The organism is Tessaracoccus flavus, from assembly GCF_001997295.1.
Classification (GTDB): Bacteria; Actinomycetota; Actinomycetes; order Propionibacteriales; family Propionibacteriaceae; genus Arachnia; species Arachnia flava.
This window is the reverse complement of the sequence record NZ_CP019605.1, coordinates 2,685,116-2,800,458: the sequence shown is the minus strand read 5'-3', so window position 1 is coordinate 2,800,458 and position 115,343 is coordinate 2,685,116. Positions and strand designations below refer to the sequence as shown.

General features: G+C 68.4%; 87 protein-coding genes and 3 pseudogenes (2 of these 90 running past the window's edge). 28 read left to right on the top strand and 62 right to left on the bottom strand.

Annotated elements, in window-relative coordinates; all coding sequences use genetic code 11:
* Window positions 1-1,863, top strand: the 3' portion of a protein-coding gene (locus RPIT_RS12845; protein WP_077343810.1) for a heavy metal translocating P-type ATPase. It extends 327 nt beyond the left edge of the window; 1,863 of the gene's 2,190 nt are visible here — the last part of the coding sequence; its start codon lies off the left edge, out of view; the stop codon is at window positions 1,861-1,863.
* A gap of 183 nt (window positions 1,864-2,046) precedes the next feature.
* The gene (gene fumC, locus RPIT_RS12840) at window positions 2,047-3,435 is read left to right on the top strand and encodes a class II fumarate hydratase (protein WP_077343809.1); all 1,389 of its coding nucleotides are present in this window, start codon (window positions 2,047-2,049) and stop codon (window positions 3,433-3,435) included.
* 350 nt (window positions 3,436-3,785) lie between these two features.
* Here fumC and RPIT_RS12835 read toward each other — a convergent pair whose 3' ends face one another.
* The 5 genes and pseudogenes from RPIT_RS12835 to RPIT_RS12815 form a co-directional block, all read right to left on the bottom strand.
* A complete protein-coding gene (locus RPIT_RS12835) occupies window positions 3,786-5,075 on the bottom strand; it encodes a glycosyltransferase (RefSeq protein ID WP_077343808.1) in 1,290 nt (429 codons plus the stop codon).
* A 74-nt stretch (window positions 5,076-5,149) separates the two neighbouring features.
* Window positions 5,150-6,726: pseudogene (gene cydC / locus RPIT_RS12830) on the bottom strand (thiol reductant ABC exporter subunit CydC).
* A 38-nt stretch (window positions 6,727-6,764) separates the two neighbouring features.
* Entirely contained in the window at window positions 6,765-8,303 is a 1,539-nt protein-coding gene (cydD, locus tag RPIT_RS12825; RefSeq protein ID WP_237267878.1) for a thiol reductant ABC exporter subunit CydD, read from the bottom strand.
* A 311-nt stretch (window positions 8,304-8,614) separates the two neighbouring features.
* Entirely contained in the window at window positions 8,615-9,688 is a 1,074-nt protein-coding gene (cydB, locus tag RPIT_RS12820; RefSeq protein WP_077343806.1) for a cytochrome d ubiquinol oxidase subunit II, read from the bottom strand.
* A gap of 16 nt (window positions 9,689-9,704) precedes the next feature.
* Window positions 9,705-11,186 carry a cytochrome ubiquinol oxidase subunit I gene (locus tag RPIT_RS12815; protein ID WP_077343805.1) on the bottom strand — a complete coding sequence of 494 codons (1,482 nt, stop codon included), beginning with the start codon at window positions 11,184-11,186 and terminating at the stop codon, window positions 9,705-9,707.
* A 79-nt stretch (window positions 11,187-11,265) separates the two neighbouring features.
* Here RPIT_RS12815 and RPIT_RS12810 point away from each other — a divergent pair, with 79 nt between their 5' ends.
* Window positions 11,266-11,619, top strand: coding sequence for a BlaI/MecI/CopY family transcriptional regulator (locus RPIT_RS12810; RefSeq protein ID WP_162274560.1), 354 nt, complete (start codon window positions 11,266-11,268; stop codon window positions 11,617-11,619).
* A gap of 340 nt (window positions 11,620-11,959) precedes the next feature.
* On the opposite strand, the pseudogene RPIT_RS12805 reads toward RPIT_RS12810, so the two are convergent.
* The 6 genes and pseudogenes from RPIT_RS12805 to RPIT_RS12780 all read right to left on the bottom strand — a co-directional run.
* Window positions 11,960-12,801: pseudogene (locus RPIT_RS12805) on the bottom strand (PPK2 family polyphosphate kinase); the annotation flags it as partial.
* A gap of 182 nt (window positions 12,802-12,983) precedes the next feature.
* Complete coding sequence (locus tag RPIT_RS12800) at window positions 12,984-13,835, bottom strand: VOC family protein (protein ID WP_077343803.1); 852 nt, start codon at window positions 13,833-13,835, stop codon at window positions 12,984-12,986.
* Between the two features lie 31 nt (window positions 13,836-13,866).
* Window positions 13,867-15,075 carry an ROK family transcriptional regulator gene (locus tag RPIT_RS12795; RefSeq protein ID WP_077343802.1) on the bottom strand — a complete coding sequence of 403 codons (1,209 nt, stop codon included), beginning with the start codon at window positions 15,073-15,075 and terminating at the stop codon, window positions 13,867-13,869.
* Window positions 15,076-15,263: 188 nt separating this feature from the next.
* Entirely contained in the window at window positions 15,264-17,252 is a 1,989-nt protein-coding gene (locus RPIT_RS12790) for an ABC transporter ATP-binding protein (RefSeq protein WP_077343801.1), read from the bottom strand.
* Window positions 17,249-18,994 (bottom strand): ABC transporter ATP-binding protein, encoded by a 1,746-nt coding sequence (locus RPIT_RS12785; protein ID WP_077343800.1) that lies wholly within the window; start codon window positions 18,992-18,994, stop codon window positions 17,249-17,251. Before RPIT_RS12785 ends, RPIT_RS12790 begins: the two co-directional genes overlap by 4 nt.
* Window positions 18,995-19,567, bottom strand: coding sequence for a TetR/AcrR family transcriptional regulator (locus tag RPIT_RS12780; RefSeq protein ID WP_077343799.1), 573 nt, complete (start codon window positions 19,565-19,567; stop codon window positions 18,995-18,997). It abuts the gene before it with no gap.
* Between the two features lie 246 nt (window positions 19,568-19,813).
* Between RPIT_RS12780 and RPIT_RS12775 the strand changes: the two genes are divergently transcribed.
* Window positions 19,814-21,229, top strand: coding sequence for a plasmid pRiA4b ORF-3 family protein (locus tag RPIT_RS12775; RefSeq protein WP_162274559.1), 1,416 nt, complete (start codon window positions 19,814-19,816; stop codon window positions 21,227-21,229).
* Here RPIT_RS12775 and RPIT_RS16190 read toward each other — a convergent pair.
* Window positions 21,139-21,513 (bottom strand): Rid family hydrolase, encoded by a 375-nt coding sequence (locus RPIT_RS16190; RefSeq protein ID WP_418361385.1) that lies wholly within the window; start codon window positions 21,511-21,513, stop codon window positions 21,139-21,141. The two genes, RPIT_RS12775 and RPIT_RS16190, sit on opposite strands and share 91 nt — an antisense overlap.
* Here RPIT_RS16190 and RPIT_RS12765 point away from each other — a divergent pair.
* On the top strand, window positions 21,491-22,285 hold the full coding sequence (locus tag RPIT_RS12765) for a hypothetical protein (RefSeq protein ID WP_157633354.1): 795 nt from the start codon (window positions 21,491-21,493) through the stop codon (window positions 22,283-22,285). The genes RPIT_RS16190 and RPIT_RS12765 overlap by 23 nt on opposite strands.
* Before the next feature lie 136 nt (window positions 22,286-22,421).
* Window positions 22,422-23,471, top strand: coding sequence for a DUF4185 domain-containing protein (locus RPIT_RS12760; protein ID WP_162274557.1), 1,050 nt, complete (start codon window positions 22,422-22,424; stop codon window positions 23,469-23,471).
* Window positions 23,472-23,635: 164 nt separating this feature from the next.
* Here the strand turns inward: RPIT_RS12760 and RPIT_RS12755 are convergent, their stop codons facing one another.
* Both RPIT_RS12755 and RPIT_RS12750 read right to left on the bottom strand, forming a co-directional pair.
* Window positions 23,636-24,814 carry a mannitol dehydrogenase family protein gene (locus RPIT_RS12755; RefSeq protein WP_077343794.1) on the bottom strand — a complete coding sequence of 393 codons (1,179 nt, stop codon included), beginning with the start codon at window positions 24,812-24,814 and terminating at the stop codon, window positions 23,636-23,638.
* The gene (locus tag RPIT_RS12750) at window positions 24,811-25,812 is read right to left on the bottom strand and encodes a carbohydrate kinase family protein (protein WP_077343793.1); all 1,002 of its coding nucleotides are present in this window, start codon (window positions 25,810-25,812) and stop codon (window positions 24,811-24,813) included. The genes RPIT_RS12755 and RPIT_RS12750 overlap by 4 nt, the downstream gene beginning before the upstream one ends.
* A gap of 97 nt (window positions 25,813-25,909) precedes the next feature.
* Here RPIT_RS12750 and RPIT_RS12745 point away from each other — a divergent pair, with 97 nt between their 5' ends.
* The 8 genes from RPIT_RS12745 (at window position 25,910) to RPIT_RS12710 (ending at window position 41,740) form a co-directional block, all read left to right on the top strand.
* A complete protein-coding gene (locus tag RPIT_RS12745; RefSeq protein WP_077343792.1) occupies window positions 25,910-26,956 on the top strand; it encodes a LacI family DNA-binding transcriptional regulator in 1,047 nt (348 codons plus the stop codon).
* A gap of 506 nt (window positions 26,957-27,462) precedes the next feature.
* A complete protein-coding gene (locus tag RPIT_RS12740) occupies window positions 27,463-28,668 on the top strand; it encodes an AGE family epimerase/isomerase (protein WP_218121579.1) in 1,206 nt (401 codons plus the stop codon).
* 109 nt (window positions 28,669-28,777) lie between these two features.
* Complete coding sequence (locus RPIT_RS12735) at window positions 28,778-29,869, top strand: substrate-binding domain-containing protein (protein ID WP_077343791.1); 1,092 nt, start codon at window positions 28,778-28,780, stop codon at window positions 29,867-29,869.
* Window positions 29,866-31,401, top strand: coding sequence for a sugar ABC transporter ATP-binding protein (locus RPIT_RS12730; RefSeq protein ID WP_077343790.1), 1,536 nt, complete (start codon window positions 29,866-29,868; stop codon window positions 31,399-31,401). The genes RPIT_RS12735 and RPIT_RS12730 overlap by 4 nt, the downstream gene beginning before the upstream one ends.
* Window positions 31,398-32,381 (top strand): ABC transporter permease, encoded by a 984-nt coding sequence (locus RPIT_RS12725; protein ID WP_077343789.1) that lies wholly within the window; start codon window positions 31,398-31,400, stop codon window positions 32,379-32,381. The genes RPIT_RS12730 and RPIT_RS12725 overlap by 4 nt, the downstream gene beginning before the upstream one ends.
* 38 nt (window positions 32,382-32,419) lie before the next feature.
* The gene (locus RPIT_RS12720; protein WP_077343788.1) at window positions 32,420-34,228 is read left to right on the top strand and encodes a cupin domain-containing protein; all 1,809 of its coding nucleotides are present in this window, start codon (window positions 32,420-32,422) and stop codon (window positions 34,226-34,228) included.
* Window position 34,229: 1 nt separating this feature from the next.
* Window positions 34,230-35,132 carry an aldose epimerase family protein gene (locus RPIT_RS12715; protein WP_077343787.1) on the top strand — a complete coding sequence of 301 codons (903 nt, stop codon included), beginning with the start codon at window positions 34,230-34,232 and terminating at the stop codon, window positions 35,130-35,132.
* Between the two features lie 107 nt (window positions 35,133-35,239).
* The gene (locus RPIT_RS12710; protein ID WP_077343786.1) at window positions 35,240-41,740 is read left to right on the top strand and encodes a PKD domain-containing protein; all 6,501 of its coding nucleotides are present in this window, start codon (window positions 35,240-35,242) and stop codon (window positions 41,738-41,740) included.
* Between the two features lie 210 nt (window positions 41,741-41,950).
* Here RPIT_RS12710 and RPIT_RS12705 read toward each other — a convergent pair whose 3' ends face one another.
* The 6 genes from RPIT_RS12705 to nadA all read right to left on the bottom strand — a co-directional run bounded on the left by RPIT_RS12705 (window position 41,951) and on the right by nadA (window position 47,593).
* Complete coding sequence (locus tag RPIT_RS12705) at window positions 41,951-42,403, bottom strand: cupin domain-containing protein (RefSeq protein ID WP_077343785.1); 453 nt, start codon at window positions 42,401-42,403, stop codon at window positions 41,951-41,953.
* Between the two features lie 32 nt (window positions 42,404-42,435).
* On the bottom strand, window positions 42,436-42,714 hold the full coding sequence (locus RPIT_RS12700; protein WP_077343784.1) for a DUF4031 domain-containing protein: 279 nt from the start codon (window positions 42,712-42,714) through the stop codon (window positions 42,436-42,438).
* A gap of 14 nt (window positions 42,715-42,728) precedes the next feature.
* Complete coding sequence (tal, locus tag RPIT_RS12695) at window positions 42,729-43,805, bottom strand: transaldolase (RefSeq protein WP_077343783.1); 1,077 nt, start codon at window positions 43,803-43,805, stop codon at window positions 42,729-42,731.
* 295 nt (window positions 43,806-44,100) lie between these two features.
* On the bottom strand, window positions 44,101-44,964 hold the full coding sequence (gene nadC, locus RPIT_RS12690) for a carboxylating nicotinate-nucleotide diphosphorylase (RefSeq protein WP_077343782.1): 864 nt from the start codon (window positions 44,962-44,964) through the stop codon (window positions 44,101-44,103).
* The gene (gene nadB / locus RPIT_RS12685; RefSeq protein WP_077343781.1) at window positions 44,961-46,583 is read right to left on the bottom strand and encodes an L-aspartate oxidase; all 1,623 of its coding nucleotides are present in this window, start codon (window positions 46,581-46,583) and stop codon (window positions 44,961-44,963) included. Before nadB ends, nadC begins: the two co-directional genes overlap by 4 nt.
* Window positions 46,583-47,593 (bottom strand): quinolinate synthase NadA, encoded by a 1,011-nt coding sequence (gene nadA / locus RPIT_RS12680; protein ID WP_077343780.1) that lies wholly within the window; start codon window positions 47,591-47,593, stop codon window positions 46,583-46,585. The genes nadB and nadA overlap by 1 nt, the downstream gene beginning before the upstream one ends.
* A gap of 63 nt (window positions 47,594-47,656) precedes the next feature.
* Here nadA and RPIT_RS12675 point away from each other — a divergent pair, with 63 nt between their 5' ends.
* Entirely contained in the window at window positions 47,657-48,418 is a 762-nt protein-coding gene (locus tag RPIT_RS12675) for an NUDIX hydrolase (protein WP_077343779.1), read from the top strand.
* A 240-nt stretch (window positions 48,419-48,658) separates the two neighbouring features.
* On the opposite strand, the gene RPIT_RS12670 is transcribed toward RPIT_RS12675, so the two are convergent.
* From RPIT_RS12670 to RPIT_RS12620, 12 genes and pseudogenes are all read right to left on the bottom strand, one after another.
* Window positions 48,659-49,219 (bottom strand): cupin domain-containing protein, encoded by a 561-nt coding sequence (locus RPIT_RS12670; protein ID WP_335755106.1) that lies wholly within the window; start codon window positions 49,217-49,219, stop codon window positions 48,659-48,661.
* A gap of 9 nt (window positions 49,220-49,228) precedes the next feature.
* Window positions 49,229-49,372 (bottom strand): annotated as a pseudogene (locus RPIT_RS16185) (helix-turn-helix domain-containing protein); the annotation flags it as partial.
* A 101-nt stretch (window positions 49,373-49,473) separates the two neighbouring features.
* Window positions 49,474-49,773, bottom strand: a complete 300-nt coding sequence (locus tag RPIT_RS12665) for a Dabb family protein (RefSeq protein WP_077343777.1) — start codon at window positions 49,771-49,773, stop codon at window positions 49,474-49,476.
* An 88-nt stretch (window positions 49,774-49,861) separates the two neighbouring features.
* On the bottom strand, window positions 49,862-51,238 hold the full coding sequence (locus RPIT_RS12660; RefSeq protein WP_077343776.1) for an NADP-dependent succinic semialdehyde dehydrogenase: 1,377 nt from the start codon (window positions 51,236-51,238) through the stop codon (window positions 49,862-49,864).
* A gap of 210 nt (window positions 51,239-51,448) precedes the next feature.
* Entirely contained in the window at window positions 51,449-52,456 is a 1,008-nt protein-coding gene (locus RPIT_RS12655; RefSeq protein ID WP_218121580.1) for a LacI family DNA-binding transcriptional regulator, read from the bottom strand.
* 7 nt (window positions 52,457-52,463) lie between these two features.
* Window positions 52,464-53,876, bottom strand: a complete 1,413-nt coding sequence (locus RPIT_RS12650) for a GH1 family beta-glucosidase (RefSeq protein WP_077343774.1) — start codon at window positions 53,874-53,876, stop codon at window positions 52,464-52,466.
* A complete protein-coding gene (locus RPIT_RS12645; protein WP_077343773.1) occupies window positions 53,873-54,781 on the bottom strand; it encodes a carbohydrate ABC transporter permease in 909 nt (302 codons plus the stop codon). Before RPIT_RS12645 ends, RPIT_RS12650 begins: the two co-directional genes overlap by 4 nt.
* Complete coding sequence (locus tag RPIT_RS12640; protein WP_077343772.1) at window positions 54,781-55,713, bottom strand: carbohydrate ABC transporter permease; 933 nt, start codon at window positions 55,711-55,713, stop codon at window positions 54,781-54,783. The genes RPIT_RS12645 and RPIT_RS12640 overlap by 1 nt, the downstream gene beginning before the upstream one ends.
* 94 nt (window positions 55,714-55,807) lie before the next feature.
* Window positions 55,808-57,112, bottom strand: coding sequence for an ABC transporter substrate-binding protein (locus RPIT_RS12635; protein WP_226996267.1), 1,305 nt, complete (start codon window positions 57,110-57,112; stop codon window positions 55,808-55,810).
* Window positions 57,113-57,314: 202 nt separating this feature from the next.
* Entirely contained in the window at window positions 57,315-58,826 is a 1,512-nt protein-coding gene (lysS, locus tag RPIT_RS12630) for a lysine--tRNA ligase (protein WP_418361361.1), read from the bottom strand.
* 63 nt (window positions 58,827-58,889) lie between these two features.
* Window positions 58,890-59,540 (bottom strand): HAD-IA family hydrolase, encoded by a 651-nt coding sequence (locus RPIT_RS12625; RefSeq protein WP_226996266.1) that lies wholly within the window; start codon window positions 59,538-59,540, stop codon window positions 58,890-58,892.
* The gene (locus RPIT_RS12620) at window positions 59,537-59,821 is read right to left on the bottom strand and encodes a cell division protein CrgA (protein ID WP_077344328.1); all 285 of its coding nucleotides are present in this window, start codon (window positions 59,819-59,821) and stop codon (window positions 59,537-59,539) included. The genes RPIT_RS12625 and RPIT_RS12620 overlap by 4 nt, the downstream gene beginning before the upstream one ends.
* A 236-nt stretch (window positions 59,822-60,057) precedes the next feature.
* Here RPIT_RS12620 and RPIT_RS12615 point away from each other — a divergent pair, with 236 nt between their 5' ends.
* Both RPIT_RS12615 and RPIT_RS12610 read left to right on the top strand, forming a co-directional pair.
* Window positions 60,058-60,828: a DUF881 domain-containing protein gene (locus tag RPIT_RS12615; protein WP_226996265.1), complete on the top strand. Its 771-nt coding sequence runs from the start codon at window positions 60,058-60,060 to the stop codon at window positions 60,826-60,828.
* Between the two features lie 22 nt (window positions 60,829-60,850).
* Window positions 60,851-61,492, top strand: coding sequence for an aminodeoxychorismate/anthranilate synthase component II (locus RPIT_RS12610; protein WP_077343768.1), 642 nt, complete (start codon window positions 60,851-60,853; stop codon window positions 61,490-61,492).
* A 156-nt stretch (window positions 61,493-61,648) separates the two neighbouring features.
* On the opposite strand, the gene pknB is transcribed toward RPIT_RS12610, so the two are convergent.
* From pknB to rfbB, 13 genes are all read right to left on the bottom strand, one after another.
* A complete protein-coding gene (gene pknB, locus RPIT_RS12605) occupies window positions 61,649-63,556 on the bottom strand; it encodes a Stk1 family PASTA domain-containing Ser/Thr kinase (RefSeq protein ID WP_077343767.1) in 1,908 nt (635 codons plus the stop codon).
* 67 nt (window positions 63,557-63,623) lie between these two features.
* Window positions 63,624-65,051, bottom strand: coding sequence for a peptidoglycan D,D-transpeptidase FtsI family protein (locus RPIT_RS12600; RefSeq protein WP_077343766.1), 1,428 nt, complete (start codon window positions 65,049-65,051; stop codon window positions 63,624-63,626).
* A complete protein-coding gene (locus RPIT_RS12595; protein ID WP_077343765.1) occupies window positions 65,048-66,442 on the bottom strand; it encodes an FtsW/RodA/SpoVE family cell cycle protein in 1,395 nt (464 codons plus the stop codon). Before RPIT_RS12595 ends, RPIT_RS12600 begins: the two co-directional genes overlap by 4 nt.
* Window positions 66,442-67,926 (bottom strand): PP2C family protein-serine/threonine phosphatase, encoded by a 1,485-nt coding sequence (locus RPIT_RS12590; RefSeq protein ID WP_077343764.1) that lies wholly within the window; start codon window positions 67,924-67,926, stop codon window positions 66,442-66,444. The genes RPIT_RS12595 and RPIT_RS12590 overlap by 1 nt, the downstream gene beginning before the upstream one ends.
* The gene (locus tag RPIT_RS12585; protein WP_077343763.1) at window positions 67,926-68,387 is read right to left on the bottom strand and encodes an FHA domain-containing protein FhaB/FipA; all 462 of its coding nucleotides are present in this window, start codon (window positions 68,385-68,387) and stop codon (window positions 67,926-67,928) included. The genes RPIT_RS12590 and RPIT_RS12585 overlap by 1 nt, the downstream gene beginning before the upstream one ends.
* Window position 68,388: 1 nt before the next feature.
* On the bottom strand, window positions 68,389-69,087 hold the full coding sequence (locus tag RPIT_RS12580) for an FhaA domain-containing protein (protein ID WP_077343762.1): 699 nt from the start codon (window positions 69,085-69,087) through the stop codon (window positions 68,389-68,391).
* Window positions 69,088-69,381: 294 nt separating this feature from the next.
* Window positions 69,382-72,216 (bottom strand): cation-translocating P-type ATPase, encoded by a 2,835-nt coding sequence (locus RPIT_RS12575; protein ID WP_077343761.1) that lies wholly within the window; start codon window positions 72,214-72,216, stop codon window positions 69,382-69,384.
* 236 nt (window positions 72,217-72,452) lie between these two features.
* Window positions 72,453-73,487, bottom strand: coding sequence for a methylmalonyl Co-A mutase-associated GTPase MeaB (meaB, locus tag RPIT_RS12570; RefSeq protein WP_077343760.1), 1,035 nt, complete (start codon window positions 73,485-73,487; stop codon window positions 72,453-72,455).
* A 315-nt stretch (window positions 73,488-73,802) separates the two neighbouring features.
* Entirely contained in the window at window positions 73,803-76,979 is a 3,177-nt protein-coding gene (locus RPIT_RS12565) for a TolB-like translocation protein (protein WP_157633353.1), read from the bottom strand.
* Between the two features lie 343 nt (window positions 76,980-77,322).
* Entirely contained in the window at window positions 77,323-77,580 is a 258-nt protein-coding gene (locus tag RPIT_RS12555; RefSeq protein ID WP_077343758.1) for a PqqD family peptide modification chaperone, read from the bottom strand.
* Window positions 77,577-78,305, bottom strand: coding sequence for a hypothetical protein (locus RPIT_RS12550; RefSeq protein ID WP_077343757.1), 729 nt, complete (start codon window positions 78,303-78,305; stop codon window positions 77,577-77,579). Before RPIT_RS12550 ends, RPIT_RS12555 begins: the two co-directional genes overlap by 4 nt.
* 153 nt (window positions 78,306-78,458) lie before the next feature.
* Window positions 78,459-79,838 (bottom strand): sugar nucleotide-binding protein, encoded by a 1,380-nt coding sequence (locus RPIT_RS12545; RefSeq protein ID WP_077343756.1) that lies wholly within the window; start codon window positions 79,836-79,838, stop codon window positions 78,459-78,461.
* A gap of 527 nt (window positions 79,839-80,365) precedes the next feature.
* Window positions 80,366-81,364: a dTDP-glucose 4,6-dehydratase gene (rfbB, locus tag RPIT_RS12540; RefSeq protein WP_077343755.1), complete on the bottom strand. Its 999-nt coding sequence runs from the start codon at window positions 81,362-81,364 to the stop codon at window positions 80,366-80,368.
* Window positions 81,365-81,513: 149 nt separating this feature from the next.
* On the opposite strand from rfbB, the gene rfbA reads away from it, so the two are divergent.
* Window positions 81,514-82,383 carry a glucose-1-phosphate thymidylyltransferase RfbA gene (gene rfbA / locus RPIT_RS12535; RefSeq protein WP_077343754.1) on the top strand — a complete coding sequence of 290 codons (870 nt, stop codon included), beginning with the start codon at window positions 81,514-81,516 and terminating at the stop codon, window positions 82,381-82,383.
* 38 nt (window positions 82,384-82,421) lie between these two features.
* On the opposite strand, the gene RPIT_RS12530 is transcribed toward rfbA, so the two are convergent.
* Complete coding sequence (locus tag RPIT_RS12530) at window positions 82,422-82,877, bottom strand: nucleoside deaminase (protein WP_077343753.1); 456 nt, start codon at window positions 82,875-82,877, stop codon at window positions 82,422-82,424.
* A gap of 144 nt (window positions 82,878-83,021) precedes the next feature.
* On the opposite strand from RPIT_RS12530, the gene RPIT_RS12525 reads away from it, so the two are divergent.
* Window positions 83,022-84,524 (top strand): phage tail sheath family protein, encoded by a 1,503-nt coding sequence (locus RPIT_RS12525; RefSeq protein WP_077343752.1) that lies wholly within the window; start codon window positions 83,022-83,024, stop codon window positions 84,522-84,524.
* Window positions 84,525-85,265: 741 nt separating this feature from the next.
* Window positions 85,266-86,216 carry a ribokinase gene (locus tag RPIT_RS12520; protein ID WP_077343751.1) on the top strand — a complete coding sequence of 317 codons (951 nt, stop codon included), beginning with the start codon at window positions 85,266-85,268 and terminating at the stop codon, window positions 86,214-86,216.
* A gap of 134 nt (window positions 86,217-86,350) precedes the next feature.
* Here the strand turns inward: RPIT_RS12520 and RPIT_RS12515 are convergent, their stop codons facing one another.
* From RPIT_RS12515 to RPIT_RS12505, 3 genes are all read right to left on the bottom strand, one after another.
* Complete coding sequence (locus RPIT_RS12515; protein ID WP_077343750.1) at window positions 86,351-87,520, bottom strand: MFS transporter; 1,170 nt, start codon at window positions 87,518-87,520, stop codon at window positions 86,351-86,353.
* Window positions 87,521-87,710: 190 nt separating this feature from the next.
* Window positions 87,711-88,427, bottom strand: a complete 717-nt coding sequence (locus RPIT_RS12510; RefSeq protein WP_077343749.1) for a response regulator — start codon at window positions 88,425-88,427, stop codon at window positions 87,711-87,713.
* Window positions 88,414-89,586 carry a sensor histidine kinase gene (locus tag RPIT_RS12505; RefSeq protein ID WP_077343748.1) on the bottom strand — a complete coding sequence of 391 codons (1,173 nt, stop codon included), beginning with the start codon at window positions 89,584-89,586 and terminating at the stop codon, window positions 88,414-88,416. The genes RPIT_RS12510 and RPIT_RS12505 overlap by 14 nt, the downstream gene beginning before the upstream one ends.
* A 176-nt stretch (window positions 89,587-89,762) precedes the next feature.
* Between RPIT_RS12505 and RPIT_RS12500 the strand changes: the two genes are divergently transcribed.
* Both RPIT_RS12500 and RPIT_RS12495 read left to right on the top strand, forming a co-directional pair.
* On the top strand, window positions 89,763-90,689 hold the full coding sequence (locus RPIT_RS12500) for an ABC transporter ATP-binding protein (protein ID WP_077343747.1): 927 nt from the start codon (window positions 89,763-89,765) through the stop codon (window positions 90,687-90,689).
* A complete protein-coding gene (locus RPIT_RS12495; RefSeq protein ID WP_077343746.1) occupies window positions 90,686-91,504 on the top strand; it encodes an ABC transporter permease subunit in 819 nt (272 codons plus the stop codon). Before RPIT_RS12500 ends, RPIT_RS12495 begins: the two co-directional genes overlap by 4 nt.
* Window positions 91,505-91,593: 89 nt before the next feature.
* On the opposite strand, the gene scpA is transcribed toward RPIT_RS12495, so the two are convergent.
* Entirely contained in the window at window positions 91,594-93,777 is a 2,184-nt protein-coding gene (gene scpA / locus RPIT_RS12490) for a methylmalonyl-CoA mutase (RefSeq protein ID WP_077343745.1), read from the bottom strand.
* Window position 93,778: 1 nt separating this feature from the next.
* The gene (gene mutA / locus RPIT_RS12485) at window positions 93,779-95,650 is read right to left on the bottom strand and encodes a methylmalonyl-CoA mutase small subunit (RefSeq protein WP_077343744.1); all 1,872 of its coding nucleotides are present in this window, start codon (window positions 95,648-95,650) and stop codon (window positions 93,779-93,781) included.
* A gap of 309 nt (window positions 95,651-95,959) precedes the next feature.
* Here mutA and RPIT_RS12480 point away from each other — a divergent pair, with 309 nt between their 5' ends.
* A complete protein-coding gene (locus RPIT_RS12480) occupies window positions 95,960-96,832 on the top strand; it encodes a PDDEXK family nuclease (protein ID WP_077343743.1) in 873 nt (290 codons plus the stop codon).
* Between the two features lie 98 nt (window positions 96,833-96,930).
* Here the strand turns inward: RPIT_RS12480 and RPIT_RS12475 are convergent, their stop codons facing one another.
* Genes RPIT_RS12475 through RPIT_RS12465 form a run of 3 tightly spaced genes read right to left on the bottom strand, consistent with a single transcriptional unit; the run spans window position 96,931 to window position 100,138 of the window.
* Window positions 96,931-98,553 (bottom strand): ABC transporter permease, encoded by a 1,623-nt coding sequence (locus tag RPIT_RS12475; RefSeq protein ID WP_077343742.1) that lies wholly within the window; start codon window positions 98,551-98,553, stop codon window positions 96,931-96,933.
* Window positions 98,550-99,440 (bottom strand): ABC transporter ATP-binding protein, encoded by an 891-nt coding sequence (locus RPIT_RS12470; RefSeq protein ID WP_077343741.1) that lies wholly within the window; start codon window positions 99,438-99,440, stop codon window positions 98,550-98,552. Before RPIT_RS12470 ends, RPIT_RS12475 begins: the two co-directional genes overlap by 4 nt.
* 35 nt (window positions 99,441-99,475) lie before the next feature.
* Entirely contained in the window at window positions 99,476-100,138 is a 663-nt protein-coding gene (locus RPIT_RS12465) for a TetR/AcrR family transcriptional regulator (protein ID WP_077343740.1), read from the bottom strand.
* 85 nt (window positions 100,139-100,223) lie between these two features.
* On the opposite strand from RPIT_RS12465, the gene RPIT_RS15450 reads away from it, so the two are divergent.
* Genes RPIT_RS15450 through RPIT_RS12450 form a run of 3 tightly spaced genes read left to right on the top strand, consistent with a single transcriptional unit; the run spans window position 100,224 to window position 106,232 of the window.
* Entirely contained in the window at window positions 100,224-104,072 is a 3,849-nt protein-coding gene (locus RPIT_RS15450) for a PD40 domain-containing protein (protein WP_176789316.1), read from the top strand.
* A complete protein-coding gene (locus tag RPIT_RS12455; RefSeq protein ID WP_176789317.1) occupies window positions 104,062-105,192 on the top strand; it encodes a glycerate kinase in 1,131 nt (376 codons plus the stop codon). Before RPIT_RS15450 ends, RPIT_RS12455 begins: the two co-directional genes overlap by 11 nt.
* 41 nt (window positions 105,193-105,233) lie before the next feature.
* Window positions 105,234-106,232, top strand: coding sequence for a DNA topoisomerase IB (locus RPIT_RS12450; RefSeq protein WP_077343739.1), 999 nt, complete (start codon window positions 105,234-105,236; stop codon window positions 106,230-106,232).
* 24 nt (window positions 106,233-106,256) lie between these two features.
* Here RPIT_RS12450 and RPIT_RS12445 read toward each other — a convergent pair whose 3' ends face one another.
* The 3 genes from RPIT_RS12445 to RPIT_RS12435 form a co-directional block, all read right to left on the bottom strand.
* Complete coding sequence (locus RPIT_RS12445; RefSeq protein WP_077343738.1) at window positions 106,257-107,714, bottom strand: alpha-amylase; 1,458 nt, start codon at window positions 107,712-107,714, stop codon at window positions 106,257-106,259.
* 333 nt (window positions 107,715-108,047) lie between these two features.
* A complete protein-coding gene (locus RPIT_RS12440) occupies window positions 108,048-108,482 on the bottom strand; it encodes a hypothetical protein (protein ID WP_077343737.1) in 435 nt (144 codons plus the stop codon).
* 60 nt (window positions 108,483-108,542) lie between these two features.
* Window positions 108,543-109,289 carry a GntR family transcriptional regulator gene (locus RPIT_RS12435; RefSeq protein ID WP_077343736.1) on the bottom strand — a complete coding sequence of 249 codons (747 nt, stop codon included), beginning with the start codon at window positions 109,287-109,289 and terminating at the stop codon, window positions 108,543-108,545.
* Between the two features lie 204 nt (window positions 109,290-109,493).
* On the opposite strand from RPIT_RS12435, the gene iolC reads away from it, so the two are divergent.
* Entirely contained in the window at window positions 109,494-110,474 is a 981-nt protein-coding gene (gene iolC / locus RPIT_RS12430; RefSeq protein WP_077343735.1) for a 5-dehydro-2-deoxygluconokinase, read from the top strand.
* Between the two features lie 15 nt (window positions 110,475-110,489).
* Here iolC and RPIT_RS12425 read toward each other — a convergent pair whose 3' ends face one another.
* The 4 genes from RPIT_RS12425 to RPIT_RS12410 form a co-directional block, all read right to left on the bottom strand.
* Window positions 110,490-110,867: a phage holin family protein gene (locus RPIT_RS12425; RefSeq protein ID WP_077343734.1), complete on the bottom strand. Its 378-nt coding sequence runs from the start codon at window positions 110,865-110,867 to the stop codon at window positions 110,490-110,492.
* 158 nt (window positions 110,868-111,025) lie between these two features.
* Window positions 111,026-111,886 (bottom strand): TIM barrel protein, encoded by an 861-nt coding sequence (locus RPIT_RS12420; RefSeq protein WP_077343733.1) that lies wholly within the window; start codon window positions 111,884-111,886, stop codon window positions 111,026-111,028.
* A 103-nt stretch (window positions 111,887-111,989) separates the two neighbouring features.
* Window positions 111,990-112,589, bottom strand: coding sequence for a histidine phosphatase family protein (locus RPIT_RS12415; RefSeq protein WP_077343732.1), 600 nt, complete (start codon window positions 112,587-112,589; stop codon window positions 111,990-111,992).
* A 73-nt stretch (window positions 112,590-112,662) separates the two neighbouring features.
* The gene (locus tag RPIT_RS12410) at window positions 112,663-114,591 is read right to left on the bottom strand and encodes a glycosyltransferase (protein WP_077343731.1); all 1,929 of its coding nucleotides are present in this window, start codon (window positions 114,589-114,591) and stop codon (window positions 112,663-112,665) included.
* 73 nt (window positions 114,592-114,664) lie between these two features.
* On the opposite strand from RPIT_RS12410, the gene RPIT_RS12405 reads away from it, so the two are divergent.
* Window positions 114,665-115,216: a gluconokinase gene (locus tag RPIT_RS12405; protein WP_077343730.1), complete on the top strand. Its 552-nt coding sequence runs from the start codon at window positions 114,665-114,667 to the stop codon at window positions 115,214-115,216.
* A gap of 75 nt (window positions 115,217-115,291) precedes the next feature.
* On the opposite strand, the gene RPIT_RS12400 is transcribed toward RPIT_RS12405, so the two are convergent.
* On the bottom strand, window positions 115,292-115,343 hold the 3' end of the coding sequence (locus RPIT_RS12400) for a NifB/NifX family molybdenum-iron cluster-binding protein (protein WP_077343729.1). Its footprint extends 287 nt past the window's final position; only the last 52 of its 339 coding nucleotides appear in the window; its start codon lies off the right edge, out of view; the stop codon is at window positions 115,292-115,294.

The following is a 115,343-nucleotide window of genomic DNA, read 5'->3' as shown; positions in this document are numbered from 1 at the left end:
TGGCAGTGGGCCGCGCTCGTGCTGTCGACGGTCGTGGTGCTCTGGCTGGGGCGAAGCTTCCACCGCGCCACGTGGACCAACCTGCGCCATGGCGCCACGACCATGGACACGCTCGTCACGCTCGGCACGCTGACCGCCTACGGCTGGTCGGTGTACGCGATGGTGTTCGGCCACGCCGGCATGATCGGCATGAAGCACGAGTTCGAGTTCAACCTCGGATCCCAGGACGCGCTCGGCTTCATCTACTTCGAGGCAGCCGTCACGATCATCTCCTTCCTGCTGCTCGGCCGCTACATCGAAGCGCGAGCCAAGACGGAGTCCGGTGCCGCCCTGCGGGCTCTGCTCGAGGTGGGGGCGAAGCAGGCGACGCTTCTGGTCGACGGCGACGAGCGCCGGGTGGACGCCAAGCAGCTGCGCGCCGGCGACCTCATCGTCGTCAGGCCCGGCGAGAAGGTGGCCGCCGACGGCGAGGTGGTCGAGGGGCGCTCCGCCGTCGACGCCTCCGTCATGACCGGCGAATCGCTCCCGGTGGAGGTCGAACCCGGCTCCGACGTCGTCGGCGGCTCGGTGAACACGACCGGCCGGCTCGTCGTGCGGGCCACCGCCGTCGGGGAGGCGTCGCAGCTTGCGCGGATCGCGCACATGGTCGAGGAGGCGCAGACCGGCAAGGCTGAGGTCCAGCGACTGGCGGACAAGGTCTCCGGCGTGTTCGTGCCGGTCGTGCTGGTCATCGCGGCTGTGACGCTGGTGGTGCACCTGGTCGTCGGCAACGGCACGACGGCGGCGCTTTCTGCAGCCATTTCCGTCCTCATCATCGCCTGCCCCTGCGCGCTCGGCCTGGCCACGCCGTCGGCGCTCATGGTGGGAACGGGGCGCGGCGCGCAGCTCGGCACTGTCATCCGCGGGCCTCAGGTGCTGGAGCGGGCGCGGCGCGTCCAGACCGTCGTGTTCGACAAGACCGGCACTCTCACCACGGGCCAGATGGCCGTGGCCGCTGTCCAGCCGGCCGACGGCGTCTCCGAGGCCGAACTGCTGGCCGTCGCGGCGGCGGTGGAGGCGGCGTCGGAGCATCCGATCGCCCAGGCCGTCGTGGCCGAGGTCGAGCGTCCGGCCCCGGTCGTCGACTTCCAGAACGTCCCCGGCCGCGGCGTGAAGGGTGTGGTCCACGGACGCACCATCTACGCCGGGTCACCCGCCTTCATGGCCGAGCTCGGGCATTCCGCGCCGCAGTGGGCGGGCGACCTCGTGGGCAGCGTCGTCGAGGTGGCGACGGAGGAGCGACTGCTGGGCCGCATCATCGTCGCGGACACCGTCAAGGACACCGCAGCGGCCGCCATCGCGCAGTTCAAGAGCCTTGGGATCACCCCGGTGCTCCTGAGCGGCGACAACGAGAAGACGGCGCGCGCCGTGGCCGCAGAGGTGGGCATCGACGACGTGCGCGCCGGGGTGACGCCCCAGGGCAAGGTTGAGGTCATCAAGGAGTTGCAGGCTGCTGGTCGGCAGGTGGCGATGGTGGGCGACGGCGTCAACGACGCGGCCGCGATCGCGCAGGCCGACCTCGGCATCGCCATGGGCACCGGCACCGACGCGGCCATCGCGGCCGGCGACATCACGCTCATGCGACACGACCTCGCCGCCGCCGTCGATGCGGTGCGGCTGTCGCGCGCAACGCTCAGCACCATCAAGCAGAACCTCGTGTGGGCGTTCGCCTACAACACGGCGGCCATCCCGCTGGCGGCGCTGGGGATGCTGACCCCGATGATCGCGGGCGCGGCGATGGCTTTCTCCAGTGTCTTCGTGGTGCTGAACAGTCTCCGGCTGAGGGGTTTCAGGTCCATCAACCACGGCAAGTCCGCGGGCTGATTTCACGTGGTTTCGATGGGTGAAAATTCCCGCTGAAACACGGCGTCAGCTTTGACCGGCGGTTACGTGCGCGTATGCTGGTGTCGCTCAGCGATGAGCCCCAAGATCGCCCGGCCCGCTGCCGCCCCCCCAAGGGCAGCGGGCCGGGCCCTTTTTGTCCCGGAAAGCGGTAGCGTCAGCCTCATGGACATGCGCATCGAAACTGACTCCTTCGGCGAGATCGAGGTCGCCGCCGACCGCTACTGGGGCGCTCAGACAGAGCGCTCGCTGCACAACTTCGACATCGGCCGCGACACCTTCGTGTGGGGGCGCGCGATGGTGCGGGCACTCGGCATCCTGAAGAAGGCCGCGGCCCAGGCGAACGGGGAGTTGGGGGAGCTGCCCGCCGACGTCGCCGACCTCATCGTGCAGGCCGCCGACGAGGTGATCGCGGGCAACCTCGACGACCACTTCCCGCTGGTGGTCTTCCAAACCGGCTCCGGCACGCAGTCGAACATGAACTCCAACGAGGTGATCTCCAACCGCGCCATCGAACTGGCCGGCGGCGAGATGGGCTCGAAGAAGCCCGTGCACCCCAACGACCACGTCAATCGTGGGCAGTCGTCGAACGACACCTTCCCCACGGCCATGCACATCGCGATCGTCAACGAGCTCAACGAGCGCCTCTACCCGGCCATCGCCAGGCTGCGCGAGGTCCTGGCCGCGAAGGCGGAGGAGTACGACGACGTCGTCATGGTGGGCCGCACCCACCTGCAGGATGCGACGCCGGTCCGCCTGGGCCAGGTGTTTGGCGGCTGGGTGGCGCAGCTGGACTTCGCGCTCGACGGGATCCGCTTCGCCGACGAGCGGGCGCGCGACCTCGCGATCGGCGGCACCGCCGTCGGCACCGGGCTCAACGCGCATCCTGACTTCGGCAAGCTCGCCGCCGAGAAGATCTCGGCCGAGACGGGGCTCGAGTTCCGCCAGGCCGACAACCTGTTCGCGGCGCTGAGCGCGCACGACTCACTGGTTGAGGTCAGCGGCTCCCTGCGGGTGTTGGCCGACGCCCTGATGAAGCTCGCGAACGACGTGCGCTGGTACGCCAGCGGTCCCCGCAACGGCATCGGCGAGTTGACGATCCCGGAGAACGAGCCGGGCAGCTCGATCATGCCGGGCAAGGTCAACCCGACGCAGTCGGAGGCGCTGACGATGGTCGTCGCACGGGTTCTGGGCAACGATGCCGCCGTCGGCTTCGCCGGCAGCCAGGGCAACTTCCAGCTCAACGTCTTCAAGCCCGTCATGGCACACGCCGTGCTGGAGTCCATCCGGTTGCTGGCCGACGGCGCCCGCTCGTTCACCGAGCACTGCGCGGTGGGGATCGAGCCGAACACGCAGCGGATCGAGGCCAATCTCCAATCGAACCTCATGCTGGTGACCGCACTCAACCGCCACATCGGCTACGACCTCGCGGCGAAGATCGCCAAGCAGGCGCACAAGGAGGGGACGTCGCTCAAGGAGTCGGCGCTCGCCAACGGCGTCAGCAGTGAGGACTTCGACCGCTGGGTGGTGCCGTCGGAGATGACCGGGCGCTGAGCCGTCGGCCCTCGGCGACGTCAACGCCAACGGTTCGACCGAAACGCCAACAGGTCTGGGGTAACGCCAACGGTTTCGCCGGTTCGCCAACGGTCTGACCGGAACGCCAACGGTGAGGAGCGTTCGCCGACCAGAATCAGCGACGCCCGCGAAATATCGCCAGCGTCCAGGGATCTCGTCGGCGTAGTCGTGGCGCCGTTGGCGTTTGGCGCTTTCTCGTTGGCGTTTCTCCCAGTCGGTTGGCGTTCCGGTCAGACCGTTGGCGTCAGGGTCCGACCGTTGGCGTTCGTCGTCGGCGGTTGGCGCCTGGAAGGGCGACAACGAGGCCTGGGCCACAGAGTGCGACGGCGTCAGAGCCCGACGGCGCGCTCGCCGGCAGGCCCGGCGGCAACCTCCGCGTAGAGCCGGAGAATCTCGTCGGCCTGGGAGCGGATGGTCCACTGCGACGCGAGTTCGATCGAGCGTGCCGAGGCGCGGGTGCGCCACTCGTCGTCTTCAAGTCGGGCGATCACCCGCATGATCCCCGCGGCGAGGGAGGCGGCGGTCGGCCGCGTGATCTCCCCGTTGACGCCCGGCTCGATGACGAGGCGCAGTTCGTGGTCGACGCTCACGATCGGCAGCCCGGCCAGGGCCGCCTCGTGCAGCACGAGCGCCTGGGTGTCGGTCTCGCTGGGGAAGGCGAACAGGTCTGCCATGCCGTAGTAGGCGCCCAGCTCGTCGCGCTTCTTCTCTCCGGTGAGGATGAATTTGCCCTGCGCGGCTCCCTCGGCCAGGACCTTGCGGATCCGGGGGTACCGCTGCCAGTCGCCGACGATCATCAGGCGGGCGTCAGGACGCTGGGCGTGCACCAGATGGAACGCCTCGGCCAGGAGGGGAATGCCCTTCTCCGGTGCGATGCGGCCGGCGTACAGCACCAGCGGCCCGGGCTCCCGGGTGAACGGCGGCGGGCCGGGGGGTAGCGGGTCCACTCCGTTCGGGACGACGAGGATGCTGGCCTCCGGGACGATCTCGCGGCACCGCGTAGCGGTCTTGGGCGACGGTGTGGTGACGAGGTCGGCGGAGCGCAGCATCTTCTCGCAGACGCCGAGCAGGGAGGCTGTTGATCGTCCGCGATCCTCGTAGCGGATCTCGGCCAACTTGAGGTCATTACGGTCCACCACCTCGCCCCGGGACCAGACGGCGAAGGCGCGGAGCACGCCCGTCAGCAGGGGCAGGACTGTGGAGTAGTGGTCGGCGTACGCGTCGAAGTCGGTGTGCCAGGTGAGGATGGTGGGGATGCCGAGGCGCCGTGCGGCCCAGATGCCGAGCAGCCCGACGGTGCCGAAGCCGTGCACGTGGATGACGTCGGGCTTGAGGGCGCCAAGCTTGTCGATCGTGCGGTCGAAGTGCCGACCGTTCGCCACCCGCGTTGGCATCTTCGGCACGCGGACCGACGGTAGCCGAAGCTCTGTCCGACCGGCTCTCCCGTGGTGCGGATTGGGGCCCTTGGCGGCGGGCGCGACGACGATGACTTCGTGCCCCGCGTCGAGCAGGTTGCCTTCGAGCTGCTGTACGGCGAACATCAGGCCGTTGCTGCCCGGCCCGTAGTTGTCGACGAATTGCGCCACTCTGAGCGGGCGGCGGTCAGCGGCGTGGGTCACGCGGCCACTCTACCGGTCACCGCCCCGGAACGGTCGGGCTCCGCACGCCCCCGTCGCCCCGGCTGCGTGAATCCTCACGCCGATACCGCACCGGCGCCCACACCCGAAAGGCGGACGACACGGGTGCACTGGGCGACGACGTCGGGGTCGTGGGTGATCACCAGCAGAGGCTGCCCGGCGAAGGCGCGCCAGACGTCGTCCATGAGTTGGTCGGCGGTCTCGCGGTCGAGGTGCTCCGTGGGTTCGTCGAGGATGATGAGGTCTCTGCTTCCGACGAGAAGCCGCGCCAGGGCAAGGCGACGGCGTTCTCCGCCGGAGAGCGACCCGCCGGATTCGCCGACCGCCCGGTCGAGGTCGATCGGCAACCCGGCCCGCGCCAAGGCGTCGGTGATCTCGTCGTCGGTCGCGTCTCTGCTGCCGACCCGGACGTTCTCCCGCACCGTCGTGGCGAAGATGTGGGCGTCCTGTTCGAGGTAGCCGACGCTGCCGCCGCGGTCCACCGTGCCCGCGAGCGGAGGAATGAGGCCCATGGCGGTGGCCGCCAGAGTGGTCTTCCCGACGCCGGAGGGGCCGACGAGCGCCACCCTCTCGCCCGGTTCGACGGCGAGCGTCAGGTCGGCGATCACCGGCTCATGGCCCGGCCATCCCAACGTCACCCCGCGCAAGCGCAGGCCGGGTGCGCCGTCGCCAGGCACAGCGTCGCCGGATCCGACGGGTTCGGCGTCCAACACTTCGGCGAGACGCCCCAGTGCCGAGCGGGCGCGCGTGTAGGTCTGGGCGGCCTGGGCGAACGTTCCCAGCACCTCGTGGAGAGCCAGCGGGGTGAGCACGAGCACGGCGAGGAACCGGGGGTCCAGGCGGCCGTCGGCGACGGCGTCCGTCCCGAAGTAGAGCGACGCCAGCACCGCGACCCCGGCCGCCAGCAACTGCCCTCCCGTGGCGAGCCCGCGCACCCAGGCGCCGCGGGACTCGATCCGCCGGAGCTCGTCGTCGACCGCTAGCAGCCGGTCGAGCTGGGCGCCATCGGCACCGTAGGCGACGAGGTCGGTGGCTGTGCGCGACAGTTCGCGTACGCCGTCGGACAGTCGGCCGCGGGCGGGGGTGGCGGCGAGGTCCGCGTCGAGCGTGAGCCGCTGAGTCCACCACGGCAGGACGACGCCCGCCAGCACCGCGGTGACGAACAGGGCCAGCGCCGCGCGCCAGTCGAGGACGGCCAGGCCGATCGACGCCGCCGCCACCACGACGCTCGCGGAGACGAACGGGATGACCACCCGCACGACGAGGTCCTGGATGGCTACGACGTCGGAGACGACGCGGGTGAGCAGGTCGCCGCGTCGGCTCCCGATCAGCGTGGTGCGGCTCAGCTTGTCGTAGACCCGCACGCGCAGCGCCGTCTGCATGCGCAGCGCCACGTCGTGACCGACCAGCCGCTCGAGATAGCGGAAGACGCCCCGCGAGATCGCGAAGGCCCGGACGCCCACGGCGGCTGGTTGCAGGTAGAGCACGGGCGGGGCCAACGCTGCGAACGACAGCAGCCAGGCAGAGACCCCATGAGCGCCACCGATGAGCCCGACGCGAGGACCGCCAGCACGACGGCGAAGAGGAAGCGACGGCGGCCCTTCGGCACCGCGTCGAGCAGGTCGCGCGCCATGATCAGCGCAGGCCAGCGCCGGATTGCCCGCTCCCCGGTCATGCCGTCACCACCTCGACGACGTGGTCGGCCGCGGCGAGCACGGCGGGCCGGTGACTGACCACGAGTGCGCCGGCGCCCGTAGCGCGGACCGCTGCGATCACGCGGGCCTCGGTGTCGGCGTCGAGGCCGGCTGTGGGCTCGTCGAGGATGAGGAACCGCGCCCCGCCCACCCTGATGCGCACGAGCGCACGGGCGAGGGCGACGCGCCGTCGCTCGCCGGCGGACAGTCCCTCGCCGTCGTCGCCGACGTGCTTGTCGGGGCCGAAGTCGGCGCCGGCGTCAGCGAGCGCCCGGGAGATGTCGGCGGCAGCGGCTTCGGGATGCCCGAGCGCGACGTTGTCGGCGACGGTCCCGTTGAGCATCCCGGGCTCCTGGGCCACCCAGGCGACCTGCCGGCGCCAGTCGGTGAGATCCAGGCCAGCGAGATCCTCGCCGCCCACAGTCACGCGGCCGGATTCAGGCACGAGGAAGCCCATGGCGATCGCCAGGGCGGTCGACTTCCCGCCCCCGGAATGCCCGCTGAGCGCGACCACCGCGCCCGGCTCGACGGCGAGGCTCAGCCCGTCGACGGCGGGGGCGTCAGCGCCGGGGTACGTGTAGCGCACGTCCTCGAGCCGGAGGGCCCCTGCGGGCACGGGACCGGTGCCCCCGGGGGAGGGGGCTGCGTCGATCACCTCGAACGCGGCGTCGGCGGCGGCGACGCCGTCGGCGGAATCGTGGAAGTGAACGCCGACCTGCCGGACGGGCAGGAAAGCCTCCGGCGCCAGGATGAGGACGAAGAGGGCGGTGGTGAAGTCGACGTCGCCGTAAACGAGGCGGAAGCCGACCGTTACCGCCACGACCGCCACCGACAACGACGCCAGCAGTTCGAGGGCGAACGCGGACAGGAAGGAGATGTACAGGGTCTTCATCGTCGCTTCGCGGTACTGCCCTTCGTTGAGCTCGACCCCGTGGCGCTGGGCCCTGGCCCGAGCGAACGCCTGGAGGGTGGGCAGGCCCGCGATGAGGTCGCCGAAGTGCCGGGCCAGCCGGTCGGCCACCCCGAAGCTCTGCCGGGTGGCCTTTTCGGTCGTCCAGCCGATGAGGGCCATGAAGAGGGGGATGAGCGGGAGTGTGAACGCGATGATGAGGGCCGATTGCCAGTCGGTGAGCAGGATGGTGCCGCCCACGAGGAGGGGCACGGTCGCCGCCAGGCCGAGCTGGGGGAGGTACTTCGAGAAGTAGCCGTCGAGGGCGTCGAGGCCGGCGGTGACGGTGCGCACGAGCGACGCCGACGACGCGGCGCCGATCGGGGTCGCGAGCCGGGCGGCCAGCACGTCTCGCCGCAGCGTCGACTTCACCGCCGCCGCGCTGCGGTGGGCCAGGAGCGAGCCGAGCCAGGTCAGCGCCGCCCGCCCCGCGAACACCAGCGCCAGCATGAGGGCCGCCGTCTGCCAGCCGGGAGGGAATGATCGGGTCGCGAACGCCTCAGTGACCCAGTCGGCGATCAGCCGCGCCTGGGCGATGATGAGCGCCGCGGTGGCCAGCCCGACCACGACGGTGGCCAGGAGAAACCAGCGGGTGGCTCGTGCCCGCTGCAGCAGTCGGGGATGGATGGGGGCGGCCATTCATTCAGTGTTCCACAGCTGTTCCCTGCGCTTGTCGGTCGTGGCCCCTGAGCTTGTCGTCCGTGGTCCCTGAGCTTGTCGTCCGTGGTCCCTGAGCTTGTCGAAGGGTTACGGCCCCGGCTGTGGTCGCCGCCCTGTGGTTGGGGGCGGCGGTGGGCCACGACGCCGTTACCCTTCGACGGACGGGCTGCTCACTGGCCCTGCACAGGGACCGATTCGACGGACGCCCTGCTCAGGGATCAGGCGATCGGGGAGACCTCTTCGGGGATGTTCTTCAGGCTGATGCGCTTGCTGAACACCCAGTACGTCCACGACTGGTAGGCCAGCACGATCGGCACGAAGATGACCGCGGCCCACGTCATGATCGTCAGCGTCGTCGGGGACGAAGCGGCGGTGATGATGTTCAACCGCTCGGTCGCTGCGACGGTCTCGTCCTGGGCGAAGCCGAGGTTGCCGTAGATCTTGAGGAAGATCCCAACGAACAGCGTGACGACGGAGGCGCCGGTGAGGACGAAGCCCCAGCCGTCGCGGCCGCGCTTGATCATGACCGTGGCGGCGGCGATGGAGACGATCGACACCACGCCGACAGCCCACGCCAGCACGGCGAAATCACCAAACTCCGAGGTGGCCGGGTAGAAGAGGTTCTGCGAGATGACGAACACCGCGACCAGCGCGGTGGCCGCCCACCCGAACCTGGCCCCGAACGCCTCGGCGCGGTCATGGATGAGCCCCTTGGTCTTCAGCGCGATGAAGGCCGACCCGTGCACGAGGAACAGCACCACCAGCATGACGCCGCCCAGCAGGGCGAACGGTCCGAACAGGCCCCAGAACGAGCCGTCGAACAGCAGGCCGTCGTTCGGGAGGCCGACGACGAAGTTCGCGAACCCGATCCCGAAGACGAGCGCCGGGAGGAACGAGCCGACGATTGCGAACCAGTCGAGCATGGCGCGGTACCGGCTGCCGGGGTGCTTCGAGCGGTACTCGAAGGCCACGCCGCGCAGGATGAGCCCGATCAGCACCAGCAGCAGCGGCAGGTAGAGCCCCGAGAACAGCGTCGAGTACCAGCCGGGGAAAGCGGCGAACATGGCGCCGCCGGCGGTGATCAGCCACACCTCGTTGCCGTCCCAGACCGGCCCGATCGTGTTGACGACGACGCGTCGCTCACGGTCGTTCTTACCCAGGACGGGGATCAGCATGCCGACGCCGAAGTCGAACCCTTCGAGGAAGAAGAAGCCGGTCCACAGGACGGCGATGAGCAGGAACCAGACCAGCGGGAGGGTCGGCACCGAAACGGTTTCCAGAAGATGAATCATGTTTCTTGTCCCCTGATCAGTACGCGAACGTCATCGGAGCGTCGGGATCAGTCTGCAGTTCGACCGGCGCGACGTCGGGCAGACCGGCCTTCGCGTACTTGAGGAACAACCACACCTCGATGACGGCGAGAGCGCCGTACAGCAGCGTGTAGACGATCATCGAGAACAGCACGGTGCCCGCGGAGACAGTCGGCGAGACACCCGCGGCCGTCGGCATGACACCGGCCACCACCCAGGGCTGACGGCCCATCTCGGTGAAGATCCAGCCGAAGGAGTTGGCGAACAGCGGCAGCAGCGGCATCGCGAACATGCCGACGGTCCACAGCAGTCCGGGCTTCGGCAGGCGGTCCTTCCGCACGACCCACAGCGTGAACGCGGCCAGCGCGATGCCCGCAAACCCGAGGCCGATCATGAGCCGGAAGGTCCAGTAGGAGATTGCCACGTTGGGCATGGGGTCGACGTCGTAGTTGGCGGCCAGCGTCTCGGCGAACTCCTCCTGGAGCTGGGTCTGCGACCCGTCGAAGCGCTTGAAGCCCTCAGCGTTGTACTCGTCGCGGAGGTTGTTGATGCCCTTGACCTCGTCGTGGCCGGACATGAGCGACAGCAGCCCGGGGATTCTGAGCTCGAGGATGGGTTCGGTGCCCTCGCGGTTGCCGATGGTGAAGATCGAGAAGCTGGCGTTCTGTTCGGTGTAGAACAGGCCCTCCGCGGCGGCCATCTTCATGGGCTGCACTTCGGTCATGATCTTCGACTGCTGGTCCCCGGAGATGACCGTGACAACGGACGCCGCCAGCAGCACCCAGGCGCCGAACTTCGTGGCGAAGCGGTAGGCCTGCTCGTCGCCCGGCTTGGCCTCGCCGTCGCGGTTGATCTTCGCCAGGTGCCAGCCGCCGATGGCCGCGACCAGGCCGCCGGCCACCATGTAGGCGCCGGACAGCACGTGCGGCACGGTGACGAGCAGCACGGGGTTGGTGAGGACCTCGAGGAAGCCCTCGATGCCCGCGATCTCCGCGCGGCCGTTGTTGAACGTCGTGCCGACGGGGTTCTGCATCCAGGAGTTGGCAGCAAGGATGAACACGGCCGACAGCATCGTGCCGAACGCGGCCATGTAGATCGTGAGCAGGTGGATCTTCTTCGGGAGCTTGTCCCACCCGAAGATCCACAGTCCGATGAAGGTGGACTCGAGGAAGAACGCAAGCAACGCTTCGAGGGCGAGCGGGGCCCCGAACACGTCCCCGACGAAGCGGGAGTATTCGGACCAGTTCATGCCGAACTGGAACTCCTGCACGATGCCGGTGACGACGCCGAGCGCGAAGTTGATGAGGAAGAGTTTTCCGAAGAATTTCGTCAGGCGGAGGTAGGCGTCCTTACCCGTCCGCACCCACATTGTCTGCATGATCGCGACCAGCATCGACATTGCGATAGTGATCGGCACGAAGAGGAAGTGGTAAACGGTGGTGATCCCAAACTGCCACCGCGCCAGCGTCACTTGGTCCATGTAGCAACGCTACTACCCGGTGTCGGAATTCCGTAATCAAGTGGACCGAGGCGACGCTGCGGCCTCTATGCTGGGGCGCATGCCGTCACGAGGAGAGCTGGAACAGCGGGTCATGGAACTGCTGTGGGCTTCCGCGTCCCCGAAGACGGTGGCAGAGGTGCACCAGATGCTCTCCGAGGAGCGCGAACTCGCGTACACGACGGTGATGACGGTCCTCGACCGGCTCGCGAAGAAGAACCTCGTCAAGCGTGAGCTTGTGGCCAGGGCGTGGCAGTACGTGCCGCGGCATTCGCAGGCCGAGGTGGTGACCCGCGAGATGTCGATGATTCTCGACGGCCTCGCGCCGGAGGTGCGAGTCGAGGCTCTGCGGCGGCTGTCGTCGAGGCTGCAGAACGAAGAACGGGCCGCGATGTGCGGCCCGTCCGACGGCTGAACTACTTCTTCTTCTTCTTTTTCTTCTTGTCCTTTTTCTTGGACTTCTTTTTCTTACTCTTCTTCTTCGGCTGCTCGTCCTCGCCGGCGACGTCGGGCACAAGCTCCGGGGCCACCTCAGTCAGGAGGCCTCGCTTGTGCTCGAGGGTTGCTGCCAGGTCGGCGGCCAACTCCTGGCGCTTCGCCTCGATCTCCGCCAGGGCGGCGTCGATGACGCTTTGATCCTGTTCCTCGTGGCGGAGCAGCGCCGCGGCGCGTCGCACCGCGAGGCTGGTGTCGTTGGCCTCGGTGACGATGGCCTCCGTGTCGGCCAACGATTCGGCGAGCGCCTCGGGCGACATGGCCCTGGCGAGCCGACGCCGCTGGGTCTCCGGCTGCCAGCGCGGCTTCGGCCAGTGCAGGTCGAAGTCGACCAGTGTGCGGGTGAGGATCTCCGTGACAGCCAGCCGCGAGTACCACTTGCGGTCCGAGGGCAGGACGTACCAGGGGGCATGATCGGTCGACGTGAGCCGGAACACGTCGGCGTAGGCGGCCTGGAAGGCGTCCCACTTCGAGCGGGTGTCAAGATCACCGGTGGAGTACTTCCACCGCTTGTCAGGGCGGTCGATTCGTTCCATGAGCCGTAGGGACTGTTCGTCCTTGGAGACCATCATGGCGAACTTCAGGATCGTGTAGCCCTCGTCGACGAGGTTCTTCTCCCATTCGTTGATCTCGTCGTAGCGCTTCTCCCAGACGTCGCGCTCGACCAACTCGTCCACCCGCACCACGAGCACGTCCTCGTAGTGGGAACGGTCGAACAGGCCGATCTTGCCGACGGACGGAAGGGCCTTCTCGATGCGCCACAGGTAGTGGTGCTCGCGCTCCTCCTCGGTGGGGACGCCGAAGCTGTGCATCTCGACGCCCTGGGGATCGACGAGCCCCATCACGTGGCGGGCGATCCCACCCTTCCCGGCGGTGTCGAGGCCCTGCACGACGATAAGGATCCGCTTGTCCCCGCCCGCCCGGCCGTGGGCGTAGAGGCGCTCCTGCAGTTCGTTGAGCAGGTCGGCGCGGCCGGCCATGGCCTCCTTCGCCGCGGCCTTGTCTCCGCTCCAACCCGGGGTGCCCCGCCGGTCGAAGGAGGCGAGGTCGAAGTCGGGGCCGACGCGCAGCGCGTCGCGTGGGTCTTGGGTCCAGAAGTCAGTCATGGGGCTCCAATCGACGGTTGACCCCCCATTTTGTCAGCCACCGCCGGTGGCCGTTGGTGTTTCCGCGGGTCCGGGGTGGGGAGGGGTGAGTTGAGCAAGTGAGATGGGTCAACGCCGCGACACGCCGGTGTGACGCCGTTACGATTCGTTCACCCGTCTCATTTGCTCAACTTTCTCCCTAGCCCACGCTCAGCCGGAGCTCGTTTCGCCAGGGGTCGAGAACGGTGAGGGTCCGGCCATCGAAGGTGGGGGTGTGGCCGGCGAAGCGAAGGCGCTCGTCGGCCTTGGCGATTTCCTCGGCAGTCGGGACGACGATGTCGACGACGCCCATGCCGAGCGTGTTCTGGCGCGGCCCGGCGCCCTGAGAGTTCCAGACGTTCATCGCCATGTGGTGGTGGTAGCCGCCGGCGGCGACGAACAGCGCGGAGCCGGCGAGCTCGAAGGTCTGCTCGAAGCCCAACGCGTCGACGTAGAAGCTCTTCGCCGTCGGGACGTCGCCCACCTGAAGGTGGACGTGGCCGAGGGTTCCGCTGGCGGTGGACAGGTCGACGGGGTCGGCCTCACCGAGATGCGTGGCGACGAACTCGTTCGGGTCGATGTACAGAGTGGCCATCTGCACCTGGCCGCCCCGCCAGATCCACTCCTCGCGCGGGCGGTCGTGGTAGAGCTCCACGCCGTTGCCTTCGGGATCGGTGAAGTAGAACGCCTGCGAGACCAGGTGGTCGCCCGTCCCGGCGTAGGTCTCGGGGTACCTCTGGTACATGCTGACCAGCGACGACGCCAGCGCAGGCAACTGGTCAAACACGACGGCGGTGTGGAACAGCCCCGCCTCGTTGCGCCGTGCCGGACGCAGGTCCGGCGCCTCAGTCAGCCGCACCACCGGGGTGCTCCCGAGGCCCAGCGTCACCGCGCCCGCGTCGTCGGCCAGCGGGGTGAGCCCGACGCCCTCGGTGTAGAAGGTGAGCTGTTTCCCGAGGTCGCGGACGCGCAGCTCGAGGCGGCCCATGTGCGTGCTGGATGCGAGAGTCATGCTCCCAGCATAAGGTTTAAGTTTCAACTAATCAAGCGTCGCACCAGCGAGAGGGCTCGGCGAGCACGCGGTCGAGTCCGCTGTAGGCCGCCCCGAGGGCCGGGGCGGCGTGGTCCGGCGTGGCGGCCGACAGCTGCACGTCGACGAAGGCGCGGGCCAGGTGACGCGTCTCCAGTTCGCGCTCGATGAGCGGGCGGTAGTGGTCGATGAAGAGCGCGAGGTCGCCGCCCAGCACGATGGTCGTCTCGTCGAGCAGGTTGAGAGCGTTGGACAGGGCAATCCCGAGCGCCCGCCCGGCCTCGTCGAGCGAGATGAGCGCGTCGTGGTCCCCGGCAGCGACAAGGGCCTGGAAGTCGCTGATGTCGTCGACGCCGGCGCGCTCGATGAGGGCGCCGGTCCCGGCGTAGCGCTCGAGGCAGCCGCGCGCACCACAACGGCAGAGCGGGCCGTCGGGGGAGATGCAGACGTGGCCGATCTCGCCCGCCCAGCCGCGGGTGCCGAGCGCCACACGGCCGCTGCGCAGTAGTGCCGAGCCGATGCCGGTCTCGCCGGAGAGGTAGAGGAAGTCGTTGAAGGCCGACGGCCGGCCGGGCGCGTCGTGGCCGACGTAGAAGGCGGCGCAGTCGGCCTCGTTGGCCACGCCGAAGTCGACCTCGCCCACCTCCGTCAGGCCCGCCTCGCGGAGTAGTTCCCCCGCCGCGATGTTGTGCCAGGAGAGGTTGGGGGCCCGGAGCAGCACGTTGGTCGTCGAGTCCACGAGTCCGGGCAGCGCGACCCGAATGGCCGCCAGCCGAGTTCCTTCGGGGCGGGCGTCGAGCACCTGGCGCCCCATGCGGGCGAGCCGCGCGGACAGTTCCGCCGGATCGGCACCGATGAAGTCGCCCATCTCGTCAGCGGCATCGATGACGTCGCCGGTCAGATCAACGAGGCGCGCGGCCATGTGGGTGACGTTGATCTCAAGCCCGAGCGCGACCAGCGTCCCGGCGGCGGGGCGCAGCGGGACGGCGGGACGTCCGCGACGGTTGGTGAGCGTCGGCGCCGACTCGCTGACAATCCCGCCCGAGACGAGGTCGTCGACCAGGCGCGACGCCGTCGATCGGGTCATGCCGGTGGCGTTGGCGACGTCAACCCGCGCGACGGGCGTGGCCGAGCGGTAAATGAAGCGTGCCGCGAGCGACAGGTTGTTCGCGCGCAGGCTGCCCTGCCGGGCGACCCCGACTTCCACCTCTGTATTGGCCATGGTTGGAACTCTAGTCCCCGTGGATTGCGCGGTGTACTTCGAGCGTGGGGCGGGAGGGGTGAGTTGAGCAAGTGCGATGGGTCAACGCCGCGACACGCCGGGGTAACAGCGTTACGTTTCCGCGACCCATCTCATTTGCTCAAGTCCACCCCCAGCCCAACGCAACTCCACCCCCATCCCAACGCCACTCAGCCCTCGATCGCCGCCGCGAACTGCGACTGGTAGAGGTCGTAGTACGCGCCCTCGGCCGCGATGAGCTCCTCGTGGGTGCCCTGCTCGACGATGGCGCCGTCCTCCATGACGAGGATGAGGTCGGCGTCTCGGATGGTGGAGAGCCGGTGCGCGATGACGAACGACGTGCGCCCGGTCCGGAGCGCCGCCATCGCGTGCTGCACCAGCAGTTCGGTGCGGGTGTCCACCGACGACGTGGCCTCGTCGAGGATGAGCAGGCTCGGGTCGGCGAGGAAGGCCCGCGCGATCGTGATGAGCTGCTTCTCGCCGGCCGAGACGTTGGAGCCCTCCTCGTCGATGATCGTGTCGTAGCCGTCGGGCAGCGAGTGGACGAAGCGGTCGACGAACGTGGCGGTGGCCGCCTCGAGGATCTCGTCCTCGCTCGCCGTCGGGCGGCCGTAGGCGATGTTGTCGCGGATCGTGCCGCCGAACAGCCACGTGTCCTGCAGCACCATCCCGATGTTGCCGCGCAGTTCCCCGCGCGCGACCGACGAGATGTCGACGCCGTCGATGAGGATCCGCCCGGAGTCGAGGTCGTAGAACCGCATGATGAGGTTCACCAGCGTCGTCTTGCCCGCGCCGGTGGGGCCGACGATGGCGACCGCCTGGCCGGGGGCCGCCGTCAGGCTGAGGCCATGGATGAGGGGCTTGTCAGGCGAGTACGAGAAGCTGACGTCGTCGAAGATGACCTCGCCGCGGGAGACGGTCAGTTCGCCGTCGGGCTCGTCGGTCATCTCGTCGGCGTCGAGCAGCTCGAACACGCGCTCGGCAGACGCGACGCCCGACTGCAGCAGGTTCGCCATCGACGCCACCTGCGTCAGCGGCTGGGTGAACTGCCGGGAGTACTGGATGAACGCCTGCACGTCGCCGATGTTCATCTGACCCGAGGCCACGCGCAGCCCGCCGAGGACGGCGATGACGACGTAGTTGAGGTTCCCGACGAAGAACATCACCGGCATGATGATGCCGCTGATGAACTGCGCCCCGAAGCCCGCCTGGTAGAGCTCCTGGTTGCGGCGCCGGAACTCCTCCTGGACCTCGCGCTGACGCCCGAACACCTTGACCAGCGAGTGACCAGTGAAGGCCTCCTCGATGTGGGCGTTGAGTTCTCCGGTCGACTTCCAGTTCTGCGCGAACAGCTTCTGCGACCGCTTGCCGATCACGCCGACGACGACCATCGCGATGGGGACCGACACCAGCGCGACGATGGCGAGCATCGGCGAGATGTAGAACATCATGATGAGCACGCCGATCACCATGAGCAGCGAGTTGAGCAGCTGCGAAAGCGTCTGCTGCAGCGTCTGCGACACGTTGTCGATGTCGTTGGTGACGCGGCTCAGCACCTCCCCGCGGGGCTGCTTGTCGTAGTAGCGCAGCGGCAGCCGGTCAAGCTTCGCGGAGACCTCCTGGCGCATCTGGTAGATCGATCGCTGGACGGCGCCGTTGAGCACCCAGCCCTGCACGTAGCTGAAGATGAAGCTCACGACGTAGAGCACGAGCACCAGCAGCAACACCGATCCGATGGCGTCGAAGTCGATGCCCTGGCCGGGCGTGAAGTCGAGACGGCGCAGCAGGTCGGCGAAGTCGCCGTTGCCCTCCGCCTCGGCACCCGCGATGGCCTGTTCCCGCGTGAGGCCGGGCGGCAGCTGGCGGGCCAGGAACCCGGCGAGCAGGAGGTCGGTCGCGCGGCCGAGGATCTTGGGGCCGACGACGGCGAGCGCCACCGACAGCACACCAAGGGTGATCGCGAAGCCGATCGACGCCCGCTGGGGGCGGAGGTGCCCGAGCAGCCGGCGCACCGACACCTTGAAGTTGGCCGCCTTCTCGCCCGTGCCGCCCATGCCGTGGCCGGGGCCGCGCCCCATGCGGGCGGGTCCGTGCTCGGGGCGGGGGTTGGCCTTGATCGGTGCGGTCGCGTCCGTGGTTGGCGTGGTCTTCTCGCTCATGCCGCCGTCTCCTCTGCGCTCAGCTGGGATTCGACGATCTCCTGGTAGGTCGGGTTGGTGCGCAGCAGCTCGTCGTGCGTGCCGCGCCCGATGATCTCGCCGTCGTCGATGACGAGGATGAGGTCGGCGCCGGTGATGGTCGACACGCGCTGGGCCACGACGAGCACCGCCGCGTCGGCCGTCACCTGCTTCAGCGCTGCCCGCAGGCGGGCGTCGGTGGTGACGTCGAGGGCCGAGAAGGAGTCGTCGAAGACGTAGATGCTCGGCTTCTTCACCAGCGCCCGCGCGATCGCGAGGCGCTGTCGTTGCCCGCCCGAGACGTTCGTGCCGCCCTGCGAGACCGACGCCTCGAGCTGGCCGTCCTTGTCGCGGACGAAGTCGTCGGCCTGGGCGATGCGCAGTGCCTCCCACAGCTCGTCGTCGGTGGCGTCCGGCTTGCCGTAGCGAAGGTTGCTGGCGATGGTGCCGGAGAAGAGGTAGGGCTTCTGGGGCACGAGGCCGACCCGGGCCCACAGGTCGTCAGGGTTGTAGTGGCGCACGTCGACGCCGTCGACGAAGACCTGGCCGCTCGTGGTGTCGAACAGGCGGGGCACGAGGCTCACGAGCGTCGACTTCCCGGCGCCCGTCGAGCCGATGATGGCCGTCGTCGTGCCGGGGGTCAGCTCGAACGACACGTCCCGCAGCACCGGAGCCTCGGCCCCGGGGTAGGAGAAGGTCACGCGATCGAAGACCACGGACCCCCCGGCGGGAGGGGTGACGGCGGGCTCGCGCGGCGGGGCGACGGAGCTCTCGGTGTCGAGCACCTCCATGATCCGGTCGGCGCACACGGCCGCGCGGGGCGCCATGACCAGCAGCATCGTCGTCATCATCACGGAGATGAGGATCTGCATGAGGTAGGCGATGAAGGCGGTGAGCTGGCCCACCTGGATGTCGCCGGATTCGATGCGGAAGCCGCCGAACCACATCACCGCGACGGTGGAGATGTTCATGATGAAACCGACGAACGGGAACAGGAACGCCATGAGGCGGCCGACCGTCGTGGTGGTGTCGACCAGTTCGGCATTGGCCTTCTCGAAGCGCTTCGCCTCGTGCGGTTCGCGGACGAACGCGCGCACCACGCGGATGCCGGTGATCTGCTCGCGCAGGACGCGGTTGAGCGTGTCGATGCGCTTCTGCATGACCTCGAACAGTGGGCCCATGTTGAGGATCAGCACGGTGATGCCAGCGCCGAGGATGACGACGGCGGCCAGGATGATCCAGCTCAGCCCGGCGTCCTCGCGCAGCGCCATGACGACGCCGCCCACCATCGTGATGGGGGCTGACACCAGCATGATGCAGGTCATCAGCACGAGCATCTGCACCTGCTGCACGTCGTTGGTGTTGCGGGTGATGAGGCTGGGTGCGCCGAACTTGTTCATCTCGCGCGCGGAGAACGACAGTGTGCGCTCGAAGATGGCGCCGCGGACGTCGCGCCCGAACTGCATGGCGGCGTTCGCGCCGGCCCACACGGCACCGATCTGGGCGGCGCCCTGGACGGCCGAGAGGATCAGCATGATCCCGCCGGTGCCCCAGATGAAGCCGGTGTCGCCGACGACGACGCCCTCGTCGATGATGCGGGCGTTGAGGGTGGGGAGGTACAGGCTCATGATCGTGGCGATTGTCTGCAGCACGATGACGATGGAGAGCAGGCCCCAGTAGGGGCGGATGTAGCGGTTGATGAGCCGCGCCAGTCGTTTGAGCATCTACTGCTCCTTCCTGGCACCGTGCAGGGCAAGGCGCGTGAGGTCGGCGGTGGAGAGGGGAGAGGGGGGCAGCGTGAGGGCGTGGCCGTGGGCGAGCGTCCTGAGATAGCTGACAAGCGTCTCGGGCGAGGTGCAGAGCTCGTCGGCGTGGACGGCGAAGCGGCTCGTGAGCCAAGCGTCGAGCTCGGCGCGGCGCGAGGCCAGCTCGTCGCGCATGCACTCGGAGGTGTGGTGCTCGCGGGCGTGGGCGGCCATCAGCAGCGTGCGGATGCGGGCGAACCTGGTGGTGAAGAGCTCGAGGGTGGTGGTGACCTTCTCGTCCAGGGTGTCGCCGAGCTCCAGGGAATCCAGCTCGCGCGTCAGTCGTTCGGCCGACATGGCCTCCCGCGTGGTGGCGTCGATGAGGTCGGGTAGAGAGTTGAACGCCCGGAAGATTGTCCCCTCCGCGACGCCGGCGGCCTCGGCCACCTGCCTGGTGGTGAGCGAGGGTCCGTGTTGGAGAAGGAGCGGGAGCGTCGCGTCGATGAGAGACGCCCGACGCTCGTCGGGGGGCATGGGGGCAGCGCGGGTCACCTGGAAAGTGTAGTGAGTGAGAACTCACTCATCAAGCGCGAGTCGCGGTTCACTGCTTCGCGCACATCGCCAATGGCTATCCTGGCCCGGTCGAAAGGCGGATGTGTGGACAAGTAGATCAACGTGGTGGGGGCCGCTTGTGGGAGAAGTAGCCGTTCGGGGATGACCCCGCCAGCAGGCAACGGGAAGACGCGCACGTTCCTGATGTGGGTTGAGGGCGCTCGGACAGGATCGTGGGTGAGGGAGATGGCTCAAGACGGCGACAGGCAGCGACAGATCGACGAACTGGCGGATCAGATCATTGCCGAATCGGGCGGAATCGACGGGCTCCTGGTGCGCCTTGGCGCGCACCCGGGGATGGCGTTGCCCACACAGAGACAGCCCACTCTGCTTCCGCCTCGCGCAGAGCGTGTGGCCTACGTGCTGCGGATCGAACTCGAGTACATCGAGCCACCCATCTGGCGGCAGGTGGTGGTGCCCAGCGACCTCACCCTTGATGCTCTCCATGACGTGCTCCAAGCCGCGATGGGCTGGACCGATAGCCACCTCCACGCCTTCCGGATGGGCCCGGGCGAGTTGGAGCACAACATCGCGCCCTTCGTCACGCAGTTCGATATTGAGGAAGGCGATGACGGCACGCCGGAGGTTGACGTGCGTCTGGACGAGGTGCTCGGCTCGCTCGGAGACCGCCTGTCTTACGAGTACGACTTCGGCGACGGCTGGGAGCACAGGATCATCCTCGAATCCATTCAGGCTGAGCCCTTCACCGAGGTGCGGTGCCTGGCCGGCGAACGGGCCTGCCCGCCTGAGGACGTGGGAGGGGTGCCTGGGTATGAGCGGCTGCTTGACGTTCTCGCCGGGCGTGCTCACGACGTCGACCCAGCCTGGGCGCAGACGCTGCGCGACTGGGCGCCGCCGGGTTTCGACCCCGAGTGCTTCGATGTGAATGAGGCAAATGAGGCGCTCGACGGCATCGAGTGGCCGACCATGGAGGGCTGGCGTTCGGAGGTGCTGGGCCTGATCGTCAGGTTGTCGGTTGAGCAGCCCACGCTGGTGCGGAAACTGGCGGTCGCCGTCGACAGGCGGGAACCCATCAGCGACGAGCAGGTTGAGGAGGTCGTCGCCGACCTGCGCCTGCTCCTTGAACGGGTGGGCAGCGATGGGATCAAGCTCACCCAGGCCGGGTACCTGCCGCCGAAGGTGGTCAAGGAGCTGTTCGCCGGCCTTCGCCCCGAGGTCCTACAGCGGTACCCGTTCCAGCCGACCACCGAGATCAACACGCCCCCAGTGCTGAACCTCCGTGAAGCGGCCATGGGAGTGGGGCTGGTGAGGAAGTACAAGGGGGTGCTGGTACTGACACCCAAGGGCCGCACGGCGATCGAGGCACCCGAGAAGCTTTGGCGGGCAGTTGTGGATGGTATTCCGGTTGGCAAGCGCCAATACGAGGTGGACGCAGGCCTGATCGAGTTGTTGGGTGTAGCCGGAGGGCTGGACGTCTGGCGCGACCGCGAGACTCTCGGCGACATGTTCGCTGCCGCCGGGTGGAGGTCGGATGCTCCGATGGAGTGGGCCTACCGTGATGCCGCTAGTGGCACGAGGAGGCTGTTGAGCATCCTCGGTGGAGGGGCGACCGTGGCAGCAGCGATCATCCGTGGGTCGTGACGCCCTGTGTGCAGTCCACGCGCTGTCTCGATCAGCGTCCCTGGGACCGCGAGTGCTGGGATGCCGATCAGCGTCTGCGGCGGCTGCTGACCCGGGACGACCTCTTGGAGGGCCGGCAGGATGTCGCTGAAGTATCCCTCGGGACGCAACTTGTAGATCGTTCGACGAACCACGTGCGCCCAGCCGAGTCCCACCGATTCCAAGGCCGTGAGGCAGCTGCCCAGCGCCGCGACCGTCTGCTCGTACAGGCTGTCGCCACCGATGATGTTGAATTCCCGGTCCACCGCCAACTGTCCGGCGACGAAGCAGAAACCGTCGGTCACGGCGACGTGGCTGAAGCCGGGCGGGTCGAACAGCTCGGACGGATTGGTGAATTCGGGTGTGCTGAGGGCGGAGCTCTACGAGGGTGACACGCTCGTGGCCCGGGACGAGGCCGACGTGATCGTCACGTCGGCTGCGTTCGCCGGTGCGCAAGGGCCGACGGTCGCCGTGGCCGAGCCGGCGATGCGGGCCTGGGCGGAGAAGCTGGGCTTCGACACCATTGATGTCGCTTCGCTGGACCTGACCACGCCCGCCCCCGGTGTCGTGTGGGTCACCGCGCACTTCGGCGCGGACGCCCAGCGCTACGCCCGCAACGGCGGACGCGTCCTCGTCCTTGCTGAAGACGCTGACGCGCTGGGCGGAGCGTTCGATCTGCTGACGTTCGCCCGGCTCAAGCCACGCTCCGAAGACGGGGACTGGGTGCCCCGCACCGACTGGCTCCACCGGAGCGGACCCTTCGCGGCGATCCCGGGAGACACCGTCCTCGGCATTGCCTTCGAGGACATCCTGGGCGATCTGGTGATCAAAAGCGGCATCCCGAACGCGATCCGTCCCGCCGTCGTCGCGTCCGGGTTGTTCAACGGATGGCTGCAGGGTGCCGCGTCTACCACCGTGTCCACTGCCTACAGCCAGGGGGTCGTGACGGTCAGCACCTACCGCCTCCGGGCGACCGTCGACTCGGTCCCTGTTTCGGCCCCTCTCGGGCGGGCGTTGGTGATGGCGGCTGCTGGGTGATGTGACGCGCTGAGTTTGCCGAAGCGATTGGTTTCACCCTGAAAAAACGTACTCCCATGCCTATATGAGGCACGGCGCATCGTTTCTTCAGGACGAACGTGATCGCCCAGCGCATTCGTGCTTGCTAGGTTGGAACATGGCTCTTTCAGACAGCCCGCTGGTCGCCTCCGTGCGCGACCTCGGCGTGCAGTTCCTCAACAACGACGTCAACATCTCGGGGCAGGACGCAGTCACGTCCGTCGAACTGCCCGGGGACGAGACCTTCTGGATCTTCGGCGACACCCTCGAGGGGCCCTTCGAGACCGTCCGCTACCTGCAGCTCACGGAGGTTCTGTCCAACACGGGTGCCATCGTGCCGAAGCAGGACATCTCCGACGGCATCAAGGAGTTCGCCTACCTCACAGAGCCTGACGGCAGCAGAGCCCGACAGCTCATCAGGTTCGAACCGCCCGAGCACAAGTCCACCCAGCGCCTCTGGGCTATCCACGGCACATACCAGGGCGGACACCTCTACCTCTACTACCACCGCATCACGATGGACCAGAAGCTCGACGTCTTCGAGACCTTCCAGCTCGACGGCATGGGCATCGCGAAGGCCGACGACGACTTCTACTTCGAACGCCTCGTCGCGCCCGACGGGACTCACGAGTTCTGGAAGGGGAACGAACCAGGCTTCGGGGTCTTCATTCAGGAAGTGGACGGGTGGCTCTACCTGTGGGGCTCGGTGCAGCCGGAGGAGAAGTCGAGCGGCGAGATGTATCTGGCTCGCGTCCGCCCCGGGGAGCTCGAGAACCTCGACGCCTACGAGTACCTGGTCGCGGCCCCGACCCACGAGCAACCCGACGTCGCCCCCGAGTGGTCGTCGACGTGGCAGCCCACCGCAAGCCTCTTCGACAACGTGCCCAACGAGATGTCCGCGGCGTGGAACGACTACCTCGGCTGCTACGTCTCCCTGACCACCTACCGGCGCGAGAACATCCTCGTGATGCGCACCACCCCCGAGATGTGGGGGCCCTGGAGCGAGCCCCAGGTGGTCTACCGGCCGGAGAAGACCAACTCCAAGTCGCTGTTCAACGCCGGTAAGGAGCACCCGGAGTTCGCGAAGGACGGGGGCCGGGTCACGTACATGACCTTCATCGACTCCGAGGTCTACGTGCCGCACCTCATCGAGATCACCTACGCCTGACTCCTGTGCAGTGACGAGCGCTCTTAGCCTCCTGACCACGGGGCGGTGAACACGGTCGGGGTCGTGACCCTTCGACAAGCTCAGGGATCAGGCGGACAAGCTCAGGGATCAGGCGGACGAGTTCAGGGATCAGGCGGACGAGTTCAGGGATCAGGCGGACGAGCTCAGGGATCAAGCAGTAAGGCGAGGCGCTCCAGATCGGGGGAAGTTCTCAGTGCTGACAGGGCCTCGTCGAAGACCGCCAACTGGTCCTCGCCGCCGTGATGGGCGACGACGCTGCGGATCCGATCCAGTTCCGAGTCGCGCTGATCGGCGGGGACTGAACCCAGCAGCTTGTCGGCACCAACAGCCACGGCAACCGTGATGGGGCGGGCGAGCCCGTGCCTGGCTGCCAGCGCGAGCGCGCCAAGGAACCGGTCGCCCTCCGCGAGCTTGCGCTGGGGGTCGCGCCCGACCCGCTCGACGGTGTCGTGCAACGCGCGGTTGTGGAAGCGACGCAGGAGGTCGTCGGCGTTGGCCTGCACTGAGGCGAGGGGCTCGCCGTACTCAAGGGAGAGCGCCGCAGCAGCGGTCGCCATCACCGTCTGGACGATGCGATGAATCTGCGGGCGGCGGATGGCCTCAGCGATCTCATCCTCACCGAGCAGTTCGCCCAGGTAAGCCGTCAGGCAGTGGCCGAGGTTGTGGAGGTAGAGCTTCCGGTCCGAGTAGAACGCGAACGGCACGTCCGTGCGCCCGACGAGCTCGGGGACGTCGGGGAGGGGTGCGCGCGAGGCGGCCACGTCGAGGGGGAGTTCCCGGTACGGCTCGACGGCCACCCAGCCGGGCTCGTGTTCGCGGCGCTGCTCGTTCGGCACGGGGATCATCCTCCCGATCGAGGTTTCGAGCGTCCCGACCTGCGCGAGCACCGCGTCGGCGTCGTCGCCGAGCGCGTCGGCGAGCAGCGAGCGCATCTCGCCCCCGACGCCGTGGAGATTCTCGGCGAGCAGGATGTCGACAGGCCCGCGACGCTCACTGATCCGGAGCCGTAGGCCCTCCGCCATCGTCGGCGCGATGTGTCGGAGGTTGGCAGCCCCAACGGAGGTGGCGAGGAAGTCAGCCGACGCGACGGCCGAGGCGACGGCAGCTGTGTCGCGTCCATCGATCGCGTCGACGCCGGTGATCGTGGTCTCCTCCACGCCCTCGTCCGAGAGTGTCACGTGGCGGTACGACCCCGTGTTCAGCGCTTGCACCAATCTGCTCTCCAGGTCTACGAACGTCACGCGCCATCCAGCCTCGGCGAAGATCTGGCCGATGAACCCGCGGCCCACGCTGCCCGCGCCGAAGACGACGATCCGGTTCACCGCCGCTCACCCGTCATCGAGCCCAGATCCTCGCCGCGCAAATGACGCCCGACGACGTCGCGCGCGAACGCACCGGCCGCGTCAGGGGAGAGCCCGAGCCTCATCGCGCGCAGCAGACCGGCCGTGAGGGCGTCGCCAGCGCCCACCGTCGTAGACGGCGAATCGATGCTCTCGGCGGCGAACCACAGGCTTTGGTCGGCCCACTGAGCGGCAACCGGGGAGAGCACGCTTCCCGCGCGTTCCAACCGCTCGCGGCTGGCGGTGGCGAGCACGAACCCCGACGACCCCGCGGAGAGCTGCACGACCGCCGCCCCCCAGCCGAGCATCGTGTACGCAAGCTCAGTCAGCCTCTCACGTGTCGGCTCGCCCTCGAGCCGCAGGGCGCTGGTCATGTCGTCCCAGCTCGGCGACCAGACGTCGGTGTGGGGAATGGTCTGCCTGAACCAACCGGCCCAGTCGACCTCCGCCGCCACGGAGCCGTCGGCCACGTGTGCCTGGTCGAGCGAAGTGGTGATGCCCTTGGCCTTGGCCTGCTCGAATGCCTCGGCAAGGGCGAGTGGATCCCGGCACAACACCGGCAGCAGGGAGGGATAGCCGACGTGGAAGAGGTCCACGTCGGGCCCGAGATCCACCCTTCGTGGGTCGAAGTCCGCGTTGGCTCCCTCGTACTGCCAGAACGTGCGGTCGTGGCCTCCGTGCTCGATGACGATGCTGTACGACGTGCCGAGCGACGACGTGGCGAGGTGAGCCCGCTCGGAGACGGTCTGCTCCACCATTCGCCGGCAAACCCGACCGAGTTCGTCGTCGCCGATCGTCGCGTGGACGTCCACCCGCTCCCCGAGGCGAGCCAGCGTGCCGCCCGTGTTGGCCACCGATCCGCCCAGTTGCTGTTTGAGCGCCCCGACGGCGTAGAGCACGCCCGGCTCCATCCCTGGCTCATGGCCGGCGAGATGCGGTGTGAGATCCATGCAGAGGTGACCAGCGGCAATGACAGTCATGGGAGAACCTTCTCCACTCGGTGAAATAACGTTATCCTACAGCGAAGAGCCGTGGCCGCAGCGAGGCGGCACGGACTGACTGGATAGGCTCACCGGCATGAACGCAGAACTGGCTCGGGGGGCCGGTGACCGACCACCGACCATGCGCGATGTCGCGACGGCGGCGGGGGTCGGGCTGAAGACCGTGTCCCGCTACGTCAACGGCGAGACGAACATCGCCGATCCCCTCCGGGTGCGGATCGCCGAGGCCATCGAACTGCTGGGCTACCGTCGCAACCTTGCCGCCGCCAGCATCCGCCCCGGCTGGACGAGCAAGGTGATCGGCCTCATCACCAGCGACCTGGCCAACCCCTACTACTCGACGCTGGCGCACGCCGCCGAGTCCGTCGCTTGGCAGGCCGGGTACCTGCTGACCACGTTCAGCTCCGAAGAGGATGGGGAGCGCCACGACCTGGCCGTCGATCGGCTCATCGATCAGCGCGTGGACGCCCTGCTCATCGTGCCGCCGCGGAACCCCGGCAGGGCGTGGTCGCAGCTGCGGCCACCCCTTCCTCCGGTGGTCTTCCTCGATCGACCCGCCGTGCTGGACGGCGCGCCCGCGGTGCTGGCGGACAATGCTGGTGGAGCGCGGGAAGCCGCGATCGAGCTCGCCCGCAACGGGGCTCGGCGCATCGCCTTCGTCGGGGATTCACAGCAGATCTACACCATGGCCGAAAGGCTCCGTGGATACCTCGACGGGCTGGCCCAGGTAGGGCTCACGCCCGGCCCGATCTCCCACGCGGCACACTCCCAGGAGGAGGCCCGGGGCGTTGTCAGCGGCCTCCTGGCGGAGGGCGCGGCGGACGCGATCTTCGCAGCCAACAACCGCGCCGCGATGGGCGCACTGCACGCCTTCGCCGACTCGGGTGGTCGGTTGCCGATGATCGCGTTCGACGACTTCGAAGCGGCCGAGGTTGTGCGGCCAAGAATCTCGGTGGTCAGCCAGGACGTCGCCCGGATGGGCGCCCTGGCCACCGAGATCGCCATCCGCATCCTGCAGGGCACCCCTCCTGTGTCGGACAGGACGGTGCTCGGCACGAGGCTGATCCTGCGCGGGTCCGAGAAGCCGGACTCCCCAACCATCCTCGACCGTCTGCCCGAGTAGGGAGCGAGGAACGAGGTCGTGCTTAGCCGTCTCCCCGAGTAGGGAGCGAGGAACGATACGCGGCCTCTCGGACCTCGCGGCCGCTACCCAGCTTTCTGGCCGTGCCGGCACCGACCGAGGGAAGCGGTGTGCCGTGGGAGGTGCCAGAACGCCAACGCAGAGACCGCAACCCCAACGGAAAACCGCAACGCCAACGTGGATCGGAACTCGCCGACGATAACCATCGACGCCCCTGATATCTCGGGGGCGTCGATGGGTTCCGGGGGCGAGTGGGCGTGACCGTTGGCGTTGCGGTGAAACCGTTGGCGTCCCCGTGGAACCGTTGGCGTCAGGGACGTCGTCGGGCACTGCCACCAGATTCCGAGCCCTTACCCTCGCGCCGACTCAGGGCCGACTTCCAGGTGAGGGAGACGATCGGGGGGGGCTTCAGCCAATTCCAGACGCTGTTGCAGCACATGGCGTACCGTTGCTGGACAACGTTATCTCATCGGAGAGCGAGGACGTCCATGTCGCACCTCGACGAGCTGCGCCGCCACCGCGACGAGCTGCTCGATTTCTATCAACCGCACGTGTGCCTCGAATCGGGTGGCTACGCATATCTCGACGACGTCGGCCGCCCGCTTCCCGACCAAGGCGCCCAGCTGTGGCTCAACGCGCGGATGCTGCACTGCTTCTCCATCGCGACGGCGCTGGGGCGGCCGGGTGCCGCTGACGTCGTCGAGCACGGGCTCGCGCATCTGCACGGGGGAGCGGGGCAGGACCTCATCCACGGCGGGTGGTACGCCACGGCGGGGGGCAGTAACCCCTCCGACGCGAAGGAGCTCTACGGCCAGGCGCACGTCGTGCTGGCCGCGTCGTCGGCCGCGATGGCGGGGTTCACCGAGGGCCGGGCGCTCCTCGACGAGGCACTGGACCTGATCGACCGCCGGTACTGGCGGGAAGGCGACGGAAGGGCCGTAGAGGCCTACGATCGGACGTTCTCCCGGCTCGACCCCTACCGTGGGCAGAACGCCAACATGCACCTGACTGAGGCATTGATCAATGCCTATGAGGCGACGGGGGAGGCCGTCCTGCTGCAGCGAGCGGTGCGGATCGCGGGCCACATCGCCGGACGCGCAGCCTCGCCCGACGAGGGAGCCTGGCGGCTCCCCGAGCATTTCGACGAGGACTGGAACGTCGTGTGGGAGTTCAACAAGGACGAGCCGCGGCACCCCTTCCGGCCCTACGGCTCCCAGCCGGGGCACTGGCTGGAATGGGCCAAGCTGCTGCTCCAGCTGCGGGGACTGGGCGTGCATGAGCCGTGGCTGCTCCCGGCTGCCGAACACCTCTTCGCGGGTGCGTTCAAGGATGCCTGGCGTGGAACCGGCGGGTTCGTGTACACCGTCGATTGGGACGGTGCTCCGGTGGTGGAGGAGCGGTTCTTCTGGGAGCCCGCAGAGGGGATGGGTGCGGCCCGGCTCCTGGAACTGCACACCGACGACGACCGCTACGCGGAGGCCTATGGGAAGCTCTGGGGGTACGTCGTCGACCACTTCGTCGATCACGAAAGCGGGTCCTGGTTCCCGGAACTCGACGCCGAGCAGAAACCCGTGACCCATACGTGGGCGGGCAAGCCGGATCTGTATCACGCCTTCCAGGCCACGCTCTACGCAGAGGTGCCCGCCCACCAGGGGTTGGCGAGGTGGGCGTCCACCCAAGCAAGCCGCAGGTGACAGTTCGGTCACAATTTGGTGACTTCCCAAGACATCGTTGTCTCACCGGCGTAGTGTTCCGCTCATGGCTGCCGCAGAGGAGCGGCACCCGAGGTCATAGGAGATCCGTATGTTGACCAAATTCCTTCGACTATTTATCGCGGCCCTTGCGTCGATGCTCGTGCTGACCGCCTGTGGTGAGGGCGACACCGCCTCCCCCGGCGACACCCCCGCGAGCGAAACCACGATGGCCGAAGCACCCACCGAGACCACTGAACCGGCAGACCCAGCCGACCCGACCACCACCCCCGCCGACGATGAGAGCACTCCCGCAGCTGGAGGCGAGCCGCTGACGATCGGCCTCGTCATGCTCCAAGGCGACGACTACTTCCGTAACGTTCAGCTCGGCATGGAGGAGGCCGTCAGTGCCGACGGTGGCACCGTCATTCCGTTCAACTCGAACAACGACCCCGGCAACGAGGCCCAGGGCGTGCAGAACCTCATCACCCGTGCAGTTGACGGCATCACGATGCAGCCGGTCGCCGCGGACGCGTCTGTCGCCACCGCTCGCCTCGTCAAGGACGCAGGTATCCCGCTCATCTGCACCGGCAACTGCACCGGCGCTTTCCTCACGCCCGAGCTGGTCGACGGCGCCGCTCAGTCTGACAACACGGGGCTGGGAACCGCCACCGGTGAGGCCGCAGCGGAGTACATCGAGGCCAACCTCGGAGGCACCGCCACGGTTGGCATCCTCAACTGCGACTCCGCCGCCGAGACCTGCAAGCTCCGCAAGGCGGGCTTCATCAAGGCCCTGGAAGATGCGGGCATCGACTTCACGATCGCCGCTGATCAGGAGGGCTACCTCGCCGACCGCGCCACCCCCGTGGCGACCAACATGCTCTCCTCCAATCCCGCCATCAACGTGGTTTGGGGCTCCAATGAGGGTGGCACCGTCGCGCTGGTGACCGCGGTCAAGCAGGCGGGCGCCGACGTTGCAGTCTTCGGCACTGACATCTCGGAGCAGATCGCGGGCTTCGTCAAGGAGGGCTCCCTCGAGGCGACCACCGGCCAGGATCCGGCGGGCACCTCCGCCAAGGCGTACGAAATGGTCAAGAAGGCCATCAACGGCGAGACCAACGAGCCCTTCGAGGCACTCATCCCCGGCATCACCTACCGGACGGATGACCAGACCACCGTTGACGAGTACCTGGCCAATCGGTGATCGATCCCGACGAGGTCGTCCTCGAGTGCGAGGGCCTCAGTAAGAGCTACGGCAGGGTTCGCGCCCTCGACGCAGTGTCGCTGACCCTGCACAAGGGGGAGGTGCGCGCGCTGCTCGGCAAGAACGGCGCGGGCAAGTCGACCCTCGTCAAGCTCCTGTCGGGAGTGGAGCAGCCAGACAAGGGGGCCGGCGAGATTCGTCTCGCCGGCCAGCCCGTCGCCTGGTCCAGCGCGCTCGCGGCCCAGCACGGGGGGATCACGGTCGTCCACCAGGAGTTCAGCCTGGTGCCCGAGCTCAGCATCGCCGAGAACATCACGCTGGGTCATTGGCCCAGCCGCGGCGGCCTCATCGACAAGGCGGAGATCCGCAGACGTGCGTCCGAGGCCATGGCCATGCTGGGCGTAGACCTGCCGCTGTCGCGCCCGGTGAGCCGACTGTCGACGGCCCAGCAGCAGCTCGTCGAGATCAGCAAGGCGCTCAGTGTGCAGCCCAAGGTGCTGATCCTGGACGAGCCGACGAGCGCTCTGAACTCCAACGAGGTCGAGGTTCTCCTGGCACTCCTGCGGCGCCTGGCCAGCCAGGGCGTCTCCATCATCTACGTGTCGCACCGGATGCGCGAGATCCCACAGGTCGCGGACACCCTCACCGTGCTCCGCGACGGCCGCGAAGTGGCGACGCGAAAGGTGTCCGACATCAGCGCAGCCGAGGTGGCCAGGATGATCGCCGGCACCGACGAGCGGGCACGGGAGACCGTGGCCAAGGAGCGGCTGGATGAGCAGACAGTGTCCGACGAGGTAGTCCTCGCGGTCGAAGGCCTGAGTATCCCCGGCATCCTCGAGAATGTGAACTTCGAACTGCGCCGAGGTGAGGTGCTCGGCTTCGCTGGACTGTTGGGCTCCGGCCGCACCGAACTGCTCGAGGCGATCTTCGGTCAGCGGTCCGACGCTACGGGAACCGTCGCAGTCCTGGGCCGCCAGATGACGTCGAGACGCCCCGGGAAGATGCTCGACGCCGGCGTCGGCATGACCACCGAGGACCGCAAGAAGACGGGCATCGTGCCGATCCTCAGCGTCTCGGAAAACATGATGCTGTCGGCGAGATCCCGAGTCGTCGGCGGACCGCTGTTGGACATCGCAGGGGAGCGCGCCGCCTCGCGCAGCCTGGTCCAGAAGCTCCGCATCCAGACCTCTGGCCTGAAGCAGCCGATCGGCACACTGTCGGGCGGCAACCAGCAGAAGGCCGTCATCGGCCGCTGCCTGGCCGGAAACATGAAGGTGCTGCTCCTCGACGAGCCCACACGCGGTGTGGACGTCGACGCCAAGCGCCAGATCTACGACCTCATCCGCGAACTGGCGGATGCAGGCGTCTCCTCGGTCTTCGTCTCGTCTGAGCTGGAAGAGCTCAGCCAGGTGTGCGACCGGGTTCTCGTGCTGCGCGACGGCGGGGTCCGGGAGGAACTCCCCGGCGCAGAGGCGACCAGTGAACGACTACTCGCCCTGGCGATGATTGGTAAGGAAGGGCATCTCGCATGAACGTCGGAGCGAACGCCGTCGACAAGCCCGTGAGCGGTGTGCGGAGCGCGTTGTCCTGGGAGGGGACGGGGCTGCTGGCGGTCCTCATCATCGTGTTCGTCCTGCTCTCGATCTGGGCCCCGAACTTCCTGACGATGGCGAACCTGCTCAACGTGCTGCAGCAGGCCGCATTCTTCGGCATCGTCGCCTTCGCGATGACCCTGGTCATCGTCTCGGGAGAGATCGACGTGTCGGTTGGCTCGTCTGCGGCCCTGACGTCGTCGCTGGTGGGCTACATGGTGGTCTCCATGGGAGTGCCGATGCCGCTCGCTGCGCTCATCGCGCTCGTGGTGGCGATCGCCCTGGGTGCCTTCGTCGGGTGGATCCGGCACGTGTTCAACGTGCCCACCTTCATCGGCACGCTGGCGCTCTTCCTGGCGCTACGCGGCGCCGCACACCTGGTGACGAACACCTTCCCGATCCCGATCGACTCTAGTGAGTTCTTCTACTGGGGGACCGGCCGGATTCTCGGGGTCCCGGTGGCGGCGCTCTACCTGGTGATCGCCTTCGTCGTCGTGGCGTTCATCGCGAACTTCACCGTCTTCGGCCGGTCGGTCTACGCCGTCGGTGGCAACGCGAGGACGGCCCAGATCTCGGGCATCAACGTGCTGAAGATCCGGGTCATCGTCATGGCGATCAGCGGCTTCACCGCTGGCATCACCGGCCTGCTGCAGACCGCCCAGCTCTCGTCCGGCAACAGCAACATCGCCCAGGGGCTCGAGTTCGACGCCATTGCGGCGGCCGTGATCGGCGGCACTGCCATGTCGGGCGGTAAAGGCTCGGTCGTCGGCACGCTCATCGGTGTGCTGTTCGTCGCCATCCTCCTCAACGGCATGGTGCTGCTCGGCCTCAACCCCTACTTCCAGCAGGTCGTGCGCGGGGCGCTGGTGCTCTTCGCCGTCCTCATCAACGTCGTGCGCACCCGTCGCAGCACGGCCTGACAACTCCAGATCCACCCACGTCCCGAAAGGACCCAGACATGCCCCTGTACGAGTTCTATGACAACGCGGTCAACGACATCCCTCTGGCGAGCGAGCACCTCGATCGCGCCGCCTTCGGCACCGAGGCGGTGATCGACAAGCTTGCCGGGGCCCTGAGCGAGGGCTCTCGGATGGGCATCGACGGATGGTACGGCGTCGACTGGAAGGCGCTCACCGCAGCACTCTCCGCCGCGGCCGAGGCAAAGGGAATCAGCCTCACGCTGGTGCCCTCGGCGCAGCTCTACATCTCGCAGGACGAGATCGCCGATTACCAGAAGACGTACGAGACCGACGACCCGTCGTTCGGCTGGGTCAACTCCGACGGCGTGCTCGAAGACCTCCTCGACCCTTCGGCCGTGGAGGAGCTGAAGAAGCAATTGGGCGACGGCGCGGGGACGATCGTCGTCTACGGCCCCGGCGCCTGCGTCAAGGATCTGGAGGGCAGCTACGACACCCGCGTGTACGCCGACTTCACGATGCAGCCGATGCTGTGGCAGATGTGGGGCGGCGAACTCGTCCCGTTCGGCACGGAGGAGGCCTCCACGGACTACTTCTGGAAGAAGTACTACTACAACGACTTCTACCTGCTGTACCGCCAGAAGAAGGTCGCGTTCGAGGCGATGGACATCTACGTCAGCGCGGTCCACTCCGACGCGCTGGTCGCTCTGGAGCGCGACGGCTACAACCTCGTCATCGACGAGCTCGTCAAGCGCCCCATCAAGCAGGTCAAGATTCTGCAGCCCGGGCCGTGGGGCGCCTACCGCTACAAGGACCTCTGGGAGGTCCCCGGCCTCGAGGCCAACGCGTGGAACGAGCTGGCGGGCATCGAGCTGAGCATCCTGGTCAACCTGGGTCCCGACGTGCCGCTAAACATGCCGACCCAGAACATCATGCAGAGGCCCGAGCAGCTCGTCGGCAAGCACGTCCACGAGAACTACCCCGACCTTTTCCCGCTGCAGGTGTGGCTCGACGACGGCTACTTCCCGAAGCCGGTCCCGTTCGAGCGCTCCAGCATGCCGATCCACGACCATCCGAGCACTGACTACGTTCGCGAGCATTTCAACGAGCCCATGGGTCGCTACGAGACCTACTACATCATCGAGTCGTACAAGGGTTCCAGCACCTGGATGGGGTACAAGGAGGACGCGGACCTTGAGGAGTGGGAGCGACTTTGCCGCGAGTCGGAGAACCGCAAGGAGATCCCGAACTGGCAGGACTTCGTCTGCCGCTGGGACACCAACGTCGGGGACCTCTTCCTGATTCCGCCCGGCACCACCCACGGACACGGCGGCAACCAGATGATCCTGGAGCTCGACACCGGCCCGTCGGTCGCCGGCACCGAGTACTCGTTCTTCACCTACGACTTCGCCCGACCCACGTGGGACGACGAGACGAAGACGATGACCGGCAAACCCATGAAGATGCACACCGCCCACTCGTTCGACAACCACAGGTGGATCCGGGAAAACCGGGTGCGGTCGCACCACCGTGCGCGCCCGATCACCGTCGACGGCGACGGTAAGTTCCGCAAGGATCAGTACACGAGCCTCCCGGAGATGCCGTTCCACATCGAGCGGATCTTCCTCGAGCACGAGGCCGTCAACGACACCGAGGGCAAGTTCGTCCACATCGCCACGTTGGCTGAGGGCAAGCGTGTCACCGTGCGCTCGAAGTCGAACCCGGAGTGGTCCACCAGTATTGACCGATTCCAGTCCTGCATCATCCCCGCGGGGATGGGGGAGCACGAATACCTCAACGAGGACGGCTCACACGCGCTGGTCGTCATCATCCGGCTCAAGGAGGGCTGAATTGATCAAGCTCTCGGGGCGGGGCGTCACCGCTGAGGTCGCGCCGCAGGGTGCAATGGTGACGGCAGCTTTCGAGGCGGGCGGGGGCTTCGTATCCCCCCTTTACGAAGCCCCCTGGCTGGGTCAGTGGCAGGGCGACCCGCTGCTGGCCCACCTCCGGGGAGACTTCGTCTGCGTGCCGTTCGGCATGCCCGGGCACGGCTACGCGGCCAACCATGCGTGGGAGCTGCTCGACGTCTCGGACGAGCGGGCGGTGCTGTCGATCGCCTATCCCGAGGACCACCCCGTGGAGCGGGTGACCCGTGAGGTGGTCTGCGCCGACGGCGCGCTCGAGTTCGCCGACAGCATCGAGATGCGGGAGCCCGCGTCTCTGCCGCTCGGTCTGCATCCGATGTTTCGACTACCCGACGGCGTGGGTGAGGCGCGTCTGGTGCTGCCCGACGCCGCGGCCATCCTGACCCCACCCCAGCCCCCCGAGCCGACGGCGCGGCTGCTCCCAGGCCAGCGGTTCATCGACCCGACCCGGGCGCCCAGCGTCGACGGCACCGCCGACCTCACGCGCCTGCCGTGGGAGGGTCGCTCGGAGGACCTCGCTCAGCTGGTCGACGTCGTCGAGGGCAGGGTTGGGCTGGTCGTCGACGGCGTCACCACGGTGCTGGAATGGGACCAGACCGTCCTCAAACACTGTCTCTTGTGGGTCAGCAACCGTGGTCGCGACTACCCGCCGTGGAACGGCCGGAACCTGTGCCTCGGTGTGGAGCCGGTGACGTCCGCCTTCGATCTCGGCGCTGAGGCCAGCGCTGGGCGTAATCCCGTCGCTGACGAGGGCGTCCAGACGGCCGTCAGCCTGGAGCCGGGCGAGACCCACGTGGTGCACCATCGGGTGAGCGTCACTGCAAGTTGAGCGGTTGTCGCTGCGGCGGTGGGATTTTCATCGCCGACCATTGACTCACCCCCTGGACTGATGGATTCTTACCCCAGGACATCGAGGTCTGAGGGGGACGGGCAATCATGTCTATTCGAATCTTTCCCTGGGTACGCATCTGGGCCGCTCTTGTTGCGATCCTGCTGGCGATCGGCCTGGCGGTGGTGGGAACCGCCCCGGCGCGGGGGGCGGTGACAAGCGCCAACCCGGCGGACGGATTCGGTGAGTTGTACGCAGACTTCACGACGGCCGACGCGCTGTTCGCCTGGGTCACGACCGATACCCGCGGGGGCCGCGTCTGTGTGATCGCGGCCACGGGGAACGGAGACTGCGAGAACCCGGCCTGGGGCACACCGAACACGATCGTGGGCATCGGCACCCTGTTCACACTCTTGGAGGGACCGAGCCTTCCGATGGGCACATACCGTCTCCACACCGAGTCGGCCACCGAAGAGGGGTGGCTGCCCGGCTACACCTCCGACGTGTTCACCGTGGGGCCCTGCCAGAGCGATTGCGACACCACGATCGGGCGTCAGCAGGCTGAGGCCTTCAAGGCAGCCTCGGGGGATGCCACCGCCGGCGCCTCGCTGCTCTGCACCGCGCTCACGCTGAAGGAGACCGGGAGCACCATCCAAACCCATGGCGATGGGATACGTCTGGGGCTTGAGGCGGCCGGCTCGAGAAGTCTCAGCGGCGGATTCCTCGGCTACGCCACCGGTCTGGGTCTGGGGTTCGCCGGGATTGAGCTGCCGTCGTACAACGATGCTGCGCTGCAGATCGCCCAGATGATGTCGTGCATGGTCCGGCAGATGCACCTGGACATCGCGAACGATCCACCGGATCCGATTCTCAACACCGTCGTACCACCGGCATTCCTCGAGCCTGATCCCCTCGGCTCGCCGGTGCTCGACGACCTCGTCGCCGCGCTCGACCGTCAGACCGCGTACGGCATCGCCACGCGCATCGCCTTCGAGAGGTATCAGGGCGCCGTGCTGGCTGAGGACCTCTCTGGCCAACGACTGCAAGCCGGCGCGATCGCCGAGTACGGCAGATCTCTGATCCGGGAACTGCGTGCCACCGCGGACGCGCTACGAGCCGCCGCCGCGTCGTCCGACAGCGCGATGGCCGGCGTAGTGCTCGAGGACGGCTCGACTCTCGAGGCGCTCGTGCCTCTGGCGGAGCGCGTCACCACCTCAGGATTCACCGAAGGTGAGACCCAACAACTCCGCGAGTTGGGGCTGACCGACCAACAGATCGCCAACGCGGCCACGTGGTTCGGCCTCGACCTCGACGTCGTCTCTCCCGGAGTGCCGCTGTCGCAGTATCTCGTGGAGGCGGCCGAAACCTTCGAGGCCGCGATCGAGCCGACCGACGAGTTCGTGCGCAACGCGGCCGCGGTCTCCACCACAGACCTCGCCCCGCCCAGCGCTGGGATCACGGCGTCGTTCCAGAGCCCCGCCACCTGGCGGCTCACCGCTACCGGAACCAGCTCGGACGGCGACCCGGTGGAGCACACCTGGCGCTTCTCCGACGGCCATGTCGCAACCGGCCAAGAGGTCGAACGCGCCTTCGAGGAGTCGGGTGCGTACTCCGTGACGGTGACCACCACGGAGACCACACCCTGGGGAGGGTCAGCCACCGCCACCAATGAGACGCTGACTGTGCAACTGAACGACCCTCCCCGTGCGGTGGACGACCGCATCAACGTGGCACTGGGAGACTCGGTGTCGTTCAACCCGTTGGCCAATGACATCGATTACGACGGAGATCCATTGACCCTCGACGGCACGGATGCGGCAGCGGGAGGAACGCTCACCTGCACTCCTGCTGGCCCGTGCACGTACGCGGCCGACAGAGGCGTCGTTGGCGAGGAGTCCATCGAGTACCGCGTGTCCGATGGCACGGACACGAGTAGCGGCGCAATTCTGGTCACGATCGTCGCGGCCGACTCCGCCCCCGTCGCCTCTGACGTGGCCGTCAGCGTTCCGCGTGGAGCCACCACGACTGTCGCATTGCCGGCGACCGACCCGGTACCGGGCCCGCAGACCCCGTTGGTCATGGAAGTTGTTGGGGAGGTCCCGCCCGGTTTCACCGTCACCCCCTTCTATCCGGCGTCGGCACGGGTGGCCGTCTCGTGGAGTGCTCCCCTGGGTGCGCAGACGATTTCCTACCGCGTGAGTGACGGCGCGCAGTGGTCGCCCGTGGCCACCCTCACCGTCACTGTGCTCGGAGAGAACCGGACACCGACAGCGCCGGACATGACCGTGACCACCCCGGCGGGCACTCCCGTGGCGATCACGCTCGACGGCTCCGATCCGGATGGCAACACCCTGTCCTGGACACATTCGAGTCCGACCGCGGGCAGCATCACCGGCACCGCCCCCAACCTCATCCTCGACCCGGGAGAATCGGCGCCCGGAAGCGTCATCACCTTCACCTACCAGGTCAGTGATGGTCTCCAATATTCCGGCACTGCCACCGTCACCGTCGACGTCGGACCATGGCCGGGCGGCCCGATCGTGAACCTGGGGGACGACCTGCATCTGGGCGAGGGCCCGATCAGCTTCTATGCCACGGCCCGGGCCCCGGAGGGGGCTGGCCCGCTCACGTACCTTTGGGACTTTGGGGATGGCCGGACGTCGAGCGCCTCCTCGCCCTATGTCACCTTCGACGATGGTGTGTACGAGGTGACGTTGACCGTCACGGATGCGCTGGGGCGTGCAGCCTCGGACACGGTGACCATGACGATTCGCAATCTGCCGCCCGTGGCACGGATCGGCGTCACGTCCGGCCCCTACGTGACCGGACGGCAGCTCACCCTCAACTCGGCCAGCAGCAGGGACCCGGGAGACGACGTGCTGACGTACCGCTGGGATCTGGGCGACGGCGTCCTGGTGGACACGGAGGACGCCTACCTGCCCCACGTGTTTGACACTGGAGGGCTACACCGGATCCAACTCATCGCTATCGACGACGACGGAGCCCAGTCCAACACCTGGTTGGACCTCGACGTGGCGGCGTTCGACGTGAGCGCCGGGGGCGACAGGGAGGTTCCGGAGGGCTCCTGGATCACGTTCGAAGGCTCGGCTCCTTTCCAGCCCTTCGGCAGCAGCGCCCATTGGGAGTGGGACCTGGGCGACGGCACGCTGGTCACCGGCTCCACGCCGATCCGGCACCGCTACGCCGGAGACGAGCCGAGAACCGTCACATTCAGGGCCACGCTGGACGGGGTGTCGCGGGAGGACGTCGCCACAGTCACCTTCACCAATCTTCCGCCACGGCTCGGCCCGGCCATTCCAGTGGTGGTGGAAGCCGGCCAGCCGTCGGTGCTGCATGCGGGAGCCTTCGACCCAGGCGGCGATCCACTGACCATCGCCTGGGACCTGGGCGACGGCACCTCCGCGACCGGCCAGCACGTCACGCACGCCTGGTCGGCCCCCGGTGGCAAGACCGTCCGGATCACCGCGACCGATGACGAGGGAGCCGACGTCGCCGCTGAGGTGCAGGTTCTCGTACTGGAGGACGGGGCGCTGGGCAGGGTCACGCCCGACTCTCGGGGCCGGGCGTTTCATCTGGCGTTCGACCCCAACATGTCCAAGGAGGGATCCGAGCAGTACCTCGTCATCACGGGCGAGGCGAACAGCACCGGCGTGGTCTCCGTTCCCGGCATCGGGTTCCGCGCGGAATTCGTGGTCGGGGCCGGGAGTATCGCCACGGTCCGCCTGCCGGACGATGTCCTTCCCGACCCGGACGGGCGAACGGACACTGTCAGGACCGCCGTCGATCCGCTCGCGGTGATCGTGCAGGCGCGTGAAGAGGTCACGGTCTACGGGGTCAACAAGGAAACCTCATCCACGGATGCGTTCCTCGCGGTGCCCGATGATGTGGCGGGCACCGACCTCCGGGTCCCCGGCGGCGCGACGCAGTTCTCAGTCGTCTCCCTGCAGTCGGGCACGGAGATCACCGTGACCAATCCGCAGCGCGTCGAGAGCGTGATCGGGCCTCTAGAGGCGGGAGAGGTGTTCCGGAAGGCGGGCTATCCCTCCAACATCCAGGGGTCCCTCATCCAGGCCGAGGTCCCCGTTCAGGTGCTCGCGGGCGCCCCCTGCGCGATGGTTCCCGACCAGGTGACGTTCTGTGACCACCTCGTAGAAGCCATGTGGCCCACCTCGGCCTGGGGGACCAGTTTCCTGACCTGGCCTCTGGAAGGGCGCACGGGGGGAGACCCCGTCGATGTGCTCGCCGGAGACGACGAGACTGAGGTGAGGGTCGACGGGGAGCTCGTCGCGACGCTCGGTGCGGGCTTCGCCCACAGGATGCTCCGAACCTCTGGAACCCTCATCGAGACCTCCAAACCGGCCATGGTGAACCAGTTGGCCCGGGGCACCACGGCTGACCGCCAGATGGGCGATCCGCTCATGATGCTGATCCCGCCGCAGGAGCAGTGGCTGGACCGATACACCGTGGCGTCCCTGCGGGGCTTCGACAAGCATTATCTGAACCTCGTCATCAAGGACGGCGCACAGAGCACGGTCCGGCTCGACGGGGCGATCGTGGAGCAGGGGCTGTGGGAGGCCGTCGGGTCGTCCGGTTATGTGGCCGCCGCCGTCGAGGTCAGCTCCGGGCAGCACCGCATCGTCGCCGACCGGCCGGTCGCGGTTTACGCCTACGGGTGGGCCCCGTACGAGTCCTACGGCTACCCCGGTGGCCTCGCCCTGGCCCCAGTGGCGGATGTGGATCGACTTTCGCTCTCCCCAGCAGCTGCCGAACGGCAGGTGGGAACCACTGACTGCGTGGTCGCCACCGTGCTCAACAGTGCAGGCGAACCCCTCTCCGGCGTGCGCGTGGATCTCGCGGTCTCAGGCGTGCATACGACGGAGGCGTACGGCTGGACCGACGACGACGGTACGGCGTCGCTCTGTTACGAAGGCCACCTGTCGGGGACCGACGAACTGGTGGCGTCGGTGGGCGCTGTGACAGCGTCGGCCGCGCGCACGTGGACCGATCAGCAGATACCCGGCCAACCGCCCGTGGCCAGCGATATAGCTGCGAGCACTGATCATGAGACGCCGGTGGAACTGGTCCTCACCGCCACCGACGAAGACGGCGACACCTTGTCGTTCGCCATCCTCACCCATCCCTTGAACGGAACGCTGGGAGAGGTCACTGGCAACCGCGTGACGTACACCCCGAACCCAGGATTCAGCGGCGAGGACTCGTTCACGTTCGCGGCGAGCGACGGTACCTTCACGTCAGTGTCCGCCGTCGCCTCTGTCACGGTGCGTCCACCCGCCGGACCGGTACCAACGGCTGTGTCGGTCGCGCCCGATACCCAGACCGCCGAAGTGGGGGATGAATCCTGCGTGGTGGCCACCGTGCTCGACGCCGAGGGCTACTCCATGACGGGGGTGTCGGTCACCGCCACAGTCACCGGGGCCAACGCTGGAGCGTTGATGGCCGAGGCAGCAACGAATGGTGAGGGGAATGCACGGGTTTGCTACACCGGCAGCAGCGCGGGCACTGACACCATCGCCGTGAGGGCGGGAGACGTCGCCGGCGAAGCCACCGTCGAATGGCGCGACCTCCTGCCCAGCGCTCAACTCAGCGTCACGGTCACGCCGACCAGCGTCGCCGAGCCGGGCGGACCGGTGACCTGGACGGTGCGCGTCACCAACGGTTCCGAGGAGACAGCGACGATGACGGCGCTCTCCGACCCGGCTGGCTCGCTCCAGGGGAGGGGCACCTGTGAGGTGCCCCAACAGGTCGAAGGCTTCGCGTCCTACACCTGCACGTTCAGCGAGGAGATCTCCGGCACTGGAGGACAGTCGTACTCCCGGAGCTTCGCTGTGAAGCTGGCTGACGACGACGGCAACCACTCAACCGATGAGTTCACCGCGAAGGTGGAGATCCTGGCCGTCGAGCAGCCGGAGCCGCCCGTGGCGACCATCACCCAGGCCCCCGATGCAGTAACCAGCAGCCGGACGGCCACGTTCGCCTTCACTGCGGACCAGCCCGGGGCAACCTTTGAGTGCGCGCTAGACGACGGCCCACTCACGGCCTGCGTCACGCCCGTCAGCTATCACAACCTCGGAGACGGGGACCACCGCTTCGTCGTTCGGGCAATCGGACAGGCCGGTGCGGGGCGCGTGGCGGAGCACACGTGGACGATCGAAGCGCGGACCCCGCCGCCGAGGGATCTGTACGAGACGCCCGGCTATCACGACTCCGGGGGACGGCAATGGTTCACGCGCTGCGAGCCGTACTCGCAGACGACGCGGTGTTGGACCTACATCTGGGCCACGACGATCGAACGGGTCGGGAACCACTACGTCACGAGCAACGGCTGGGTGTTCAACAACCTGACCTACGTGGCTTCGCCCAAGCGTCTATGGGTCGGCAACCCGCTCGCGATCACTGGCTCCTGGACTGACACGGATGGGCGTCGTTGGAGGACGGAATGCAACACTCCGACGTCTGGGGGTAACGGCTGCCGCTCCTACGTGACGACGAAGGTGCTGGAAGCCACGCCCACAGGGCCGAGGTTTGTGCTGAGGGAGAGGTTCAACAACATCGTCCGCTTCAGTTGAGGTACTGCGAGGGACGAGCGACCGTGGGTTCCGTCTCCCCGAGTAGGGAGCGAGGTACGAGCGACCGTATCGAGGGGCGTCCCGTGGGGTTCCGCTGACTGGGGTTCTGCGGTCTTGTTGCGGGGCCCTTCGATACACGGCCGTTCGTTCCTCACGGCCGCTACTCAGGGAGACGTACTGGCCGCTACTCAGGGAGACGAGGAAACGGCGTCACTCCGGCTGGTGCGTCCACTCCGGCGGCTCGTCCGCGCCCGACTCTTCGTCGGCCTCGGATTCCGCCCGGGTCGGGTGGACCTTGCCGGGGGCGTGGTGCGACGGGGCGTAGATGACGTACAGACGCATCGGCTCGTCGCCGGTGTTGGTGATGTCGTGCCACATGCCGGCGGGCACCTGCACGGACCAGCCGTCGGAGACATCCTGCGACCAGTTGAGGTCGTCCTTCTCGGGGCCCATCACGGCCTTACCCTTGCCCGCGTCCAGGCGGACGAACTGGTCGGTGTCCGGGTGCACCTCGAGGCCGATCGACTCCCCAACCGGAATCGACATCAGCGTCACCTGAAGATACTTCCCGGTCCAGGCAACCTGGCGGTAGAAGCGGTTCTCGACGGTGGCGGTCTCCAGATCGAACGCGTTCGGGTTGGGTCCGTTGTCACGGATGTCCATGGGTTCCTCCTTGATCTCTACCTCCACCTTACTCAGGGCGATTGCTGCGGGGGTGGGATTCGGCGGCGCACCCTGAGCCCGCTCGCGATGAGCCGTCGCACCAGTTCCTTCTCGCCCACGGGCTGCGCGCCGGCCGCCACCAGATCGTCGTACCGAACGATCGGCACGTCGTAGTGGTCACGGTCGAACGCGCGCTCGGGGACGGCGTTGGACCGGGCGAAGGCGTGCAGCTCCTCCAGCGACTCGTCCGAGACGAGATGCCCGAAAACCGTGCCGTGGGCCGGCCACCGCGGCGGGTCGATGAGGATCATTCCGGGCGCCGACGTCAGCCGTCCAGCGCGGTCCTGACGGTGGCCTGCAGTTCCGTCCAGCTGTCGGCGAACTTCTGCACGCCCTCCTCCTCCAGCACCCGGAACACGTCGTCGAAGTCCACCCCGGCCTCGGCGATCTCGGCGAGAGTGCGCACCCCCTCCTGGGCCGTGCGCTCCATGGACTTGCCCACCTCGCCGTGGTCGGCGAAGGCCTCGAGCGTCTTCTCCGGCATCGTGTTGACGACGCCGTCGGCGATCAGTTCCGAGACGTAGAGGGTGTCGGGCAGCGCCGGGTCCTTTGTGGACGTCGAGGCCCAGAGCGGACGCTGGTAGTTGGCGCCCTTCGCCTTCAGCGCCTTGAACCGGTCGGACGAGAACACCTCCTGGAAGTCGGCCAGCGCCACCTGCGCGTTGGCGATGGCGGCCTTCCCCTTGAGGTCGGCCCGGCCGAGATCGTCGAGTCGCTTGTCCACCTCGGCGTCGATGCGGGAGATGAAGATCGAGGCCACGGAGTGGATCGTGGAGAGGTCGAGCCCGGCCGCGTCGGCCTGCTCGAGCCCGTCGAGGTAGGCCTCCATCACCTCGTGGTAGCGCTCGACGGCAAAGATCAGCGTGACGTTGACCGAGATGCCCCGCGCGATGGTCTGCGTGATGGCGGGGAGTCCTGCCTTGGTGGCGGGGATCTTGATGAGCACGTTTTCCCGGTCGACGAGGTCGTGGAGCTGGGCCGCCTGCGCCACCGTCTGCTCGGTGTCGTGCGCCAACGACGGCTCAACCTCGATCGAGACGCGGCCGTCGTAGCCGTCCGTGGCCGCGTAGATGTCGGCGAACAGGTCGCAGGCGTCGCGGACGTCGGTCGTAGTGGCCTGGGTGATGGCGTCGGCGACGTCGCTCATCCCCGCCAGCTGCTCGGCGTAGGCGTCGCCGTCGGAGAGGGCGGCGGCGAAGATCGACGGGTTCGTGGTGACGCCGACCACCGACTTCTCGGCGATCAGTTCGGCGAGGTTGCCGGAGGTGAGCCTGTCGCGGGAGAGGTCGTCGAGCCAGATGGAGACGCCAGCCTGGCTGAGTTGCTTGAGTCGGTCATTCATCGGTGCTCCTTCGAGTTGCGTCGTGATCGACCCTACCGATGCTCGCACGGATGGGAAGGGCTTGACTAGGGCCCACCCCCGCACGAAGGTCCTCAGCTCAGGGTCGACCAGTTCGACCCATGGCGACACCCTGCGGCCGCAGACCACCGCGTTCCTCCCCGTCACCAACGTCTCCCTGAGTAGCGGCCGTGAGGGACGAACGGTCGCGTATCGAAGGGCTCGGCCACCAACCGCCATCCCGGGTGAGCGAGGAGGTGCGGGGAGCCCTTCGATACGGGCGCTCGTTCCTCGCGCCCTACTCAGGGAAACGCTCAGGTGACCCGGTGATGAGGTCGAGGCCGAGGTCGAGCACCGGGGCGGAGTGGGTGAGGGCGCCGACGGCGATGAAGTCGACGCCCGTCGCCGCCACCTGCGCGGCGTCGGCCAGCGTCAGACCACCGCTCGCCTCGGTCCGGACGCCAGCGTCGCGGCAGATCGCGACGCTCTCGCGGAGCTCGTCGAGCGTCATGTTGTCCAGCAGGATGAGGTCGGCCCCAGCAGCGACCGCCTCGCGCACCTGGCCGACCGTGTCGCACTCCACCTCGATCGGGATCGCCGGCGACGCCGCGCGCACCGCCCGGAACGCGGCCCCGACCGACCCGGCCGCCGCCACGTGGTTGTCCTTGATGAGAGCCGCATCGCCAAGTGCCATCCTGTGGTTGACGCCGCCGCCCGCGACGACGGCTGCCTTCTGGAGGGCGCGCATCCCGGGCACCGTCTTGCGGGTGTCGCGCACCCGCGCGGTTGTCCCGGCGAGGGCATCGGCCCACTGGCGGGTGGCCGTCGCGACGCCCGAGAGCTGACCGAGAAAGTTCAACAACGTCCGCTCCGCGGTGAGGATCCCTCGGACGGGTCCGGACACCGTAAGGACGACGTCGCCGGGGGCGACGCGGTCGCCGTCGTTGCGCACGACCGCGGCCTCCAGCTCCACACCGAGCCGCCGACCGGCCTGCCTCGCCACCGCGACGGCGACGTTGACGCCCGCGACCACACCGGCCTGCCTGGCCACGACGTCGGCGGTCCCGACGGCGTCCGGCGGCACGGTGGACAGCGTCGTGACGTCGGGGCCCAGCGCGAGGTCTTCGTCGAGGGCGGTGTCGATGAGGCGCTCCACGCTCATGCGGCGGTCCTTTCGGTGTGGGTGAGCGGTGCGTTGGACAGCCGTAGTCGGCCGTCGGCGAGGGTGATCACGATTCGCCTCTCCCAGGCTGGGGCTGGCGTTGGGTGGTCGACGCGTCGATGGCAGCCGCGCGATTCCGTGCGCAGGGCTGCCGCCGCCGTGATGGCCTGGGCGGCAAGGGTCAGGTTGGTGGCGGTCAGGTCGCGGTGCCCCGCGCGCCCCGTGGGGTCCGTCCCGCTCCCGAGCACCTCCGCCAACGACGCCAACGCGTCGGCAAGGCCGCCGCCGCTGCGCGCAACGAACACGTGCTCTTGCATGGCGGTCTGGAGCGCGGGGAGGTGGGACGGGTCGGCCGTCGAGACTACGGCGCGAGCCGACGGGGCGCCGGGCCGGGGGAGCGCTCCGGACAGCAGGTCGCCCACCCGGTGGCCCGCGACGAGCGCCTCGGTCAGCGAGTTGGACGCCAACCGGTTGGCTCCGTGCACGCCGGTGCCGGCGACCTCTCCGACGGCGAACAGCCCTGGGACTGACGTTCGCCCCCACAGGTCGGCCGCGATCCCGCCGCAGGAGTAGTGCGCCGCTGGCAGCACCGGCACCGGCGAGGTGGCCGGGTCGTACCCGCGCTCCCGGCACAGTCGGGTGATGCCGGGGAAAGAGCGCTGGAGCCGGGTAGCGCCGAGGGCGGTCAGGTCGAGGAAGACGTGGTCGTCGCCCGAGTCCGCGAGGTGGGCCATGATCGCGGCGGACACAACGTCGCGCGGTGCGAGGTCTCCGAGCGGGTGGACGCGGTCCATGACGCGTCGTCCTGACCGGTCCACCAAGACGGCGCCCTCACCCCTCAGCGCCTCACTCAGCAGCACGCCGCGGCCGTCGGCGTCCCGCTCTGCCAGCACTGTCGGGTGGAACTGGATGAACTCGAGGTCGCGGGCCGCGGCGCCGGCGCGGAGGGCCGCTGCCAGGCCGTCGGCGGTGGCGATCGACGGGTTTGTGGTGACCGGCCACAGCTGGCCGAGCCCGCCCGTGGCCAGCACGACGGCGTCGGCGCGCACCTCGCCGATCCGGCCTGTTCCGTCGAGGACGCGGACGCCGCAGGCCGAACCGGCGTCGTCGGTCATTACGTCGACGAGCCGGGTGTGGGGGAGGAGGACGGTCCCAGCCGTGGCGCGCTGGAGCGCTGCCCAGAGCGCGCGTTCGACCTCGGCGCCGGTCGCGTCGTCGGTATGGAGGATGCGACGGTGCGAGTGCCCGCCCTCGAGGTGGAGGTCGTACGTGCCGTCGGTTGCGCGGTCGAACGCTGCCCCCAGCTCGATGAGGCGCAAGACGGCGTCCGGAGCGGAGGCGACGAGGTCGGCGACCGCGACCGGATCGCAGAGCCCGGCGCCCGCGTCGAGGGTGTCGACGACGTGGGAGTCCACGCTGTCGGACTGCTCCCAGACCGCGGCCAGCCCGCCCTGCGCCCACGCCGTCGCCGAATCGGTGGGATCGCCCCGGGTGACCGCCACGCAGTCGACGCCTGCAGCCACCAGCGGGAGGAGCGCGGACAGACCGGCGGCGCCCGTGCCGACGACGACGACATCGGTGCGTCGTGCCCACGCCACCGGCGCGACTCGGAGCTCCATCACTCGCCTCGCCCTGGCTGGCCGATCTCGATCATCCGCTCGACGGCCCGGCGCGCTTTCAGGGCGACGTCCGGTGCCACGTGCACCTCGTACTGCGTGGTGGCGGCGGAGTCGCCCAGGCACGCATCGAGCTTCTCGGGTGTGATGAGTTTCATGAACGGGCACGCGGCCTCGGGATTGACCGGCTGGAAGTCGGTGGTCGGATTGGCCTTGCGCAGCTGGTGCAGCATCCCGATCTCCGTTGCGACCAGAACCTTCGAGGCGGTCTCGCGCCGCGCCGCGTCCAGCATCCCACCTGTGGAGAGGATCTTCGCCCGGGCACCTGGGAGCTTGCCCGATTCCGCAAGCCAGAGGGCGGACGTGGTGCAGCCGCACTCGGGGTGGACGTAGAGGTCGGCGTCGGGGTTGGCGCGCACGGCGTCGGTGAGTCCGGAGGGGGAGATGTCGGCGTGGACGTGGCACTCACCCAGCCAGACGTGGATGTTGTTCCGGCCTGTGGCCCGCCGCACATGGGCGCCGAGGAACTGGTCGGGGAGGAACAGAATCTCGCGGTCCTCCGGGATTGAGCGCACGACGTCGACGGCGTTGGAGCTCGTGCAGCAGACGTCGGTCTCCGCCTTGACCTCTGCGGTTGTGTTGACGTAGCTGACCACCGCCGCGCCGGGATGCTCGGCCTTCCAGGCGCGGAGCTGGTCGGCATCGATGGTGTCGGCGAGCGAGCAGCCGGCGTTCTGGTCGGGGATGAGGACGCGCTTCTCTGGCGAGAGGATCTTCGCGGTCTCGGCCATGAAGTGGACCCCGGCGAAGACGATCGTCTCTGCGTCCGAGGCGTGCGCGATGCGGGAGAGCGCGAGCGAGTCCCCGACATGGTGGGCGACGTCCTGGATCTCGGGGGACTGGTAGTTGTGAGCGAGGATCACGGCGCCCCGCTGCTCGGCCAGGCGGAGTACGCGCTCCTGCCAAGACGTCCGCGGGGCGACGGCTGGGCGACGGTCGGTGGTGAGGGTCACGAGATGCTCCTAACTAGGTTTACGCCTAGCAGGCGAAAACTGGTTGAACTGTAGCATGCCGGTATGACCACGTCTCCTTCCGAGCCCGCTGCCCGGATAGGCGGCGCCCAGGAGACGGGTGCGCAGGTGGAGCCGGTGGTGCGCGATTCCGCTGGTATTGCGAGGTACCGGCACGAGGCGATCTGCGCCGTCCTGCGGGTGACCGACGGTCGACTGGCCGTGCTGCTCAGCACGCGGGTCAGTCCGCCGTTCGCCGGTCTGCACACCCTGCCGAGCGGTGCGGTGGAGCCCGAGGAGACGCTGGATCAGGCGGTGCTGCGACACCTGGCCGCGAAGGTCGACGTCGCCGGCCTGGCCCACCTCGAGCAGCTGGGGACGCAGTCGGATCCGCACCGCGACCCCGCCCAGCGCACCATCGGCACGGGCTATCTGGGGCTGATGCAGGCGTCGAACGAGCCGCATCTCCCCGACGGTGCCGGCTGGTTCGACGTCGATGAACTGCCCGCGATGGGGTTCGATCACGCCGCGGTCGTGGCGCGCGCCATCGAGCGGCTCCGGGCCAAGCTGTCGTACACGAACCTGGGCTTCGCGCTCGCCCCTGATGAGTTCACGATCGGGGAGTTGCGGGAGGTTTACGTCGCCGCCTTGGGACACGACGTCTCGGCGACGAACCTCCAGCGGATCCTGACTCGACGCGGTCAGTTGGAGGCGACGGGTGCGAAGCACCCGGTTGGCAGTAAGGGGGGTCGACCGGCCCAGGTGTTCCGGTTCGTCGACCGCACCTTGGTGGTCACCGACCCCTTCGCCGTCCTGCGCCCGGATTGATCGCGAGCATGTGATTGGTCCCTGCCATCGTCATTCTTGTTCGTTGAGCTTGTCGAAGGGTTGGGGCCGTGCGTGTGGTGGCCGCCCGAGGGTTGGGGGGCGGCGGTAGGTGGTAGGTCGTTACCCTTCGACGGACGCTCGCTCGTTCCTCGCGAGCTGCTCAGGGACCACCCTTCGACGGACGTTCCGCGCTGTGCGCTCGTCACTGCTCAGGGAGCGGGTTAACGCTCGCTCGTCCGATCAGGAGGTGCGGAAGTTGTGCAGCACGTCGAGGGCGTCGTGGACCTTCCCGTCCGACGGTGGGGCCGCGAGCTGGTGGTGCGATCCCAATGCAGCACGGGCGGCTGCCTCACGGCCAAAGATGTACCAGACGCCGACGGCTGGTTCGTCGCTGGCGTTGACGAAGAGGTGCGGTCGTTCGGCGTTGAACACCACCGAATCGCCGGCGTGGATCGTGTGGCGGTCCAAGTCCAGGTGGAGCGTTAGCTCGCCGCTGATGAGGTAGAGGTGCTCATTGCCGTAGTGGTACATGAACTTCCCCTCAACCGAGCTCGACGCCCCCGGCTGGTAGGTGGCCCGGAGCGCCTCCACGTCGGTGCCCTCGAAGACCGACAGGCGTTCCCACCTCACTCCGTTGTCCATGTCGATGGCACGGCCTTCCGCCTCGGCCTGGTGCTTGAACTCTTCGCGGCGTCTGTAGACGGGTGCGGGTGCCGGAGGGGGCGATCCGGGGGCCTCTCTACCCAAGAGGGCATCGAAGGAGATGCCGAGTTCGGTGACAAGCGCGTAGAGAGTGGTCAAGGACGGCAACGTGCGGCCAGTCTCCACCTGCGACATCAGGCTGGGCGAGACCCCTATGGCGGCAGCCAAGGACCTCAAGCTTCTGTTCTGGACCTCTCGAGCGGCGCGGAGCCGACGGCCGAGCTCATTGCCCGAGCCCAGTTCATAGGACACGAAACCTCCCCCAAGGCGGATACTGACCTGTATTCAATCACACGCCCGACCGCACTCCTGGGCATCAGGCACGCGAAGGAACGCGCAGATCCCCGCGGCCCCTAGAGGGTGTAGTCGACCACAACCTTGGTCGAGACGAGATCGTTGATCACCTTGAGCGCCTCGAGGTGATCAGGGTGCTGCTGGTAGGCAGCGAGCGCTTCCTTGGTCGTGTGTTCGGAGATGAGCACAGCGTCCCAGTGCGCCGGGATGTCCTTGTCGTCCACGCCGAACTGCAGTGAGGTGACCCCGTCGACACTGTCGGCCAGCGGCTCCAGGACGGCGCGCAGACGGTTGGCAACCTCCCCGCGCGTGGGGGCTTCGTCAGCCTTGAACTTGAACATCACGACGTGTCGGATCACGAGGAGCCTCTTCTCAGATGGGTCGGGCACTATTCCGCTCGAGAATACCGAGCTTGCCTCGGCTCGTTCCGCTGAATCCCACCAGGGCTCAGTTGCGCCACACTGACTTGACGTTGCAGAAGGCTCGGATGCCCTCGGCGGACAGTTCCCGGCCGATGCCGGAGTCCTTGACTCCGCCGAACGGGAGCTCCGGGTAGGACACGGACATACCGTTGACGAACACGGCACCTGCGTCCAGGCTGCGGGTGAAGAACTCGACGTCATCGTCGCTGTTCGTCCACACCGCCGAGCTCAGCCCGAACGTGGTGTCGTTGGCGATGCGCACTGCCTCTGCGGCGTCGGCGGCCTGCAGGACGGCGGCCACGGGTCCGAAGGCCTCCTCGGCGTAGAGCCGCATGTCGGGCGTCACACCCGTGACCACTGTCGGCGGGTAGAACCAGCCCGGCCCGTCGGGAACGGTGCCGCCCACCGGGATGTCCGCGCCCTTGGACCGGGCATCCTCGACCAGTTCGATCAGATCCTCACGCCCCGACGACGTGGCCAGCGGCCCGATGTCCGTGCCGGGATTCATAGGGTCACCGACCTTGAGATCGGCCATTTGCCTGTTGAACCGCTCCATGAACTCGTCGTACACGTCGGCGTGGACGATGAACCGCTTCGCGTTGATGCAGGCCTGGCCGTTGTTGATGGTGCGCGACTTGACGGCCATGGAGGCGGCTTCGTCGAGGTCCGCCGTCGGCATCACGATAAACGGGTCCGAACCGCCGAGTTCCAGCACCGAGTGCTTCACCTCCGAACCGGCGATCGCCGCGACCGAGCGGCCGGCCGGTTCGGAACCAGTCAGAGTCACGGCCGCGACCCGGCGGTCCCGGATGACGCCCTCGACCGCGGATGAGCTGATGAGCAGCGATCGGAAGGCGCCCTCGGGGAAGCCGCCGCGGAGGAAGATCTCGTCGAGGTACAGCGCGGCCTGAGGCACGTTGGACGCGTGCTTGAGCAGGGCGGCGTTGCCCGCCATCAGCGTTGGGGCCGCAAATCGGACCACCTGCCAGATGGGATAGTTCCACGGCATGACGGCCAGGATGACACCCATCGGTTCGTACACGGTGTACGCCTTCTTCGCTCCCACGGAGCTGGGGTCGTCCAGTTCCTCGGGCGCCAGGAACTCGGCGGCCCTGTCGGCGTAGAAGCGCATCACCTTGGCTGATTTCAGGATCTCGGCGCGGGCCTGTTCGAAGGTCTTGCCCATCTCGAGGGTGAGGGTCTTGCCCAGCTCGTCGACGTCGGCCTCCATGAGGTCGGCGGCCTTCCGCATCCAGGCCGCGCGGGTCTCAAAGTCGGTGTCCTTCATCTTGAGGAAGGCCCGTTGCGCTTGCTCGATGCGGTCCCGGACGTCTTCAGGGGAGTGGGGCGGGAACTCGCGGAGGAGCTCACCGGTCGCAGGGTTGATACTCGTTATGGCCATGATCACGATCCTTCGGTCAGCCGACGATGCTGCCAGGCATCGAATTCTACGTCCACACTGATCGGCGATCTTGTGACCTCGACGAAGGGTCGAAGCCGTGACTGTGGTCGCCCTTAGTGGTCAGGGGCGACGGTAGGTGGCGGGGTCGTTACCCTTCGACGGACGCTCGCTCGTTCCTCGCGAGCTGCTCAGGGAGCTTGGGGTGGGGGCTCAGCCGGAGGCGCGGATGTGGAGTTCCACCGGGAGCATGACGGGGGAGGGGGTTTCGCGGCCCTTGACCAGATTCAGCACCATGACGGTGGCCTGCCTGCCCAGCTCGACGGCGGGGTTGACGACCGTCGTCAGCGGCGGGACGGTCTGCGAAGCGGCCTCGAAGTCGTCGAAACCGATCACCTTCACCTCATCGCCGATGCGGATACCCCTCTCGCGGAGCGTGTCCAACACGCCCTGGGCCATCAGGTCGGACGCCGCGAAGATGCCGTCGATCGTGGGGTCGGCGTCGAGGAGCTGGGCCGCGGCGCGCGCGCCCGACGCCCGGGTGTAGTCCCCGTGCGCGACGGCGACCTCGAGCCCAGCCTGCTCCAACGTCTCGCACCAGCCGTGAAGACGGTCCAGTGCGGCGGCCATGTCCCGCGGTCCAGCGACCGTGGCTGGTCGGCGGACGCCCATCTCCACCATCCGCTCCGCCGCCAACCGCGCGCCGCCGTAGTTGTCGGTATCGACGTAGTAGGGCGTCTTGTCGTAACCCGGCGGCAGCAGGGGGGCGCCGAGGAACACGGTCGGAATGGGCAGCGCCAGGCTGGCCGCGACCAGTCCGTCGGAGCGGTGGTGGGACACGATGATCGCGCCCGCCACCCGGCCCTCCAGCAGGAAGTCGACGACGGCGCCCGCCCGGTCGGTCCGGGACGCGAACACCATCACCAGTTGCATGTCAGTGCCAGCCAGCCCCGCGTTGATCCCCGCTACGGCCAGGCCGAAGAAGGGATCCGAAAAGACGCGCGTATCGGGCTCGGGCACCACCATCGCCAGGGTGTTGGACCGTCCGGTGGCCAGCGACCGCGCCGCGCCGTTGGGCACGTAGCCCAACTCGGCGACGGCCGCGTCGACCTTGGTCACGGTTTCCGAGGCGACGTTCGGGTCGCGCCTCACCACCCGCGACACGGTTGCCCGGGAGACGCCGGCGTAGCGCGCGACGTCCTCGAGCGTCGGACGGATCATGCTTATGTCAGCCCCCCTCGACCGCATTATCCCGCGCGGCGTCGCGGAAGAACAGAGCCGACGCCTTGGGCGTGCGTTTCTGAGTTGCGTAGTCGACCCGGACGATACCGAATCTCTTGTCGTAGCCCCATGCCCACTCGAAGTTGTCCATGAGCGACCACACGAAGTACCCGCGCACATCGACGCCCTTCTCGATCGCGTCGTGGACGGCGATGAGGTGGTCGCGGACGAACGAGACCCGATCCTGGTCGTCGACGAAGCCGTTCTCGTCGACGAGGTCGGGCATGGCGGCCCCGTTCTCCGTGACGTAGAGCGCCACGCCGGCGGGTCCGGTGTACTCCTCATGCAGGCGCACCAGCAGCCGGGTGAGTCCCTCGGGCTGGATCTCCCACCCCTGATCGGTGACGGGGAGGTCTCTGGGCTGGAACGTGACCCACTCGGACCCGATGTTCGGGTTGCCGCGCACGCGGCCGTCTGGCAGCACCGCCGGCGCGTAGTCCGACGATGGGGTGCCGGTGACGGCCGAGCCGTGGTAGTAGTTCACGCCCAGCACATCGATCGGGGCTGCGATGAGCTCGAGGTCGCCGGGCTTGACCACCTCGTCCAGCCCGAGGCCGGCGATGTCGCGCAGAACATCCTCGGGGTAAGACCCGCGGAAGATCGGGTCCAGGAAGAACCGGTTGAAGATCCCGTCGATGCGGCGAGCGGCCTCCTGATCGGTCTCCGACGACGGGTCCACCGGATCCGGCACCGTGTGGTTGAGGGTGATGCCCAGAGTGGCCGACGGCGCCAGCTCGCGCAGCCGGGCCGTCGCCAGCCCGTGGGCCAGCAGAAGGTGGTGGCCGGCGTGGAGCCCCTCCGTGCGGTCGGCGTGCCCGGGGGCATGCTCACCGCACGCGTAGGACAGGAACGACGAGCACCAGGGCTCGTTGAGCGTGGTCCAGACGTCGACCCGATCGCCGATCGCGCCGTGCATCGCTTCGGCGTACTCGACGAAACGGTAGGCGGTGTCGCGGTTGGTCCAGCCGCCCTTGGCCTGGAGCGCGGCCGGGAGATCCCAGTGGTAGAGGGTCACCCACGGCGTGATGCCGTGGCCGAGCAGCTCGTCGACCAGACGCGAGTAGAAATCCAGGCCCTTGGGGTTGAACTCGGCGTCGTCGGGCCGCACCCGTGACCACGACGTCGAGAACCGGTAGGACTGCAGGCCCAGTTCGGCCATCATCGCGACATCGGTGGGCATGCGGTGGTAGTGGTCGCACGCCACCGAGCCGTCGTCGCCACCCGCGACCGTTCCCGGCTCGCGGCAGAACACGTCCCAGATGGAGTCGCGGCGGCCGTCCTCATGCGCGGCGCCTTCAATCTGGTAGGCAGCCGTGGCGCTGCCCCAGAGGAATCCCTGAGGAAATTGGTAGGTGGTCATCCCTTGACTGCTCCTTGCATAATGCCGGCCACAAGTTGGCGTCCGGCGACGACGAAGAGGAGAACCAGCGGCAGCGTGGCGACGACGACGCCGGCCATGATGAGCGAGTAATCCTTGAAATACGAGGCCTGCAGGAGTTGCAGCGCCACGGGGAGGGTCGGATTGGCCGACCCGAGAATGATGAAGGGCCAGAAGAAGTTGGTCCACGCGCCGACGAAGGTGAACAGCCCCAGCATCGCGGCGGCCGGCCGGGCGGCGGGCAGCGCGATCGACCAGAACGTGCGGATCATGGACGCGCCGTCGACGCGGGCGGCCTCGATGAGCTCGAACGGCAGGGCCTCGCGCAGGTACTGGGTCATCCAGAACACTCCGAACGCGGTGACCATGCCCGGCACGATCACGGCCTGGAGCTTGCCCACCCAGTCCAGCTCGGACATCAGGATGAACATCGGCACGATGCTGAGCTGGGTCGGTACCGCCATCGTCGCGATGACGAAGACGAGCAGCCCGTTGCTGCCGCGGAACCGCAGCTTGGCGAACGAGTACCCGGCGAGCGTCGAGAAGAACACGACGGAGACGGCGGTGATCGTGGAGACGATGATCGAGTTGCGCAGCGCGGTCCAGAACTGGATGTCGGAGCGCACCACGCGGCTGATGTTGTCCATCAACTCGCCGGCGGGGAGCATCGACGGGATCGGGTTGCGTGCGATGTCGGCGGCGTTGGAGGAGGCCAGCAGCACCGTGAAGTAGATGGGGTAGATCGAGATGATGAGGACCACGGCCAGCGCGAGGTAGGTGCGCCAGCCGGGCCTCTTGTCGACGCCGTGCAGGCGACGGCGGATCGCCTTGGCGGCGCCCTTGCCCGCCAGCTGCTGGGCCATGGGTGAGGACATCTGGCTGGACATCAGCGGCCTGCCTTTCCGCTTGCGGACGACGCGATGGAGCGCGTGATGAGGAAGTTGACGACGCCGACCAGCACGATGATGAGGAAGAGCAGCCAGGAGACGGCGGCCGCGCGGCCGAAGTTCTTCTGCGCGCCCCAGCCGAGCTCGTAGATGTACATCGTGAGCGTCATCCACTGGCGGTCTGCGCCGCCCTGTCCGAGCGTGTCGAACATGCGCGGCTCGTCGAAGATCTGGAGTCCGCCGATGGTGGACGTGATGACGACGAAGATGATGGTCGGTCTCAGCATCGGGACGGTGACGGAGAAGAAGGTGCGCCATCTGGCCGCGCCGTCGACGATCGCGGCTTCGTAGATCTCGCGTGGAATGGCCTGCATGGCGGCGAGGAAGATCAGCGCGTTGTAGCCGGTCCAGCGGAAGTTGACCATGGTCGCGATGGCGACGTGGGCGGCGAACGGATCACCGTGCCAGGCGATGCCGGTGGCACCCATGAGTTCGAGGACGGCGTTCACGAGCCCGGACTGGTCGGCGAAGATCTTGGCGAAGATGAGTGAGACCGCGACGGGCGCGACGACGAACGGCAGCAGGACACCCATCCGCCAGAAGGTCTTGGCGCGGAGGTTCGTGTCGAGCAGGTAGGCGATGACGATCGCGGCCAACACCTGCGGCACGGACGAGAGGAGGAAGATCGAGAAGGTGTTGCGCAGTGCCTTGTAGAAGTTCGGCTGCTGCACGACGTCGGTGTAGTTGGTGAAGCCGACGAGGTCGCCCTGGCCACCGATGAGGTGCCACTCGTGGACCGAGACCCAGGCTGTGTAGGCCAACGGGAAGAGGCCGACGATGAAGAACAGGATGAAGAAGGGGCTGATGTACAGGTACGGCGACGCTTTGACGTCGAACCGGCTCAGGCGCTGGCGCCAGGTGAGCTCTTTCATGGCGGGACTCTCTCGCGGGCAGGGGCGGGGCGTGCGGGGTCGGGGGTCGGGGTGCGACCCCCGACCCCGCAGGCGGCTCAGCGCCTAGATGGGCTCAGCTGAGGCCGAGGGCGGCGTAGGCCTCGACGGCCTTGTCCCACGAGCTGGCGGCGTCGTCGGTGCCCTCGACGTCGAGGCGGTTCAGCGCGTCGGTCACGAGCTGGGCCAAAGCGAAGTAGTTCGGGCCCTTGAACGGCTGGACTTCGATGGCGTTGGCGCGGTCCGCGAGGATCTGGCCGGTGGGCGCGTCGTTGAAGAACGCGTTGGTCGAGTCCAGCAGGGCCGGGTCTTCGAGCGCCTCGACCTGCGAGGGGAAGGTGCCCTTGGACTCGAAGGCCTTGATCTGCTGCTCAGGGGCGGTCAGCCAGGCGGCGAGCTTCTTGGCATGCTCCGGGTTTTCGCTCTGCGCAGGGACGGTCAGGTACGAGCCGCCCCAGTTGCCGCCGCCGCCGGGGAAGACGTTGGCGATGTCCCAACCCTCGACGCCTTCGGCGTTGCCCTCGATGACGCCCAGCATCCAGCCGGGGCACAGCATCGTGGCGAACTTGTCGGTCTGGAAGGCGTTGGTCCAGTCCTCGCTCCACTGGGCAAGGCCGGCCGAGAGGTTGTCGTCGACGGCAGCCGTCGCGATGTCGTCGTAGATGGACTTGATCTCGTCGTTCTCGGCGAGCGGGATGGGCGTGCCGTCGGAGTTCTCGAAGGGGTTCTCGACCTGGTTGACCATGCCCTGGAAGGTGGCCGACGCCGAGTCGAACCAGGCGACGCCGTCGGAGTTGGCGACGAAGTCCTTGCCCACGTTGAAGTAGGTGTCCCAGTCGCCCTCGAGAAGGTCGGCGACTTCTTCGCGGTCCGTCGGGAAGCCGGCCTGCTCGAAGAGATCTGCGCGGTAGCAGATGGCTTCGGGGCCGACGTCTGTGCCGTAGCCGATGACCTTGCCGTCTTCTGTGGTGACCGCCTCGACCTTCCAGTCGAGCCAGCGGCCGTCGAGCTCAGGGTCGGCAAGGTCGGTGAACTTGTCGGAGTACTGCATGAGCTCGGTGAGCCAGTCGACCTCGATCGCCTCGATGTCGGCCAGGCCGGAGCCGGCGGCGAGTCGGGTGTTCATGTTGTCGCGAGCCTCGTTGGAGGTAGCGGCCTTGCGGTGCTCGATGGTGACGTTCGGGTTGTCGGCCATGTACTCCTCAAAGAGTTCTTCGTAGCCGAACTCGTTGAACGTGGCGACCGACAGCGTCACCTCCTGGTTGGGGTCTGCAGAAGGCGCATCGGACTGGGTGGCTTCGGGGGTTGTGCCTGTCGAGCAGGCGCTCAGTAGGGCGCCGACGCAAGCGACGGCGGCGATGTTGCGGATGGCAGCACGCACGGTGACTCCTTTGTATTGTGCTTGTCCCGAGAGCGCTCTCATTCAGTGAGGCGAGTGCCGCGAGAGCGCTCTCAGGGGTTGATGGAACAGTAACCCGGGGGAGCGCGCCGAGTCAACCGACGTTATGAAGTTGTGACAATCAGGTGTGCTCGCAGCTTGTCGTCTGTTGATCCCTGAGCTTGTCGCTGCGCTCGCCGCAGATTCAGGTGGAGCTCGGGCGCAGAAGCGGGAAGAGGATGGTCTCTCGGATGCCGACGCCGGTCAGCAGCATGATGAGGCGGTCGATGCCGAGGCCGAGGCCGCCCATCGGGGGGACGCCGTACTCGAGGGCCTCGATGAAGTCCTGGTCGAACTGCATCGCCTCGGGGTCACCGGCGGCGGCCTTGAGGGACTGGCTCGTCAACACATCGCGCTGAATGATCGGGTCGATCAGCTCCGTGAAGCCGGTGCCGCGCTCAACGCCACCGATGATCAGGTCCCATGCTTCGATCTTGCCCGGCTCTGTGCGGTGCGGGCGCGCGAGGGGCTGCGCGAGGGCGGGGTAGTCGTAGACGAAGGTGGGCTGGATGAGATCCGGCTCGACGAGGTCGCCGAAGAGCTCCATCACCAGCTTGTCGGCGCCCCACTTGGGGTCGTACTCCACCTCGTTGGCCTCCGCGATGCCTTGGAGAACATCGGCGGGGGTGTCGACGGTGATCGGCTGCCCGACCTTCTCCGACAGCGCCGGATACACGGGCAGCCACGCCCACTCGCCGTCGAGATCGATGGTGCCCCGAGGCGTCTCGATCTGACGGCTGCCGACGGCGTCCGCGGAGGCGACGATGATGTCCTGGATGAGCCTGGCGATCGTCTTCTGGTCGCCCCACGCCTGGTAGGCCTCGAGCATCGTGAACTCGGCCGAGTGCGTGGAGTCGATGCCCTCGTTGCGGAACACGCGCCCGATCTCGAAGACCCGGTCCGCCCCGCCTACCATGGTGCGCTTGAGGTGCAGTTCGAGCGCGATCCGCAGCGTCATGTCGATGTCGAAGGCGTTGATGTGCGTGTTGAACGGCCGGGCGGCCGCGCCGCCGTGGACCAGCTGGAGCGTGGGGGTCTCGACCTCGAGGTACCCGTGGTCGTACAGCGTGTCGCGGACGGCGCGGGTGATCGCGGAGCGCTTCCGCACCATCTCGCGGGCCTCGTCGCGGACGATGAGGTCGACGTAGCGGCGCCGCACGCGCGACTCCTCGGAGAGGTCCTTGTGCATGACCGGCAGCGGACGCAGCGCCTTCGCTGCGAACCTCCACTCGGAGGCCATGATGCTGAGCTCCCCCCGCTTCGAGGCGATGACGCGGCCCTTGACCCAGATGAAGTCGCCCAGGTCGGCGTCGGCCTTCCAGGCGGCCAGTGCCTCCTCGCCCACCTCGGCGAGCGACAGCATCACCTGGAGGCGTTCGCCGTTGTCGTCGGGGGTGAAGCCGTCCTGCAACGTCGCGAAGGCCAGCTTGCCGGTGTTGCGGATGAACACGACCCGGCCGCCGGTGGTGACCACCTCGTCGGTCTCGACGCCGGCCTCAAGGTGACCCCAGGTGGCGCGGATCTCGCGGAGCGTATGGCTGCGGGTGAGGTCGGCGGGGTACACCTCGGTGCCGGACTCAAGCAGGCGTGCGCGCTTCTCCTTGCGGATGGCGGTCTGCTCGGAGTCACTGGGCTGGGGCAGGGGGGCGTCGTTCACGCGCAGCATCCTACCTGCCTGGCGCCGGGGACCCTTCTTTCGTGGGTCTGGGGTGCGCGGGAGTCAGGCGCGCCAGGTGATGCGCACGCCGTCGTCGATGGCCTCGAACTCGACGTCGGCCAGCGAGTTGACGTGCCAGTCGGCCTGCAACTCATCGACGGTGTGTGCGGTGAGCACTCCGATGACGGCCATGCCCGCAGCCCTGGCCGCGGCGACCCCGGCCGGAGCGTCTTCGAAGACGACACAACGTTCAGGGTCGGTGCCCAGTCGTTCGGCGGCCAGGAGGAAGGACTCGGGGTCGGGCTTGCCGTTGGTGACGTCGTCGCGGGTGACGACGACGGCGGGTCGGTCGAGGCCCACGGCGTCGAGCCGGGCGTTGAGGAGCGGCGCCGTGCAGGACGTCGCGATGGCCCGGCGCTCGTCTGGCACCCCGGCGAGTGCGTCGACCGCCCCGGGGAGCGGGACGACGCCGTCGGTGTCGGCCACTTCGAGTTCGTCGATCCGGGCCGACGCGCGCTCCACCTGATCAGCGGGCAGCAGTGCGGCCGCGATGGCAGCGCTCGGCATGCCGGTGAAGCTGACGAGCGACGCGGGGTCGAGCCCGAACTCGTCGGCCCACGTCAGGTAGGACCGGACCATTGCTGCGTGGGAATCGGCCAGGGTGCCGTCGAAGTCGAAGATGACGGCGGCGAACTCCCCGAGGGTCGAGCTCACTTCCAGAGCGTCATGAAGGCGAAGCTGGCGACGATGAGGCCGAGACCGATCACCACGTTCCAGTCGCCGATCGACTGCATGAAACCGATGCGGTCGCCCGCGAGGTTGTAGGTGACCATCCAGGCCACGCCGAGAAGGCCCATGGGGATGAAGACTGCGGGCACCCAGTTGCGGTTGGCGGGCGCAAGGCGCGAGTATTCGCTGCGCTGTTCGGCGAGCTCAGCCTTCGACTTGAGCTTCTTCTTTTCCTCAGCCTGCTTGCGAGACCTGGATTCGGGCACGTTGCCTCCTTGGATGACGTCCGCCCTAGCGTAGTTGAGGTGCGGGAATTCGCCCACATCGACCTGTACCGATCGCCTCTGCCGAGTAGGTGCCGGTCGTTCATCCTGAGAAAATGACCCGAGGTCGCGCCATACGCGCTGGCACATCAATTCTTCAGGCTGAACGTGGCCGACCGCTGGAGACCGCCCAGGGAAACGGTGGGGATGAGGGTCGGGAGGCGACGTAGGCTGGGCTGGTGAACGTGTGGCGGAAGATCGCGGAACGGGTGCCGCGGGTGCGGGCCCGGATCGCGCAGTCGCGCCAACGTTCGCCTCGAGGCCGGGTGACGACCGTGCTGGTCTGCCTGCTCGCCGGCCTGATGATGACGGTGGCGTCCATCGCCGCCCGTGGCACCGATCTGCGCAGCGACCGCACAGCGAACCTGCGCGACCTCATCGTGACCCAGGGCAATAGGAACACCGAATTGCGCACGGAGGCCGAAGCCCTCCGCGACGAGGTGGAACAGCTGTCCGCCCAGCGGTTCGGTGCGCCCCCCGTCGATCGTGCGTCGACGGCGTTGGAGGTGGCCGCAGGGCTCGTCGCGGTGAGCGGCCCGGGCTTCCGGGTGGTGCTGACCGACGCCCCGAACGACGTCCGGCCCGCCGGCGTCGACGACGACTCGCTGGTGGTCCATCAGCAGGACATCCAGGCGGTCGTCAACGCGATGTGGGCCGGCGGCGCAGAGGCCGTCACCATCCAGGGGCAGCGGGTCATCGCGACCACCGGCATCAAGTGCGTCGGCAACACGGTCGTGCTCCACGGCATCCCGTACGCGCCGCCCTACGTCATCGAGGCGATCGGCGACGTCAACCAGATCGAGGCGTCCATCGACGCGTCCGAGCACATCCAGGTGTATCTGCAATACGTCGACGCGTACGGTCTCGGCTACGAGGAACAGCGGCTCAACCAGATCGATATGCCCGCGTTCGCCGGCTCGGTGGGCGTGACGCTCGCCCGGTCGCAGTAGCCCCTCGTGGCACAATGACGCCGTGGCCGCCATCCTCGTCATCGACAACTACGACTCGTTCGTCTACAACATCGTCAGCTACCTCGCGCAGATCGGCGCTGAGGTCGAGGTGTGGCGCAACGACGATCCCCGGTTCGCCGACGACGACTGGCACGCCCGGTTCGACGGGGTCCTCCTCTCGCCCGGACCCGGCACGCCCGAGGAGGCCGGGGTGTGCGTCGACGTCGTCCGACAGTTGGGTGGGGTGAAGCCGCTCTTCGGCGTCTGCCTCGGGCTGCAGGCCATGGCGGTGGCCTATGGAGGCGTGGTGGATCGGGCTCCCGAGCTGCTCCACGGTAAGACGTCCCCCGTGTTCCACGAGGGCAAGGGCGTCTTCGCCGGCCTTCCATCCCCGGTGACGACGACGCGGTACCACTCGCTGGCCATGGTCGAGGACACCGTGCCGGAGGTGCTGGAGGTGACGGCCCGCACTGAGTCGGGCGTCATCATGGCGGTTCGCCACCGCAGCCTGGCCGTCGAGGCGGTGCAGTTCCACCCGGAGTCGGTGCTCACTGAAGGTGGCTATCAGATGCTGGCCAACTGGCTCGCCGAGTGCGGCGACACGGACGCCCCCGTCCGGGCAGCCGGACTATCGCCCCTGGTCACCACGGACCTCGCTCCCTGAGCTTGTCGGTCTCGTTCCTTGAGCTTGTCGGTCTCGTTCCCTGAGCTTGTCGAAGGGTTACGGCCGCGGCTGTGGTCGCCGCCCTGTGGTTGGGGGCGGCGGTAGGTGGCGGGCCGTTACCCTTCGACATGCTCAGGGAACGGCTGGCCTCCTCGGCTAGCCGTTGGCGTCCGGGGTGGGGGAGACCGACGGGTCGGGGGCCGGGGGCTCCGGGTCGACCGGTTCCGATGCCGGGGGATCGACCGGAGGCGTGCTCTCCACGACCGGCGGCTCGGGGGTCGGCGACTCGGTGGTCGGATCGGGAGACGGCTCAGGCTCCGGGGGCGCGACCGCCACCTTCACGCTGATCTCCGAACCGCGGTCTAGCGGCGTGTTGACCGCCGGGTCCTGGTCGAAGATCGTGCCGGGGGAGGCGTACTGGTTCTCCTCCTCGACGGGGCGCAGGCGGAAGCCGCGATCCTCGGCCGCCTTGTACGCCTCCTCCAGCGTCAGGTTGCGCAGGATCGGGACCAGCGACTGGCCGGTGGCGACGGTCAGCTCGATCACGGTGTCCGGGCTCACTTCGGCGCCCGACGCCGGATCGGTGCTGGTGACGTTGCCCTTCACTGCCTCGGGATCCTCGGTTTCGGGGTTGTCCGCGACCTGTTGGAAGTTCTCGAAGCCCGCCGTGCGCAGGATCTGCTCGGCGGTCGCGACCGGCACCTTCGTCAGCCCGTCGGGAACGGTGAGCAGGGTCGGGCCCTGCGAGACGTCGATGGTCACCTCCGAGCCCGCCGGGAGCATCTCGCCCGCATCGGGGCGTTGCTCGACGACGAAGCCCTTGTCGTCGTCCGTGCCCGGCACCGGGTTGACGACGGCGACGAGGTTCGCGTTCTCGATGGCCTCGCGCGCCGCGATCTCTGTGGCCCCACGCACCGGCGGTACGGCGTACTCGGTGACCTCCCGCGCGGGCGGGTTCATCAATACGAGGATCGTGGCCACAATGCCGATGAGCACCAGAGCAGTGATCACCAGCAGAGCGACGAGGCCCTTGCGCGACTTCCGCTCCTCCGGCTCGTCCAACACATCCACCGGAGACGAGGCCGGCGCCAGGGCGGGTGACGGCATCACCGGCGGGGGCGGGGGGGTCGACGCGCGGCGGGCGGTCGTCGTCATGGGGTCGGACGGGATGAGCTGGGTCGCCTGATCCGCGGCGGCAGCAGCCGCGAGCACCGGCTCGCCGCGAAGTGCCCGCTGGATGTCCTCGCGCATCTCGAACGCGTCCTGGTACCGGTCGCGCGGATCCTTTTCGAGCGCCTTCATCACCACGGCGTCCATCGCTGGGGTTACCTCGGCATCCACCTGCGACGGCGGCACGGGGATCTCGCGGACGTGCTGGTAGGCCACGCTCACCGGAGAGTCGCCCTTGAAGAGTGGCTGCGACGTCAGGAGTTCGTACAGCAGGCAGCCGACGGCGTAGATGTCGGAGCGGTTGTCCACCTTCTCGCCGCGGGCCTGCTCGGGGGAGAGGTACTGGGCGGTGCCGATGACGGCCGCGGTCTGGGTCATGGTGGCCGACGTGTCGGCAACCGCCCGGGCGATGCCGAAGTCCATCACCTTGACGGTGCCGCCGGGGGTCAGCATGACGTTGGCGGGCTTGATGTCGCGGTGGATGATGCCGGCCCGGTGCGAGTAGGCCAGCGCGTCCAACACGCCGGAGGTGAACTCCAGCGCCCGCTCGGGGAGGATCTTGCGACCGTCGCGCAGCACTTCGCGAAGGGTCACGCCCTCGACGAGCTCCATGACGATGTAGGGCACCGACACGTCCGAGGCGCCTTCGCGCTCCTCACCGGTGTCGTACACGGCGACGATGTTGGGGTGGTTGAGCCCCGCGGCTGACTGGGCCTCGCGCCGAAACCGCGCCTGGAAGGTGGGGTCGCTCGCCAGATCGACGCGCAGCCGCTTCACCGCGACGTCGCGCTCCAGGCGCCTGTCACGTGCGCGCCACACCTCGGCCATCCCGCCCCGCCCGATCACTTGCTCGAGCTGGTAGCGGCCACCGAGGAGTGTTCCTCGCTCTGTCATCGCACCGGTTCCTTTCGGTATCCCAGGCACCATCTTGCGCCATCACCATGAGAAAAGTCTGAGAGGTTCATCGCAACGCCTCCACGACGGCCTTGAAGATCGGGGCCGCAAGCCGGCCGCCGGAGATGTCGTTTCGCTCAACGTCGGCGTCCTCGACGAACGCGACCACCGCGACCTTGGGCTCCTCCGCAAAGCCGACGAACCACGCGTATGGCGGTCGGTCGGGGGCGGTCTGGGCGGTGCCGGTCTTGCCGCCGACGACGGCGCCGTCGATCTGTGCGGGTCGGCCGGTGCCGTCCTCGACCGTGGCGATCATCATCTGCTGCAGGTGCTCGGCCGACGACGGGCTGAGCGGTGCGCTCAGGCGCTCGGACGGGTTCGATGACAGCACCGTCAGATCCGAGTTGGTCACGGAGCTCACCACGTGCGGCCGCATCAGCACGCCGTCGTTGGCGATCGCGGCGGCCACCTGAACGATCTGGAGCGGGGAGGCGGCGACGTCGAACTGGCCGATGGCCGTGAGCGCTGTCTGCGCCTCGTCGAGCTCGGTGGGGAAGACCGACTCGGCGGCCGTCATGTCGATCGTGGGCTCCTGGTTGAACCCGAACTTCTCGGCCTGCTCCAGCAGTTTGTCGGCGCCGAGCTGCAGGCCAAGGTTGCCGAAGGCTGTGTTGCAGGAGGTCTTGAGCGCCTGCTCGAGGCTGACGCGGGTGCCGCCGCAATTGGTCGAGTTGCCCATCGACCGGTTGGAGTTCGGCAGGGGGAGGGAGTCGGGGGAGTCGACCTCGGTGCTCGGCACCATCCCGTCCTCGAGCGCAGCGGCTGCGGTGACGAGCTTGAACGTTGACCCGGGCGGATAGATCTCACGCACGGCGCGGTTCTTGAGCGGCTCGTCGGGGCGGTCCAACAACTCGACCCACGCCTCCCGTTCCGCGGTGAGGTCGACCGTGGCGAGCCGGTTCGGGTCGTAGGTCGGGGTGGAGACCAGGGCGAGGATCTCGCCGGTCTCGTAGTTCATCGCGACGACGGCGCCGCGCTGGTCGCCGAGCGCCCGGACCGCGGCCGCCTGGGCCGCGGGGTTGAGCGTCGTCGAGATGTTGGCCCCTCTCGACCGACGCCCCGTGAGCAGATCGACGGCGCGTCCGACGGACTGCCCCGACGACGTACCGGCGAGCTCCTGGTTGTAGGTGTGCTCGAGGCCGGAGCGCGCGTAGTCGTAGGAGTACCAGCCGGTGACCGAGCTCCAGATCTCCGGCTGCGGGTAGGAGCGGATGTACGGGAAGCGGCCGCCCCGCGGCACGGACTGCGCGATCGGCTGGTTGCCGACCAGGATCGCGCCGCGGTTGCGGGAGAACTCCGCGTCGCGGACGCGGCGGTTGCTGGTGTCCTCGTTGAGGGAGTCGGCCCGCACCACCGCGATCCAGGTGAGGTTGAGCAGCAGCGCGGCCATGAGCAGCGACACGAAGACGGTGACCTTGCGGATGGGGCCGTTCATCGGGCGATCACCACCGTCAGGTCGTCGATCTGCTGCGGCGACTGCGGCGCCGCCGTCGCCGCCTGGGGCACGCGTGCCCGATGCGAGATGACGAGCAGAATCCCGATGATCATCCAGTTCGCGATGAGCGACGACCCGCCCTGGCTCATGAACGGCGTGGTCAGACCGGTGAGCGGCAGCAGTCGGGTGACGCCGCCGATGATCGAGAACACCTGCAGGGCGAACGAGAAGCTGAGGCCGGCGGCGAGCAACTTGCCGAAGCCGTCGGGGGAGATGAGCGCAGTCTTGAAGCCGCGCGCGACGAGGAGGGCGTAGACGAGGATGACCGCCATCAGCCCGAGGATGCCGAGCTCCTCACCGACGGCGGCGGCGATCATGTCGGACTTGGCCAGCGGGGTCAGCCCGGGGCGCCCCAGCCCCCAGCCGCGGCCGAACAAGCCGCCCCAGGCGTAGCCGAACTGCGCGCTGATGATCTGCAGGTTGGCGTCGTAGTTGCTGAACGGGTCCAGCCAGGCGTTGACCCGGCGCGGCACGTGGTTGGTGAACGCGTTGGCGGCGAGCGCGGCGCCGACGAACAGGATCGACGCCAGGATCGGCCAGGCGGGGCGTTCGGTGGCGATGTAGATCATCACCGTGAACAGGCCGAAGAACAGCAGCGAGGTGCCCAGGTCGTTCTGGAACACCATGACCGCGAGGCTGGCCAGCCACATGACGAGGATCGGGCCGAGGTCGCGGGCCCGCGGCAGTTCGATGCCGAGCACGCGTCGACCCGCCAGCGCCAGCACTTCGCGGTGTTCGTAGAGGTAGGCGGCGAAGGCGACGGCCAGCAGGATTTTGGCCACCTCAGCGGGCTGGAAGGAGAACCCGAACAGGCGGATCCAGATCTGGGCACCGCCAGAGGTGACACCGAGCCCCGGGATGAGCGGAAGGAGCAGTAGCGTCAGGCCGCCGATGAACAGCAGGTACGGGTAGCGCTGGAGGCGGCGGTGGTCGCGCAGCACGATGACGACCGCAGAGAACAGGCCGAGCCCGAGCGCGGTCCACAGCAGCTGCGTCGACGCGTCGGTGCGGGGCGGCTCCGGGATCTGGTCGATCCGGTAGATCATCGCCAGGCCGAGCCCGTTGAGCAGAAACACGCTCGGCAGGATCACGGGATCGGCGTACGGCAGCCGGAACCGGACGACCAGATGCGCGGCAAGGCCCAGGCCGAACCAGATGGCGGCCACCGTCGTCAGGTTCTCGGGGAGGACGTCGTAGAGGTTGAGGTGGGTGAGCACCCAGCCGACGAAGCCGAACAGCTGCGCGAACGCGATGAGCACGAGCTCGACGTTTCTGCGCTGGCGAAAGACGATGACCTCGGCGGACACCGCCGGCTGAACGGCGGCCGACATCAGCAGTCCTCGGGATCAGTCACCGGGGTGGGCGACTCGGAGGGCGACGGGCTGGGGCTGGGGGTCGGCCGCGGGAAGAGGTAGGTGCGGGTGGCGGCTGGCACGGGAGGGTTGTCGGAGATGACGCCCGGAAGTGGGGCCGCGGTCGTGGTCGGCAGCCCGGGAGCGGGACTCGGGCTCGCCGACGGCGACGGCGACGGCGACGGCGAGGGGCTGGGCGACGGCGTGGGCTTCGGCTTGTTCCGGTCCTCGCGCGTCTGGATGCACTCCTCAGCGCGGGCGGCCAGCTGCCCGGCGGTGGCGCGCCCGGCCTCGAGGCTGCTGACGGGGATCGCCGACTCGACCTGCTGCTGGTAGAACTTCGGCAGGTCGGAGACCCGGGTGTCGGTGCGTTCGGCGATGGTGGCGAAGTCGACGCCGAGGAACGAGCCGGGCAGCCCGTTGTAGATGGCGACCACGCCGTCGTCGGCCGACACGAAGTAGCGGGTCTTCGAGTATGCCTGCACACCCCACACCGAGCCGCCGATGACCAGCGCGACGGCGAGCACCAGCGCGATGATGCCCGGCCAGCGGTGCTTCGACTCCTGGGGTGCGTAGCGCGCCACCTCGGTCTCGTCGTGCTCGATCGGGGTGTCGTTGGAGGTCGGCGGGTACTGGGGCTGCTTGTCGACGGTGCCCTTTGCCTGCGCGAGCTGCCCGGTGCGGGGGATCTCCACCTCGTTGGCGGATCCGACGAGCACACCCGGGGCCGCATCGAGGTCGTCGTCCTGCTCGACGACGTCACCAATGATCACCGTGATGTTGTCGTGCCCGCCGGCCGCGTTGGCCGCGCGCGCCATCTCCGCGATGGCCTCGTCGGCGTCGTCGAGCGACATGAACTGGAGGATCTGCGCCTCGGAGATCAGCCCGCTCAAGCCGTCGGAGCAGAACATGATGCGGTCGCCGAGTTTCGCGTCGATGAGCTCCAGGTCGGGCTCGAAGTTCACCTGCCCGTTGAGCACCTTGAGGATGAGGGAGCGGTGGGGATGCGTGGCCGCCTGCTGCGGCGTGATCTTGCCCTCGTCGATGAGGGACTGCACCCAGGAGTGGTCGTGCGTGAGCTGGGTCAGCGTCCCGTCGCGCAACAGGTACCCGCGGGAGTCGCCGACGTGGGCGATGCCGAACTGCTCCCCGTTGAACATGGCCCCACAGAACGTGGTGCCCATGCCGTCGAGCTCGAGGTCCTCGTCGATGAGGTCGGTGAGCTTGGAGTTGGCGCGGGCCACCATGCCGGCGATGCTCTCAAGCATCTCCTCCGGGTCGAGCGTGCGGTGGTCGGAGCGCGCGGCCTCGGTGGCGGCGACGGCGGAGGCGAGGTCGCCTGCGGCCGCCCCACCCATGCCGTCGGCCACCATGAGCAGGTTCGGCGAGGCGTAGCCGCCATCCTGGTTGTTCTTCCGGATGCGGCCCACCTCGGAATGGGCGGCGAAGCGCAGGCTGTACATCAGATCTCGAGCCGCATCAGGGTCTTGCCGATGCGCACCACATCACCGACCGTCACCTTCGTCGGTTCGGTGACGAGGCGGCCGTTGACGTAGGTGCCGTTGGTCGAGCGCAGGTCGGAGATCAGCCACGTGTTGGAGTCCTGCTGCACGAGCTGGGCGTGGCGGGCCGAGGCGTAGTCGTCGTCGAGGAGGAGCGTGGAGTCGGCGGCGCGGCCAAGGTTGATCGTCGGCGCCACCGGTACGGCGGTGCCCTGCTGCGGGCCAGCGGTGATGGCGAACCGGGTCGGAGACTTGGACCGCCCCTTGCCGCGGCCGCGGTCGGCCGGGATGGCCGTCAACGACGACGCGGGGACGCGCTTGCCGAACATGTCAGTGCGCACGGTGTTGGCGATGGCCAGGATGAACAGCCACAGCAACGCGAGGAACGCGACCTTGATCGCGGCGATGATCAGATCAGACACGTCAAACCCCTGCGGGTGTATGGATCAGCATCCTCGTGTTGCCGATCTCGATCCTGGCCCCCTCCCCGATGCGGGTCTTGTTGACGCGATTGCCGTTGACGTGGACGCCGTTGGTGGAGCCCAGATCCTCGATGGTGACGACGGGGTGTGCGGGATCCCCGGTGACGGAGATCATGGCGTGCCGTCGGGAGACGCCGGGGTCGTTGAGACGAAGGTCGGCCTCCGCCCCGCGTCCGATGAGGATGCCGGGGGCCACCAACGGGTGGCGCACTCCGTTGACCTCGAGCACCAGCTTCCCGGGACGATCGGGCTTCCTGCCGCTGGAGTCGTCGGCGACGGCCTGGCTGGCGACGGTGAACTGCCCGGTGGGGAGCGACTCGTCGAGCGTGTAGTCGATGGAGACGGGGCCGTTGAAGACGTAGTGCCTGTCGGCGGCGTGGTCGCGGATGGACGGCGTGATCTCGGCGTTGAGGGTCTTGGCGTAAGGGGCGAGTCGGTCGTAGTCGTTGCGCGATAGCCCGATCGTGAAGACGTTGGGGACGAGGCGCTTGTCGCGCGACAGCAGCTTGGCCTCGGCGTCGAGCTCGCGCTGGATGCCGGCGACGATTTCGACGGGGTGCACATAGCCCTTGAAGGCGCGCGCGAAAACCTTGCCGACGGCCGACTCAATCTTCTTTTCGGCCTTGTCGAAGACTCCCATGCGCCTCCCTCCGGTTCAATCCCCAAGTGAACGTACCGCGACAGTCTACCCAGTGGGGTGAGGAAGTCGCGATTGCCCCTAGTCGCGTCGCTGTCCGCCGTCTCCCCGAGTAGGGAGCGAGGAACGAGTTCGATACGCGGCTGCTCGTCTCGCGGCCCCTACTCAGGGCGACGGCACGTCCCGAAAGGTGCCATTCAGCGACATGTACGACCACTATGGTCGCGCGTGTCACCAAACTGACCCCTTCAGAGTAGGCAGGTATGGAGAGGCTCCCCTTCCACCGGGGCGGCCGCCTCACCATCCCTTCGATGCCTTGTCCGCTTCCCTGCCGCGGCGCCGGTGTCGGGCGCGGTTGATCAGTTTGCGTGCCTCCTCCGCCCACAGCACGCCGCTGGCCATCGCGATCGCGATCAGCCAGTGCCGCAGATCGAGCGACGCCGTGCCGAACGCGGTCTGTAGCAGCGGGATCTCGACCACGGCCACCTGCGAGACGGCGCCGAAGGCGACGGCGGCGAGCAGCCAGCGGTTGGTACCCAGGCCGTGGAAGGCGCTCGTGATGGGGGAGCGGGCCGAGAACACGTTGAACAGTTGCGCGAACACCAGCGTCGTAAAGGCGGCGGTGCGGGCGGTGGTGAGGTCATCGCTCCCGGGGATGAGTCCGCCGACGAGGAACAGGTCCATCGTGAGCAGTGTAGAGGCGGCCATGACGGCGCCGACGAAGACGATGATGCCCCACATGCCGAGATCGATCACGCGCTCGCCAATCGCGCGGGGGCGCCGGGCCATGACGTCGTCGGTCTGGGGATCGACGCCGAGCGCGAGGGCGGGCGCGGAGTCGGTGACGAGGTTGATCCACAGGATCTGCGTGGCCAGGAGCGGCACCACGATCGCGGCGCCCGAGGCCTCGGTGAGCCCGATCAGCCCGGCGAGCACCACGCCGAAGAAGACCGTGAGTACCTCGCCCATGTTCGACGACAAGAGGTAGCGCAGGAACTTCTTGATGTTGTCGAAGATCACCCGGCCCTGCTCGACCGCCGCGACGATGGTGGCGAAGTTGTCGTCGCGCAGGACCATCGAGCCGGCTTCCTTGGTGACCTCCGTGCCGGTGATGCCCATGGCGACGCCGATGTCGGCGGATTTCAGCGCCGGGGCATCGTTGACGCCGTCGCCGGTCATCGCGACGATCTGCCCGTCGGCCTGCAGGGCGTCGACGATGCGCAGCTTATGCTCGGGCGCGACGCGGGCGAAGACGTTGACGCTGCGGGCCAACTCCGCGAAGGTGCTGTCGTCGGCGCGGTCCAGTTCCACGCCGCTGACGGCCCGGCCGTCGTCGTCGGTGATCCCGAGATCACGGGCGATCCTGAGCGCCGTGGCAGGGTGGTCGCCGGTGATCATGATGACGCGGATGCCTGCCCGGTGGGCGTCGGCGACGGCGTCGGCGGCCTCTTCCCGGGCGGGGTCGATCATGCCGACGGCGCCGAGGTAGGTGAGCTCGGTCTCGAGGTCCTCCGCGCGCTCGGCGTCGGCGACCCCCTTGTCGTCGGGCACATCACCCGCGTCCACTTCGCGCAGTGCCACGCCCATGGTGCGCATCGCCTGGCCGGACATCTCCTCGATGTCGGCGGAAAGCTGGGCGCGCAGCTCGTCGGTGAGCGGGACGACGTCGTCGCCGCACAGGACGCTGGTGCAGCGCTCCAGAACGACGTCGGGGGCGCCCTTGGTGACGAGCACCACCTCGTCACGGTCGTGGTCGCGCTGCAGGGTTGACATGCGCTTGCGATCGGACGTGAACGGCACCTCGGCGAGGCGCGTGAACCTGTTGTCGCGGCGATCGTGGACGCCGAGCTTGCGTTCGGCGACGAGGAACGCCCCCTCGGTGGGGTCGCCCAGGACCTCCCATTCGCCGTCGGTTTCGCGGAGCTCGGCGTTGGACGACAGAGCGCCGCCCATCAGCACAAGCTCGTCCTCGAACCGCTGCTCCTCGGAGCCGCACTCCACCTCGCCGTCGGGGGCGTACCCGACGCCCGTGACCGACGCCGTGCCCGACAGCGTGCGGATCTCCTGCACCGTCATCTCGTTGCTGGTGAGCGTGCCGGTCTTGTCCGAGCAGATCACCGACGCCGAGCCGAGCGTCTCGACCGAGCCCAGATCCTTGACGATCGCGTCGCGCCGCGCCATCTTCTGCACGCCGATGGAGAGCACGACGGACAGGATCGCGGGCAGGCCCTCCGGCACCGCCGCGACGGCCAGCGAGACGCCCAGCAGCAGGACGGTCACGGCGTCGTCGAGGGTGTCCACGCCGCTGACCAGCCACACGGTCACCATGACGACGACGGCGATGGCGACGACGATGGCGCCCAGCATCTTCCCGACGAACCCGATCTCGCGCTCGAGAGGGGTGTCGTCGCGCTCGGTTTCGTCGAGAAGACGGGCCACCTCGCCCATCTGCGTGGCCATGCCGGTGGCGGTGATGACGGCGCGCCCGGTGCCCTGGGTGACGGCGGTGCCGGAGAAGACCATGTTGGTGCGGTCGCCCAGCGGGATTTCGCCGTCGAGGGTGCCGGGCTTCTTGCCGACGGCGGCCGACTCACCGGTCAGGGCCGCCTCCGCCACCCGCAGCGCGCTGGCCTGGAGGAGCCTTCCGTCGGCCGCGACACTGTCGCCCTCGGAGAGCAGCAGGATGTCGCCGCGGACCACTTCTCCGGCGGTGATCTCGGTGGTCTGCCCGCCTCGAACGACGGTTGCGTGCGGGTGGGTCATGGCCTGCAGCGCCGCGACGGCCTGCTCGGCGCGGGACTCCTGGATGAAGCCCAGGACGGCGTTGGCGATGACGACCAGGGTGATGACGAGCGCGTCGACGGGGAGGCCTTCGGCGCCCTCGATCCACCACGCGACGGTGGAAATGGCCACCGCGATGAGCAGAAGGTAGATGAGGGGGTCCTGGAACTGGGCGAGGATCCGGCGCCACAACGGCATGGGCGGGGCCGACCTCAGCTCGTTGGGTCCCTCGTCACGGAGTCGGCGCTCGGCCTCGTCGGGGCTCAGCCCGTCGTCGGCGTCGGTGCGGAGATCGTCCAGCAGGTTGTCGAGACTGACCCGAGAAGCCGTCTCCAGGGTCGTCGTGTCCACGTTTTCACCCTACTCCCGGTCCCCGCTCCCTGAGCTTGTCGGCCTTGTCCGCTGAGCTTGTCGGCCTTGTCCCCTGAGCTTGTCGGCCTTGTCCCCTGAGCTTGTCGGCCTTGTCCCCTGAGCTTGTCGAAGGGTAACGGCCCGTTTCCCTACCTCCGCCCTCGACCACGGGGGCGGCGACCGCAGTCACGGTCGCAACCCTTCGACAAGCTCAGGGATCAAAGCGGATGGGGCCGCTACTCGGGGAGACGGAGGGAGGTTTGGTCCCCCCAGTGCATGGTCGGGACCGCTGCCGCGAAGGCGCGGAGGATCTCCTGCGACCCCTCAAGCGCCGAGAGCGACTCGTCCGCGAGCCGCGCCTCGACGTCGGCGGCCGTTTGGCGGACCCCAGGGGAGGTGCGCAGCGACTCCATCAGCTCGTCGCGAACCATGTTCCACAGCCAGTCGCGCTGCTGAGCCAGCCGTCGGGGGGCGAGGGTGCCGGAGGACTCCAGCTCGGCGCGGTGCTTCTCGACGGTGTCCCACAGCTCGTCGAGCCCGGCGCCGGTGTAGGAGGAGCAGGTGAGGACGGGGGCGCGCCGTTTGTCGTTGTCGCTGGTGATGAGCTTCATGGCGATGCTGAGTTCGCGGGCGGCAACGCGGGCGGCCTGCTCATTGTCGCCGTCGGCCTTGGTAATGGCGATGACGTCGGCCAGCTCGAGGATGCCGCGTTTGATGCCCTGGAGCATGTCGCCCGTGCGGGCCACCTGGAGCATGAGGAACGTGTCGACCATGCCCGCGACGGCCACCTCGGACTGCCCGACACCGACCGTCTCGACGAGCACGACGTCGTAGCCGGCGGCTTCGAGGACCAGCATCGACTCGCGCGTGGCGCGCGCGACCCCGCCGAGATGTCCGCCGGAGGGAGAGGGGCGGATGAAGGCGTTCTCGCGCTGTGCGAGCTCGGACATGCGGGTGCGGTCGCCGAGAATCGAGCCGCCGGTGCGCGACGACGACGGGTCGACGGCCAGTACCGCGACCTTGTGGCCTCGCTCGTCGATGAGTTTGACGCCCATGGCGTCGATGAACGTCGACTTCCCCGCCCCGGGGACGCCGGAGACGCCGACACGGAACGCGCCGCCCGTCCGCGGGGCGATGCGCTGCAGCAGTTCGTGGGCCTGTTCGCGGTGGGCGGGCTTCGTCGATTCGACCAACGTGATGGCACGCGCGATGTGTCCGCGCGACCCCTCCGCGATCTTGTCGGCGAGTTCCTCGATGGTGACCTTCCGCATGTTCTGACCCTACCGCTCGGCCCGTCCGCGCCTCTGTCTGGGGCCCCGCTCCTTGAACTCGTCGCCCTGCTCCCTGAGCTTGTCGCCCCCGGTCCCTGAGCTTGTCGAAGGGTTGCGGCCGTGGGCTGTGGTCGCCGCCCTGTGGTCGCCGCCCCTGTGGTTGGGGGAGGAAGGGATCGGGGTCGTGACCCTTCGACGGACGGGCTGCTCGCAGAGCGAGCTGGCCCTGCTCAGGGACCGCCCTTCGACGGACGCTCGCTCCTTCCTCGCGAGCTTCTCAGGGACCACCCCTCGACGAGCTGGCCCCGCTCAGGGTCAGCCCTCGGCGTTAGTGGCCAAGGTGATGCGACCCTGGAGCAGCAGCCCAACCTCCTGGTACTCGTAATCGACGTGGTCGCCGTCGGCAACTATGCCGACCATTGGGGCCCAGGCCTCCATGTCGAAGCACAGCGCCACTTCGAATCTCTCAAGCAACTCGAGGCCTCCGCCGGTGGCCGTGGTGAGCAACTGCTCGAACTTGCTCTTGATGCTGCCGCGCAACTGCTCGATGCGGTCGACGAACAGCGGCGAGAAGCCGACGCCGCCCGTGACCTGTGCGATGCCGCGGAAGTAGAGGTCGGTCCAGGTTGCGGCAGCCTTGAGGATCAGTCGTTCGGGGGCGAAGCGGGCGATCTTGCCGAAGACGAACTTCACCGCAGGACCGAGCACCTTGCCGAGGCCGGGCGGTAGCGGCAGCATGCAGATGTCGTGCGGCATGGTGACCGACGCCCCGGTGGTGCCGAACTTCTCGATCTTCGCCGGGCCTGCAGCGTCGAGCTCGAACCAGAAGTTCGTCACAGCCGCCACGGTCGGGCTCTGCACGTCCTCGGAGATCGCCCCGACACTCCGCAACTCGGTGGTTGCGCCCGTCTTGCACACGCTTCCGTCGACGGTGAGCCGCCGGGCGTCGATGGTGCTGCCGAAGTAGCTGGCCGTGCTGACGACGGTGAAGGAGCGGCAGGTGGTCTCGTCCGGCTCCTCTTCCTCATCGCAGGTGTTCGTCGGGTCGTCCGGGCACGGGTCGTCGATGTCGGGGATGCCGTCGCCGTCGGAGTCGATGCACAGGTTGGTGGGGTCGTCGGGGCAGATGTCGATCTCGTCTGGGATGTCGTCGCCGTCGCGGTCGTTGGCGAGGTTGACCTCCACCACACACGTGACGATCTCCGACTCGGCCACCTTGTAGGTGATGGTGCGTCCCGTCACCGTGGAGTCCGAGTCGTCGCACGTGATGCTTGCGACGATGCCACCGGCCAACCCGACCGTCACCGTGTGCGTGCCCGGTTCGGCCTTGGCGAAGAGGTAGCTGCCGACGAGGTCGCCGCTCAGCGCTCCGCTGGCGGAGACGAGCCCGGTGAACGAGTTCGGCACGTCGCTTCGCAGCGCGATGCCGGACAGACAGTTACCCGGTGAGCACTGGGGGTCGGCGTGCTCGGCGTTGACCCTCGGGTAGTAGCAGTTGGCGTTGACCATCTGCCCAAGGTCACGGTCGTAGTAATTGCAGTCATCGTAGGTATAGAGGGCCTCCCCGTCGGGTTTGAGAAGCTCTCGCCCCATGGCAATCGCCTCGCCGTCTCCCGTCCACCGGGCCACACGGTCGAAACGGCTGTCGACTGTTGCGACTCGGGCCCCGGTGGTGGCGTCGGCAATCCAGACCGACCCCTCAAAGCCCTGCTCCTGCGCGAGCACCAGTTGCGTCCCGTCGGGAGAGACATCGACGGCAGTGATACCCCGCAGCGCCGCGTCCACAGGGGCCTCGGCGGTCAGGTCATTGACCGGCGCGGCGAACAGCATTCCTGCGTCCCGGGCGAAGCAGAAGCCCCCGGTGCCGAGGCCCCCGGCCTCGCCGCGCGTGTAGTAGAGCTTCGCCCCGTCGGCCGAGAACGACGGCGTGCGCCGGACAGCCTGGTCGGTAAGGCCGCCCACGTTGCAGAGGTAGGAGGTGACTGCAGCCCCGGACCCAGGGACAGGTTGCACCTGGTCGGTGGCCATGTCGACGATGGCCAAGTCGCCGTTCCACTCGAACACCAGCCGCTGCTCGTCGGGTGACCACGCGGGATGGCGAGCCGTGGCGGAGTAGGTGGTGCCGTCGACGACCTGCGGGAACGTGACCCGCCGGGTCTCGCCAGTGCGTAGGTCAAGCACCCACAGATACGTGTTGGGCGTCGGTGCGTAGGCCGCAGTCTCCCCAGCGCGAACGAATGCAACCTGCATCCCGGTTGGGGAGACGGCCGGGAAGGAGTCGGTCGGATCTGAGGTCAGGCGGGTGTGGCAGCCAGCGGTCTCGCAGTCGAGCGGGACTGTGAACAGCCCGCCGACGGCGCTGGTCTCGGTCTCCTCGTCCCATTCGCCGGTCTCGGCTGCGACGACGACGCGGCCGTCCGCCGGTGTGCCCCAGGTGTGGGTCGGGATCGGGCCCGGACCGGGCACCGAGACCTGGGGTGGGGGCGCGGCCACGGCCTGCTGAGGTGGGGTGAGCACGACGATGCCGCCGGAGACGATCATCGCCGCCGCAAGGAACCCGGCCGCTCGACGACGGCGCGCGACGACCGCGATTCCGGTGAGCGTCACGACGATGAGCACCGCTGCCTCCGGTCCCCCGAGGGCCCAGCCGCCCTTGCTGCCCGTGCCGGTGTGCGGCGGGAAAATCGGAGGCCGCGAACTCGGAGCCGCGGTCGGTTTGGGCTTAGCAGGGGTCGGGCTGGCGGAGTAGGTGGGGGTTGGCGACACCGTCGCAGTGTGCGTAGCGGTGGGGCTCTGCGTTGCTGTCGGTGTTGCGGTCGCCGTCGGGGTGGAGATGGCTGTCGCGGTTGCGGTTGCGGTGGGTGTCGGGGTGGAGGTTGCCGTGGCTGTTGCCGTCGCCGTCGGGTCGGGCGTGGGTGACTCCGAGGCAGATGGGCCCTCGCCGACGTAGAGCCGCAGTTCGCAGGCGTCAACCGTGAGGTCCTGCTCGACGTTGGTGTTGAGTCCGATGATCTGCCACTCGTCGTCGGTCTTGAGGTTGTTGAGGAGTGTGAAGGGCTCCAGGGGCTTGACCTCGCCGGTCAGGGCGCCGTCGGTGGAGAGTTCTGAGGCGAGGAGCGGTGCGGTGTCACGGAACGTAACATCGGCGCCAACGCCGTCGGCCGCGGTGAGGAGCGCCACCCAGTCCTCGCCCGCGCCCAGGAGGATCGCCAGGTCCTCGTTGGGGGCACCGCTCCAGGTGATGTCGAGCTCAGCCGCGACGATGGGCGATGAGCCGGGATCGTCGAACTCGATCTCAATCAATCCGTCGGAGTTGGCCTCCATGTATCCCGGCACACAGGTGCCGACGACGACGCGAGAGTCGGCCTCGGCCGTCATGACCGCCGTGCCCAGCGTCACGGTCGTCGCGGCGCCGACGACGAGCAGCGTCGGCAGCAGGCGCGATCGAGATCCTGGACGGGTCGAAGCCCGATGGTGCGTAGTGGCGTCCACGTCGACGTCCTCCCCAAGGTCCGCAGCCCAGCCTGCGGATGGCTCAGTATCTCCCTCGAGGGAGGGGCGAATCAATGCTTTTCGGCAGGAAATCCAACACACTTTCGATACATCTGTGTATTCGCTGCCCTGGTCCCTGAGCTTGTCGCCCTGGTCCCTGAGCTTGTCGCCCTGTTCCCTGAGCTTGTCGCCCTGTTCCCTGAGCTTGTCGAAGGGTTGCGGCCCGGGCCGTGGTCGCCGCCCTTGTGGTCGGGGGCGGTGGGAGGGATCGGGGCCGTTACCCTTCGACGGACGGGCTGCTCGCAGAGCGAGCTGGCCCTGCTCAGGGAACGAGTCGACAAGCTCAGGAGTCGATTGACACGAGGCCGACGGCGGCGAGTTCGTCCAGCTGGGAGCGGACTGCGTCCTCCAGCGAACCCGACGGCGGAGCGCCGAACTGGGCTTCCAGCGTCGTCGCGAGGGCGGGCAGCGTCGTCGGCTCAGCGAGCGCGTCCAGGATCGCGGTGGCGACGTGGCCGAGCCGGTAGACGGTCTCGTTGAGGATCGCGACGGATTCGCCGTCGACCACCAGAAAGTCCGTGAGGTCTGTGCGCCTGATCATGGCGTCTCCAACCGTGCACGGCACCAGTCGAGGATGTCGTCGGCCTCGCCGTACTCGATCAGCGTGCAGCCGGCGCGACGGTGCACATCCGCCAGCACGTGCAGCGGCCGGGGGAGCGACGTCACCGACGACGACTCGGGGACCAGCCGCTCGATCGCGTCCAGCACCCCCAACTCCGTGAACGACGGCTCCCGGTCGGGGGTCCGGCGCAGCACGACGAGGTCGCCCAGCCAGGGCCGAGGAGGGGCGGCTTGCAGGCCGAAACTGTCTGGGGCGTGCTCGATCTTCGGCTCCCCCTTCACCGCAGCCCACGTGATGGGCTTTGGGTACGGGAAGATCTCCAACGTTGCGGGGTCCAGCCCGACCGTCTCGTCGGTCAGATAGCCGTACTCGCGGGCGAGTAGCCGCGTCAGCGTCGACTTACCCGTACCCCCTGGGGCAACGAATGCCAGCGCCCGACCGGTCGTCTGGTGCGCGACGGCCCCGGCGTGGAGCATCAGCAGCTCGCCGCGGCGGGCGGCGATGAGGGCGTGCGTGATGTGCTGCGTGAGAATCACCAGCGACGAGTTTCCCTCCGCGTGCACGGTTTCGACGACGTCGCTGGCCTCCATCGCGGCGGGCTCCACCAGACACCGGTCCCAGAGTGCAGTGAACTCTCCCTCGTCGATCGGTGACCCGTTCAGGTCCACGTCGATCGTCGTTCCCAGTGCCCTCAGCATCGCCATCACGGTTCCCCTCGCATGGCGTCGCGCGGCGTCACCATCTCTCCTGGCCAGCCACGTCGATTCCCCCTAACGATCTCAGGCACTCAGACCTACCCTGGCCATTGTGGTGCATCGGCGGGCCAACCGTGCGTCTGGTCACCGTTTGTCAGGCGGCTACGTCATTGCCGCGAGGTACTGCCTGAGCCCCTCTCCGCCGTCGACGGGGACAAAGCCGGTGGCGCGTAGCTTGGTGAGGTCGAGCGCGCTGTGCCGGGGCCGCGGAGCGGTCAGCTTGCCTGCGGCGAACTCCTCGGTGCTGGTGCGGCTTACCTGGCCGGCGGCGCCGCGGGCCTCGAATACGGCCTGCGCCACATCGAACCAGCTGACGACGCCGCCGTCGCTGGTGACGTTGTAGGTGCCCGGTTCGGCGTGGTGCATGAGGTGGAGCGCGGCGCGGGCGAGGTCGTCGGCGAACGTCAGGCGGCCGAATTGGTCATCGACGACTGCGGGGCTGGCGCCCGTATCGGCCAGGCGTGCCATGGTGCGCACGAAGTTGGAGCCCTCTCCGATGACCCAGCTGGTGCGGAGGATGTAGTGGCGCGGGAGAGTGCCCACCACTGCGTCAGCGGCGGCCTTCGCTGCTCCGTAGGCGCTGAGCGGGGCAAACGGTTCGTCCTCGGTGTGGAGTTCACGGCTGCCGTCGAAGACGTAGTCGCTGGAGATGTGGACCAAGGGGAGACGGTGGCGGCGGGCGGCTGCGACGAGGTTCGCGGTGCCGGCGACGTTGACGGCCCAGCAAGCGGCGCGGCCCTCGCCCTCGGCGGCGTCGACAGCGGTCCACGCGGCGGCGTTGATGATGCAGGAGGCCTCGGACCAGTCGAACGCGGCGACGGCGTCGGCGTCGGTGATGTCAAGGTCGGCGCGGTCGACGAAGATCGCCTCTGGGATGAGGGCCTGGAGGGCCGTGCCGAGTTGGCCGTTGCTGCCGGTGACGACGGGCCGGGGGCGGCGGAACGGCACGACGTCGGCGATCGATGGGTGGCTGCGGTCGGCTTCGGAGATGGTGGCGCCATCGAGAGGCAGGGGCCAGCGGATGTCCGGGTGGCGCAGGTTGGCGAACGTGTACTTGGCCTTGGCGTCGGCCGACCAGTGCTCGTTGACGAGGTAGGAATAGCAGGTGCCGGGATCGAGCGCCTGGTAGGCGTTGCCCACCCCTCGCGGCACGAACACCGCGCGGCCGGGGGTGAGTTCGGCGGTGACGACGGTGCCGAACGTCTCGCCGGCGCGGAGGTCGACCCAGGCTCCGAACACGCGCCCGGTGGCGACGGAGACGAGTTTGTCCCACGGCTCGGCGTGGATGCCCCGGGTGACTCCGGCGTCGGCGTTGAAGCTCATGTTGTTCTGCACGGGCTGGAAGTCCGGCACCCCGAGGGCGGTCATCTTGTCGCGCTGCCAGTTCTCCTTGAACCAGCCGCGCGAATCGCCGTGCACGGGGAGGTCGACGACGAGCAGCCCTGGGATGTCGGTGGTGGAGACGCGCAGCTCGTTGGTCACTGGCTCAGCCTATCGTCCAGCCCGTTCCGAGCTTGTCCCCGTGATCCTGAGCTCGTCTGCGCTCCCTGAGCTTGTCTTCCGTGCTCTCTGAGCTTGTCGCCTGATCCCTGAGCTTGTCTTCCTTGGTCCCTGAGCTTGTCGAAGGGTGACGGCCTCGACCTTCGTCACCGCCCTGGTGGCGGCTCTGAACCCTCTGGAATTGCGCTCGACGCAGGGTCTCAGCGTCCTACCACGCTCAGAGGTGTCGTCGAGCGCAATTCCAGAGGGTTGAGCCGTCCGGACAGGGTGTAGGTCCGCTCGGCGCAGCCTCTCAGCGTGACGCCGCGCTCAGTGGTGTTGCCGAGCGGGCCTCCACACGGTCAAACGCAACTACACAGGGCGCATTGCCGTTCCGGAGAAACCACCTGCACCTGATGCCGGCCCTGGGCGGTGACAACCGTCGCGGTCGTAACCCTTCGACAAGCTCAGGGATCACGGAAGACAAGCTCAGGGGTCACGGAAGACAAGCCCGAGGACCGCGGAATCGCCTACTGGCCCTTGGCTGCGTACTTGGCCTCCGTGGCGTCCTTCATCGGGCGCCACCAGGTTTCGTTGTCCTCATACCAGGTGATGGTCTCGTCGAGCCCCTCGCTGAAGTCGGTGTAGCGCGGCTCCCAGCCGAGCTCCTCGCGCAGCTTGGTGGCGTCGATCGCATAGCGCAGGTCGTGGCCCGCGCGGTCGTTGACGTGGTCGTAGCCGTCGGGTTCGAGGCCCATGAGCTCGAGGATGAGTTCGATGACTTCCCTGTTGCTCTTCTCGCCGTCGGCGCCGATGAGGTACGTCTCGCCGATCGCTCCCTCTTCGATGATGCGCCAGACGGCCGAGTTGTGATCGTCCACGTGGATCCAGTCGCGCACGTTCAGCCCGGCACCGTAGAGCTTGGGGCGGTGGCCGTCGATGATGTTGGTGATCTGGCGCGGGATGAACTTCTCGATGTGCTGGCGTGGGCCGTAGTTGTTCGAGCAGTTGCTGATCGTGGCCTGCACACCGAACGACCGTACCCACGCGCGGACGAGGTGGTCGCTGGCCGCTTTCGACGCCGAGTACGGGCTGGACGGGTTGTACGGCGTGGCGGGTGTGAACTTAGCGGGGTCGTCGAGTTCGAGGTCGCCGTAGACCTCGTCGGTGGAGATGTGGTGCAGCCGCTTCTGGTGCTGACGGACCGCCTGCAGAACGTGGTAGGTGCCGACGATGTTGGTGTCGATGAAGACCCCCGGGCCTTCGAGCGAGTTGTCATTGTGCGACTCCGCGGCGAAGTGCACGACCACGTCGCTGGCCTCGACGAGCTCGCTCACGAGCCCCGGACTGGTGACCGACCCGTTGACGAACTGGAACCTCTCGGCGCTGAGCCCCCCGAGGCTGGAGAGGTTCCCGGCGTAGGTCAGGGCGTCGAGGACGGTGACGTTGGCGTCGGTGTTGGCGAGCGCCCAGTGCACGAAGTTGCTGCCGATGAACCCGGCACCGCCGGTGACGAGGAGGGAGGTCATGGCCGCAGCCTAGTGCGTCGGCCTGTCCGAAACCCACGTCTCCCGAGTGAGCGAGGGTGCGAGCAACCCCTTCACGTCTCCCGAGTAGGTCGCGGGCACTTCGATCCGCGGAAACAGTGGCCAACCCCGTCTTGTGCCAAGGTAGAGCCATGCGGGGGATCATTCTTGCCGGTGGCACCGGCTCCAGGCTTCATCCGATCACACTGGGCACCAGCAAGCAGCTGATGCCGGTCTACGACAAGCCGATGATCTACTACCCGCTGGCAACGCTGATCTTCGCCGGCATCCGCGACATCCTCATCATCACGACCCCGCACGAGGCGCAGGCGTTCCACAACCTGCTGGGGACAGGCGAGCAGTTCGGGGTGGACTTCACCTTCGCCGTGCAGCCGGAACCGAAGGGCCTGGCGCAGGCGTTCACGATCGGCGCGGACTTCGTCGAGGGGGAGAAGTCCTGCCTCATCCTCGGCGACAACATCTTCTCCGGCCCCGGGCTCGGCACGAGGCTGCAACAGAGGGCGGCCGACGTCGACGGCGCGCTTGTCTTCGGCTATCAGGTGGCGGACCCGACGGCGTACGGCGTCGTCGAGGTCGACAGCGCGGGCCGCGCCATCTCGATCGAGGAGAAGCCGGCGGAGCCGAAGTCGCACTGGGCGGTGCCGGGGCTCTACTTCTACGACGAGCAGGTGGCGGGCATCGCCGCCGACCTGAAGCCGTCGTCCCGTGGTGAGTTGGAGATCACCGACGTCAACCGTGTTTACATGGAGCAGGGTCGGTTGCACGTCGACCTGCTGCCGCGCGGTACGGCCTGGCTCGACACCGGGACGTTCGACTCCCTCAACGACGCCAGCAACTTCGTCCGCACGTTGCAGTCGCGCCAAGGCCTCCAAGTCGGCTGCCCGGAGGAGGCGGCGTGGCGTCGCGGATTCCTCACTGACGATGAGTTGGTCGAGCGCGCCCAGCGGTATGAAAAGTCCGGGTACGGCACCTACCTCCGCAACCTCCTCACCTGGGGCTGACGAGCTCTCCGCCAACGGTTGACCGCGCCGCTCGACTTTCAGTAGTTGATGCGTTCCTCGAAGCGTTCCCAGGCCTGGAACGGGGCAAGCGCTTCGGGGTGTGGTTCGCGGGCGCACTCCAGCGCGGTCACCCCCTCGGCCACCTCGGTGTGGAACGCGGCGTCGTCGAACCCCACAGCGGCGGCGTCGTGGCGATCGGCGGCGAAGACGACCGTCGAGACCCGCGCCCACAGCGCCGCACCCAGGCACATGGGGCATGGTTCGCAGGAGGTGTAGAGGATGCAACCCGTGAGGTCGTGGGTACCGAGCCCGACGGCGGCGGCGCGGATGGCCTGCACTTCTGCGTGGGCGGTGGGGTCGGGAATGGCGGTCACGCGGTTGACGCCGGTGAATTCCTTGCCCGACGGCGCTACCACCACCGCTCCGAACGGGCCTCCGCCGTCGGCGACGTTGCCGACGGCGAGGTCGATGGCACGCTGCAGGTGATCGGTCATGGGAGCCTCCGCTGCTCACTGTAGTGACTTCGTTACCGGTGCGCGGGGCTTAGATCGGCGCAAACTAGGCGAGTCGCATCGGCCCGGCGAGGTGACGTGCTGCGACCCATTGACCCCCTGTCTGCGCTCCGAAAGACTGGCGGCATGTCGTTCAGCGCCCCCGGGGTCTATGTCGAAGAGGTCCCGCGGGGGCCTCGTCCGATCGAGCCGCTGGCAACCTCGGTCACCGCGTTCGTCGGCCGAGCCGTGCGCGGGCCGGTGGACAGGGCCGTCGCCGTCGGGGATATGGCCGGGTTCGAGTCTGTGTTCGGTGCCCTGACAGTCGACTCCGGCCTCGGGTATGGCGTGCGCGCGTTCTTCGCCAACGGCGGCCGGTCCGCCGTGATTGTGCGGGTTGACGACGGCGGCGCGACGGCGCAGGTCGACCTCGGGGGCGGGCTCGTCGTCGAGGCGGTCGGGCCGGGGAGTTGGGCGAACGGACTGGTCGTCGGTGTGTCGCACCCGAGCCCGGACGAGGCCGCCGCTGCGGCGAGCGTCCAGGGTCTGGCCACAGGAGACGACATCTTCACCCTCTGGCTCACTCTCGACGGACACACCGAACTCTTCCCACACGTCACGCTCGTCGACGGGCCGCGCCGCCTCGACGCCGTACTCCAGGCCTCGACGCTGGCGCGGGTGCGCTCGCCGCTGACGACGACGCGTCCAGCCCCGGGCAACTACCCGGTCTCCACGCCCGGGGCGGACGGACAGGTGCCGGCGGTCGACGCGTACGTCTCCGGCGCGGGAGAGAAGCGCGGGATCACGGCGCTCGACGACGTCGACCTCGTCAACCTCCTCGTCCTCCCGCCCGCCTCGCCCGACATTGCGCTGCCCGACGGCGTGTGGGCCGCGGCGTTGGCGTACGCGCAGCAACGGCGGGCGTTCCTCATCGTCGATCCTCCGCCCGGTATGCCCGGGAGCGACATCCCCGACTGGCTGGTCGGCGTCGGGCTGACCGGGGCGGCAGCGAGGAACGCGGCCATCTACTACCCGCGGGTGGATCAGCGTGACCCGTTGAGCGGCGGGGCGGTGCGGTCGTTCGCGCCGTCGGGTGCCGTCGCGGGGGTCTATGCGCGGATGGATGCGGCGCGGGGGGTGTGGAAGGCGCCTGCGGGGCTCGAGGCGGCGCTCGCCGACGTCGTGGGGCCGAGCGTGGTGTTGACCGACCCGGAGAACGGGGATCTCAACCGGGTGGGTGTGAACGCGATCCGGGCCATTGACCGGGTCGGCACTGTGGTGTGGGGCGCCCGGACGCTGCGGGGCGCTGATGCCCACGCGGACGAGTACAAATACGTGCCGGTGCGCCGCCTGGCGCTCCACCTCGAGGAGAGCGTCATTCGCTCACTCGACTGGACTGTCTTCGAGCCGAACGGCGAGCCGCTCTGGGCTCGCATCCGTCAGGTGGTGGGCGATTTCATGCAGCAGATGTTCCGGCAGGGTGCCTTCGCGGGCGCTGCGCCGCGCGAGGCCTATGTCGTGAAGTGCGACGCGGAGACGACCACTCCGGCCGACATCGCTGGCGGGGTCGTCGAGGTCCTCGTGGGGTTCGCTCCGCTGAAGCCCGCCGAGTTCATCATCTTCAAGGTGCGGACTCGCGCAGCGCCCTAGGCGTTACAACGGGCCCTTCGATATGTGACGGCTGGCTCCGCGCCGTCGCTACTCGGCCGGGGGAGACTGGAACGCCATCGCAGGACGGCAACGCCAACGCAGAGACTGGAACGCCAACATTGGTCGGAACTCGCCGACGATAGCCATCGACGCCCCCGAGATCTCGGGGGCGTCGATGGATTCCGTTGGCGAGGGGCTGAGGTCGTTGGCGTTCCGGTGGAACCGTTGGCGTCGGGGAGGGGGAGTTCCCTGGCCCTGCGGACGGGTCGCGAACCCTTCGACACGCGCCGACTCGTTCCTCGCCGGCGCTACTCAGGGCGACGTGGAGGGTGCAGATCGTTGCTCGTCGGCGCTACTCAGGGGGACGTGGCGGGTGCAGATCGTTCCTCGTCGGCGCTACTCAGCACGACGGGGGCTTCCTCACTCCTGGGCCAGGCGCTCGCGGCGGGTTTGCAGTAGCCAGCGGGCCTGGGCGTCGATCGCGTAGCCCAGGGTGCCGACTCCTCGCGCAGAGCGCTCGTCGCTGCTCGGGGATCAGGTCCCTGAGCTTGTCGAAGGGTTGCGGCCGTGAGCGGGGTCGCCGCCCCCGTGGTCAGGGGCGGCGGTAGGCCGCGGGGCCGTTACCCTTCGACGGTCGCTCGCTCGTTCCTCGCGAGCTGCTCAGGGACCACCCTTCGACGGACGCTCCTCGCGCAGAGCGCTCGTCGCTGCTCAGGGGGCGTGCGGGGGTAGCATCGCGGTGTGGACTCGGGGAAGAGCGCGAACCGCTCGGGCAAGGTCGTCGTAGTCGGTTCGATCAACGTGGACCTGTCGGTTGACGTGGTCCGCCACCCGATGCCGGGCGAGACGCTGCCGGGCCGCGACGTCGTGATGGGCCCGGGCGGTAAGGGGGCCAACCAGGCCGTCGCCGCGGCGCGGCTCGGCGCCTCCGTCGCGATGGTTGGCGCCGTCGGGGACGACGCCAACGCCGCCGTGGCGCTCTCCCAGATCACCGCATCGGGGCTCGACCGGACCCACGTGCGTCAGGCCCCCAGGGCGACGGGGCTGGCCATCGTGGTGGTCGACGCCGACGGCGAGAACTCGATCATCGTCGTGCCGGGCGCCAACTCGCTCGTGGATGCGGACGCCGTCGAAGCGGCCGCTGACGCTGTTCGGACGGCCCACGTGGTGGTCGCGCAGGGCGAGATCCCGGCGTCGGGCACCATCCGCGCCGCGGAGCTCAGCAGCGGTCGGTTCGTCCTCAACCTCGCGCCCGTGATGGAGTTGCCCGTCGAAGTCATTCACAAGGCCGACCCGCTCGTGGTGAACGAGCACGAAGCCGGGCTGGTGCTGGCCATGCTTGATCGGGATCGGGAGATCCCGCTCGGAGAGACGCACTCCGACGTCGCGCTGGCGCTCATCGAGGCTGGCGTCCGGTCGGTGGTGATGACGCTGGGGGCGAGGGGATCGTTGGTCGTGGACCACCAGTCCGAGCTGACGTCGGTGCCCGCCGCGACGGTGACCGCCGTCGACTCCACCGGTGCGGGCGACGCGTTCGTCGGGGCGCTGGTGTCGAGGTTGGCTGAGGGGGAGTCGCTGGTCGACGCCGCCCGCTTCGCCTCACGCGTCGGCGCCTTCGCCTGCACGCGCCCCGGAGCCCAGGAGTCCTACCCCGACCTCGACGACGAACTTCCGGCCCTCCCCGTTCCCTGAGCTTGTCGAAGGGTTGCGGCCGTGACTATGGTCGCCGCCCTAGTGGTCGGGGGCGGCGGTAGAGGATGGGCCGTTACCCTTCGACGGACGTTCCTCAGCTCTTGCGCTCGTCACTGCTCAGGGATCGATTCACGCTAGAGGTGCTCGGCGGAGACGATCGTCAGGACCGCGCCCACCGTCGCGACGGCGGTGCCGAAGAGCAGCATCGTCGGGACGCCCGCGGCGTCGAGGATGAAGCCGCCCGACAGGCTGCCGATGACCGTGCCGAGCGTGTGCGTCATCGTCATGTATGCCTGGCCCTTCACCCGATCCTGCGGCGGCATCAGCTTGTTGACGTAGTAGATCGACGCCGGCACCAGCACCGCGAACGCCAGCAGCTGCAGCCCCTGCGCGAAGTACAGGGCGCCGACGCTGCCCGCCAGCCAGGTGGCGAGGTTCTTCACCGCGAAGAACACCCCCGCCACCTTCAGCATCAGACCCGAGGACCACTTCGTCACGATCCAACTCCACAGCGCCATCGTGGGAAGCTCGCAGAGCGCAGCGATCATCACCGCGGTGCCCATCTCCTCAGCGCCGCCGCCGTGGTAGGTCATGGTCTGGAACAGGAAGGCGTTGATCAGGTTGTGGCTGGTCATGCTGAGTGCCACGCCCACCAGCAGCAAGGTGAACTTCCGACGCTGGACCAGCGTCAACGGTGCGTGCGCTGTCGGCGCGACGTGAGCCTCGTCGTCGGTGTCGACGTGCGGCAGCGCGGGTTGTCGGTACGTGAACGTGAGAGCGAAGAGGATCATCAACGCCTGGAAGCCGATGGCCAGCAGCGGGATGACCATGGTGTCGAAGGCGGCCACCAGGCTGCCTGCCCCTACCGAGACGACGGCGAACACAGCCGAGCCTGCGGCACGCGCGACCCCGAAGTTCATCGCGATCCCCGCGTTGAGCACGGCCATGCCGAGCGCGTTGACGAGCGGGAGGATGAGCTGGATGGTGAGGATCTGGAAGCCGAAGAACACGGCGGTCAGGAGCCACGGCAGCCCGGGGATGAACAGGGCCGCCGCGACGACGATCATGAGGGCCGTGAGTGCGGAGATCCACACTCTGAGCGGCACCCGCGATCCCTCCGCCGCGCCCGCCACGATCGGCTGGGCGACCGCCGAGATCGCACCGCCCGTCGCGACGACGATGCCGATCTGGGTGTTGGTGAGCCCCTTGCTCAGCAGGAAGACGCTCGCGAACATGATCGCCAGGCAGAACGCGCTCCAGTACGCGGACTGCAGGGCCGCATAGCGGGTGGTCGAGAGCCGCATCAGGGCGTCGCCGGGAGGGGGAGCACGGCGTCAGCCTAGTCGTCGGGAGGGACCGTCCGTTCAACGTTTCCCTGAGTAGCGGTCGTGAGGGACGAACGACCGTGTATCGAAGGGCTCGTGACCCTCCCGCTGTCCCGAGTCGGCGATACGTCGTGGGGGCCCTTCGATACGGTCGCTCGTTCCTCGCTCCCTACTCAGGGGGACGTGGGACCAGACCCGTCTCGTAGGCGACGATCACCGCGTGCACGCGGTCGCGGGCCTGGAGCTTGGCGAGCAGGCTGCTGACGTGCGTCTTCACCGTCGTCGGTGAGAGGAACAGCTGGTCGGCGATCTCGGCATTCGAGAACCCCTGCGCCACCAGCCGCAGCACGTCGAGTTCGCGCGCGGTCAGGGCGGCGAGCCGGGGGTGGCTGGCGCCGTCGGCCGGAGTGGGCGACGCGGGGTCGGGCAGGCGTGGGGCGAACCGTTCGAGCAGCCGACGGGTGATGCGTGGCGCGATGACCGCCTCACCCGCCGCGACGGCGTGGACCGCGGAAAGCAGTTCAGCCGGGGCGGCGTCCTTGAGCAGGAATCCGCTCGCTCCCGCCCTGAGTGCGTCGTATACGTACTCGTCCAGGTCGAAGGTGGTCAGGATGATCACGCGGGTGCCCGGCGACGCCTCCAGGATGCGGGCGGTCGCCTCGAGCCCCGTCGCGCGGGGCATCTGCACGTCCAGCAGCGCGACGTCGGGTCGCAGTTCGCGGCACCGCTCGACGGCGGCCTCACCGTCGCCGGCCTCGCCCACCACGCGCACGGCCTCGTCGCTCTCCAGCACCAGCCGAAGCCCCATCCGCACCAGCGACTGGTCGTCCGCGACGACTACGCGCAGCGGCCGGGTGCCGGTCGGGGGAGGATCAGCGGTCGCCATGATTCAGCGTAGCTCTGACGCGCCAGCCGCCCTCGACGGGCCCCGCCTCGACGCTCCCGCCGAACGCCGCGGCCCGCTCGCGCAGACCCCGCAGCCCGTGGCCCGACTGCTCACCGGCCACACGCGACACCACCGGCCCGGTGTTGGTCACCTCGATCGTCACGTCCGCCTCGCCCCACCCGATCCGGACCGCCACGGCGTCGCTGCCGGGGGCGTGGCGCAGCACGTTGGTCAGGCACTCCTGCACGATCCGGTACACGGTGTGGTGGAGCAACGGCTCCGACGGCGGCGGCTCGCCTGTGACGTCCAGCCGCACGGGCAGCCCGACCTTGGCGAACGTCGCCAACAGATCCGGCAACGCCCCGGGCGTTTGGCTGGCCGCGCCGTCGGGCTGTGAGCCGTCGCGGAGCAGGCCGAGCACGCGGCGCATGTCGCGCAGCGCCTCGCTCCCGGTACGGGTGAGCTCGCCCAGCGCCTCGCGGGCCAGGTCGGGGTTGCGGTCCATCGCCGACGACGCCCCGTGCGCGAGCGTCACCATCACGGCGACGGAGTGGGCCACCAGGTCGTGCATTTCGCGCGCGATCCGTTCCCGTTCGGTCAGCACCTCCAGCTGGGCGCGCTGGTCGCGCTCGAGTGCGAGCTGCTGCGCGCGCTCCTTCTCTGCCTCCAGCTGCTGGCGGTGGGCGCGCATGGTCAGCCCCAGCGCGACGGCGACGAGTAGCGAGACCGTCAGCGTCGCCGTCGCCCACCCCGGTGCGGCACTGGTCGGGAGCGGACGCAGCGTGAACACGTAGGTGGCCCCGACGGCGCCCACCACCGCGGCGACGCTCGCCCACGTCGTGCGGGCCGGCCGGTGCGCCGCCACCGCGTACATCATGAAGCTCACCGGCAGCTCGGTGGCCACGGGGTCGCCGGCGAACACCGTCGTCAACACCAGCAACGCCGTGCCGATCGCGAGCACCGCCACGGGCGCGCGCCTGCGTCGGAGCAGCGCCGCCGACTGCGCCGCGGCCGCGGTCGCCACGATCGCCACGTGCCAGCCTGCGAGTGGGACGGCCGTGACTGCCAGCGAGATCATCGACAGCAGCAGCGACACCGCCGCGACGACCCAGTCCACGTGGGCGGGCCGCCTCAGCCAAGCGCGGGCGGCGGAGAACATGGCTCCAACCTAACGTCACCGCGCCCGCCCACCCCGCGTCGGCGTCGGATCTCATCCCCGCGGAGGAGGAGCGGCACCAGAAAGATCGTCCGGGCGGCCGATGTGCCTCGGCGGCCGGCCGCCTACCGTGGAAAGCGTCGAGCCAACACCGGCTCGTCACGACAGAAAGACACCCAATGATCGAGGCACGACACCTCATCAAGCACTACGGCGAGACGGTGGCCGTCGACGGCATCTCGTTCGACGTTCAGCCAGGCAGAGTCACCGGGTTCCTCGGCCCCAACGGCGCCGGCAAATCCACCACGATGCGGATGATCGTGGGCCTCGACCGGCCCACCTCCGGCACGGTGACCGTGGGCGGCAAGGCCTACCGCGACCACCGCTCCCCGCTCACCCAGGTCGGGGTCCTGCTCGATGCCAAGGCCGTCCACAGCGGGCGCAGCGCCTACCAACACCTGCGTGCGATGGCCGCCACCCACGGCATCAGCCGCGACCGCGTGGCCGAGGTCATCCGGATCACCGGACTCGAGCAGGTCGCCGGACGTCGCGTCGGAGGCTTCTCCCTCGGCATGGGCCAACGGCTCGGCATCGCCGCGGCGCTGCTCGGCGACCCCCAGACCCTCATCCTCGACGAACCCGTCAACGGACTCGACCCCGAGGGCGTGAAGTGGGTGCGCACCCTCGTGCGCCGCCTCGCCGACGACGGCCGCACCGTCTTCCTCTCCTCGCACCTGATGAGCGAGATGGCGCAGACCGCCGACCACCTCGTCGTCATCGGCCGCGGTCGCATCATCGCCGACGGCCCCATCGACGACATCCTCACCCGCGCGACGACGCCCACCGTTCGCGTCGCCACCCCCGACGCCGGCACCCTGGCGCCGTTGCTCATCGTCCGCGGCGCCACCGTTCGCACCCTGCCGACCGGGCAACTCGAGGTGACCGACCTCCCCGCGCCCGCCGTCGGCGACCTGGCCGCCGCCAACGGCGTCGCCCTGCACGAGCTCACCCCCGTGCGCGCCTCCCTCGAGGAGGCCTTCATGGAACTGACCCGCGACTCGGTCGAGTACCGCTCCGAGCCCACCGCGGAAGGAATCTCACAATGACCGCCCTCCCCACCACCACCCGCGCCGACGCCCGGCACGTGTCATTCCCGCGTGTCCTGCGCTCGGAGTGGATCAAGCTGTGGAGCTTGCGCTCGACCTACTGGACGGTCGCCGCCACCATCGCCGCGATGGTCTTCATCGCCGTGCTCGTGGGTGCGACGTCGCGGATCGACGACGACGCCGTGGCCGCCGGATTCGACGGCACGATGGCGATCGGCATGGGCTACACGTTCGCGCAGGTCGTCGTCGCGGTGCTGGGCGTGCTGACCATCACCGGTGAGTACTCCACCGGCATGATCCGCTCGACGCTGGCCGCCGTCCCGCGCCGTTGGCCCGCCCTGGCCGCGAAGGCCGTGGTGGTCGCCGTCGTCGGCGCCGCTCTCGGGTTGGTCGGCGTCGCCGCCGCCTACGCGGCCAGCTACCCTCTGCTCGGTGCGGCGGGGGCCGCCGACCTCAGCGACCCCGAGGTGCAGCGCATCTTCTGGGGCACGGCGCTCTACCTCGCCGGGGTCGGGCTGTTCGGGCTCGCCGTCGGCGCCGTCGTCCGGCACTCGGCGGGCGCGATCACGCTCGTGTTGGGCGTCCTGCTCATGCTGTCGTCGTTCTGGCAGCTGCTCATGGTGACCTCCGACTGGTTCGCCCGCGTCTACCCCTACCTGCCGTCGGTGGCGGGGGAGCGGATCGTGAGCGCCGCCGTCGAGCCCGGTGGGCCCGTCGACGTGCTCGGCCCCTGGGCGGGGTTCGGCGTGTTCATGGTCTACGTCGTCGCAACCATGGCGGCTGCGACGGCCCTCCTCCGGCGCCGCGACGCCTGAGCCGCATGAATCGGGGGACTCTAGCCCCAAACCGACCAGAAGGGCCCGCCTCCGTGGGGAGACGGGCCCTTCGTGGTGCCGGTTGGGGATCAGTCGGCGAGGCGCTCGTTCAGCTTCGTCAGCAGATCGATCGCGGCGGCCGGGATGATCGTGCCGGGCGGGTAGATCGCGTCGGCACCGTGCTCGCGGAGCTCGTCGAAGTCCTGGCTCGGGATGACACCACCGACGACCACCATGATGTCGTCGCGGCCCAGCTTGTCCAGCTCCTTGCGCAGCTCGGGCACCAGGGTGAGGTGACCGGCCGCGAGGGAGGAGGCGCCGACGATGTGCACGTCGGACTCGACGGCCTGGCGGGCCACCTCCTCAGGGGTCTGGAACAGCGGGCCGACGTCGACGTCCATGCCGAGATCGGCGTAGGCGGTCGCGATGACCTTCTGGCCACGGTCGTGACCGTCCTGGCCCATCTTCGCAATGAGGATGCGGGGACGACGACCCTCGCGGGCCTCGAACTCCTCGACAAGCTTGCGGGCCTTCGCCACGTCCTCGCTCGCGCCGGCTTCCTTGTTGTACACACCAGAGATCGTACGGATCTGCGCCGTGTAGCGCCCGTAAACCTTCTCCAGAGCATCGGAGATCTCGCCCAGCGACGCCTTTGCGCGCGCGGCGTCGATGGCCACCTTCAGCAGGTTGCGGTCGGGGTCGGTCGCGTCGGGATTGGCGGCCGCCCACGTGACGCGCTCCAGCATCTCCTGGGTCACCGTCTCGTCGCGCTCGGCGCGCAGGCGCTCGAGCTTGGCGATCTGCTGACCGCGCACCGACTTGTTGTCGACCTTCAGCACCTCAAGCTCGTCCTCGTTGTCGAGGGTGTACTTGTTGACGCCGATCACCGGCTGACGGCCGGAGTCGATGCGGGCCTGCGTGCGGGCCGCCGCCTCCTCGATGCGCATCTTCGGGATGCCCTGCTCGATGGCCTTGGCCATGCCGCCGGCCTGCTCGACCTCCTGGATCCGCTCCCAGGCCTTGCGGGCCAGCTGCTCGGTGAGCTTCTCGACGTACGCCGAGCCCGCCCACGGGTCCACCGTGCGGGTGGTGCCCGACTCCTGCTGCAGGAACAGCTGGGTGTTGCGGGCGATGCGGGCGGAGAAGTCCGTCGGCAGCGCGATGGCCTCGTCGAGGGCGTTGGTGTGCAGCGACTGCGTGTGACCCTGCGTGGCGGCCATCGCCTCGACGCAGGTGCGCACGACGTTGTTGTAGACGTCCTGGGCGGTCAGCGACCAACCCGACGTCTGCGAGTGCGTGCGCAGCGACATGGACTTCGGGTTCTTCGGGCCGAACTGCCGCACGAGGCGCGCCCACAGCAGGCGCGCAGCGCGCATCTTGGCGACCTCCATGTAGAAGTTCATGCCGACGGCCCAGAAGAAGCTCAGCCGCGGAGCGAACTGGTCGACGTTGAGGCCCACCGACTCGCCGGCGCGGATGTACTCCACGCCGTCGGCCAGGGTGTAGGCCATCTCGATGTCGGCCGTCGCTCCCGCTTCCTGCATGTGGTAGCCGGAGATGGAGATCGAGTTGAACTTCGGCATGTTCGCGCTGGTGTAGGCGAAGATGTCGGCGATGATCTTCATCGACGGCGTGGGCGGGTAGATGTAGGTGTTGCGGACCATGAACTCCTTCAGAATGTCGTTCTGAATGGTTCCGGCCAGCTGCTCGGGCTTGACGCCCTGCTCCTCAGCGGCGACGACGTAGAGCGCGAGCACGGGAAGCACCGCACCGTTCATCGTCATCGACACCGACATCTGGTCCAGCGGGATCTTGTCGAACAGCTGGCGCATGTCGAGGATCGAGTCGACGGCAACGCCGGCCATGCCGACGTCGCCGGCCACGCGGGGGTGGTCGGAGTCGTAGCCGCGGTGGGTGGCGAGGTCGAATGCGATCGACAGGCCCTTCTGGCCGGCGGCCAGGTTGCGGCGATAGAACGCGTTGGACTCCTCGGCGGTGGAGAAGCCCGCGTACTGGCGCACGGTCCAGGGCTGGTTGACGTACATCGTCGCGTAGGGCCCGCGCAGGAACGGCGGGATGCCGGGCATGGTCTCGAGGAAGTCGAGGTTCTGCAGGTCCTGCTCGCCGAACATCGGCGGCACGAGGATGTTCTCGGGGGTCTGCCAGCCGGCCGAGTGGCCGAGCTGATCGGTGAGGGCCTCGAACTTGGCGGCGGCGTCGGCGGGAGCCGACCCCGAGCCCAGCTCGATGTCAGAGAAACGGGGGATAGTCATATCAGGCTCCCAACTTGTTCAGGGTGTTGGTCAGCAGCTCGACCACGTCCATGCCGTCGAACACGTTGCCGTCGACAGCGGCGTCGCCGCCCTCGCCCAGCTCCTTGATCTGACCGGCCACGAGGACCTGTTCGGCGCCGGCCGCGCGCAGCGCCTCGGCGACGGCGACGCCCTGGTCGGCGTAGACCTTCGCGCTGGAGCAGAGAACGGCGATGGTGGTGCCGCTCTCACCCAGCTGGCGGGCGAAGTCCTCGGGCGTGCTGCCCTCGGCGACGACGGTCTCGATGCCGCCCACCTGGAAGAGGTTGGCGGTGAAGCCCTCGCGGCCGCCGAAGTCACGACGGGCGCCCAGGCAGGCCAGCAGCACCTTCGGCGGATTGCCGTCAGCGCGGGCGCTGGCGGAACGGTCGCGCAGGTCCTCGAAGACCTGCGAGTCGCGGAGTTCCTGCAGGCCGCCGAGTTCGGGGGCGTCGGGGCGGGCCTTCCGTTCCACCGGCTTCTCGGTGTAGTTCGGGAACATCGACACGCCGGTCAGCGGCACCTTGCGGGTGGCGAGCGCCTTCGCACGGGCGGCGTTGAGCTCGTCGAGCTGGGCCTTGACGGTGCCGTCGGCCAGCTTGGCGGCGAAGCCCTCGCCGTCGAGACCCTGGAACACGGCCCAGGCCTTCTCGGAGAGCTGGTCGGTGAGCGACTCGACGAACCACGAGCCGCCGGCTGGGTCGTTGACGCGGCCGACGTTGGATTCCTCGGCGAGCACCACCTGCGTGTTGCGGGCGATCCGGCGGGAGAAGTCGGTGGGCAGGCCGGCTGCGGTGTCGAACGGCAGGACCGTTTGGATCTCGGCCCCGCCGGCCGAAGCGGCGAACGTCGAGATGGTGGCCCGCAGCATGTTGACGTAGGCGTCATCGCGCGAGATCTGCCGGAGCGAGGTGACCGCGTGCTGGATCGCGCCGCGCTTCTCCTCTGTGACGCCGAGCACTTCGCCGACGCGCGACCACAGACCGCGCAGGGCGCGGAGGCGAGCGATCGTGGCGAACTGGTCGGTGGTGGAGGAGACGCGGAACAGGATCTTGCCGAAGGCGTCATCGACGCTCAGACCGGCGTCGACCAGCGCGCGGACGTACTCGACACCGACGGCCACCGCGTAGGCGAGCTCGTGGATGTCGCCGGCGCCGGCGTTGTGGTAGACGGTCGCGTCGACGACCAGCGGGGTGACCTTCGGGAAGTCCTTGACGAGATCGAGGGCCTCGGTGATCACGGTGAGATCGGCGTCGGTGCCGGCCAGCGCCGCAGCGCCGATCGGGTCGATGCCGAGGTTGCCGCTGATGGACGCCTTATCCTTGTCGCTGGCGGCGAAGTGCTCGACCAGGGCCTTGGCTGCCTCCAGCTGCTGTGTCTTCGACGTCAGGTAGACCGGGGCGAGGTCCAGGAGGACGTCGCTCAACACCGTCGGGATGTCGGCCACTGCCACGGCGTCGGGGTCGACTCGGAGGTAGACGGCAGTGCCGCCGCGCTCCAGGTCGGCGAGGACGGCGCGCCGGGTCTCGGCGGCGTCGGGGTCGTCGTGCATCTGGGCAACGTGCCAGGCCTCCATGGCGCCGGTACGCACCGTGGTGCCGCGGACGAACGGCGCGACACCCGGGAACCCGAGGTCGTCGTCCACATCATCCTTGGTGTAGAGGGGCTTGATCTCGAGCCCGTCCACCGTTGTGCTGGTCAGGCGCTGGTAGGCCTGCTCAATGCTCAGTTCCTTGCCCTCAGGGCGCTTCCGGTTGAGGACCTTCAGGACCTCCTTCTCCCAGTCAGGTAGGGAGGGGGTCTGAAAGTCCGCGGCCAGGCTGATGTCGGCCGCACTTGTAGCTTGATCGCTCATCGCTCTCCGTCTTTCTCGGGGCTCACACCCACCCTTAGAGCCTAGACCAGAGGAGGGTTGCGGATGCCTTCGGGGGTGACTAGCCGCTGGTCGCGGCAAGCAATGATGCGCCGATAGGCGGTTTTGGTAGGACCAAATCATGGAGTCGCCGGTTCACCCACTGGAATTGCGCTCGACGCACCCTCTGAGCGTGAACACACGCTCAGACCTGCACGCGAGCGCAACAGGAGAGAGTGCACTGGGTTATCCACAGCCCAGGCGGTGCGTGGAAATCAGGGCCGAGTTCTGTCGACCGTGTTCCTTGTGAACATGGACATCGACACGCTGCTCGACCGGCATGGCTTCCTGTCGGTATCGGAGCATCCCCGCCTCAAGCACGCAGTGGCGCACCAGGTTTCGGTCGGTCGACTGGTGAGGCTGCTCGGAGACAGCTACGTCGAAGCCAGCACGGCGGAGTCTTTCGAACTGCGGGTCGCTGCGGCACGGCAGACCTACCCCAACGGAGTCTTGGTCCGGGAGACCGCGGCCAGACTCTCGTGGTGGCCGGAGCTGAACGTGCCCGCGGTTCAAATGGCCCAGGCAGGAGCAATCCGGAGGTGGGGGTTCGCCTTCGAACGGCGGGAGATCCCCCACGAACTCAAGATCTGGAACGGGGAGCACTTCATCACCAACCCTGCGTTGACGGTCTTGGACCTGACCGACACCCTCGGGGGAACCGCGATCGATGAGGCGCTCCGGCGCTCCGCGGTCACCCTGGATGACTTGCGGCATGCGTTGGACTGCACCCCGCGGAGGCGGGGCAACCGCCTCCGCGCGAGGTTGGTCGCCGAATCCAGGGACGAGCCCTGGTCCCCACTCGAGAGGGAGGCGCACGTGATGCTCCGCCGCTCCCGCGTCCCGGGTTGGGTAGCCAACCATCCGGTGGAGATCCGGGGTCGGCGCTACTACCTCGACCTCGCGGTCCCCGATCTGAAGCTCGCGGCCGAGATCGATGGCTGGGAGCACCACAAGACGCTCCAGAGCTTCATCGCCGATCGGGAGAAGTGGAACGATCTGGCCCTCGACGGATGGCTACTGCTCCACTTCACAGCCCGAAGCCTCGAGGATCTGGTACCCCAGCTGAGGCAGGCCTACGCGATCCGGGAGGCCGAATTGCGGAGCGGGATACGGTTGACCCTCTGAAATTGCGCTCGACGCCACCTCTCAGCGGGGACTCTCGCCGAGAGGCTCCATCGAGCGCAATTCCAGAGGGTCGAGGGCCGATATCCCTTCTGGCGCGCTCAGTGGCCGGGGATGTCTCGGCGCGGGAAGCGCCACAGCGCGACCGCGATCAATGCGGCCGCGACAAGGAGCTGCACCAGCACCGGGGCGAGCGTGAAGTCCTCTGCCGGCATGGCGGGGGTGTGCTCGAACGGGGAGATCTGGCGGATCCAGGTCGGGACCTGCAGCATGTCGCCGAACAACTCGATGAGCGCACCGGCGATCACCGGGATCCAGGTGAACACCACGAACCGCGGGCCCAGTGCGTGCAGTGCGGCGGCGAGTCCCAGCACGATCAGCACCGAGGGGATGCCGGCCGCCGCGCCCGCCACGGCGTCCCCGACCAGCGAGAAGTCGTCCGTCACCGCGCCCGCAACGAGCCCGGAGGTGACAGCGGTCACCAGGAGCAGGGCGGTGCTGACCAATCCCACCACCAGCAGGTGACCAGCCATCCAGGACGCCGGGCGGACCCCGGTGGCGAGCACCGGCTCGGCCCGACCCTCCGTCTCCTCAGCCGCCACCTTCGTCCACGCGATCACCGCGAAGATCGCGATGAGAGTGCGGAACATCGTGATGGTCAGCGTCGAGTAGCCCTCGAGCGCGGCATCGGCCCCGCCCATCAGCTGCTGGAAGATCGACGGCAGATCCTCGAACGCGTCGACCATCGCCTGCGAGAATGAGCCGTACATCAGCGCTGCGAGAGTCGCGCCGACAGCCCACCAGAACGACTGCGAGCGCTGGATGCGCCACGCCAGGGTCAGCGGGCCGCGCAGCCAGGAGGGGGCCGTCGCGCGACCGCGCCGGGGCTGCAGGATGCCCGCGCCGACATCGCGTCGCGCCGAAAGAACGAATCCGACCGTCACAAGCACCGCAGCCGTGCCGAAGAGGAGCGCGACCGGCCACCACCGATCGTCGACGAATACGCGCGTCTGCTGCGCCCACGCCAGGGGTGAAAGCCACGAGAGCCACGTGCCGTGTTTCCCCGGACCCGCGGCCATGTCGCCGACGCCGCGGATGACGAACGACGCCGCCAGCACCGCCCCGGCCAGGCCGCTGCCGGCCGAGGAGAACGCGCTCAGCTGGGAGGTCACCGTCGTCACGCCGGCGAAGACGAGCCCGAGGCCCACCGTCGCGACCCCGATGAGCAGGGACGACGACGGGTCGCTGTCGAAGGCGATCAGCGCCGCCGCGGCGAGCACACCGACGATGACGTTGGCCACCAGAGCCAGCAGCAGCGTCGACGTGAGCGGCGCGAACCGCCCGACGACGCTCGCGCGGACGAGCTCCGCGCGCCCGGTCTGCTCCTCCAGCCGGGTGTGGCGCGAGACCAGCAGGATGTTCATCAGTGCCACGAACACCAGTAGGTACAGCCAGTAGACGCTGCCGAAGATGACCTGGTGGGTCAGCTCCTCCGGCGGCACCGTCGTGCCGTAGCCGGGACCGGTGAAGAGCGTGAGGGCCGGGTTCGCGAGCATCCCGGTGATGACGGTGAGGTCCTCCGGGTTGGCGAAGACCACCCGGTAGATCGACATCATGTAAGGCACGAACGCGGCCAGCGCGACCACCCAGATGGTGAGCTTCACCCGGTCTCGGCGCGCGGCGAAGCGCAGCAGCGACCCGGTGGCGGTCAGGCTCTGGCTCATCGGTCCGCGTCCCCGTAGTGGCGCAGCAGCATCTGTTCCAGCGTCGGCGGATGGGCGACGATCGAGCGCAGCCCGGCCGTCGTCAGCCGCTGCATGACCGGGCCGATGTGTTCGCCGTCGACCTCCATCGTCAGGCGGTCGCCGGTGAGGTGGACGTCGTGGACGCCGGGCATCTCGGCGATGCCGTCCGGCGCCTGGGCGGTCGTGGCTTGCACGGTCGTGCGCCGTAGGTGGCGCATCGAATCGAGCGTGCCGGTCTCGACGATCGCGCCCTCGCGGATGATCGAGACGGTGTCGGCTAGCGCCTCCACCTGCCCGAGGATGTGGCTCGACAGCAGCACGGTCGCCCCGCGGGAGACGAGGTGGCGCACCTCGTCCTGGAAGATCGCCTCCATCAGCGGATCGAGGCCGGAGGTGGGCTCGTCGAGGATGAAGAGGTCGGCGTTGCTGGCGAGCGCGGCGACGAGCGCCACCTTCTGCCGGTTGCCCTTCGAGTAGGTGCGGCCCTTCTTCGTGCGGTCGAGGTCGAAGCGCTCGCTGAGCTCGGCCACGCGGGCGGGGTCGGCATCGCCGCGCAGCCGACTGAGCACGTCGATCGCCTCGCCGCCGGTCAGCTGGGGCCAGAGTTCGACGTCGCCGGGCACGTAGGCGATCCGGCGGTGGAGCTCGACGGCGTCGTGGATGGGGTGGCCGCCGAGCACCCGGGCCTCGCCGGAGTCGGGGCGGAGCAGGCCGAGGAGGACGCGGATCGTCGTGGTCTTGCCGGCCCCGTTGGGGCCGAGGAAGCCGTGCACCTGTCCGCTGTCGACGTCGAGTGTGAGCCGGTCGAGGGCGACGGTGCGGCCGAAGGTCTTGGTGAGGTCTCTGATTTCAATGGCGTTGGTCATGGTGTGCCTTGGTTGGGGTGGGAGGGGGAAGGGGCTCACGCGGCGGGGGGATCAGGGTCGGTGATGCCGTCGCCTGGGACGTCGACGCCGAACGCCGCGCGCAGCTGGTCGAGCATCCGTGAGTCGGCGAAGAGTCCGTGGGTGAAGAGGTCAGTGGTGGCCAACGAGTACCGCCGCAGCACGTCGCTGTCGAACATCGTCGCGCCGCCGAGTCGTCGGGCCACCTGGCGTTCGAGGGTCGTGGCCCCCAGGCTGAAGGCGACGAGCACGGTCACCATGGCCTCGAGGTCGGCGGGGTTGCGCAGCGTGCCAGCGGGGACACCGACGGCGAACATCTCGCGCGTCAGCTGGCACATGGCGTCGAACAGGCGCTCAGCGTTGTCGCCACCCTCGCTGATCGAGGCCGCGATGTAGGGGTAGAACGGCTGGAACTCGGCCTGCGCGCGCATCGTCCATTGGAACGCTTCTTGCCCGCTCAGCGCTGCGGTCTTGGAGGCGGTGAGGCGGTCCATCATCCACTCGTCGCAGGCGCGGCGCAGGCCGTCCTTGCTGCCGAAGTGATGGATGACAAGGGCCGGGGAGACACCGACCTCCTCGGCGATCTGACGGATGGTCGTCGCCTTGACGCCCTGGCGTCCAAACAGGCGGATTGCCGCGTCGCGGATGCGGGCGTGCGCCTGGAGGTCGGCTGAACTCATGTTCAATAGTCTGAACGTGTGTTCAGTTGCTGTCAAGGGCAAGTTGACTGTTCCTACGAGCGTGTTCGTCGCGTACCGTTACGCCATGAAAGCCCCCCGACGTGTGTGGGCGGGGGCCGCAGCACTGGCGCTGCTCGCCTCCGCGCTGGTCAGCTTCACGCCCGCGTCCGCCGATGATCCAGGCACGGAGAAGGTGTCCGTCAGCACCGGTGGTTCGCCGGGAAACGGCACCAGCCACAGCATCGACATGTCTGCGGACGGGCGCATCGTCGTTTTCGGGTCCAGCGCGACGAACCTCGTCCCAGGCGGGACGTCCACCTTTGACATCTACGCCCGCGACCGCGATGCGGGCACCACTCAGCTGGTGAGCGTCAGCGCCACCGGCGGCGCGGCGACCAGCACGAGTCTGTGGCCATCCATCTCCGACGACGGCACCCGCGTGGCGTTCTCCTCGATCGCGAACAACCTCGTCCCGGGAGACGACAACAACACCGCAGACGTCTTCGTCCGCGACCTCCGCACCAACACCACCATTCTGGTGAGTGCATCCCTCGACGGTGGTGTCGCCAACGGCCGCAGCGAACGCCCCACCATCTCCGGCGACGGCAAGCACGTCGTGTTCCTCTCATCGGCCACGGACCTGGTGGAGGGGGCCACCGAGGGGCTCGGCCAGGTGTACCTCCACCACCTCGACACTGGCGAGACCGAACTCATCAGCAAGTCGACCGCGGGGTCGCCTGCCGGCGCCGTCGCGTCGGACCCCAGCATCTCGGCCGACGGCCGCTACGTCGCGTTCCGGTCGTTCGCCTCCAACCTCAGCGACGACCCCGGCTACCTCTTCGTCCGCGATGTCGAGGCGGGCACTACTCGCGTGATTCCAGGCAGCCTGTCGAACCAGGACCAGGCGCCCACCATCAGCTCAAGCGGTCGGTTCGTCTTCAGCCACCGCCTCTACACCGGCCGCTCGGTCTACGACCGCTCCACCGGTCAGTCCACCGTGGTCAACATCCCGTCCAGTTACGCCACCTCCTGGGCGCGCTGGAGCGATGATGAGCGCTGGCTCGCGGTGTTCATCGAGGATGCGCTCCGGTCGGGTACCTACCGGCTGTGGGTCTGGGACCGGCTGACGGGCGTTGCCCGCGAGGAGTCCAGGACCGACGGCGGCGCTCCCGTCGCGGAGGGTTCGGCCGGGGTGCCCACATTCGGGCCGCCGGCCATCAGCGCCGACGGCGGCCTCGTGGGTTTCTGGAGTTCCTCCGACGGCGTGGCGCCCGGTGACGTCGGCGGGTACCGCGACGTGTTCGTCCGGGATCGAGGCGACCTCCTCGGTCCCAATGTGCGGGACGTGGCCGTCGAACCCGCGGCTCCGCAGATCGAGGAGTCCTTCACGATCACAGCGGTTGCCGACGATGCCGCTCGCGGGGGCTCGATCGTCGCCGCCGCCGAGTACCGCGTGGGGTCGGGCGACTGGCAGCCGATGGCTGCAGTTGACGGTGCTTTCGATGAACAGACCGAAGAGGTCAGCGCCGAGTTCGCCGACGGGTTGCTGGCCGGGACCACCGACGTGTGCGTGCGCGCCGTCGATGGTCAGGGCAACACATCGGCCCCGGTATGTACCGGCGTGGAGGTGGGAGACATCTCCAGCCCCGTCGCGGTCACGGTGGTCAACGTCAACTCGCCATCCCCGCCCTTGTACGAGCCGTTCGCCCGTATCGACATCACGGGCGGCGAAGTGGCCCCCGACTACAACGATCCCGGATATGACTCGGTCGACGACCCCCGCGTCCGTTCCGACGTCGAGGGCGACGGTGACCTGTTCGCGACGTGGGGCACCGAGATCCTCACCAGCACCCGCGTGGGGATCATGATGGTCGACGTAGGCGTCGTCGGTCCGCTGGAGAGCCGGGTGCGGCTGGACCTCAACCCGCTGCCCGGTGCAACCCAACTGGTCTTCACGGTCGATCTGCTCACCGGGGAATGGTGGGGTGTCGACGGCAACGGTGACGAGTTCCGGGCGCCGCAATCCTGCATCAAGGCTGCCGACGCACCGGAGGAGGGTACGTTGCCCGGCCACGTCTGCCTGGCTGTGTCCACCTTGTCGACGTCGGGCGACCTCGACGCCGACGGGCTCTTCGACTCCTGGGAGACGTGGGGGCTCAGCACCACCCCTGATGTCGACGTCGAGGTCGACCTACCGGGATGGGGCGCGACGCCCGACCACAAGGACCTGTTCGTCCAGTACGACGTGGATGACGGCGCGCTCTTCACCGCCGGCGTCGAGGACGGTCTCGTCGCTGTGCAGGAGGCCTTTGCCCTGGCGCCGGTCGACGCGGGTGGAACCCCCAACCCGGACGGGCAGCCGGGGATCCGGCTCTGGATTGATTCGCCGGCCGCGGATCCGCGGCTGAAGTTGGCGGGCAGCACGCTGGCTCTCGTCGACGCGCCCTCCATCTGCTCGGTGCACGACGACGCTTTCTACACCGTGAAGAACGCGGTCTTCGACCCCGCGAGACGGTGGGCGTTCCGCTGGGGTTTCAAGGGAGACCCGAGCGAATGCTCGTCGGGAGGCCAGGCCGAGATCGGGGGCAACGACTTCCTGGTGCTCAACAAGGACAGGAAGACGACCTGGTACGGCCGCCCCTGGCCTGGCGGTGAGACGTTCATGCACGAGCTCGGTCATGCTCTGAACCTGCGCCACGGGGGGTTCGAGAACCTCAACCAGAAGCCCAACTACCCCTCGCTGATGAACTACCGCTATTCCTTCGCGCTGGCCCGTCCGGGCGCTGGCGACGGTTTCCTCGATTTCTCGCCGGTTCGTGCGGCTGAGGTGCAGGGCCAGCCCCTGACGCGTCCGACGACCATTCTGCCGCCGCTCGACGAAGGTGCGGTGTTCCAGGGTGAACTGCTGACGGACGAGCACGAGGTGGAGCTCTGGTGGGCAGACCTGGGCTGCGGCCTCGCGATCGTCGACGCCCGCAGCCCGTTCGACGTCGACCCGCTGCGGGCTGGTCCCACCGAGGCGGTTCGCCACAGCGGCATAAACGCTGACCCGGATGAGCTGCCCGACGCGTGCACGGCGTTGCGGTTCGACCCTCCGCAGGTGCACCGGGACCACAACGACTGGGCGGTGGTCCAGCTGCCCTTCGACTCCCTCAGCGACCTCGCCGACGGCCCGACCAACCCCTCCGACGACGAGGACCTGCCCACGGACGAAGAGATCGAGCGTCTGCGCGAACTGGCCGCGACCGTCGACCTCAGCCTCACCGCGGGGGGTCCCGCCGAGCCCGTCGTCGGCGCGGCCGCCATCACGGTGGAGGTCAGCAACCTCAGCCCACGGCCGGCTGGCGGTGCCATCGTCGAGGTGGACGTCCCCGACGGCCTGGTGCTGTCTGGGTGCGACGACGACGTCTGCCGGTTCGATGCCTTGGCCGGTGGCGCGGTTGCCGAGCGTCCGCTGACGCTCACCGGCCCGCCGGGTAGCCACGACCTCACCTTCAAGGTGGTCGGCGAGCGGATCCTCGAGGAGGATCCACTCAACAACACAGCCACGGTGACGGTCGTGTTCGCCGAGGTGGAGCAGTCGCCGAGCCCCTCGCCGTCGCCGAGCCCGTCTCCGTCTCCGTCTTCGTCTCTGTCGCCGTCGCCGTCTCCGAGTCCCTCGCCGTCGCCGAGCGCTTCTCCGTCCTCGGAGCCGAGTCCTTCTCGGTCGACGACACCAGTTCCGAGCAGTTCAGCGACCCCGCAGCCAACGTCGACTCCGACCACGCCCGAGCCGACGGCGCCCGTGGGCACGGCCTCGCCCGAGCCTCCGTCGCCGGGACTCCCGCACACCGGCACCCCCGACGGGGGATCGGGAGCGCTGGCGATGCTGGGGATGCTCGTGGCTGCGACCGTTGGGATGAGTTGGCTGAGAAACCGTGGGCATGCCCGCTGAAGGGGCACGTCGGCTGAACGTCGTCGTCGCGCCCGACAGCTTCAAGGGCAGTGCCCGGGCCGACGACGTCGCGCGGGCGATGTCCGACGGTTGGCTGGCCGCGCGCCCCCACGACCACGTCCTGCTCCGACCGATGGCCGACGGCGGCGAGGGCACGCTGGAGGTGTTCGCCTCCGCCGTGCCCGGTGCGCGCTGGGTGCCGGTGACGGTGGCGGGGCCGGTCGGAGAACCGGTCGACGCCCGTTGGCTGTGGTTGCCGCCCGCCGAGGACGCGCCGGGCGGGACGGGCGTCGTCGAGCTGGCCTCGACGTGTGGGCTGGAGTTGCTCGGCGAGCGCCGGGCGCCGTGGGACGCGCGCACCACCGGGTTGGGTCAGGCGATCCGCGCGGCGCTGGACCACGGGGTGTCGCGGCTGGCCGTCAGTATCGGGTCGAGCGCCTCGACCGACGGCGGCGTCGGCTGCCTGACCGCGCTCGGCTACGCGTTCCTCGACGGCGATGGGCGGCAGATCGCGCCCGGCGCGCGGGGGCTGGCCGATGTCGATCGCGTCGACCGCAGCGGCGCCGTCGCCCTGCCACCCGGAGGGGCGACGGTGCTGAGCGACGTCACCAACCCGCTCACGGGTCCGCGCGGAGCCGCGGCGGTGTTCGGGCCCCAGAAGGGGCTCGCGCCGGGCGACGTCGCGGTGGCAGACGAGGGGCTGCGCCGGCTCGCGCGCGTGATGGGCGGCGACCCGTCCGCGGCGGGCGCCGGGGCCGCCGGGGGGACAGGGTTCGCGCTGATGGACTGGGGCGCGGAGCTGCGCCCGGGGGCCGTCGAGGTGGCGCGACTCATCGGCCTGGCTGAGGCGGTGTCGCGGGCGGACGTCGTCATCACGGGAGAGGGCTCGTTCGACGACCAGTCGCGCGGCGGCAAGGCGCCCGGGCTGGTGCTGGCGGAGGCACGAAGATCGGGGGCCGCCGTCGGGCTCATCGCCGGCCGGATCGCGCCCGGGACCGACTTGACCGGCATTGCCCAGCACCTGACGCTCGACGCCCTCGCCGGAGACGTCGAGGCAGCCCAGCGCGACGCTCTGCGCTGGATCGCCGAGGCCGCACAACGCCTGGGGCGTATGTGGTGATTCCGCCCCGTCGGGGGACCGGCGCGGCGTAGCATCCCGCCATGGCAAGACTTCGCCGCGTCAGCGCCCGCATGCCCGGCTTTACCCGACGCAAGCGTGGCAAGGGGTTCAGCTATCTCGACGCCGACGGCGACGCGCTGCCCACCGAGGAGGTCGAGCGCATCAGGTCGCTGGCCATCCCGCCGGCCTGGACCGACGTCTGGATCTGCCCCTACCCCAACGGGCACCTGCAGGCCGTCGGCACCGATGACGCCGGGCGCCGGCAGTACCTCTATCACCCCGACTGGCGCAAGCGCCGCGACCGCTCCAAGTTCGACCGCGTCGCCGCCGCCGCGGAGATGCTGCCCACCGCGCGGCGTCGCATCACCGCCGACCTCAGGCAGGACGGCATGCCGCTCGAACGCGCGGCTGCGTGCGCGGTCCGGCTGCTCGACGTCGGGTACTTCCGCATCGGCAACGACGCCTACACCGACGCGCACGGGTCGTTCGGGCTGACCACCCTCGAACGATCGCACGTCCGCAGGCGGGGCAGTGACCTCATCTTCTCGTTCGTCGGGAAGTCGGGCATCAGCCACACCATCGCCGTCGACGACGCCGACGCGATCGCGGCGCTCGAGACGATGCGCGCTCGTCGCGACGACAGCCCGCGACTGCTCGCGTTCAAGGGGGCCGACGGTTGGCAGGTGCTGAGCAGCGCCGACGTCAACGGCTACCTCGCGGAGCTCTTCGGCGGCGCGCTCACCGCGAAGGACTTCCGCACCTGGCACGCCACCGTCATCGCGGCGGAGGTGCTGGCGCTGGCGGAGGAGGAAGGCAGGTCCAAGGCGTCGCGGAACCGCGCCATCAAGCAGGCCGTCCACGAGGTGGCCGGTTATCTCGGCAACACCCCGACGGTGGCGCGCAACTCCTACATCGACCCACGGGTCATCGACGCCTACGAGTCGGGCTCGACCATCGGCGACGCGGCGACCAAACGCTACAGCTCAGCGCAGGCCCGGCAGACCGGCCTGGAGAAGGCGGTGCTCGACCTCATTGGCTGACGTGGCCGGAGCGACGCCGTCGGGTCAGGCGCTGCGCAGGTTGACGTGCAGCGCGACGGCGGACATCGGCGAGACCGGCACCGTCACCTTCCCGTCGGCGACGATGAACTCACCGTCAGCGCAGCGGTCCTCGGCCCCGGAGGGAGGCAGGTCGGCCGCGTTGCAGTAGGCGCCGTCGGGCAGAGACGTGGTGAGTTCGGGGCTGACGTCGAGCGTCGAGTTGCCGTTGATGACGATGAGTCCGCGGTCGCCGCGGTCGAAGCCGATCGCGTAGCCCTCGCGCCAGAGGTCGCCGATCGGCTCGTCGCCCACCACGGCCACCCACTCGGCCATGCCCGCGTCGGTCCGGTGCTGGCAGAGCCAGTCACCGGGAGCGGGATCGTCCGACGGCGTGGCGCACTCGACGTCGTCGACACCGCCGTCGGTCTGGGGCGCGCCCTCGTCACGGTCGGTGAACGCGTACCCGGAATACAGCACCGGGGTGCCGTAGGGCTGGGCCAGCAGGAGGTAGTTGGCCACGCGGTACTTGTCGGCGTCCTTGTAGGAGAGGGTCTGGCGGTTGCGCTCGGTGTCGTGGTTGGTGACGAACGTGTAGGCCTGCTCGGAGGGCACCTGCCCGTCCTTGAGGTCCAGGGCCCGGTGGAGCGCGCCGCCCGGGACTAGTCCGGCCAGGTCCTTGGCCACCTGGAAGGCGAAGACCGAGCCGATCTCCAGGTAGTCCTCCGGCTGGATGGGCTCCGACGACGCCCGGATCACCTCGGAGATGATGATCGGGTCGCCGGACAGCTGGTCGACGATCTCCTGCACGTCGCGGTGATGCATGTGCTTGGCGGCGTCGATGCGGAAGCCGTCGACGCCCAGACTGGTGAGGTCGTCGAGATAGGACACGATCGTGGACTGCACCTCGGGTTCGCCCGTGCGCAAGTCGGCGAGGTTGCTGAGTTCGCACTCCTGCACTTCCTGCTGGTCGACGTAGTTGACGATGTCTCCGCCCGGGGTGTCGCAGGTGTGGAAGTCGTCCGGACCGTAGAGGCCGGGGTACTCGTAGTGCGTGAACTCCGTGCCGGCGACTCCCGTGCCGCCGTCGATCCCCGCCATGTGGTTGATGACGGCGTCCGCGATCACCTTCACTCCCGCCTCGTGGCAGGTCGAGACCATCTCCTCGAACTCGTCGCGGGTGCCGAGCTTCGACTCGAGCTGGTAGCTGACCGGCTGATACGACGTCCACCACTGCTCACCGACGATGTGTTCCTGGGCGGGTGAGAGCAGCACGAACGCGAACTGGTTGGGGCCGAGGACCTCGGTGCATTCGCGGCCCACGGAGGGCCAGTTCCACTGGAACAGTTGGACGCCCACCTGTCGTTCCGGTTCGACCGAGAGTATGGATGGGGTGGGCGTTGGCGTCGTCGTTGCGGTTGGTGTCGACGGCGAGCAGCCGACGACGGCGACGAGGGCGGCGAGCGGAAGAGCGAGGCGGCGCATTGAGCCATTGTATTAGCGCGGTCGGTGGTCGGGGCTGTGCGCCGCGTTGCGGGGCTCGGCGCGTCCTCAGCCCGTCGTCGCTCCCTAAGGCCACCGGTTCCGTCGAAACGCCAACGGTCCGACCCCAACGCCAACGCGTCGCGGCGTTCGCTGGCGAAATTCAGCGACGCCCCCGAGATATCAGGGGCGTCGCTGGGTCTTGTTGGCGAACCTCGCTCCCGGTTGGCGAACGGGGATCTCGGTTGGCGTAACGGTGTTGGTTGGCGTAACGCGGTGTCGGTTGGCGTTTGCATCCCACGCCGCGACGACGTGAGGGGGTGGAGGCGCTCGAGGCTAGTGCGAGGCGTCGGAGGCCGGGGGGATCTCCGTCGGTGCCTGCATGCTGGCCAAGCGCTCGTTGATCTGTTGCAGCAGCTCGGCGGTCTCGGCGTTCAGCGCCTTCATCGCGGTGCGTCGGTGCTTGCCGGTGTTTGCGCTCCAGGCAAGCTCGCCGCGGACCCGCAGCGCCTGGGCCTGACGTCGCCACCCCTCCGGCTCGGGCGATCCTGGGAAGGTTTCGTCGACGGCGTCAGCCGCCACGTTGATCGCGTTGAGTTTGGCGTCGAAACGGAGCTTCGGGTTCTCCGAATTGGCCGAGGCCTTCAGCTTGCCGACGGCGTCGTCGATACTGCGGGCGATCTGCGGGTTCTCGCGCAGGGCCGTCAGCAGCGTGGCCGTGGTGGCGATGACGCCGCCCGCCGTCTTGACCAGGATTCCCAGTTTGCTCATGTCACAACTGTAGAGATCCGCTGGTAAACCGTGCCCCCACTAGGGCGAAACGCCCCAGGATCAGGCGATCACCGTCTGGTCGTAGGAGTACATCGACGCCCGGTAGACGTGCATGCCGAACTCGACCGGCTTGTGCGACTCGTCGTAGGCGGTCCGCTGCATCGTGAGCAGCGCGGCGCCGGCCGGCTCGTTCAACAGGCGCGCTTCGTCCTGCGTCGCCAGGCGCGCGCCGATCTGCTGCACGCCGATCGACACGCGGATGCCGCGTTCGCGAAGCCGGGCGTACAGGCCGCCTGATTCGAGCTCGGCGAGCGAAGGAGCGATCTCCGACGGCAGCCAGTTCGTCAGGATGGCGAGCGGCTCGTCGCGCAGCATGCGCAGGCGCCTCATGTGCACGACGTCGGCGCCGACGGCGAGGTTCAGGGCGGCGGCGACGCCGGGGGTGGCGCTCTCGACCTCCCACGTCAGCACGGAGGTGCGCGGTTCGACGCCGGACTTCTCCAGGTCGTCGTTGAGCGAACTGAGCGCCATCGGGCGGTGGATGCGCGTCGGCGTCACCTGCGTGCCCGCGCCCCGACGTCGGACGATGAGGCCGCGGTTGGTCAGGGTCTCCATCGCTCGCCGTGCCGTGGGGCGCGACACCTTGAGTCGCTCGGCCATCGACACCTCATCCTCAATGCGGGTGCCCGGCGTGATCTCACCGCTCTCAATGGCCGCCGCCAAGGGTTCGGCGATCTGTGCGTGCAGCGGAATAGTGCTGTCGCGATCAACTTCGATCTGCAGGATGTATGGCTTGGATTGTGGCATGGGGGGCTCGCTTGTCATGAGAACTGCCTCATTGTAAGGCGAAGAGGAGGTGTGATGTAGGTTCTTTTGTCAGTCCGTGACATTCCTGCCCGCGGTCCGATTGCCGCGAGCGCGAGTGGGGCGCTGGCGAATCGTGCGGCCCGGCGCATCCGGGCGGGCGGGCGTCGTTAGGATGGGCGTCCCGCCCCAAGGAGGCTGCCGCTCATGGGATTGTTCAGCGACCGCAACGCCGACGTCTTGACGATGGGGCGCATCGGCGCCGACATCTACCCCCTGGAGCATGGAATTGGCCTCGAGGACGTGGCGTCGTTCGGCAAGTTCCTCGGCGGGAGCCCCACCAACGTGGCTGTGGCGGCAGCCCGCTTGCGGCGATCGGCCGCGGTGGTCAGCGCCGTCGGCGACGATCCGTTCGGGCGGTTCTGCCGCAACGAACTCGTCCGCCTCGGTGTCTTCGACGACTACGTCAAGGTGCTGCCCGGGTTCAGCACCCCGGTCACGTTCTGCGAGATCTTCCCGCCCGACAGCTTCCCGCTCTACTTCTACCGCACCCAGGCGCCTGATCTGGAGCTCGGTTCCGATGACCTCCCTCTGCAGGAGATCGAGGAGGCTCGGGTCTTCTGGATCACCGTGACTGGTCTCTGCCGCGAGCCGAGCCGCGGCGCTCACATTGCCGCGCTGCAGGGACGGGCGCGGCGGCGGCACACGATCATCGACCTCGACTACCGCGAGCAGTTCTGGGATTCGCCGGAGGCGGCACGGGCCGCGATCGACGAGGTGATGCCGATGGTCGACATCGCCGTCGGCAACGCGGCGGAGTGCGACGTGGCGTTCGGCGAAACCGATCCCGAGAAGTCCGCCCTGGCGATGCTCGAGCGGGGGGTCAAGCTGGCGGTGGTGAAGCGAGGCCCCGACGGTGTCCTGGCCATGACGGCCGAGGAGGTGTTCGAGGTAGAGGGGACCCCGATCGAGGTGGTCAACGGTCTCGGTGCCGGGGACGCGTTCGGCGGGGCGCTGTGCCACGGTCTGCTCAAGGAGTGGCCAATGCTCGACGTCCTCGTGGCGGCTTCGGCGGCGGGAGCGCTGGTGGCGACGCGCCTGGAGTGTTCGACGGCGATGCCGAGCGAGCCCGAACTTCTCGCCGCCGTGCGGCGAAACCCCGTCAAGACCACCCGGCGGCGCCGCTGACCGCGACGCCGGGGCTCAGTCCTTGCCCGCGCCGAGAAGGCTGGCGACGACGGAGGCCACCAGCGAGATGACGATCGAGCCGAGCAACGCCGAGACGAAGCCGTCGACCTCGAATCCCAGACCGAGCTGGCCGGACAGCCACGACGTCAGCATCAGCATCAGGGCGTTGATGACGAGCAGGAACAGGCCGAGCGTCAGCACGATCAGGCAGGCGCTGATGGCTTGTGTGAACGGTTTGACGACGGCGTTGACCACGCCGAGGATCGCGGCGACGGCCACTAGTGTCAGCGCCTTGTTGGCCGTGGTGTCGGCGGTCAGCGAAATGCCGGGAATGAGCCAGACGGCCAGCGCCGTGGCGACGGCGGTGGCGAGGATGCGCAGCGCAAAGTTCATGCGTCCAGCCTAGTTCCCTGAGCTTGTCGAAGGGTTACGGCCGTGATGGTAGTCGCCGCCCTGTGGCCGGGGGCGGAGGCAGGGAACCGTGCCGTAACCTACGACGGGCGGGCTGCTCGCTGCGCTCGCTGGCCCTGCTCAGGGACGATGGGCACGGATCAGGCGAGAGCCTGGAGCGCGGCGAAGGACTTCGCAGCGTTCGCGACCGGGCCGTCGTCGGCGGGGGGTTCCTCGTCGAGCATGATGTCCTGCTCAAGCACGAAGTAGCCGTCGAAGCCAGCCTCGTTCAGCAGACCGACGATCGTCGGGAAGTCGATGTCGCCGTCGCCGATGGGCGTGAACATGCCCGCCTTGATGCCCTCGCTCCAGCTGAGCTCACCGGTCAGCAGCTTGTCGGTCAGGTCCTTACGGATGTCCTTGGCGTGGACGATGTCGACACGGTCGGCGTAGTCGCGCACGAGCTGGACGACGTCGGCGCCACCCGCGGACAGGTGTCCGGTATCGAGGCAGAGGCCCACGGTGGAGTTGTCCAGCACCCGGCGCACCTCGTCGACGTTCTGCACCATCGTGCCCCAGTGCGGGTGGAGGGTGGCGGTGACGCCCTTGGCGGCGCACGCCTCGCGGATGCGCGAGAGGTTGGTGAACAGCGTCTGCCAGCCGGCCTCGTCGAGGACAGGACGGTCGTCGTAGCCTTCACGGCCCGAATCCGCGGCCAGGACGAGGAACTCACCACCGGCCACCTCGAAGGCGTGCAGTTCCTGCTCGACCATCCCGATGGGATCGAAGTCGGGGTCGTGCATCACCGCCAGGAAGAACGAGCCGACGGGCTTGAGCCCGTACTCGCGGACGACGGCGGCGCGCTCCTCGGCATCGACCGGCAGCCAGCCCTGGGGGCCGAACTCGGTGGCGGTCAGGCCGATCTCACGCATCTCGGTCAGCACGCGTTCCGGCGCCATCTGGTATCCCCAACCGGGCACCTCGCACACGCCCCAGCAGATCGGGGCTCCGGCGATCTTCATAACAAGTCTCCTCACTCAGGCCGCAGCGGCGCGGCAGTGTGCACCATTATGTCCTAACAAGACGGGGTTCGTGAAGGCGGCCCCCGGAAGGCAGGTGAGAGTCTCAGCTGGCCAGTTCGCGCTGGAAATCGCCCCAGCGCTCGATCTCCCAGCCCTCGGAGCTGGTGCCGTTGAGGACGATCCACTGGGTGTTGCGCAGCGGCGGGGCGTTGTGGGCGCCGAAGTCGGGATCCTGGGAGATCGACCAGACGCGCAGCGCGGCCCCGTGGCTGACGAGGGCGACGTTGTCGTGTCCGTGGCGCTCGATCGACGTGACAGCGTTGGTGAACCTCGTCAGGAACTCGCGCGCCGTCTCGCCTCCCTCGAGGCCGACGTCCAGGTTGTCCGGGGCCCACGAATTGAGCATGTCGACGTAGGCGGTCCAGTCGGTGTTCATCTCTTCGACGCCAGCCGCGATCTCGTGAATGCCCTCTAGGATGACTGCCTCCAGTCCGCGCGCGGCGGCGAGCGGCGCGGCGGTCTGCTGCGCCCGGGTCAGCGTCGACGCGTACAGGGCGTCGATCTGCTCGTGCGCTAGCGCCCGGACGAGGGCCTCCGCCTGCGCCAGCCCGGTCTCGTTCAGCGGGGCACCGGGGTGTGCGGTGTCGAGTGCACGGGCAACGTTGCTGGCGGTTTCGCCGTGGCGAATGAGGATGAGGCGCATGGAAGCACCATACCTGGGCTCCCGGACAGGCCCGCTCCCGGATCCACGAGGAAGGACGGGGACCGCGCGCTGACTAGGGGAGGTGGGGGAAGGTGCCCTTCAGGCCGACGGAGGTGCGGATCGCCTCCACCTGGCCGCCGCTGTGCGTAATGGTGGCGCCGTCGTCGTGGACCGTGAGCTGCGTGCGGTGGTGTCGGAGGGCTTCGGCCACGCGGGGCAGATAGCCATCGAGGTCGAACCACCGGTCGGCGTTGTCGCGGTCCGGGGTGAGCGCAGCGAACGGCAGCCCCAGTTCCGCTGCGGCGGCCTTGCTCGCGTGGTGCATGGCGACGTGGTCGGGGTGCCCGTAGCCCCCGTCGTCGTCGTAGCTGACGACCAGGTTGGCGCCGACCCGTCGCAGGTACGCCACCAGGTCGGCGACTATCTCGGCCTCGTCGGCCGAAGTCAGGGCGTCCTCGGCGACGTCGTCGGCCGGACCGGCCAGGCCGCTCTCCAGCCACTGCATGCCGGAGTCGAGATATCGGCGTGGTTCTGAGCCCACCCGTGCCGGCGCCATGCCGAGGTAGGCGTGGCTGCTGACACCGAGCGAGTCGAGCGCACCGGCGAGCTCAGCTTCGCGACGACGTTCGAGCTCAGGGGTGCCTGCGAGGTGGGTCAGCGGGCCAGGTGCCACTCCGCCCATCTCACCCCGGGTCGCGGTCAGCACGGAGACGTGCAGACCCTCGTCGATCAGGTGGGCGATCAGGGCGCCCGACGCGAGCGTCTCGTCGTCGGGATGGGCGTGGACGAAGCACACGTGCCCGACCGGTCCCGACGCGATCGCCCGGCGGTACGCGGCCACGGTCTGCTCGGCGACGTGATCCCACGTCATCGACTCTGCTCGCTGCCGCCCGGTTCGGCCCAGGGCGGCGCTTCTGTCGGGATCGCGCAGCAGTTCACCAAGGGCAGCTGCCCAATCGGCCGGCTCGTGGGTGGGGACCAGCAGGCCAGTGTGGGTATTGCAGATCGCCTCGGTCAGCCCGCCGGCCGCGGCCGCGAGCGTTGGGATGCCGGACGCGGAGGCCTCGAGCGCCACGAGGCCGAAGGTCTCCGAGTACGACGGCACCAGGAGGATCGACGCGTGGCGCAGCAGCTGCGCGAAGTCGGCCCGGTCCTGACCGGGCAGGAACGTCACTCGATCCGAGAGACCCAGGTCGTCGACGAGGCGGTGCAGCTCTGCTTCATAGTCGGCGAAGTCGGCCGACGCCTGGCCGGCGACGACAAGGTCGCGCCGCTCGTCGTCGGGCAGCAGCCCCAGCGCCCGGATGGCGAGGTCGGGCGCTTTCAGCGGCTGGAGCCGCGCCGCGAAGAGGAGATAACCGGGCTCGACGTCCGGATGCGGCGTCCACGTCGATCCCGGCTCGGCAGGGTGGAACAGGTCGATGTCAACGCCCGGCCGGACGATCGCGACCCGCTCCGGGTCGGCCTGGCACCGTCCGATGACGACGGCGGCCTCGTGCCGCGAGACGGCGAGCACCAGCGTCGACTGCGTGGCGCACATCACCTCACCGTCGAGGCGCGCGGGCGACTCGGCGGGTTCCCCATCGCGCAGCGGTGAGTTGGGATGCGCCGCGACGGAATGGAAGGTCATCACGTGGGGGATCCCGGCTGCGCGGGCGAGGGGGAGCGCCGCGACGCCCGACATCCAGTGGTGGGAGTGCACGACGTCGAACCGGTCAAGGGAGCCGAGGTTGCTGCGGAACTCGTCTATGTGCTGATCGATCTCGCTCTTCGGCAGAGGCCGTGGCGGCCCGGCGCTGATGTGGTGGATCACCAGGCCGTCGTCGAGAGTGACCGTGTCAGGGGTGTCGGCTGAGGCGCGCCGGGTGAAGAATTCAACAGTGATTCCGTTGCGGGTCAACGCTCCCGCGAGTGCCCGGATGAGCACGTTCATCCCGCCGGCGTCGGCGGTGCCGGCCCGTTCTGCGGGGGAGGTGTGGAGCGAGATGAAGGCGACGCGCATGACACCGGACGGTACACGCTCCGCAGGGACGGAAGCTCACCATGGCCGAGATGAGGGCGTCTAGGCTAGCCGGATGGATGTGCACAGCGACCCGGCCCGTCAGAGCCCCGTCCATCTCATCGTGATGGGTGTGACGGGGACCGGGAAATCGACGGTCGGGGAAGGCTTGGCGGAGCATTTCGGGCTTGTGTTCGCGGAGGGGGACCTGTTCCACTCCCAGGCGAATATCGACAAGATGGCCGCGGGCCATCCGTTGACTGACGAGGACCGCTGGCCGTGGCTTCGGTCGATCCGGGACTGGATGACGGACAAGGCGGCGGAGGGACGTTCAACGGTGGTGGCGTGCTCGGCGCTGCGGGAGGTCTATCGTGACGTGCTGCGCGAGGCGGACGGTGTGGTCTTCTTCGTTCACGTGGTGCTACCGGAGGAGGTCAACCACTCCCGGTTGGAGAATCGATCCGGTCACTACATGAAGAGCGACATGCTGGAATCGCAGCTCGACACGCTCGAGCATCTGGACGACGACGAGAGCGGCATCCTGGTCCTCAACGTCGGGAACCCTGACGATGTGGTCGCAGACGCCGTGCGTGCGGTCGAGGACCGCTTCCACATCGATTCACCCTGAGAAAACGTCCTCCGACGCCTGCATAGGCGCTGGCACCGCATTTCTTCAGGACGAACTCAACTGCCGCGGCTCACCTCAGAGGTGGTGACCCCTCAACGCGGCGAGAACCGAGGCCTGGGCGTAGCCC

What these genes read in the sequence shown, in the direction of transcription:
- RPIT_RS12465 (WP_077343740.1), bottom strand. Translation starts at nt 100,138, where the DNA reads ATGAGTTCAGCCGACCTCCAGGCGCACGCCCGCATCCGCGACGCGGCA.
- RPIT_RS12660 (WP_077343776.1), bottom strand. Translation starts at nt 51,238, where the DNA reads ATGGCCATAACGAGTATCAACCCTGCGACCGGTGAGCTCCTCCGCGAG.
- RPIT_RS12525 (WP_077343752.1), top strand. Translation starts at nt 83,022, where the DNA reads ATGTCGTTCAGCGCCCCCGGGGTCTATGTCGAAGAGGTCCCGCGGGGG.
- RPIT_RS12480 (WP_077343743.1), top strand. Translation starts at nt 95,960, where the DNA reads ATGGACATCGACACGCTGCTCGACCGGCATGGCTTCCTGTCGGTATCG.
- RPIT_RS12505 (WP_077343748.1), bottom strand. Translation starts at nt 89,586, where the DNA reads ATGTTCTCCGCCGCCCGCGCTTGGCTGAGGCGGCCCGCCCACGTGGAC.
- RPIT_RS12740 (WP_218121579.1), top strand. Translation starts at nt 27,463, where the DNA reads ATGTCGCACCTCGACGAGCTGCGCCGCCACCGCGACGAGCTGCTCGAT.
- RPIT_RS12415 (WP_077343732.1), bottom strand. Translation starts at nt 112,589, where the DNA reads ATGCGCCTCATCCTCATTCGCCACGGCGAAACCGCCAGCAACGTTGCC.
- RPIT_RS12650 (WP_077343774.1), bottom strand. Translation starts at nt 53,876, where the DNA reads ATGACCACCTACCAATTTCCTCAGGGATTCCTCTGGGGCAGCGCCACG.
- RPIT_RS12745 (WP_077343792.1), top strand. Translation starts at nt 25,910, where the DNA reads ATGAACGCAGAACTGGCTCGGGGGGCCGGTGACCGACCACCGACCATG.
- RPIT_RS12600 (WP_077343766.1), bottom strand. Translation starts at nt 65,051, where the DNA reads ATGAACGGCCCCATCCGCAAGGTCACCGTCTTCGTGTCGCTGCTCATG.
- nadC (WP_077343782.1), bottom strand. Translation starts at nt 44,964, where the DNA reads ATGAGCGTGGAGCGCCTCATCGACACCGCCCTCGACGAAGACCTCGCG.
- RPIT_RS12590 (WP_077343764.1), bottom strand. Translation starts at nt 67,926, where the DNA reads ATGTACAGCCTGCGCTTCGCCGCCCATTCCGAGGTGGGCCGCATCCGG.
- RPIT_RS12760 (WP_162274557.1), top strand. Translation starts at nt 22,422, where the DNA reads ATGGCTCTTTCAGACAGCCCGCTGGTCGCCTCCGTGCGCGACCTCGGC.
- RPIT_RS12550 (WP_077343757.1), bottom strand. Translation starts at nt 78,305, where the DNA reads ATGGCGATGCTGAGGGCACTGGGAACGACGATCGACGTGGACCTGAAC.
- RPIT_RS12790 (WP_077343801.1), bottom strand. Translation starts at nt 17,252, where the DNA reads ATGAGCGAGAAGACCACGCCAACCACGGACGCGACCGCACCGATCAAG.
- RPIT_RS12800 (WP_077343803.1), bottom strand. Translation starts at nt 13,835, where the DNA reads ATGACTCTCGCATCCAGCACGCACATGGGCCGCCTCGAGCTGCGCGTC.
- rfbB (WP_077343755.1), bottom strand. Translation starts at nt 81,364, where the DNA reads ATGACCTCCCTCCTCGTCACCGGCGGTGCCGGGTTCATCGGCAGCAAC.
- RPIT_RS12705 (WP_077343785.1), bottom strand. Translation starts at nt 42,403, where the DNA reads ATGGACATCCGTGACAACGGACCCAACCCGAACGCGTTCGATCTGGAG.
- iolC (WP_077343735.1), top strand. Translation starts at nt 109,494, where the DNA reads ATGGGATTGTTCAGCGACCGCAACGCCGACGTCTTGACGATGGGGCGC.
- RPIT_RS12720 (WP_077343788.1), top strand. Translation starts at nt 32,420, where the DNA reads ATGCCCCTGTACGAGTTCTATGACAACGCGGTCAACGACATCCCTCTG.
- cydB (WP_077343806.1), bottom strand. Translation starts at nt 9,688, where the DNA reads ATGATTCATCTTCTGGAAACCGTTTCGGTGCCGACCCTCCCGCTGGTC.
- RPIT_RS12420 (WP_077343733.1), bottom strand. Translation starts at nt 111,886, where the DNA reads ATGAAGATCGCCGGAGCCCCGATCTGCTGGGGCGTGTGCGAGGTGCCC.
- RPIT_RS12555 (WP_077343758.1), bottom strand. Translation starts at nt 77,580, where the DNA reads ATGATCAGGCGCACAGACCTCACGGACTTTCTGGTGGTCGACGGCGAA.
- RPIT_RS12410 (WP_077343731.1), bottom strand. Translation starts at nt 114,591, where the DNA reads ATGCGCGTCGCCTTCATCTCGCTCCACACCTCCCCCGCAGAACGGGCC.
- RPIT_RS15450 (WP_176789316.1), top strand. Translation starts at nt 100,224, where the DNA reads ATGAAAGCCCCCCGACGTGTGTGGGCGGGGGCCGCAGCACTGGCGCTG.
- RPIT_RS12675 (WP_077343779.1), top strand. Translation starts at nt 47,657, where the DNA reads ATGACCACGTCTCCTTCCGAGCCCGCTGCCCGGATAGGCGGCGCCCAG.
- RPIT_RS12710 (WP_077343786.1), top strand. Translation starts at nt 35,240, where the DNA reads ATGTCTATTCGAATCTTTCCCTGGGTACGCATCTGGGCCGCTCTTGTT.
- RPIT_RS12435 (WP_077343736.1), bottom strand. Translation starts at nt 109,289, where the DNA reads ATGCCACAATCCAAGCCATACATCCTGCAGATCGAAGTTGATCGCGAC.
- RPIT_RS12500 (WP_077343747.1), top strand. Translation starts at nt 89,763, where the DNA reads ATGATCGAGGCACGACACCTCATCAAGCACTACGGCGAGACGGTGGCC.
- RPIT_RS12455 (WP_176789317.1), top strand. Translation starts at nt 104,062, where the DNA reads ATGCCCGCTGAAGGGGCACGTCGGCTGAACGTCGTCGTCGCGCCCGAC.
- meaB (WP_077343760.1), bottom strand. Translation starts at nt 73,487, where the DNA reads ATGCGGAAGGTCACCATCGAGGAACTCGCCGACAAGATCGCGGAGGGG.
- RPIT_RS12725 (WP_077343789.1), top strand. Translation starts at nt 31,398, where the DNA reads ATGAACGTCGGAGCGAACGCCGTCGACAAGCCCGTGAGCGGTGTGCGG.
- RPIT_RS12815 (WP_077343805.1), bottom strand. Translation starts at nt 11,186, where the DNA reads ATGGACCAAGTGACGCTGGCGCGGTGGCAGTTTGGGATCACCACCGTT.
- rfbA (WP_077343754.1), top strand. Translation starts at nt 81,514, where the DNA reads ATGCGGGGGATCATTCTTGCCGGTGGCACCGGCTCCAGGCTTCATCCG.
- RPIT_RS12640 (WP_077343772.1), bottom strand. Translation starts at nt 55,713, where the DNA reads ATGAAAGAGCTCACCTGGCGCCAGCGCCTGAGCCGGTTCGACGTCAAA.
- RPIT_RS12425 (WP_077343734.1), bottom strand. Translation starts at nt 110,867, where the DNA reads ATGAACTTTGCGCTGCGCATCCTCGCCACCGCCGTCGCCACGGCGCTG.
- RPIT_RS12495 (WP_077343746.1), top strand. Translation starts at nt 90,686, where the DNA reads ATGACCGCCCTCCCCACCACCACCCGCGCCGACGCCCGGCACGTGTCA.
- tal (WP_077343783.1), bottom strand. Translation starts at nt 43,805, where the DNA reads ATGAATGACCGACTCAAGCAACTCAGCCAGGCTGGCGTCTCCATCTGG.
- RPIT_RS12735 (WP_077343791.1), top strand. Translation starts at nt 28,778, where the DNA reads ATGTTGACCAAATTCCTTCGACTATTTATCGCGGCCCTTGCGTCGATG.
- RPIT_RS12515 (WP_077343750.1), bottom strand. Translation starts at nt 87,520, where the DNA reads ATGCGGCTCTCGACCACCCGCTATGCGGCCCTGCAGTCCGCGTACTGG.
- RPIT_RS12645 (WP_077343773.1), bottom strand. Translation starts at nt 54,781, where the DNA reads ATGTCCAGCCAGATGTCCTCACCCATGGCCCAGCAGCTGGCGGGCAAG.
- pknB (WP_077343767.1), bottom strand. Translation starts at nt 63,556, where the DNA reads ATGACAGAGCGAGGAACACTCCTCGGTGGCCGCTACCAGCTCGAGCAA.
- RPIT_RS12450 (WP_077343739.1), top strand. Translation starts at nt 105,234, where the DNA reads ATGGCAAGACTTCGCCGCGTCAGCGCCCGCATGCCCGGCTTTACCCGA.
- RPIT_RS12655 (WP_218121580.1), bottom strand. Translation starts at nt 52,456, where the DNA reads ATGATCCGTCCGACGCTCGAGGACGTCGCGCGCTACGCCGGCGTCTCC.
- RPIT_RS12440 (WP_077343737.1), bottom strand. Translation starts at nt 108,482, where the DNA reads ATGAGCAAACTGGGAATCCTGGTCAAGACGGCGGGCGGCGTCATCGCC.
- RPIT_RS12795 (WP_077343802.1), bottom strand. Translation starts at nt 15,075, where the DNA reads ATGGCCAATACAGAGGTGGAAGTCGGGGTCGCCCGGCAGGGCAGCCTG.
- RPIT_RS12765 (WP_157633354.1), top strand. Translation starts at nt 21,491, where the DNA reads ATGATGTTGAATTCCCGGTCCACCGCCAACTGTCCGGCGACGAAGCAG.
- RPIT_RS12785 (WP_077343800.1), bottom strand. Translation starts at nt 18,994, where the DNA reads ATGCTCAAACGACTGGCGCGGCTCATCAACCGCTACATCCGCCCCTAC.
- RPIT_RS12530 (WP_077343753.1), bottom strand. Translation starts at nt 82,877, where the DNA reads ATGACCGATCACCTGCAGCGTGCCATCGACCTCGCCGTCGGCAACGTC.
- RPIT_RS12510 (WP_077343749.1), bottom strand. Translation starts at nt 88,427, where the DNA reads ATGGCGACCGCTGATCCTCCCCCGACCGGCACCCGGCCGCTGCGCGTA.
- RPIT_RS12595 (WP_077343765.1), bottom strand. Translation starts at nt 66,442, where the DNA reads ATGTCGGCCGCCGTTCAGCCGGCGGTGTCCGCCGAGGTCATCGTCTTT.
- scpA (WP_077343745.1), bottom strand. Translation starts at nt 93,777, where the DNA reads ATGACTATCCCCCGTTTCTCTGACATCGAGCTGGGCTCGGGGTCGGCT.
- RPIT_RS12475 (WP_077343742.1), bottom strand. Translation starts at nt 98,553, where the DNA reads ATGAGCCAGAGCCTGACCGCCACCGGGTCGCTGCTGCGCTTCGCCGCG.
- mutA (WP_077343744.1), bottom strand. Translation starts at nt 95,650, where the DNA reads ATGAGCGATCAAGCTACAAGTGCGGCCGACATCAGCCTGGCCGCGGAC.
- nadB (WP_077343781.1), bottom strand. Translation starts at nt 46,583, where the DNA reads ATGGAGCTCCGAGTCGCGCCGGTGGCGTGGGCACGACGCACCGATGTC.
- RPIT_RS12405 (WP_077343730.1), top strand. Translation starts at nt 114,665, where the DNA reads ATGGATGTGCACAGCGACCCGGCCCGTCAGAGCCCCGTCCATCTCATC.
- RPIT_RS12810 (WP_162274560.1), top strand. Translation starts at nt 11,266, where the DNA reads ATGCCGTCACGAGGAGAGCTGGAACAGCGGGTCATGGAACTGCTGTGG.
- RPIT_RS12700 (WP_077343784.1), bottom strand. Translation starts at nt 42,714, where the DNA reads ATGATCCTCATCGACCCGCCGCGGTGGCCGGCCCACGGCACGGTTTTC.
- RPIT_RS12580 (WP_077343762.1), bottom strand. Translation starts at nt 69,087, where the DNA reads ATGGGAGTCTTCGACAAGGCCGAAAAGAAGATTGAGTCGGCCGTCGGC.
- fumC (WP_077343809.1), top strand. Translation starts at nt 2,047, where the DNA reads ATGGACATGCGCATCGAAACTGACTCCTTCGGCGAGATCGAGGTCGCC.
- RPIT_RS12470 (WP_077343741.1), bottom strand. Translation starts at nt 99,440, where the DNA reads ATGACCAACGCCATTGAAATCAGAGACCTCACCAAGACCTTCGGCCGC.
- RPIT_RS12750 (WP_077343793.1), bottom strand. Translation starts at nt 25,812, where the DNA reads ATGACTGTCATTGCCGCTGGTCACCTCTGCATGGATCTCACACCGCAT.
- RPIT_RS12775 (WP_162274559.1), top strand. Translation starts at nt 19,814, where the DNA reads ATGGCTCAAGACGGCGACAGGCAGCGACAGATCGACGAACTGGCGGAT.
- RPIT_RS12445 (WP_077343738.1), bottom strand. Translation starts at nt 107,714, where the DNA reads ATGCGCCGCCTCGCTCTTCCGCTCGCCGCCCTCGTCGCCGTCGTCGGC.